This is a genomic window from uncultured Cyclobacterium sp. (genome assembly GCF_963977555.1).
GTDB lineage: Bacteria > Bacteroidota > Bacteroidia > Cytophagales > Cyclobacteriaceae > Cyclobacterium.
Genome location: NZ_CAXBPD010000001.1, coordinates 288358 through 403700, shown reverse-complemented (window position 1 = coordinate 403700; position 115343 = coordinate 288358). Strand labels below are relative to the sequence as shown.

The window sequence follows — 115343 nt, the reverse complement described above, 5'->3', positions numbered from 1 at the left end:
CATTAAGAGCGTTAATAATTTGCTTAATGGTATTTAGCAATTCGATCTTCTGCCCTTCTTCAGGCGGAATGGCGTGCTCGCTAATGGCAGTGTTAGATTGCTTTTAAATCAAATCCCATTTTATATGAGTTGTTTACTGCCTATTTTAGATTATAGGAAAGGATTAATTATAATGTCTTTTTTTGCAAAAAAAAAGCTATGAAACAATGTCTCATAGCTTTAGTCAATTAACAATAAACCCAAAATAACCTGCTGTAGGAGAAGGAGTCGAACCTCCAAGGAGCAGTTAGGAAAAATACGAGCTCGCTATTTTCTTTATTCTGTGATCTCCACCCTCGAGACAGGAGGGCATGTCTGCCAGTTTCATCATCCTACAGTATAAGAGACCATTTGTCTCTGTTTGATGTTTCAAAGGTAATATTTTACCTCTATTTTTAAAAATATGATAACAAATAAAATAAAAATTTACATTATATTTAATTTTACACCTTTAATAATGTTAATGTGATAAAATAGTTTGATGTTTATCTTGATTTATTGTGGATTTTTGAAAGATTGGTTTTAAGAATTTGGTATCTTAGGAGTTGGATGTAAGGATTGCTATGGAAGAACCTATCAAAACGTACGAAATGCCAGAGATAACCAATAAAAGGCCATTTCAAATTTATGAGGTACAAGGGAAAACCATACAGAACAGAACCTATCCTCATGAGACTGATAGGCCCCATCGGCATAAATATTATGAAATATGTGTTTTTGTAAATGGTGCTGGAAAGCATGAGATAGATTTCAATGACCATTCCATTCATTCACAAAGTGTTCATTTCCTTTCACCAGGGCAGGTGCATAAAATTAGTAGAGAGAATGATTATCATGGATATTTAATGGTTTTTTCCAGAGAGTTTTATTCCTTAGATACCAAGAATGAAGAGTTTCTTTTTCAACTTCCTTATTTTAATAACCCAACTTTGGTTCCTATTCTCAACTTAAATTCAGTTGATTTCAAGGACATTACCGATTTGATAGAGGCGATTAGCAAAGAATACAAACAATGGAACAGTTTTACTACTGACATTTTAAATAATTACCTCCAGATTTTTCTAATTAAATGTAAGCAGTATTACTTAAGGTATTTTGCTGATAAAAAAAATACACTTGATCCAGATTTTGCCCTTGTCCAACAGTTTAATGCATTGCTTGAACATAAGTTTAGGCAAGTGCATCAGGTTCAGGATTTTGCAGAAATGATGCACCTTGCACCCAGTATTCTAAACAAACATGTTAAGAAAATCACAGGTATGACCGCTGGAGAGGTCATTTTGGAGCGTTTGATGCTTCAAGCCAAGAGGTATCTTATCTATACGGATCTTTCAAATAAGGAAATTGCCTATCAGTTGAATTACCAAGATCCCTCTTATTTCAGTAGGATTTTCAAGAAAAAAACAGGTGTTTCTCCCTCTGAGTTTAGGTCGCTAGAAAACGAAAAGTACCAGCATTAGATTGAATTATGCTTTTATATTTGATAAAATTTAAAATACCTTTAACTTCTTAAACAAAAAGTGCATGGTTTGACAACCTAAAATTCAGACAATAATTCTGAATTTTAAGGATGAAAATCTCAAATCCAAAATAAACTTAAACCCATTAAATTTATGATTGCAATTGATTCTGAAATTCAAGCTAAAGATCTCAAATCCGGCTTGGATAAATTTTGGCAACTCTCTGCTGAGAAAATCTCCGCAATTGAAAAGGAATATCCCCAAAATCAAGGTTCACCGGTTTTTACCGTAGATGGGAAATATGCAACCAGAGGATGGACTGAATGGACGCAGGGCTTTCAATTTGGTTCGTCCATATTACAGTTTGATGCAACAGGTGAGAAAAGTTTCCTAGAAAAAGGAAAACTAAAAACGCATCAATACATGGCCCCACATATCAGCCACACAGGCGTTCACGATCATGGCTTCAATAATGTCAGTACCTACGGCAACCTATTGAGGTTAATGGTGGAAGAGAAAATCCCCTATGTAGAATGGGAAAAAAATTACTACGAGTTGGCATTGAAAATTTCAGGTGCTGTACAAGCCAGTAGATGGTCTCCTATTAAAGATGGTGGATACATGTATTCCTTTAATGGACCACATTCACTATTTGTGGACACCATTCGTACTGTCAGAATTCTAATGTTGAGTCATAGCCTGGGGCACGTGCTACAGGAAGAAAATGACAAAAAAGTAAACCTATTAGTAAGAGGCTTGCAACATGCGAAAGCTACTGCAGATTACGCTGTCTATTATGGAGAAGGTAGAGACCGCTATGACCTATGGGGACGAACTGCCCATGAGAGTGTCTTCAACACCAATGACGGCAACTACCGCTGTCCAAATTCTCAGCAGGGCTATACAGGGTTCTCTACATGGACGCGTGGATTGGCTTGGGCAATGTGTGGTTTTGCAGAAGAGTTAGAATACCTTGAGACTTTATCAGACACTTCTCTTAAAGCCTTTGGTGATCCTGCAGAAATAAAAGCTTTTATGTTGAAAGCCGCTACCGCATCCTGTGACTTCTACATCGAGCATACGCCAACAGATGGTATCCCTTACTGGGACACGGGAGCACCTAATTTGCATAAATTAGGTGATTACTTGTCTCGTCCAGCTGACCCATATAATGATTTTGAACCGGTTGATAGTTCTGCGGCAGCCATTGGTGCACAAGGGTTGTTAAGACTTGGCCATTATCTTAAGAAAAAGGGTGATTCAGAAAAAGGAGATAAGTATTGGAAAGCAGGGCTTACCGTATTAAAAACTTTATTAGGCGAACCGTATCTTAGCACAGATAAAAACCATCAGGGATTAATCTTACACTCTATTTACCATGAGCCAAATGGATGGGACAATGTACCTGCTGGACAAAAAGTTGCTTGCAATGAATCCAGCATGTGGGGAGATTATCATGCCAGAGAATTGGCCTTATATGTTCAAAGAATCATAGATAAGGATACTTATTATACTTTCTTCAACTGTCTATCATGAGCGTAGAACCAATAAAAGACCTTAGCAAGCTCTGTATACATACCATCACAACAAAGCCATGGAGCTTAGAAGAATCCGCTGAAAACTACGAAAGAGTAGGGGTAAAGGGCATTTCTGTTTGGCGTCAATACCTAGGTGGTAGAGACATTGCAGCTTCGGGTCATAGGTTAAGGAGTCATGGATTAGAAATTGTATCCTTGGTAAGGGGAGGGTTTTTCCCTTCCGTTTCTCAGAAGACCCGAGACCAGGCCATTCAGGACAACTATGTTGCCATAGAAGAAGCAGCCGCGCTAGGTGCTCCAATGATCGTATTGGTTTGTGGTGCAGATCCTGGCCAGTCTTTGGTCAAATCACGTGAGCAAATCAGAGAGGGCATCGAAAAAGTATTGCCCTTTGCCATTGAACATGGGGTAAAGCTTGCCATTGAACCTTTGCATCCTATGTATGCTGACACCAGGTCTGCGGTCAATACCATGCGTCAGGCCAATGAAATGGCGGAGGCCATAGGTTCTGATCATGTGGGAGTAGCGGCTGATGTATATCACCTTTGGTGGGATCCTGATTTGAGAGAGGAACTGCTAAGGTGTGGTCGAAATGAAAATCTTTATGCTTTTCATATTTGTGACTGGATGTGCCCAACGGTAGATTTTCTAAATGACAGAGGCTTGATGGGAGAAGGATGTATCGATATCCCTACCATTAGAGGATGGGCCGAGGAAGCAGGATTTTCTGGGTTTAATGAAGTGGAAATTTTTTCTGACAGGCATTGGGCTGGAGATCAGAAGGCGTTTTTGGACAAGATTGTAGAAAGTTATTATAAGAGTTAAAAAAAATAAAAATGGAACACAAGGTAGGAATAATCATGAACGGTGTCACCGGAAGGATGGGTACCAATCAACATTTGATGCGTAGCATCGCAGAAATTATCAAACAAGGTGGCGTAAAATTAGACAATGGGGATACCATTATGCCCGACCCGGTTTTGGTAGGAAGAAATGAAGCAAAATTGAAAGCTTTAAGCAAGCGTTCTGGTGTAGCCAAATACACTACGGATTTGGATAGTGTCATGAATGATGACCAGTACAGCGTTTACTTTGATGCCCAAACTACTGGTAGAAGAGCAGAAGCGGTTAAGCAGGCAGTAAAAGCAGGCAAGCATATTTATTGTGAAAAACCAGTGGCAGTAGATACTGCAACAGCTTTGGAATTACATGAGATTTGTAAAGAAGCAGGTGTTAAAAATGGCGTAGTACAGGATAAATTATGGTTGCCTGGTTTAAGGAAACTTCAAAGACTAATTGAAAACGGATTCTTCGGAGAGATTCTTTCTGTAAGAGGTGAGTTTGGCTATTGGGTATTTGAAGGACAATCTATACCTGCTCAAAGACCATCTTGGAACTACCGTAAAGAAGATGATGGTGGAATCATTGTAGACATGTTATGTCATTGGAGATATGTTTTGGACAATATTTTCGGCAAAGTGAAAGCGGTATCTTGTTTGGGAGCCACGCATATTAAGGAACGTGTTGACGAGCAAGGGAAACCTTACAAATGTACTGCAGATGATGCTGCTTATGCCACATTTGAATTAGAAGGGGGCGTAATTGCCCAGTTTAATTCTTCATGGACTGTAAGGGTTAGAAGAGATGATCTACTAACGGTACAAGTGGATGGTACCAAAGGTTCTGCAGTTGCGGGTCTTAGAGAGTGCTATATCCAGCATTATGGCAATACGCCAAAGCCAGTTTGGAATCCAGATATCGCTCAACCTATTGAATTTTATGAGGGCTGGTCTAAAGTGCCTGAGCAAGAGCCTATGGACAATGCTTTTAAAGTACAGTGGGAATTGTTTTTAAAACATATTGTGACTGATTCTCCTTTCCCTTGGGACATGATGGAAGGTGCTAAAGGTGTTCAATTAGCAGAAAAAGGCTTAGAAAGCTGGGAACAAAGAGCCTGGTTGGATATCCCTGAACTATAAAAAATAAACCCATGAAAAGAGTAGCCTTAGTCACTGGGGGATCCCGAGGAATAGGATTAGGTATAGCAAAATGCCTGGCCAAGCAAGGTTTTGACTTGGCCATCAATGGCATGCGTAAGGAAGAGGATACCCTCTCCAGCCTTGAAGAATTGAAGGCTTTGGGAGCAGATGTGCTTTATTGCCGAGGAGATGTTGGGAGTGCTGAAGAAAGACAGGGGATTATGGATAAGATCAAATCCCATTATGGTCGATTGAATGTTTTGGTCAACAATGCAGGTGTAGCACCCAAAGAGCGAAAAGACATTTTGGAAGCCACTGAAGAGAGCTTTGATTATGTGTTGAAAACCAACCTTAACTCAGCTTATTTTCTCTCTCAATTGGCAGCAAACTGGATGATTGAACAGAAAGGAAAAGGAGCCGATTTTGTTGGTTCCATCATCAATGTCTCTTCAATTTCTGCAACAGTGGCCTCAGTAAATCGAGGTGAATACTGTGTAGCCAAAGCTGGAATGAGTATGGCCACCCAATTGTTTGCAGTAAGGCTTGGGGAATATAACATCCCTGTATTTGAAGTTAGACCAGGAGTGATTGCAACAGATATGACCTCGGGTGTAAAAGAGAAATATGACAAATTGATCGGTGAAGGATTAATGGTTCAACCAAGATGGGGCTTACCTGAAGACGTAGGTCTGGCGGTAACAGCTTTAGCTAAGGGTGATTTCCCTTATTCCACAGGTCAGGTGATCATGGTGGATGGTGGCTTGACGCTTCCTCGACTTTAAAATTTTACCAAATGGCCGGTATTTATTCCGGCCATTTGGCCTTTTAAATAAAATTTTGTTCAGAGTCAACCAACAATTGTATATTGTCAATTAAAGATACTAAACCCAATTCAAATGGAAAAAAAGAAGTTATACTGGAAAATTTGTTGTTTTGCAGCCATTATTTTATGCATCATAACTTATACCCCCCTAATCATTCCTCAAGGAGTGTCTAAACCAATGCTGGCAGGAATTCCTTACAGCCTTTGGACGAGTTTTATTATTACAGTGCTATTGGTGGTCATTACCTTTATTGGTACCAGGGTTCATCCAGGCATGCAAAATGAGGAGGACGATTTATGATTTTCTGGGTTTGGGTTTTTGGTCTGATTTACGCAGGCCTTTTGGTTTTTGCTTCTCTCAAGTCTTATAAGAAAGGGAGATCTTCTGAAGAATTTATGATGGCAGGCGGTAATATTGGCCTGTCTTTGGGGGTGCTGACCTTTGCTGCAGCACTTTTTAGCACCTTTACTTTCTTGGGAATGCCTGACTTCTTCCGAATTAACGGTATAGGCGCATGGATTTTCCTAGCGATTTCGGATGGTGCTATGGTATTTGTATTGCTTTGGTTTGGTTACGAAATTCGTAAAAAAGTCAGGGGAATGGAATTTAGAGGAGTTTCAGGGTTAATTTCACGTTGTTATGAAAACAAATTGGCAGGCTATACCTTCTTTCTAAGTGCCTTTTTGTTTTTGATTCCTTATGTAGGGATTCAAATTCAAGGAATTGCCATATTCATGGATGCTGCATTTCCTGAATCTTTACCAGCCTGGGGTTGGTCTTTAGGTATCGTGTTAATCATGCTGACCTATAGTGAGATAGGTGGCTTAAAGGCGATTATCTTCAGTGATGCCATTCAAGGAGTACTATTGCTAGCGGTAATTTGGATCATTGGATGGGTTTGCCTTGACCACTTTGGTGGCATAGGACCAATGTTTGAAAAAGTAGGTTCAGTGAAAGAAGAATTACTTTCCACGCCAGGGCCTAAGGGATTGCTAACGCCTCAGTTTTTGCTTGCTTCCTTAATTGCCATTTTAATGATTCCTGTCACCCAACCTCAATTTACTACAAGGATTGTGGTGATGAAAAGCATGAACACGATGAAATTGATGGCAGTATCATTGGGCGCATTTGCTATCTTGGTGATCATTCCAACTATTTTTATTGGTATGTATGGCGCTGATCTGTATGGGGAGTATAGCAGTCAAGAGTTCTTTGCCATGGCATTCCTAAATGACCAACATGAAGCCATTGCTGCCCTTGCCATTATTGGTTTGATAGCAGCAGGTTTGTCCACTACCAATGCAATGATTTTTGCAATGGGCTCTGAATTGAGGGGATTGCTTACAGGTACTGAAAAAGTGATCATGAAGCGTACAAAAATTGGGATTTTCGTTTTCTCAACCATTGCTTTTATCTTCTCAATAATCGTTTTCGATCAGTTGGTACTGCTAGCAAGGGTGAGCTTTGCAGGTACAGGTATCATGGGGCCAATGATTTTACTAGGCATTTTAAGTGATAGAAAGATTTCTCCCGCGATGATCTATATCTCTTTAAGTGGTTTGGCAGTATTTTTATTGTCTTTAGGAGGAGTTATTCCAAGCATGTATTTTGGGTATAGACTAGACTTATTGTTATTTATTATTCACGGAATTTCTGCTGTAGTAAGTTACTTGAGCAGTGAAAAACGCATGGTTTCTGAAACTAAAGTCAATGAATAATAGGACTGTTTTGGAGTTTTGATTGCTTAACAGTGATCAGGAATAATCATTATTACGCCCCTGTTTTGCGAGAAAACAGGGGCGTAATTGTTTTTGGGCTTAATCTTAAGGCTCAAGGTTTAAATTTTCACAAAAATCAATTAATATTCACCCATTTTTCGCTACTGTCAGATTCAAAAATGGCTTGTAAAACCTTGGTGTTGGCTTTGGTGTTTTCCAAGGTGACAGGCACCTCGGTATCTTCAATAATAGCCTTGGAAAAATCAATCGCTTGTGCTGTGTATTGATTACTCACCGGAAGCACAATCTTCTCTGCGTTGTCTTTAGAAAAGTCCCCCTCATGGATAAATATTTCATTCGGTTGATCCGAAGGTGCATTGAAAGGAATCCTTACTTCCAAGATTTTTTTATCCCCAAAGAAGAGCATCCGCTGATAAGCAGTCAACTGCGTGCTAATGGTGAAGGTCATTTGGATTTCATTAAAATCTAATAGAACGGAACCTAATTTATCGGTCCGGAACTGAGGATCAAATTCTAGCATTGAGACCAATCTACCTGGCTCTTTGTCTAGCACAAACCTGGAAGTGAATACAGGATAGCAGCCGATGTCCCAAACGCCTCCGCCTCCCATTTCTTCGATATTTCTGATATTGCCTTTGTCATCATTAAAATAACTAAAAAAGCCCTGAACCGCTTTTATCTTACCCAAATAACCACTTCGCACGAGTTCTCTGGCTTTCAACCACTGAGGGTTTGAAGCTACCATAAAAGCCTCACCTACTTTTACATTGAATTTGTCCCTGGCATCGATTAGCCCATCTATTTCCTCATTATTCAATGCAAATGGTTTCTCACATAGCACATGCTTCCCTGCCTCAATACACTTAAGTGTATAGGGCACATGCATGTCATTTGGTAGTGGGTTATAAATGACGTCAATTTCAGGGTCGTTGATAAGTTCCTCATAGGAGCCATAAGCTTTAGGAATCCCAAGGCTTTTTGCTGTTTCCTTAGCTCGGTCCAAGTCTCTGGAAGCGATGCCATATACCTCATACAAATCACTATTTGCCATTGCAGGAATGACCTTTTCCCTGGCGATTTTGGCAGTACTAAGTACGCCCCACTTTAGCTTTTTTTTCATTGGTGTTCGAGTTTAAAGAAAATATAAAATTATTAGTCGCGTACCCTAGGGAACTTTTACTTAAGCAATTTAATATTATTGTCATCCAAAGCCAAAAGGAAAGGGGCTTCTTTCTGCCACGTACTTAATAGAATCTATTTTAGTTTATTGCTATTTTTAAAAGTTACAAGGCCTTAAAAAGGGCACATAGAATATTGATTTCAATCGAAATAGACTACTAATTGGACGGAGTCAGTCATTCTTTTTCTCCATTTTGAAGATTTATTAGGTGAGAACAAGTCATTTCTATCAGCAGAAATTTGATTTTTTTGTAATAAATGTTTAAATATGTGAATAATAATAATAAATCAAAACTACGAGTTGGCACATTAATTATTCGTTAATAGCTATCTCCTTGGAAAATAAGTTTTCAAGCTTTTTATTCAGGAATTTCTCTACATTTGTGCTATAAATTAGCGATTCAAAATCGAACAAATGTCGCGCTGATATATATAGCACTTAAAGAATCATTTAAGATTATTTTTATTTTTCCCCTCCATAAAGGTTTCACGATCCATGGAGGGGTTTTTTGTGTAATAGCAATAATGAAAGTTTTTAAAAACTCATTTTATCGAAAAATACAAACCCATGAAAATTGAACACATTGCTTTTAATGTAAAACATCCCTTAGACGTTTCAGATTGGTATGAAGAACATTTGGGTATGACAGTGGTAAAAAAAATGACTACCTCGCCCTACATGACCTTTTTGGCGGACGACAGTGGGAAAACAATGATAGAATTGTACAACAACCCTGATGCTGAAATTTTGGATTATGCCAATTTACATCCATTAATGGTGCACTTGGCTTTTGTATCTGAAAATCCAGAAGAGGAAAAGGAAAGAATGCAAAAAGCAGGAGCTGTCCTAATAAGTGACGACACTTTAGAAGATGGTACCCGATTATTAATGATGAGAGACCCATGGGGACTTGCTATTCAGTTCTGCAAAAGAGCACACCCTATGCTGAAATAATTCGTATTTACAGTAGAACCTTTGTCATTAATTTGTAAGTGCATCGAGCAGAACGTTATCCTGGATAAAAATTTCACTAAATTAATAGTGGAACTGATTCTTAAGTAATCCTCATGTATTAAATCAAAGAATAATCTGTTTTTTCCCTTTTTTAAAGGGAACGATGATTTTCAAGTAATCTGGCTGGCATTATTTTAGAATAGTGCCAGCTTTTTTTGACCTGCATTACAAAAGTATCCGCTGCCATTATTTTTTACTGCGCCAAATGGATTGAAGACATCATTCTTAACCCTGCTCTATTTTCTTTCGGTTTTCTCGCTACTTATAATTCAATCTGAACTAGACATTAGCGTAGCCCGTAATTAAAAATAATATTTTTTCACTTTTTCAGGACAGAATATAAAAAGCTATCGTAAGGACTACGAACCCCCAATTAATTATTGAAATGAAAAGTAAATTATTGTTTCTACCGGACGTGTTATTGCTATTGTTTATCTGTATTGCCTGCGAGCGTCATGAATTAAGCCATGATCAAGGTGGAACGAATGGTGCAAAAGTAATTTCCACCATAAAAATGAAAAAAAATACCTTCACAAGTGATAAAGATAAGAATGAAACGAGTTGGGAATCCATAAAAGATAACCTTACCGAACATTTTAATGGCCTAAATGCAAAAGTATTCAAAGACTAGTTGGTGATTTTTTTATTCTTCTTTTTAATAAAGGTAAGTGTTCGGCGCTTACCTTTTTTTGTTTCAATAGCCTTAGTATTTGACCATTCATGATATCTTATATTTGAATTAAAGGCGTTTTTAATTACTTTGTTTCGTAATTAGTTTGATTGGGCAAAAATTGAGTATGATCGGCCGGAAAAAAGCAATAGTTTACATATTAACATCCACGTTTATTTTAGGGTTATTATGGTGGATAGTACGGGTAGTTCCTTTGGAAAATAAACATAAGTTTTTGCCAGAGGTATTGCTCGGAGAAAGGGTCGATTTCAATCAAGAGATTAGGCCAATCATCAATAATAAATGCATAGCATGCCATGGAGGAGTGAAGCGTTCGGGTGGTTTTAGTTTGTTGTTTGAGGAAGAAGCAATGGAGGTCAATGAGTCAGGAAAAAGAGCCATTGTACCTGGGAATGTAAACAAAAGTGAGTTGATTCAACGGATATCGCATAAGGATCCGGAATACCGCATGCCATTGGAATCCACTCCACTTACTGAGGAAGAAATAGCCTTGTTCTCTCGATGGATTAATCAGGGAGCGCAGTGGGATGATCACTGGGCCTATAAGGCGCCTGAGAAACAAACTGTTCCTGAAACCGAAAATGAATGGGTCAGGAACGATATAGACCGTTTTGTCCATGCAAAATTAGTAGAAAAACAGCTTAGCCCTAATCCCACTTCCGACAAACAATCACTACTGCGAAGGCTTAGTCTTGACATTACAGGTCTACCTCCGACTATAACGGAAATGCAGGAATTTGTCAATGACGGCTCTGATAATGCTTACGAAAAAGTAGTGGACAGCTTATTGGCTTCACCTGCATATGGGGAGCGTTGGGCTGCCATGTGGATGGACTTGGCAAGGTATGCTGATTCGAAAGGATATGAAGCAGATAGGCCAAGAGAAATCTGGAAATACAGAGATTGGTTGATCAATGCTTTCAATGATAACCTTCCTTATGATCAATTTGTGATTACCCAGTTAGCAGGAGATTTAAAACCAGCCCCAACAGATCAGGATTTAATTGCGACAGCCTTTCATCGCAATACAATGAACAATGATGAAGGGGGGACGGACAATGAAGAATTTCGGGTGGCAGCTGTGCTGGATCGGGTCAATACTACATGGACGGTTTTGCAAGGTACTACAATGGAATGTGTGCAGTGCCACAGCCATCCCTATGATCCGATCAGACACGAAGACTTTTTCCGAAGTCTGGCCTTTTTTAATCAAACAGCAGATGCTGATGTCCCCAGCGAGGCACCCGTGCTACTTACCTATAAAGAGGATGAGGACCTGGAAAAGTTGGAGCTAATAAAAAACTGGGCCAATGAGCATGGAACAGCTTCAAGAAAAGGGCACTATTATGATCGCTTGCTGAGGTTGGGCGTTCCCAAAATATATGCACACTATTTTTACCAAATGGACAAAGGCCTACCTATTCAAGGAACAGCTACATTTAAGGTAGATCAGGAAGTTTATTCATTCACGGAGGATTTACCGTTTGATGGAGAGGATAAATTGGTGTTTAAGGCGAGAACAAATGGAAATGAAGGTAAGATTTCTTTTCATTTGGACAGTATCAATGGACAGCAAATTGGAGAATGGAAGGTAAAAGCCAAATTTAAAAAAGAATACGATGAGGAAGAGAAAAAGGAAGTAACCCATTACCTCAATGAGGTCATCTCCGTGCCTATTAAAGTAGTAAATGGAGTTCATGACCTTTTCATGGTTTGGGAGGGGAAGAAGGATGTAGAACAGACGAGTACCTTTGAATGGTTAATGCTTCATCATGGCCTTCCTGCAGAAGGAAATGAAAAATACCCGGAAGTGAAAGAAGCAATGTATGCGCTATTTAATTCTGATAATGAAGTAGATGCTACACCCGTAATGGTTGATCTACCAAATAATCTTCAGAGAGTATCTAGGGTATTTGAGAAGGGGAGCTGGATGGTGCCAGGAGAAGAAGTAGAAGTAGGCGTACCGGATATTTGGAATGCTTTCAATGATTATTCTAAAGACCGAATGGGCATGGCCAAGTGGTTGTTTGATGAGGAGAACCCGCTTACTTCCCGTGTGATGGTCAATAGAATATGGGAGCAGTTTTTTGGAAGAGGTATAGTTTCCTCTATGGAGGACTTTGGTTCACAAGGTTTTGCACCTACCCATCCAGAGCTGCTTGATTGGCTGGCGATTAAATTTAGCGATGATTTTAAATGGGACATAAAGAAATTGATGAAAGAGATTGTCATGTCAGCTACCTACAGACAGTCATCTCATTTTACAAAAGAGGGTACAGAAAAAGATGCTTTAAATGAATGGTTGGCAAGAGGCCCTCGAATTAGGTTAAATGCGGAACAGGTAAGAGACCAGTCTTTGGCTGTTTCAGGTTTATTAAGTGACAAAATGTTAGGCAAAAGCGTAATGCCCGAACAGCCAGACGGTATTTGGCAGGTAGTATACAGTGGCACAAAGTGGGAGACAAGTAAAGGAAGTGAAAAATACAGAAGAGCATTGTATACTTTTTGGCGTAGGACCAGTCCGTATCCCTCCATAATCTCTTTTGATGCACCGAGTAGAGAGTTTTGCTTACCAAAAAGGATAGCGACCAATACACCGCTTCAGGCTTTGGTAACGCTAAATGATCCGGTCTACCTTGATGCGGCCATTGCTTTGGGTAGGGAGGTTCTTCATTCATCGGAAATGGGCGAAGAGGAAAGACTTTCACTACTTTATAGTAAAGCGATGATAAGAGGTATAAGTGAAGAAAAACTTGAAGCGCTGCAAAATATTTATCAACAGACAAAAAACTATTTCGACAATAGTCCGGAGGAGATTTGCAAGCTGACGGGTGAAGAGGATAAGGCCCTTGCCGTATATACAGTGATGGCAAATGTAATAATGAATTTGGACGAATTTCTGATGAAATCATGAGTAGAAGGATAGATTTAACCAATGAATACCAATACCGGGAAATGCAAAGTCGGACCAGAAGGCATTTTATCAAACAATGCACTACTGGTTTAGGGAGCATTGCTTTGGGAGGCTTATTGGGTTGCAATAGAAATGCCCCGGTAGATCCTGTGCCAGACCTGGAGACATATGTTCGCAAACAAGTACCGCATTTTGCTCCCAGTGCCAAGCGGATTATTTACCTGCACATGGCTGGAGCCCCCTCCCAATTGGAGCTTTTTGACTACAAACCGGAATTGGCAAAATTAGATGGGAAGGATTGTCCTCAGTCCCTTTTGGAAGGAAAGAAATTTGCCTTCATTCAGGGGGTTCCAAAAATGTTGGGACCTCAGGCGGAGTTTTCTCCAAGAGGGAATTCAGGCATGGTGGTATCAGACAATTTGCCCCATTTTTCAACCATAGTGGATGATGCGACCTTGATTAAAACCATGCACACAGACCAATTTAACCATGCCCCTGCGCAATTGCTTTTGCAGACTGGCTCACCTCGGTTGGGTCGGCCAAGTATGGGAAGCTGGGTTACTTATGGTCTGGGCTCTGAAAATGAGGATTTGCCGGGCTTTATGGTATTGGTATCTGGTGGCAATACGCCTGATGCAGGAAAATCTGTATGGGGAAGTGGGTTTTTGCCTTCTGTTTATCAAGGGGTCCAATGTCGGTCGGAAGGAGATCCAGTACTTTTTGTGTCCAATCCATCAGGTATAAATGGAAGCCTCCGAAAGCAGACTATTGATGCGATAAATCAAATCAATGAGAAAGAGTACAAAGAATTTGGAGACCCTGAAACCCTTACCAGAATCTCTCAATATGAAATGGCATACCGCATGCAAACTTCTGTGCCTGAAGTGATGGATATTAATGATGAACCTGATTACATTCATGAAATGTATGGGACCGATCCGGGCAAGACTTCTTTTGCCAATAATTGTCTGCTTGCAAGAAGATTGGTAGAAAAGGGGGTTCGTTTTGTACAGTTGTTTGACTGGGGTTGGGACATGCATGGTGTAGCAGAAAGAGAAGCACTAGACACTGGCCTCCCAATAAAATGCAAGCCCATAGACAAAGCCATGACTGCATTGGTTAAAGACTTGAAACAAAGAGGTTTGTTGGATGATACCCTCGTTGTTTGGGGAGGAGAGTTTGGGCGTACTCCGATGCAGGAGAATAGGGGAGGCAAAGAATGGCCATTTAAAGGCAGAGATCACCATACTGAAGCTTTCCCAGTGTGGATGGCTGGCGGTGGTGTAAAAGGTGGGTTTACCCTTGGAGAAACCGATGAAATAGGTTATTATGGCATCAAGGATAAAGTACATGTCCATGATTTGCAGGCAACAATTATGCATTTAATGGGTATGGATCATGAAAAATTCACCTATTTTGCACAAGGAAGAGATTTTAGATTGACGGACGTGTCCGGTAAAGTAGTTAGTAAAGTTATCGCATAAGTTAAATGGAGCAAGGATCAGACATTATTATTTTCTTTGGCAGGTTTCACCCCCTGTTTTTACACTTACCCATAGGGTTTTTAGCCTTAGGATTTCTTATGGAGTTGCTTTCCCGGAAGGATCAGTTTGCCCATCTGAAACCAGCGGTAGGATTTGTTTTGGCACTTGGAGCCTTATCAGCATTGGTAACAGCCGTTCTTGGTTTGATGTTGGCCCAAGCTGGTGATTATGGTGAAGACTTGCTTTTTATTCATAAGTGGTCAGGGATTTTGTTGGTGCTCTTCGCATTCGGAGCTTGGTGGTTGCACTTTAAGCGAGAAAAAAAGCCTACACTCCAAATTAAAAGGGCTTATCTAGGCACACTTTCTATAATGATGCTGCTCTTGGCTGGTGCTGGACATTATGGTGGGTCGCTGACACATGGCTCTACCTTCCTCACCCAATACATGCCTGATACCATGAAAAAGTTGGCGGGTATACCTGTGGAAGCAAAAGGCCCGAAATTAATAGAGAACCTGGATGAGGCAGTGGTGTATGTGGATATCATCCATCCTATTATGGAACAGCGGTGCAATTCCTGCCACAATGCCAGCAAGAAGAAGGGAGACCTACAGATGCATACCAAGGAAGCTCTTTTAAAAGGTGGAGAAAACGGCGCCATATTAGAACCTGGTAGTGCTGCTGAAAGTGAGATGATTAAAAGAGTTCACCTGGAAGAAAACCATGACGACCACATGCCCCCCAAAGGAAAGTCTCAGTTGACAGATGACCAGGTACTTTTGCTTGAATGGTGGATCAATGAAGGAGCCTCTTTCGATAAAAAAGTCGCCGAACTTCAGGCAGATGAGGAAGTGAAAACAGTACTGCTTACTTTATCTGATCCCAATGCCAATAAAACCGCTGTAGAGATACTATTGGCAGAAGGTACAGGCCCTTTTGACGAAGAAAAATTAAACGCTTACGTGAATGAAGGAGTTGCCATAAAACGGCTCTCCAATGAGGACAATTGGTTGCAGGTGACATTGTACAGAAAAGACTCAGTCGATGCAATACTTGGGAGGTTGGCTGAAGATTTTCCTGACCAGATTACCTGGTTGGATGTTAAAGATACCCAATTGACCGATGAAGGCTTGGTAGCTGTAGGGAAATTAAAAAACCTTACCCGATTAAGAGCTGAAAAGACAACCGTTACAGATGCAGGACTAGCACATTTGGGTGAACTGAATTTTTTAGAATCGCTTAATCTTTACGGTACTAAAATCACAGATACTGGACTTGATCACTTGTCCAAATTACCGAATTTGAGGCGCTTGTATGCTTGGGATACCCAGGTGAGCAAAGAAGGTGCTACCAAATTTATGGAGGAAGCAAGCCTAATAGAGGTCAATCTAGGGTATGAAGTCAACATGATAGATTCTCTCACAGTTGAGGTCAAACCGATTGCAGTGAGCAATTGATATGAATGCAAGTTTCATTTTTAGCAAATGTATTGAATATTTAAAAATAGCAAAAATACAAGGCCCCCAATTTAGGGTTGGTGGCCTTGTATTTTGTTGACTATGAGTTAGATATAAGTTTTTATTGGCTATTTAGGGAAATTGGATTGGCTTCAATATAATTCAATAATATACTTTTTACATTTTCTACTGTTCCTGCTTTCATCCCTCCGTCCGTTGCTCCAGTTGCCCAATAAAGTACCATCCCTGCATCAGAACAATCCCATTTACCTTTTTGGAATTTGACTACATCATCTACCTCTGCGATTTTTCCCTGCACCCATACCCACTGAATTCTTGGATCAGCGTGATTTTTGGCCCAATCCCAATTGGCTAAATCCACTTTTAGGTTTATATTTTGGTCTGGAATACGGACTTCTTCAACTCCAAAATCCAATACTTGTTTCCAAGTATAAAAATCTCCTGCATTGTCATTTGCTGGATGATGGGTAATAACCTTTACGTATTGGTGTTTAGCACTTGCAGCAGCCTCCAAAGCAAGTCCTATAATGTCAGGCTCCCCAGCTTCAATGATCCACAATGGGTTTTCGGGCGAAGACTCATTTATGGCTTTGGCCAGATCATTGACGGTTTCCTCTTTTTGCCAAAGGGCATCGAAAAACACCAGAGAATCATATCCTCCCCATCTGCGGGCCGTAACATCACAGGCTACTTGCATCAAATAATGCCGCTCTCTTTCAGCCTTTTCAGAAATTCTGGAACCTCTAACTAAATCACAACTGTGGGAGTAATGCACCAGTCTGTCGGTTAATCCGGCGGCGCGCAAGAGGGCTAAAGAAACCGCTGTACCACCAAGATCATCTGGGTCGGGGGAATTGCCATCTGCCACTATGGCTACTCTTCCAGGAGGAGGAGAAATTGTTATAGCGGCTTCGGTTTTGAGGCTTCGTAATGTTTTTTTGTCAGCCATTATTGAAAGCAGGGTTCCAGCTTTACCCATGTCTTTTGAACTTATATTTATCCCCTCATTTAACTCTTCCCATACATGGCTATTATCTATTACTGAATTTTGTGCCGCTGCATTAATGCCTAAACAGACCAAAAAAAATACTGAAAACAAATTTACTTGCATAGTGACTGTGTTATTGAGATAATTAGATGATGCATTTCAAATCCCAGCAGTTCTATAAATTTGTCCATTTATGTATACCCGACTTTGGATTTGATTTGTAAAAATATCATTTTGTACTAAATAAAGGTGCAAAACAATGGCTTGTAATTTGATTTGAGTTTGAAAGTGGTATAAATCCTACAGAAATATCACTGGGAACTTTTTTTGGAATTCTCATGCCTCACTCTACTTTTACTGCACCTTTACTGTGGAACTAACGCTACCTGATAGATGGTATAGAATTCAGGCTCCTGATCCAAAAGCTCAACATGCTGTCGCGCCCATAACTGATTTTTACCATCTACATGCGTAGGGGTAAAGTTGGTGGGGCAGAGGCCGACTTCGCTGTATATCCCTTCAGCTTCTCTTACCAGAAATTTTAATGGATTTAGCCGAGCATTGATTTCGTTCCATTCCTCTCGGGAAGCAGTTCCTCGGGTTGGTGCGTTTTCTAGAGAGAGGCCGGATCGGTAAAGGATCAGGTCTTTCTCATTCACCTTAAAATAGCTTTCTATTTCACCTTTCTTAGGTTTAGGGGTATCGTAATCTTCACTTCCCCCAAATGGGTATCCTGGATTAAGGATAAAATCATCAAATGGGATACCTTCCACAGTTAACCCATTTTTCGCTTTGCTCAGGTCATGGGTATGAAATAAGGTATCTGTAGCGAAAATAAAATGAACCCTGTCTTCATCTACCTGAAACATTGGCCTGATAAAATTAAAAGCCTTGCCCTGCTTATACCTGCTTTTGGGATGCAGGGGAGTAATGGGCACGTAGCCACCGGAATCAAGGTTGATTAAATCAAAGGTGTTGAAATGGTTGTAATAGGCCTCCTCATTGGTGAAAGCTGGGTATTGGGCCCCTCCGGTAAAGGCAACTAGGTTCGTCTCACCGGCTATATTGGCCTTTTGCAAATGGTCGTAGCCGGAGTAAGTCATACCTTGACCCGCATAGGGCTTCTGATGACTTTTGATAAAATCAAAATTAAGGTCATAAATCACCAGCTTTTGTTTTCCCATCACCACAATACTGTCACCGACAAAAGTAGCTGCACAAGCGGTGTTGCCATACGAGATGGGAGAATCGGCCGGTTGATCGAAGGAGGAAAGAACTTTCCCGTTTTGATTTGTAAGAATCAGTTTTTTTTGCCGGAATTCATGGAAAAGAAATAGATCCCTTGTGGCATGGACCGCATAAAGTTGCAGGTTGCCTAGAAAATCCACCTGCACAGAGTCCACTATTTCTAAAGCGTAGGAAGTGTCTGAGGCGGTGTCATCATCAGAGGGTCTACATGAAAACAGGCAAGTGATCAAGCAGAGTTGCAGTAGGATTGTTTTTTTCATAGTACAATGATTGAACTATTAAGTTAATTAAAATTCAGCAGATTTCCATTTCAAGTGAATTTTATTCATTATTTAAGGGAATGACCAATTGCTATCGGAGAATTATCTTGAAACGGCTTGTATTGAATTGATTACCCTCCTCGTTTTTTTTGTCAATCCTCTGCATTCCAGTATGCCATCCTTTCGCAACTACTTACTTCTATGCTGTAAAAATCAAATTCCTCAGTTACCTTGCCTTTGATAAGGTAGATGCCCCGTCCTTTCAAGGGTGTTTTTTTAACTACTGGAGGAAAGTGTACGGTGTCTATCCAGTGCCCATCTTTGTCTATAAAAGTGCCAAAATTCATTATATCTCCCTTAACGGTACGGGTATATTTGACCGTAACCAAATAACCAATAAGCTGAACGCGCTTTCCAAGGAATTGCTTCATTTCCAAAGCAGCAATTCCTGAAGTTTTTTGGTCTTTTACCAAGTGAAAAGGGCTGATTAATGGGAATTCCAGAATCTCCAGTTGATCGATAATCTCCTGTCTCAGGTCCAAATCTTCCAGCACCGGTGCCTTTAGCTCTCGGAAGCCCGCATTGGCAAATAGCCGTTGACTTCCGCCGGTAGGGCTTTTTTTTCGATGCATAATAAAATGGGCTTCCCATAGGCTCTCTTGCTTGCTTTTGCCTGTAAAGCGAAAACAGCCGATACGGATCAGAATCAGCAATTGCTCCAAACTGATGTCTACCCTGGAAATAAAATCAGTCAGCCCGGTATAGGGGCCGGCCTTTTGCCTTTCGGCCAATAATCTGCCGGACGTTTCCTGTTGCAAGTATTTCATGTGTACAAAGCCCAGGTAAACGGTTTTTCCCTTGATATTGGTAAAATAGTTACTTTCGTTCAGGTGCGGGGCCTGTACATCAGCCCCATTCATACGCAATTCGTGGATGTAGAATTCGGTATGGTAGAAGCCCCCAAAATTATTGATAACTGCCACCATAAATTCCAAAGGATAATGGGCCTTCAGGTACAAGCTATGGTAGCTTTCCACAGCAAAGGATGCCGAGTGCCCCTTGGCAAAAGAATAGCCGGCGAAACTTTCAATCTGATGCCAAACCTCTCCGGTGACTGTTGCATCCCTGCCCAATTCTTGACAATTGGAAAAAAAACGATCTTTGACTCTTTGTAAGGCTCCCTTTGAGCGAGATTTGCCACTCATCCCCCTGCGGAGCACATCTGCTTCGCTCAGTGTGAGCCCCGCAAAATGGTGGGCGACTTTGATGACATCTTCTTGGTAAACCATGATGCCATAAGTCTCAGGCATGATGTCGTTCAACACAGGATGAGCCCTTTCGCGTCGTGCGGGGTTTACATGTCTCAGAATGTATTCCCGCATCATGCCTGAACGGGCCACGCCAGGGCGAATGATGGAACTGGCAGCTACCAACTCTAGGTATTCATCGGCTTTCATTTTGGCCAGCAACATCCGCATGGCAGGAGACTCTACATAAAATGCTCCAATGGTCCGCCCTTCTCGAAGGTGTGCTTTGATGGCAGGGTCTTTCTTAAATGCCGCTACCCGACGTATGTCTACCGCTTTCCCTTGGTTCGTATGGATTAGCTCCAGTGCACTTTTGATATGGCCCAGGCCTCTTTGGCTCAGGATATCGAATTTGTGCAAGCCAATGTCTTCAGCCACATGCATGTCAAACTGTGATGTAGCAAAACCCTTGGGCGGTAACTCGGTAGCGGTGTAATAATGGATGGGCTTGTGAGCAATCAGTATTCCTCCGGCATGTATGCTCAAATGAGATGGCATATTGCGAATCACCCTGGCATATTGATAGATCAGTTTTCCATATTGGTCAGGTTTGTAATTGCTATTGTCCAGCTTGTCTCCATAATAGATTAGAGATTCTATTTCAGACTTTGGCAGGCCAAAAACTTTCCCCAGCTCCCTCAGCACAGAGTTGTACTGAAAGGTGTTAAAGGTAGCCAATAAACAGACATGGCTCTGTTCAGGTTTGTTATAGGAGTCAAAAATATATCGGGTGATTTCATCCCGGTCTTTCCATGAAAAATCAAGGTCAAAATCCGGTGGGTTTTCCCGATAAAGGTTAATGAAACGTTCGAAATACAGGTCTAACTCTATGGGATCCACATCTGTAATAGCCAGGCAATAGGCCACGATACTGTTGGCCCCACTGCCTCTGCCTACATAAAAGAAGTTTTTGTGCTGCGCAAAATTGACAATGTCATAATTGATTAGAAAATAGGAGACGAAACCTTTTTGCTGGATAATCTCCAGCTCTTTGATGATGCGCTTTTCCTTGGTTTCATCCAAGCTTCCATAGCGCCGAATGGCTCCTTTGTAAGTTTCCTGGCGCAGGTAATCAAAATCCTCCCAGTCAGACCCCAGAATATCTCTCCGGTTTTTTACCGCCTGAAAGTAGAAGGAAAACTGGCACTGCTCCAGAAGTTTTTGGGAATTATAAATCAGGTAACTGTGCCCTTCACAGCGCCCAACCATGTCGGCATAGCCATAAAACCGATCCGAAGGATCTCCCTGTTCGCTAAGTGGGAGTTTGCTGAGCAGGGTATTGCCATCCATGGCCCGCAATAGGCGATGGGCATTAAAGGCTGTTTTGCTGGCAAAAGAAACCGGCTGCAAAAGTACCAATCGCTCTTTGCGTTTGGCCCAAGGGCTGTAAGGGAGCCTGTTGAGTTGCGAAGGATGTATGCCCAGGTATTCATTTTCCTTCAGGTCAAAGAAAGTTTCTGTAAAAGGATAAATCACCACGCTGTTGTTAAATTCGGGCGCCTTTTTGGGGAAAGGCAATTTATTCATCAGGTGATGGGAAAGGTATTTGTTCAACTCATGAAAGCCTTCCTGGTTTTTTGCCAGGCCGATAAACTGCTGCTTGCTGCCATTGCGAAAATCTATTCCTATGACCGGATGGATACCATTTTTCTGGGCTTCTCGAATAAAAGGAAACACCCCTGAACAGCTGTTGATATCTGTCAGGGCCAGGGCATCGAGCTTTTGCTTTTTTGCTTCCGATACAAGCTCCTCAACAGAGAGAGTGCCATACTTGAAGCTGTAGTAACTGTGGCAGTTAAGGTGCATTTTGTTTATATTATTAACATTTACTGGTTAATAATATAAACAAAATGAATTGATTGTGGATGATTGCAGCGATTATTTTTATTGTCTATGAATCTTTGCTGCCAATCTCCTTACCTTGCCACTGGTCGGCCGTGAACTTCTATCCAGTCCAGCCTTGAACAAGCTTTGGATTGTCCGCCGGGCATCAAATCAGTAAAACCTATTTCTTCCACATTGGATAGGTCTGGATCAGTCGCCGGGCCAATTGCTACTATACCATTAGGGTCCAAATGGTGCCAGTTGATGTCTTGTATATTGAATTCCCAGATTCGCCAGTCTTTGGAAGCACTGGCTGATTGGTCACTTACCAACCAGTTCCCATCGGCCAATTTCAGTGAAATCCTAAGTTCCCTAAGGCCGACTTGTTTGGAACGGAATTTTACTTTGGCAAAACCTGTAAGGTCTACGTTTTGTTGGCGATGCTTAAGGCTTAGCATCCAGTTGCCCTCGCATAAACCTGACCAGATATAAAAAGGATCGTCTACAGGTTTCTCATGGTTGCTTTTTTTGATTACATCTTTCCCCGGTCCATATAATTGTACGGTTAAATTCTCATTCTGCACATGATTTTGGTTCACAGGTATTTCTGCTGGGGTTTCTTTCCAATCTTCCCTAAAAAAGAGCTCGGGGCGGTAGCTGCTTTGTGCGACGATAATTCCGGTAAATACTAGGTAAAAGCTGAAGCTTAGAATGGTTTTTTTCATGGTAGGCAGTTATTTTTAGGGAGGAATTTAGACTTGTTAGCAATTCAAGTGATTTATTTTAATTTCCTTCCAAATAAAGGAAATAGGAGATAAGATGCAAGGTGTTTTTTAGCTAGCGGGCTATAGAGATTCAATGTTCATTCGGAACAACCTATTTGATTGGTTGGAATGAGGTGCCGCTCCTACAGAGCTTCCAATCATAGACGATTTGAAATGATACAAACCAAATGCTCCGCTGGAGCATTTGGTTTGTAATTATTAGTGGTTTAAAAATACAATTTTAAAGATAAGTGTAAATTGTTGGTAACATACTTTTGACCTATTTTTCCCACTTTGTCCATTTTAGGAAATGTTTTGCTATTAAATTGATTTATAGTTTGCTAACTTATATCCAAAGCTCCATAGGAGTTTCATTTTTGTAGCCCTAAGTTCTTGAGTTAATACCAGCTCCATAGGAGCGATACCTAAATTTTAACGATATGGTTATTGCAATCGAAAAATTTATAAATTGGTAGACTATGTCAAGAATTTTGCTAAAAGCGTAAAACCATGACCGAATTTTGGGAGGAAAACTTTAAAGACAAGCAGTCCATGTGGGGATTTGCTCCGGCTAATGCTGTCTTTGATGCTATCAAGTTGTTCCAAAAGCATGGGTTGCACAAAATCTTGATTCCCGGATTTGGCTATGGAAGGAATGCGAAGGCTTTTATGGATAAAGGCTTTGATGTGACCGGAATAGAAATCTCAGAAACAGCAATTGCTATTGCTAAAAAAACTTATGGGAGTGAAATCAAAGTACACCTTGGAGCTGTAAATGAAATGCCCTTTGATAGTGAAACTTTTGATGGGATTTTTTGCTATGCTTTGATTCATTTGCTTGATGAAAATGACAGGTCCAAACTAATTGCCAATTGTTACAATCAGCTCAGAGAAAACGGCATTATGATTTTTGTGGCTATTTCTACTGATGATACTGCTTTTGGGAAAGGAGAGGAGATTGGCAAGAACAGATTTTTGACACCTCATGGTGTTGAGCTGTTCTTTTATAATCAAGTTTCAGTAAATGATGAATTTGGGAACTACGGACTAATTGATTCAATGGTAATACAAGAGCCTGCGAAAAATGTAACCGGCAAACCCGGTCAAAAATTTTGGCAGATTGTATGCAAGAAGGTCTCTGTAGGTTAAAAGGATGAAAAAAATAGCACATGATTAAAGTAGAAATACCCGATTTCTGTCCATTAAACAAAGAAGAATGGAGCGATTGGTTAGAACGTAATCATAAAACTGTGAAAGCGGTATGGCTCATTATTTATAAAAAAAGTTCAGGTAGGCCTAATTTGACCTGGAGTGAATCTGTGGATGAGGCATTACGGTTTGGCTGGATCGACAGCCTGAAAAAGCCGATAGATAATGAAAAGTACAGACAATACTTTAGTAAAAGAAAAACAAACAGTATCTGGTCTAAAACGAATAAAGACAAAATTGAAGTGCTATTGAACGATGGGTTGATGACAGAGGCAGGGTTAAAAGCTGTTGAAATTGCTAAAAAAAATGGTTCCTGGACGATTTTAGATGCTGCAGAAACACTGGAAGTGCCCTTGGATTTGGCAAAGAAATTCAATGAATTCCCAGGATCAAAAAACTTCTTCGAGAGTCAAAGTAAATCTTCCAGAAAAACCCTGTTAATATGGGTTTTAATGGCTAAAAGACCTGAAACCAGAGAGAAAAGAGTATTGGAGATTGCAGAATGTGCAGGCAAAAAACTTAAACCTAAGGTATTTCGTTAGGGATGGGTTTTGTGTATTTTATGTAATCTAAAAGTACACCATATTCGATGGCATCAAAAATAGTATTTGAATTGAAAACTTAAACCCCTAATAAACCATGAAAGATACAAGTCACCATGATGAGCGAATTGCCCAAATGACCTTTGCCTCAGTGTATCCACATTATGTCACAAAGGTAGAGAAGAAGGGTAGAACCAAAGAAGAATTGCACCAGGTAATAGCTTGGTTAACAGGTTTTAGTGAAGAGAAACAAGAGGGGCTTATTGAAACAAAGGCAACTTTTAAGGAATTTTTCCGGCAGGCCACAATAAATCCCAACGTAGACAAAATTAAAGGTGTTATCTGTGGTTATAGAGTGGAGGAAATCACAAATACGTTGACGCAGCAGGTAAGGTGGCTAGACAAGCTGGTGGATGAACTGGCCAAAGGTAAGAAAATGGAAAAGATTTTGCGGGATTGATAAAAGTAAAAGCTTTAAACTTTAGGTCAGAAGCTGGCAACTACTACCAGCTTCTGACATAATGTGAATTACTAGAAGGACCTTAATTTGGAGGGAAAACATCTTGGAGTGGATGCGTAAAAGGTACACCTTCACGAGCATCCCACCAAACGGTAGTCATAAGCTCATCGCCTCCTATTCTATCTGCTGCTGCTTTAACATTCGCCTCATTTTTCAGGTATTCGTCGTTAGGGTAGGTGAGTCTTCTGGGGATTTGCCCATTGGTAACTCCCTGATCACTTCCTATCCATACGGTTGGGTATCCGGTTCTTCTAAACTCAGCCCATCCCTGATAATGTTGAAAGAAGGTGGAAATGTATTTTTGAGTGACTATTTTTTCAAATTGCTCCTCTTCAGTGCCCGCTAAACTTCCTGTATCTTCATTAAGAAAATCTTGAATGTCTGAGTCTGGAATAGCATACTGTTCCATAGAAGCTTGTATACCCATTAGGTATTGCTCATTGGCATCTTCTGTAGTAATGCCTGCAAAAGCAGCTTCTGCCTTTAGGAAGAGCACTTCGGCAGCATTCATCACAATTATATCGTAGGTTTCCTCTTTTAATAAAGGGCCTACACTGGCCACCATTTCCTGTCCATAAGGTACTTTTTCTTCCTGAAGCAATTGTATAGGTCGTCCACGGAAAGTACCAGAGCCGTCTAGTGCAGGACTGGCCAATACTGGCAATCTCGGATCGGCGGTAGGAATCATTACATCCATTATGGGAAATCCCACAAACATAGGAGTAGTTGCAGTTAATTCTCTGGTCCAGATATAATTGACATTGTTCGTGTTTTCTGATGAACTTGGTGGGAGGGTCCGCAATGAGGCATTTTCCGAATTTTCATCAATTAAAGGACTATTAATTACATCAGAAATATGTTCGGAAGCCAAAGTTGGACTAGCGAACCTCGCTCTGATGGCAAGTCTTAAACGCAAGGAATTGGCAAACTTCTTCCAATTTTCTACATCTCCCTGATAAAGAATATCCGCATTACCAAAAGACAATTGATCTCCCTGGGCTCCCAATTGCGCTGCTGCTTCTTTTAGTTCGTTTAGCATGTCTGTATAAATTTCCTCTTGGCTGTCATACTTTGGTTGGTTAATAACATTCTCTACGCCTTGTGCAGCTTCAAAGTAAGGGATTTCACCATAGGCATCTGTAACCCAATGATACAACCATACTTTCCAGATCCTGGCCATTGCATTTTGGTCATTTTTCTGTGTATCGTCAGCAGTGAGGCGCATGACTTCACCAATATTAATGATATAATCCCTGTAATAGTTGAAAGGGGAGGTGTAATCCGCATTCGAGAAAATATTGCCACTTGCCTGATTGGCAAAGTATCCTGAAAATTCACCAATCGTCCCACTGTTATAGGATTCAAAGATAGAGCTCTTTAACACATTGGTAAAAATGGTCTCAGGCTGAACCTTCTCCTCTGTCAACAATGTTGGATCCGTATTGATGGCGTCAAAATCGGCTGTACAGCCAAGGCCTAGCATAAATAGCACCAATAGTGAGGCAAGGCTTTTTATATTTATGTTTAATTTTATTATTTGCATAACTCAGTTGATTAGAAAGTCAAAAATAAGTTAAAACCCATGCTTCTGGTAGTAGGGAGGCCACGTGCTTCTACTCCTTGGGCCGCCGTGGAACTGTTAAAGGCTGTTTCGGGGCTGATGCCCATCAACTTGAATTCAGGGTCACGGTACAAGTACAACAAGTTCCTTCCTACAATGGATAAGCGGGCATTGACAAAGGGGGTCTTGCTTAGAAATCCTTTGCTGAAATTATAGCCAAAAGTAACCTCTCTTAAAGCCATATAATCAGCATCGATAACCATGGTTTCAGCTATTCCTCCCCAAGGGCCCTGCTCGGCATAATATTGATGAGACAATAAGGAAATGTTATTTTCTGTAAATGTTCCATCAGCATTTTCTATCAGACCATCCACTATTAAATCCTCTGTAGCTCTGGCTTCTGTAAATTTCCCAGTACCTTTTGCCATCTGATCATATTTACTATAAGAATAAACCTGACCTCCTAATCTAAAATCGAGCATTCCACTTAAAACAAATCCTTTATAGGAAAAAGTATTGGTAATGCCACCTAGGAAATCTGGTTGGATGTTACCCAATACGGTCATTTCATCGGCTCTTTGCCATTTGCCAAGTTCGGATACCAAAATCCTTCCGTCCTCATTTCTCTTTTTAGCAAATCCTACAATATTACCATAGGGTTGGCCTACTCTGGCCTCAATTGTTCCTGTACCGCTCAATAAGGTGTGGCTGTTTATGCCCGGTGCTAGAGATACCACTTCAGACCTGTTTCTAGATCCATTGATGCCCAAGTCCCAGGTAAAATCGCCTGCCTTTACCAGCTTGGCATTGATCATTAATTCCAAACCTTGATTTCGGATTTCGCCTGCATTGATCAAACGCGTATTGAAACCAGTAGCTGCTGAGATTTCTACAGGAAGAATTTGGTTTGTGGTGGATTGGGTATAATAAGTGAAATCAATTCCCAGCCTGTTGTCGAAAAACCTTAAATCCATTCCCAGCTCGAAAGAGGTAGTCAGCTCATTTTTCAAGTCCTCTAAGGGAACATTGTTTCGGATGGATGCCAGGCGAAGGCCGTCGAAAGTTTGGGTACTCAATGAATAGCCTGCTCTGGTCAAGTAGGGATCCGCATCATTTCCTGCTTCTGCATAGGATGCCCTAAATTTGCCAAATGTAAAGATCGGGGAATCCATTTCCAAGAAATCCGTAAAAGCGAAACTTGTACTAACGGAGGGATAAAAGAAAGATTGATTTTCCAATCCTAAAGTAGAGGACCAATCGTTTCTTCCCGTAATATCAAGAAATAGATAATTTCTGAAAGCCAGTTGACTTTGGAAATAGACAGAATTCATTTGCTTTTGAATGCGATAATTCCGGGGGAAAACCAAGGAGGCATTAGTGATGTGGTACAAATCGGGGATGTCAAGGTTTTCCCCACTAACTTGCACGACCTCTTGGTCTCGGTTCAAATGATTGGCGCCTATTGAAAGCGTACCGTTAAAATCACTGTTTAAATCTCCTGCGGCAGTCAATAAAACATCGCTGTTTTCTTCTTTTACACGCCACATGGTATTCCTTACCTGTCCATTAAGGTTTGATCCCCCAGGAGTTCCCTGAGGAACCATTGCAAACCTATTGTCGGTATAAAAATCGGTTCCGGTTCTACCTTGTATGCTCAGCCATTTCGTGAAATCATATTTTACCCTGGCCATTCCTATTACCCGGTCTCTAGTGTCATTGTTTTTGAATTTTTCAGTAATCCAATAGGGGTTATAAGGTGAACCGGGTTTAAAACTGGACATAAGCCCATCAGCTCTGGTGGGTTCTCTTAACCAATTTAGGTCTATGCTTCTAGGCATGACTTCAAGGCTGGACTGTAAGCTACTGAAACTGATTCCATTTTGAATCCTGTTATTTCCTTCCTGTCTTGTATAGTTAATCTTTGCATCCACCAGCAGTTTTTCAGAAACCTGATGAGATCCCCTAAGGGTGATGGTCTGACGGTCCAGGGTATTGTTAGGTACAATACTCTTGTTATTCATATTTGAAAATGAAAGTCTTAAGGTACTGGTTTCATTTCCGCCAAACACAGAAACGGTGTTTGTACTGGTCGTCCCTGTTCTATAAAAATTCTCAATATTGTTTGTAGGTTGGGCAGTATAGGGTTGTACGCCCCAATCCCTGGCGTAATCATAAATTATAGGTCTTCCATCCATGGCACCTCCCCATTGGTCCAACAGCCAGCCTGGCCATACAAGGGTCTCTTGACCATCGATGATTTCCGTTCCAAATGCACTGTAATCATCATCGTACCCTCCGCCCCAGGTATTTTGGAAGGTAGGGTTCACACTTGGTGTTTCGAAGGTATAATTGGAATTTATTTCTACACCTATGCCTTGGCCTTTTTTGCCCGATTTGGTAGTGATTAAAATGACACCATTGGCTCCACGAGCCCCATACATGGAAGCAGCACTTGGTCCTTTCAATACGGAAATATTAGCAATGTCATCGGGATTGATATTACCTATTCCATCTCCATAGTCATAACCCGAGAAACTGGATGCGGGATCAAGGGTTTGGTTATCAATGGGTATACCATCTACTACGTATAAGGGTTGATTATTACCTGTTAAAGAACTGTTTCCACGGATGACCACATAGGATGAACCACCTGGTCCACCAGATGTTGGATTAACGTGAACTCCTGCGACTTTCCCTTTAAGGGAATTGACCACATTGGGCTCTCTTGCCTGGGTCAATTCATCGGTACTCACTTCCTGAACTGAATAACCCAATGCCTTTTTCTCTCGCTTAATTCCAAAAGCAGTTACCACTACTTCTGAAAGTTCGCTCATCTCAGGGGTCAATTGGATGTTGATTTCAGACCTGTTTCCCACCTTAATGGTTTGTGGGCTATATCCAATACTTGAAATTACCAAGGTGGATTCAGGTCCCTTAACGGAAATACTGTATTCACCTTTTACATCGGTTACTGTGCCCTGATTTGAATCTTGTCCACCTTGCAACAAAAGAGTAGCACCAATTACAGCTTGACCATCTTCTGAAGAGGTTATTTTTCCTCTTACAATTTGATTTTGGGCTTTTATCTCGCCCATAAAAAGGAGGAGAATAAATAAAAGGGAAAAAAATCCCTTTAAGCGTAAATTAATTTTCATAAATGTTGTGTTTAAATTAATAGAAACTCGAGTAAATACATATTATCGCTTTTATATAAATATAATCACTTTAAATATTAATAAAAATACAGAATTTATGATTGCTATTATAATATTTACGACAACTTTATTTCATGAAATTAATTGGATAGGATTTAATTGATGATTTAGTATAAAAGTGATGTAGCGATTTGACTTCACTCCTAAATAAAGTGGTGGAGATATCATCTACTAATTCAATATATATCGCAATTTTAGAGGTTAACCTTTTAAATTTTCAGAGATTAAAACATGTAAAAACCAACTGGATTAATAGAAAAAATAAGCGTATTATTTAAACTGAGGCATTAATATTTGGAGAATAAATATAAGGATTACATGATTAATGAAAAGGAACATAATTTTTTTCTAAAGGAATGCCAGGAACCTATTAAGGAAATTCTTATAGGATCAAGAAATTCATGTAAAATCAATTGAAACTTCAATAAGACTTAATACTTTGGCCTGAACCGTAAAATGCATTACTTTTGATTCCTTAAATTACATGAAATGAGAAAACTGCTGTTCGTGGTCTATTTATTTGCGATTTTAGCTTGTACGGAAGAGGAGGGGCCTTCCCTTCCCCTTATCTATGAAGGCAATCTGGAAGTGCGTTCTCTTAGCGATCTTGAGGACATTGCCGAAAAAGGTTATACGGGAATAAATGGCGTTCTGGCCATTCATTATACGGATGAAGTGGTGGACTTGTCTCTCTTGAAAAACCTCAAGGAAGTAGCAGGACTTATTATTCGCTACAATGATAACCTGCAAAGCTTAAAAGGCTTGGAGAATATAAAAACAATTGATTTTTTGGAGATTGAGAGTAACCTCCAATTAAAAGAATTGACAGGCTTGGAAAATTTGCAATCTGTTTCACGGATTCTGTCAATCAAAAACAATGATCGATTGATTTCCTTAGAAGGATTGAAAGCCTTGACCTCTTTAAACGAGCAATTTGTGCTTTTTGACAACCTTTCACTGAGCAATTTAAATGGGCTGGAAAAATTGCAAGTAGCCCGTCAGATATTGATCACCAATAATATTAACTTGAAATCATTGGATGGCTTAAATAACTTAGGCGAATCTGCAGATATAAGGATTTACTCTAATGATTCACTTGTGGATTTATGTGCCTTGGTGAATTTCGTTGCGCAAAAGGGAGAAGCGGATACTTTTACTGCCCAAATGAATGCTTATAACCCTACTTTGGAAGATCTGGCGAATAATAAATGTGCCATGGAGCCATAAATTAAAATTACTACCATTAATTCTCGATAATTAATTCATTGCTATTTTCAGTTAAATCTTTTGAGGACTGTATTATTTTTGGAAATAATAATAGCCTGCCTTTACCTTTTGAGGTATATGTAGGTGTTAATACACTGATAGATTAAAAAAAACGTATGCACCTGTTCACAAAAAAGATTTTAACACCTTTTCTATTGTTTTTCTTATTCATCCAATTGGGACAGGCCCAAGTCGATGAAATTAAAGAAAAGTTTCTTAATTCTTATGATTTAATGGTGATTGCTCATCGGGCCGCCAATCAAAATTTCCCTGAAAATAGCATTATAGCTATAGAAGAAGCTATCCGCATGGGGGTTGACATTATTGAACTTGACATCAGGGTGACTGCTGATGGAGTAGTGATTTTGATGCATGATCAAACCGTGGACCGAACCACTACTGGTACTGGAGATGTGGAAACATTGAACTACAGTTATTTGCAATCTTTGCAGTTGTTGCATAAAAATGCTCCCACAAGGGAGAAAATCCCTACACTGGAAGAAGCTCTAAAAGTTACTAAGGGAAGAATAATGGTGGACATGGACATGAAAACAGATAAGGTGGACGAGGTCCTTGAGGTGGTCAAAGCCATGGATGTAGTAGATGAATTGCTGTTTTTTGATTCTGACTGGGATGTATTGGAAGCTTTTCAAGAAAGTCTTCCAGATGCTTTTATCATGCCTAGGACCTATAAGGCAAGGGAGATAAAAAAAGCCGTAAAGAGATTTAATCCTAGGGCAGTGCATATTGACCCAAGTTTTTATACACCTAAGACAGTGGCACTAGCCAAAAAATACGATGTGAGACTGTGGATCAATGCTTTGGGTGATATTGATAGAAAAATGCTAGCCAATCCCGACCAAAAATGGGCCAGAGAATGGCTTGACAAGGGTGCAACGATGGTACAAACCGATGTGCCTAGCTTTTGGACACAGTTAAAGTAATCAGGTCTTCAAATAGAAGGAAGTGCGGTATTGTTTAAATTGGCCGCATTTTTTTTGCTAAATTTAAGCCTCTTAGCTAAACCAATAAAAGCAATGCTTCACTTTCCTTGGTATTTAGTTTAACTTTTTATAGTTTATAAGAGTACATCGATTTTAGGAATTTTGATTGTGGATTTCGTCATAAGCCCTGTATAAAACAACCAGGGCTAGCACTTCACTTACAGCTAGCAAGACCAACCCAATTAAGGCAAAAACAACAGAGATGAATGCCAATCCGCTCAGTATGGCCACAATTCCTGCAGCCAAAGCCATGTTTCCAAATTCCTTTTGATACTTTACTAGGCCATAACCAAATACTATATAAATACTTCCAAAAACAATGGATTCCCCGGCCATCACAGCCATGGCATTGGAGTCGTCCAAATAAAACAAGTACAGGTCCGCTGAAATACAAATTACAATTCCAGCGATACCAAGTAAGGCAGCCGGTTTTATCCAATTATTTTCCCAGAGGCGACCTACCTGATAAAAACCAAGCATATAACAGGAATAGAACATTAGAATGCCCAGTTTGACCAAGGTATATTTCCATGGAGAAATAGCGGCATCTAGAGAAATGGTCAGTTGATAGTCCATAAAACCTTCCCAGAAGGCCAATAGAAAATACAGCCATCCACTAAAAAAAGCCAAAATAATCCATTTTGCTTCTTTTTTAGTGCCTTTCGGAACAGTAGCTTTTGTCTGCCATTGGGCAATGTCTATATCAAGGGCTGCAAAGATAGAGCGAATGGTATGTCCTCTAGGAGTTACTTCACCTGCCTCTATCCTTTGGATCGTTCGCACATTAATATTGCACCGAGCAACCAGTTCTTCCTGCGTCAGTCCACTGGCTTTTCGTTGTTCAAGTATGATTTTTCCTAATTTTGGCTGTTCCATTGTTTTTGTGTTTAAATTCCCTTACAATGTCTGGTAAAAAACAAGAAATCAGCCTGAATCTATAACGGATTTAACCCGACATTTACCCGACATTTCTTTTAATTGCTTGTTAAATAGATGGATACGTTGTTTTGGCAAGTAATTAGTGGAAGATAGTCTACTGTTCAGTAAGTATAATAAAATCTGCAAGCTCCTTTTCAGTGCTCCAGTCTTTGGTAGATTTTTCAGGCTTTGCAAAGCAAGAAATGGTCATAACCTTTAAATTTTGTTTTCTTTTTTTCAATGCCGCCACAGTACCTAATTTTTCATCACTATGGAACCTTCCCGTTATGTGAAAGATTTTTGTTTTTCTATTTTTTCGCCATGATTGAATGATGCTTTCAGCCATGGTCACATCTCTAAGCAGTTGGGCATGAAAAACAGATGGTCCCATACCATGCGCATGTGCACCCATAGCTGCATTGAATTTTTTCAGATAAGCATCCTCTTTTTCCGGAACTTCCACTCGACCATAAAGCTGACGGGCTTTTCGTTGAAGTTGGTCTAAAGAAGCCAGTCCTTTTCTACTCACCATATTTGCATAACGGCCGGGTACATTGGCCGCGATCACTTTTTGCTTTTTTTCTTTGGCCAAATTTACCAAAGGTGCATAAGCTGGATAGTTGTTCCAAACTTTGCCTTCCTGCAGGAGCTTTTTTTCTGTTATCAAACCTGCAAGGTATTCATCCATTACGAGCTGTACATCTCTTTCAAACATTTCCATACTGAGCGTTATGGAGGGATTCTTTTCTAACAAACCTTTATACAATTGGTATTGTAGCACATGTCCTATGCTATCATTGTGTTCTTCTCCAAAAAATATCACCTCTGCCTCAGTTAATTTCTCTACTAAAGAAGCCAAAGAAAGCCTTTTTCCTGTTTCACATTCAATAATTGTAAAGTATTCTTGTTGAGAGAAAGAAGTTGCAGGACTTACCTGTAATAGAATAAAAATGAGTGAAGGGATATAAAAATTCATTGTAAGGATGATTAATATGTTAAACTATAAAATTCTAAATATTTTATCAAAAAGGAATGCCAAGAGAATAATATCAAAAAACAATACAATTGCTTGGATTCTATGTCATTATTTGCATGAATACCTTGTTTTAATTAGGGTAAACGACAACATTTCTAAATCTAATTCCGTCTAGGTGTTAATGTTTACTTAAAATACAACAATTAAAATTATTTCAAAGATGATCAGAAAGGGCATGTTCACCCTATTGCTATTGATAGGGTTTGTATATATGGAAGCAAAAGCTCAACAAGAGTTTAAAATTGTGACTGTGGTAGAATCTATTGTGCCAATGGGAGTTGGTAGGTCACGTATCATTGACAGTCAGACCGAAAATAATTATGAAGAATTTACCACTGATAGAACAGATGGTAAAAAAAGTGATCAAAAAGAAATCAAAAGGTCTGATATTAAGGTAGATGAGTTGGAAGAAACGAAATTACTCAATTTTTTCAGCCTTACCGGTATCAACTTTCAGAACATTGCTTCAAATGATGCAGTCATCGCTTCAAAAATCAACGCCATGCTGGCTAAGGGCTGGAAACTAACTTATGTTGCAAGTGGAGTGGAAAGTAATGCAGGAGCAGATGATGGAAAGGGTATTTACATTACCCGCTTGTTTTTTTCTAGGTAGGGTTAATGAATAGGGAATAGGAGTAAGGGTGGATATGAGGCCACCTTTACTTCTTTATTGTGGTGTGTAAATGATTTAAAGAAGTTTCTTTTCAGAAGTCGGACCTTAATTGTACATTTAGAACTGATGGCTATTAAACCTTTTACACACCAAATCGAGGAGCTAGATCCTGCTGAGGATTGTGAAAAAATTTGTTATCTCCTCACTTTTCATTGTTTTCCTTGGGACATGGAGAAGGCACTTGAATTTGCCTTGTTCAGAACTTTTGCCGTGCCATCTGTTTCTCGATTATTGGCAGCGACCGGAGAGTTTATAAAGCATACGCGAAAGCGGTACGACGATACGGAATTGTTATTGTATGAGATCCTAGAAAATGGAATAGACAGTAAACAAGGAACGGTTGCTGTAGATCGGATAAATAATATGCATGGCAGGTATAAAATAGCCAATCGAGACTACCTCTATGTACTTTCTACCTTTATTTTTGAGCCAATTCGCTGGATGGATCAATGGGGATGGAGGCCTTTTTCCACTGTAGAAAAAGAAGCCATTCTTTACAACTACCAAAAATTGGGAGAGCGGATGCATATCACTGGTATTCCACAAACCCTAGCTGAATTTGAGGCTTTTAACTTGGCATATGAACAACAGCATTTTGAATTTCAGGACTCCAATGCATTGGTCGGCAATAAAACGCTGGATCTTCTGCTCGGTTTCTATTTGCCTTCATGGTTATTCTTTCTCGGGAAGCCGATAGCATTGTGCCTGATGGATGCACCTCTGAGGGATGCAATGGGATACACAAAGCCTCCTGATTGGTTGATAAAAACCATTAAGCAGTCTATGCTGCTTCGTGGCAGGTTGCTGCGCTGGCTGCCTGAAAGGAAAAAGCCAATTTTAGGGACACTTCGCAAACGGAAAACCTATCCAAAAGGATATAAAGTTGAGGAATTAGGGACTTTTAGATAATCAGTCATTTCTACTTCGGACCCATTGTTGGGTAGGGGCAATGCCTGCATCCACTGCCACAACATTTTCCACGTAGTAAATGATAATCTTTGGTGAAGACCATGAAGCCACCTTCAAAATAATAATGCATCCCTTCCTTGAGAAGGTGGGGTGGAGGAAGCTTGTTTTCTTTTGGCATTTATTTGATGCTTTAATCCAGCTTCATAGTTATCGAAGCAGTTTTTGTTTTGGCTGAGGTATTGAATGTCCCACCCCAAGAGTAATCTTCTCCAGAATTTTGCCCAGTAATTTGAAATATCCCCATATTGGCTGCCCTCAAATTACCTAACTTGGCACCAGAATTTTTAGCGATCATCTCCGCCCTTAGTTTTGCATCTTCGGTAGCTTTAGAAATCAATTCAATTTTATACGGGAAAGAAAGTCAAAATTACGTAAAAATTAGCGATTTGTTTTGACTCTTTTTTCCGCTGTTAATACAAAAAAGGTGTGCCTACCAGGTTCAGCGTCTTACTGAATCCATTGTATGCACACCGCTTGTATTTAATCTTTTACAAAAATAGTTAAAGAATTTCCATGATTGTATTGCCTTTAGTAACCTGGATTTTGAACCAGTTGTGGGGCCCTGTTCAATTCGTCTTGCTCAATTGGAACCCAGTATAGTTTTTCTGAAAAGTTTCTTTTAGGAGCAGCTGATATTTTTCTCCATGTTGTAGTTGTAACACCATCTTCGGTAACCTCTTTGATGTCAACGCCATAAAGGTCAGGAGCGAAATTTTCTTCCAATAATTTCCACCTTCTGGTGTCAAACCATCCTACATTTTCTGAAAAGAATTCTACCTTTCGTTCATACCTCAAGGCTTCCATGATATCTCCCGTAAAATCTGGTAAAGCAACCCGATTTCTGATCATATTGATATAAGTTGTGGCCGTTTCGGTATCTCCCAATTCCAGAGATGCTTCAGCGTAATTCAATAGAATTTCTGCATATCGAATCCAAACAAAGATGTTTTCATTGGCCATGTCTCTACCAATAATCTCATCGTCCATGAATTTTTTCATCACATAGCCGGTGTAATTGCCATTGGAAGGAGAAAGGGGGCCTTGTCTGGTATCCAATCCGAAACGCTCGCTAACAACAACACCGTTTTCGATTACTGTTCTTGTCCTTCTTTCATAGATTCCCGTTGGGTCTATTTGTGCCAAATCATCGAATCTAGGTTGGAAAACAGCACTGTCGTATAAGATACTACCGTAAAATCTAGGTTCTCTACTTTTATATGGACTTTCATTTGTGAAATCTGATGATACATTGATGTATTCATCATTGGCATTAAAGTTAAAATGGTCAAAGAAAGCTGTACCATCAGCCATTTGGTAACTGTCTACAAAGTTCCCGTAAGGAGCGTTGTTTCCATGGCAAGATAAACCGTTAAGGCCATTTCTTAAATTGGTATTAATCCTAGGGCCGTCATCAGCTCTGTGCATTTTTCCCCAAATCACTTCAGGGCTGGATAAATCCCTGGCTTTAAACAAAGAAAAATAGCCATAAGCGGCAGCCTCCTGATCAGGTGCGCCAAAATCCTCCAAGGCAACAGTACCCAGGTCCATTAAGTCTTTTGCAGCATCTCTAGCAGCAGTCCACAGTTCTTGTCTGTTAGGATTCTCATAACCTACATATTTATTAACGGCGGTCCCATCTGCCGTTAAATCACTGGCTGCAAATAGCAACATACGGGATTTAAGCGCCATAGCAGTTTCTTTGGTCGCACGGCCCATTTCCATTTCGCTTTTAAGCAACAATAAATCGGCTGCAGCATCTAGATCCTTAACGATAAAGTCAATGGTTTCTTCAAAAGTGCTCCGTAAGTATCCAGAAAAGTCTTCCCCCAATTGTGCTGGAGTGTCCAACAAGGGAACCCCTCCATATGACCTGCAAATATCACTGTAGAATACAGCTCGAAGAAAAATTGCTTCTCCTTTTAAGACATTTGCTTCTGATTGGATTCTTTGTTTTTCTGAATCAGGATAAGCATCTGATAAAGCATCAATCTGGGTAAGAAACAAATTTAGCTTGTGGATATTGGCATAATGTTGCCAGGTCAAATGTCCCCTGTCAATGCCTGGATTTCCAGCGCTGATCGTACCTCTACCGTAATCAGTTAACTCAGCTCCTTTTGTCATTGTGGTTTCTCCTACAAATAGTCCTGTCTGGTAGCCATGGCTCCTCTGGTTCCACCCATATTCCACGCTGTTATAAAGATCGTTAAGGTAGTACCTCACTAATTTAATATCCGACCAAACTACAGGGTCAGAATAGCTGTCTAGGGGAGACCTATCCAGTAAATCATCGTTGCAAGAGAAGCTTCCAAGCAACAAAGCAACTACAATTGTCAGTTTACTTATATATGTTTTCATAACGTAATGTTTTTAATCAATTAAAAGGAGATTTGAGCACCAACTGAAACAACGCGCATAATGGGGTAAGCTCCCATACCACTAACTTCTGGGTCCATGATATCATTTCCCGAATAAATCAACCAGAGGTTTTGGCCTGATGCATAAACTTTGGCGGACTCGATACCTACAAAATCAAGTACATTATTAGGTACCCTATAATTAATTTGTAAATTCCTTAGCCTGGCATAAGATACATTGGCATAGTTATAATCTGTAACATGGTTACTCCTCCAGTATTCTTCCAGCCACTGGTAGGCACGTGGTTTTGTGGCATCAATATTCTCCGGCGTCCATCTGTCCTCAGCGTCATATTGAAAGTAATTGCCAGCAGTTCCTGAACGTAAATCATCGTAAATACCACGAATAGCATTGCCATGTCCCTGAACTAGCGCAGTTACCTCCCAATTTTTGTAAGAAAAATTAAGGTTTAAGCCAAAAGTAAGCTCAGGAGTTGTTGTCAATGGAAATAACTGACGGTCATCTGTGGTGATTTCACCATCGTTATCAAAATCTTCAATGATAATGTCTCCAGGTCTTGCACCAGCTATATGTGGCATAGAGTTCACTTGTTCCTCATCTCTAAAGATGCCGATGGAATTGTATAGCAATAAAGCTCCCTGTGGATGTCCTGTTCTTACTTGCCATGGTACTGGACGTTCTGGTTCATCTGATTCAATGATTCTATTTCGGGCGAAAGCAAAATTACCTGAAATACCATAACCGATGTCTCCTTTCTGATCATCATAGCTCATGATCACTTCAAGGCCATAATTGTCCACTACACCAAAATTTTCATCTGGTAAAGACAGACCAACGAAACGAGGTATGGATACATCTCTCTGCACCAAAATATCACTTCTTCTTTCGTAAAAGAAATCCGCATCAAAGCCTAACTTGGTATCAAATAGAAGTGATTCCCAACCTAGATTGAAAATACTTGCTTTTTCCCAGGTTATATTTGGGTTAGGTATCCCTTGTTGTCTCAGACCAGGAAGGTAAGATTTGTCGGCTCCCAAAGCGAGTCCTTGTACAAAACCATAGCTAGCCAAATACTGAAAAGGAGAAACCAAATCATTACCCATTTGTCCCCAGGTCGCCTTTAATTTAAATTGGTCAATTAAACCCAGGTTGTTTTTCCACCAATCATATTCAGAGGGACGCCATCCTGCAAGTACAGAAGGGAAATTACCCCAACGGCCTGCTTCTTTAGAGAAATTAACTGATCCATCTCTTCTAAAGCTAAATTGGAACAAGTAAATTTCTTTGAAGTTATAACTGATTCTACCAAAGTAATTTTGTCTTGCACCAAAACTTACTGATCCTGAATTGTCCTTTTCTGCATCGCCACCAGCAAATAGGTAGGGGAGTTGATCAGATACAAAAAACCGTCGGTAAGCATTGAAGTTTTCCTGAAACCCTTCGTTTTGCTCATAAGCCATAAATGCATCAATATTATGCACCTCATTTAAGGTTTTAGTGTAATCAATTTTAAAATTGAATGTACTAGTATTAGAATAGTTGGAATAATCCGTTAGCCTAGGTTCCGGAGGACCTTTCTGACTGCCAATGATATAGGCGGATCCATCTTCAACGCCAGTATTGCCATCAGCTAAATAAGCTTCTTCATTGAAGCTATATAAGGTAAAAGGTTTTTGGAATAACTTTCTTTTTTGAAAATACAGGTCATACGCAAAATAACTGGAAGCCGACAATCCTTCTACCCAAGGGATTCGAAGATTGGCAGAGAAGATATTATTGCTTCTGAATCGTTTGTCATCATCAAAACCAGTTTGATCAGAAGCCATTACCATTGGTTGGTAACCAAACTCGATATCAGGTCCTGGCAATCCATTAGGATATACGGCATGATTGGTTGGATACATTCTTCGAATAGTCTGAAACATACTAGAAGTGGACATTCCAGAATACATTCTATTTTCCTGAATTCCTGAGATGTCAACACCTAAATCCAAGTATTCATTGATTTTGAAATCTACATTTGCCCTTAAATTGTATCTTTTATAAGAAGTGTTGGAATTGGTGTAAATACCATCATCTGCCTGGGTACCAAATGAAGTGAAATAACTTACTTTCTCCCCTCCACCAGATACTGATAAGTTGTGGTGATTGGTGCTACTGAAGTCTCGCAACGCCTCCTCATTCCAATCGGTGTTGGGGTGTGTCCATGGATAATCTCCTGACCTGTATTTCTCTACATCTTCCAAAGAGAAAAGCATGTTGGATTCATCCACTCCACGATAAGACTGGTTTTCTCTGATCATGGTAGCATAAGTTGCTGCATCTGCCATTTCCGGTAACTTGGTTGGAGATAACCAGCCTTTATAAAAACCATAAGTTATCCTTGTAGGACTGTCTTTCTGCCCTCTTTTCGTAGTTACGAGAATTACGCCATTTGCAGCTCTTGCCCCATAAATGCCAGCAGAGGCATCTTTTAGTACGGTTATACTTTCGATATCATTGGGGTGTAGGGAATTCAAATCTCTACCTATGATGCCATCTATAACTACTAAAGGTGAATTGTTGCCTAATGTAGCATTTCCCCTGATTCTAATGCTTGCCTGATCTTTTCCAGGTTCACCACTACTCTGCATAAATACAGCACCAGGAAGCCTTCCAGCCAATGCGTTGGAAACCGAGCCAACAGGAGCTGCTGAAATTTCATCAGCACTTACAGTGGTAACTGATCCGATTACATTCACTCTTTTCTGAGTACCGTACCCGACTACCACCACTTCATCTAAAGAAGAAATGTTTTCAGACAGCACCACATCAATGATACTTTGATCACCAACTTTTATGGATTTTGAATTAAAACCTATAAAGGAAAAGACCAAGGTTGATTGCTCAGGAATGGTAAGGGAATAATTGCCATCAAGGTCTGTTGCCGTACCAATGTTGGTGCCAGGAATGGAAACGGTTACCCCTGGAATAGGCTCTCCAACATCGTCGGTAACCTTACCATTAATGGTTACATCTTCTACAGCCTTCACTGTACCTAAAGGTTGCTCCGCAACAGCAAGTGCTGGGGGAGAGAATACGAACTGTAACACTAAAGTTAGCATACAATACAGAGGTATTCTGTGAAATTTTAAGTGGATTTTTTTTTTCATTTCATTAATTGGGTTAAGAATAATTAAAGGGTAACTGACCCAGGTTTTTGGGCTTACAATGGTATTTAAAAAAAGATTGTTAAGATTCAAGAGCTAAATGCCGAGAAAAAGAAGGTGGTTTGGTGCAACACCTATTTATTAAGTGTGTTATATTTTGTCTAAGCAATATAATATTTTAAAAATGACATAACATATTAAATTGTTAATTATTGCAAAAAAAATATTAAGTTTCTTTGAATAATCATATTTCAATTTTAGGGTTCCCTTGATCCTTTTTAAATACTTACTACTATTTTTGAATATTCTGTCTTTAAAAACATGACTTTAATCATATATCCACCTTCTTATTATCAATTCGACTGTGGCTTCACCAACGTAGCTTTGTTGAAAATAAAAGGCATATGCAAACCAAGCTGGATACACAATTTGCTTTTCCGAGTGAATTAATCACCCCACATCATGAAATTCCAATACCATTGGGTTTTGGTCAAAGAGTCGATGGGAAGGTAGATAAGAAACAATTTCATTTAGCGACACAGCCCGTACTTTATACGGCAAATTTGCCTAGTATTCTAGATTGGCTTCACAGATTGGATCATCCTAATCCTTTGGAAAAAGATCCCTGCGAAATACCAGTGTTACTTTATGACAATGGGCTTTCTTTTGATCGCCTTCTTTTTCATTACGATGGTAGCCCTGCATCAGCCCAAATCATTAAAAATTTCTTGCACTTATTTTCAGACAACCTTAAAAACAGCAAAGCCACCATTATATCACCTGCATTTATCCCTAAATCAAAATTAAAAGAAGAGCAAGAAATCATACAGGAAGTCACGAATTGTACTTCTGAAACCTCCTTTATAAAGTTTAATTTTAATAGAATTGGAGATTTCTGGTCCTATGCTGTTAAACAGCAGGTAACAGTACTAGTAACCACTAAAAATAACCAGGCAGATTTGGCCAAGGTGCTGTTTCATTTTTATAAGGGTGGGCTCTGGTATGATAAATTATCGTTTTACCTGGCTTTATAAATTATTGTTTTTAATGATTTTCGTCATGTTTTTTTTTATATTAAAGGATTAACTTGTCCTAAAATGGAAGGGATGCCAAGCAAAATAGAAAAAACCAAAATTACTGGCTGTTATCACTGCGGTGAAAGCTGTGATGATGAGTTGCTTATGCGTGACGAAAGGAATTTTTGTTGCACAGGTTGCCTGACTGTTTATGAGATGTTGAATGAAAATAATCTATGTGATTACTATGACATTGAAGCCACACCTGGGACCAACCAGAAAAAGAATCTATTAAGGGAAAATCGGTTCGATTATTTAGATGATGAAGAGGTAATAAGCAAGTTGATTGATTTCAAGGATGAAGAGCAGGCACATGTGACTTTTTTCATTCCCATGATCCACTGTGCATCCTGTATTTGGTTACTGGAAAATCTGTATGTTCTTAATCCAGGAGTATTATCCTCTCGGGTAGATTTTATTAAAAAGAAGGTACAAATAAAGTTTCAACTGAAAGAAACCAGTCTTAAATCAGTAGTAAGTTTGTTGGCCCACATTGGTTATGAGCCAAGAATCGATCTTTCGCATTTAGGGGAGAAAAAAAGGCCTCAGAACGACAAAAGACTTATCTACCAACTAGCAGTGGCAGGATTCTGCTTTGGTAACATGATGTTTTTCAGTCTTCCTGAATATTTTTCAGAGGAGGAATTGCTAGGTAATGGCTTTAATAGTCTTTTCAATTACCTGAATATCCTTTTGGCTTTGCCGGTGGTTTTTTATGCTGCTACGGACTATTTTCGTTCTGCATGGATAGCGCTAAAAAATCGTTCTGTAAACATGGACGTGCCCATAGCGCTGGGGATTATTAGTTTATTTAGCTATAGCCTGTTTGAAATTTTTGTTTCTGGGCAGGAAGGCTATCTAGATACATTAGGAGGCTTATTATTTTTCCTTCTAATAGGAAAGTATTACCAGCAGAAGACGTTTGACACCTTGTCTTTCGACAGAGATTATAAAGCTTACTTTCCTATTGCCATAACGAAAATGGTTAAGGACCTTGAGCAGGTAATACCTTTAACTAAGCTCAACGTAGGAGATATTATTAAAGTGAGAAATGAAGAATTGGTCCCCGCAGATAGTCTGCTTTTGGCCACTGAAGCTTCTATTGATTATAGTTTTGTGACTGGAGAGGAAATACCTGTACCCGTTAAAAAAGGGGAGTTGGTATATGCAGGTGGAAGACAAAAAGGGGCAGCCATCACATTAGCTGTTCAGAAATCTCCCTCTCAAGGTTACCTTACGGACCTCTGGAATCATGAAACCTTTGCCAAAGCCGATCAGGAAGATTCTCTGGCTTCATTGTCAAACAAAATAAGTGGAAAATTTACTTTCACCGTTCTTTTGATAGCTTTTGGGGCCTTGATATATTGGAGTTTTAGTGATATTTCAATAGGAGTCAAAGCATTTACCTCTGTATTGATTATAACCTGCCCATGTGCTTTGTCCATGTCTACTCCATTTACTCTGGGAAATGTGATGCGGATATTCGGGAAAGGGGGCTTTTATTTGAAAAATACCCAGGTGATAGAGAAACTGGCGGGTGTTGATACACTTGTTTTTGACAAGACAGGAACACTAACTGCCCCATCCAAAGCAACTGTTACCTATCAGGGAGAAAATCTAACAGATGAATCCAAGCGAATGATAAAAGCATTGGTTAATTATTCTGTACATCCATTGAGCAATAGAATCAATCAATGGCTAGGTGATGTAAAGCCGGTCGTATTAAGCAAGGTGGAGGAAATTCCGGGAAAAGGTTTAACAGCTAGTTACCAATCAAAGACCATAAGTATAGGCTCTGCACTCTTTTTAGGTATAGGGGATGAGAATAAAGCAAAGCATAATGGAAATGAGGTGTATCTTGTTATTGACGGTATGCACTGGGGCGTTTTCAGTATAGCCAGTGGTGTTCGGGAAGGCATAGAGAATATGGTTCCGGATTTAGCCAATTCTTATGAGGTCCATTTGCTCTCAGGTGATCATAATCATGAAGAGGCGTACTTAAAAGAAGCATTGGGGAATAAGGTAGCAATGCATTTTCAGCAGTCTCCAAAAAATAAACTAAATCATATCCGTAACATGGAGGCTCAGGGCAAACATGTTTTGATGGTTGGAGATGGGTTAAATGATGCTGGAGCACTTAAGGCCGGAGAAGTTGGGATTGCAGTTACAGATAATATTTCCCACTTCAGTCCTGCAAGTGATGCTATTCTGGATGGAGAGAAGCTCAAATTGTTACCACAGTACCTGGGTTTTGCTAAGACAGGGAGAAGAATAATAAAAGCCAGTTTTGGTTTGAGCTTTACTTACAATGCGCTAGGAGTATTTTTTGCAGTTCAAGGATTGGTAAGTCCGGTATTGAGTGCAGTTCTAATGCCAGCCAGTAGCATATCAGTAGTGTTATTTACGACTATTGCCACTAATTATCGCGCATATAGAATAGGGTTAAACGATAAACACCTAATGAAATGGAAGTAATTTTTATTTTGATCGGGGTGAGTTTGTTGATGGCTGGAGGGTTTTTATGGCTTTTTTTTAAGGCGATGAAGAGTGGACAGTTTGATGACCAACACACACCTGCCATCAGGATATTATTTGATCAAAAAACGAAAAATAAAGCGAACAAAAAACCACCTAAAAAAGAGAAGTGATATGTCAGGAACGACACTTGAAAAGTTTAGTTACGATAACAAGATCGTAAAATTCTTCGGCGCGGCCACCATGATTTGGGGACTTGCTGGCATGCTTATAGGGCTGCTAGCAGCTACCCAACTATTTCTGCCCGAAGCCAATTTAGGCAATCCTTATACGACTTTTGGTCGGATAAGGCCTCTTCATACGAATGCAGTAATATTTGCCTTCGTAGGGAATGCCATCTTTGCCGGCGTTTATTATTCTATGCCTCGCTTGCTAAAAGCACCCATGTGGAATAAAACCCTTAGCTGGGTGCATTTCTGGGGATGGCAGGCCATTATTCTTTCTGCGGTTATTACCCTTCCCCTGGGTTTGACTTCATCTAAGGAGTATGCTGAGCTAGAATGGCCGATAGATATTGCTATTGCCATTATATGGGTAGCCTTTGGAGCCAATATGATTGGTACCTTGATCAAACGTCGTGAAAAACACATGTATGTAGCCATCTGGTTTTACCTTGCCTCATTTGTAACGGTTGCCGTTTTGCACATTTTTAATTCTCTCGCCTTACCGGTGTCTTTGTTTAAAAGCTACTCAGCATATGCAGGGGTACAAGATGCTTTAGTGCAATGGTGGTATGGTCACAATGCAGTTGCATTTTTCCTAACTACCCCTTTTCTAGGATTAATGTATTATTTCTTGCCCAAAGCAGCCAATCGGCCTGTATTCTCTTACAAACTTTCGATTGTACATTTCTGGTCCCTTATATTTTTGTATATCTGGGCTGGACCACATCACTTGTTATATACTGCACTGCCTGAGTGGGCACAGGTACTAGGCGTAGCCTTCTCAATAATGTTGCTTGCACCAAGTTGGGGTGGTATGGTAAATGGATTGCTTACACTTAGAGGAGCCTGGGACAAAGTTAGGGTAGACCCTGTACTAAAGTTTATGGTAGTTGCCGTAACGGCTTATGGTATGGCCACCTTTGAAGGTCCGCTGCTATCTATTAAAAGTGTGAATGCCATCGCTCACTATACTGACTGGATAGTTGCTCACGTGCATATTGGTGGATTGGGCTGGAATGGTTTCCTTACTTTCTCCATGCTGTATTGGTTATGGCCTAGAATGTGGAGAACAAAATTGTACTCTGTCAAAATGGCCAATACCCACTTTTGGTTAGGTACCTTAGGGATACTTTTTTATGCCTTGCCATTGTATGTTGCAGCACTTACTCAGAGTTTAATGTGGAAAGAATTTGCAGATACAGGACGTCTTGCTTATCCTAACTTCTTGGAGACTGTTATTCAGATTGTTCCTATGTACATGCTTCGTGCATTTGGTGGATTACTTTATCTAAGTGGGGCCATATTGATGGTTTATAACCTTGTCAAAACAGCAGCTGCTGGAGCTTTCTTGGAAGAAGAAGAGGATGAAGCACCAGCCTTGACAAAACATGTTCCAGACAATAATGAGTTCTGGCACAGGGCATGGGAAAGAAAACCAGTGTTCTTCACCATTTTAGCAACAATTGCCATCCTGATTGGTGGTGTAGTAGAGATTATTCCTACCATCCTTGTGAAATCCAATGTGCCTACCATTAGCAGTGTGCAACCTTATACACCGCTAGAGTTGCAAGGTAGAGACCTTTACATTTCCAATGGTTGTGTTGGTTGTCATTCTCAGATGATTCGACCTTTCAGATTTGAAACTGAACGATATGGCGAATACTCCAAAGCTGGAGAGTTTGTATATGACAGACCATTTTTGTGGGGTTCTAAAAGAACAGGGCCTGATTTACATCGAGTAGGAGGCAAGTACCCGGATAGCTGGCATTACCATCACATGGTAGACCCAAGAAGCATGTCTCCGGGCTCATTGATGCCGCCTTATCCTTGGATGACTACCAATATAATGGATCACAGCAATATCGAAGCTAAAATCCGAACCATGCAGAAACTAGGTGTTCCTTATGCGGAAGGGTATGAAGTCAAAGCCATAGAAGACCTTCAAAGTCAGGCGCAAATGATCGCAAATAATCTCAAAGAATCTGGTATAGAAGTGTTGCCTGATACAGAAATTATAGCATTGATTGCTTATCTGCAACGAATAGGGACCGATATTAAAAAGCCTTCTCCTGTCCAAGAATAAAATAAAAAGAGATGAAAAAAGATATATTAAGCTCAATGGAAAACATTGAGATCTACCCCATCATTTCCTTATTGATATTTGTAATTTTCTTTATAGGAATGTTTTGGTGGGTCCTAAAGGTAGATAGAACCTATGTGGACCACATGAAAGAAATGCCATTCAATGATGAACCTCAAAAAGATAAGTCTAATGAAAACGTTTAAACTGATTGGAGTCGCCCTGCTGTGTTTGTTGATGGCCGTACCTGGTGTTGCACAGGAAGCGGAAACTAGCTTCTTGACACAAATGCAGCAATTGGATAGCAATACTATGCTACTCCTTGCCATAATAGTGGTTGTTTTACTTGTCATTGTTATTATTATAGGAGTGATGGTCTATATGCTGTCATTTTTAATGACTGTGTTGAGAAAAGAGAATCCTTCACTTGAAGAAGAGCCTTCTTGGTGGGAGGCATTCAAGACCAACTATGTAGTAGGGAAATTTAAGCCTATAGAAGAAGAAAAAGATATTCAGCTAAACCATAGCTATGATGGAATCGTGGAACTTGACAATTTTATGCCACCATGGTTAAGATATGTCTTTTACCTGACCATCTTTTCAGCCATCGTTTATTTTCTCTATTATTCTGTACTCGGAATAGGAATGACTCAAATAGAGGAATATGAAGCAGCTTTGGAACAAGCAGCTATAGAAGAAGATGCTAGAGGTGCGATGATGCTGACATCCATAGATGAAACAAATGTAGAAGAAGATACATCTACACCAGCATTAGCGGCTGGCAAAGAACTATTTACAGGTAATTGTGCTGCTTGCCATGCAATGGATGGAGGAGGAGGAGTTGGTCCAAACCTTACTGATGAGTACTGGATACATGGAGGAGATATAAAAAGTGTATTCAAGGTAGTGAAGTATGGTGTAATTGAAAAAGGAATGATACCATGGCAAGATCAGCTTGGGCCTGAGGAAATGCAACAAGTTTCCAGTTATATTCTTTCCTTACAAGGCACTTCACCAGCCAACCCAAAAGACCCTCAAGGTGAGAAATATGAACCAGCCATCGAAGAACCAATAGATGCATTGGGAGATGAAGAGCTAGGAGTGGTACCTGCTGAGTAAGGCTTAGAAATCTGTCGGGTTTGGACTTTTTTCCAAACCCTACATTTCACATAAAACTTCAGAAAAACATGGCTATCAAAAATGAAAATCTTAACCCAGATAAATTCAGGGATGCACTCGGGACTGTAAACCAAGATGGAGGGAGAAATTGGGTTTTTCCTAAAAAAGTTTCAGGGAAATTCTATCAATACAGAACCTATTTTTCTTGGTTACTGCTGGGGATATTATTTGCAGGGCCATTTATCAAGGTTGATGGCAGACCTTGGTTATTGTTTAATATCTTTGAGCGGAAATTCATCATATTTGGTGCTGTTTTTTGGCCGCAAGACACGCATTTATTGATATTCTTACTTTTGATTTTCTTTGTATTTATCATTCTATTTACGGTGGTATTTGGTCGGGTTTTCTGTGGTTGGGCTTGTCCTCAAACACTTTTTATGGAAATGGTTTTCCGAAAAATTGAGTACTGGATAGAAGGAGATGCCAACCAACAACGAAAGTTGGATGCCATGCCTTGGAATGGAGAGAAAATAAGAAAGAAGACAATCAAAATGTCTCTTTTTGTTCTTATTTCTTTGCTCATATCCCATACGGTGATGGCTTACCTTATCGGTATTGACAAGGTCATGGAAATCGTAACCTCTTCCCCTTCGGAGAATTTGGCAGGGTTTTTTGGACTTTTAGCCTTCACGGGAATTTTCCTATTTGTATTTTCGTGGTTTAGAGAGCAAGCCTGTATAGTTGTGTGTCCTTATGGTCGCCTTCAAGGGGTATTGCTTGATAACCAGTCTATTAATGTGTCCTATGACTATAAGAGAGGTGAGCCAAGAATGCCAATTAGAAAGAATAAGGTGGAGGCAGAACCAGCTGGAGATTGTGTAGATTGTACACTTTGTGTACAAGTTTGTCCTACCGGTATAGACATCAGAAATGGCGTGCAGATGGAGTGTGTCAATTGTACTGCCTGTATGGATGCCTGTGATGATGTAATGGAGAAAGTAGATCGACCAAAGGGATTAATTCGGTATGCTTCTGAAAACAGCATAATAACAGGTACTTCAAAATTAATAACGGGAAGGGTAAAAGCCTATTCTAGTATTCTTTTATTATTGATCATTGGTTTTGTGGCTTTGTTAACAACCAGGGAGGATTTGGGGGCTACGGTAACCAGGTTTAGAGGAATGACCTACCAGGCCAGGGAAAATGCACAAATAAGTAACCTTTATGAAGTGACTTTAATCAATAAGACTTTCGAAGAACAAGAAGTGACTTTAGTTCCTGATGACCCATCCTTCACCATTGAGAAAGTCGGGCATACAGACTGGCGTCTTGATGGTCAATCAAAATTTGAAGGAAGATTCTTTCTGGTAAAAGCTCAGAAAGACATGAAAATTCCGCAACAAAATGTCGAACTGTTGCTTCAGCAAAATGGGGAAACAATTGATAGGATTTCCACAAGTTTTATGGGACCTGTTGGTAAATAACACAATTAAATGAAAGCTATATGAATTGGGGAAATGGAATTTTCTTGTTATTGGTTGTTTTTATTGGACTAATGGCTACTTTGGTGACAATCTGTGTCAAACAAGATGATATTCACTTGGTTACTGAGAATTATTATGCCGAAGAAATCAAATACCAAGAACATATTGATAGGGTGACGAACACCAAAGCCACCGAAGGTAAAGTCATGGAGTTTAATGTGAAAAGCAAGACTTTACAGTTCAAGTTACCTGTAGGGGCCAGTGGAGAATTGCATTTATTTAGGCCTTCGGATGCCAGATTGGATAGGAAGATTAAAGTGGAAATAAAAGATGCCGCAGCTAATGTATTGCCACTTGAGGATTTGCAACCTGGATACTGGAAGGTGAAAATGACTTGGGAAGCAGATGGAATTGCTTTTTTTGAGGAGAAGAAAATTGATATCTAAATGATCTGGACGGCCTTTATTTGGGGAATGCTGGGTTCTTTTCATTGCATAGGTATGTGTGGACCGATAGCGCTTGCCCTAGCGGGAAAAGACAGGAACAAATACCTTTTCAATAAATTACTCTATAACTCAGGGAGGGCAGTGACCTATTCATTGTTGGGAGGCTTAGTAGGTTTGGTGGGGTTTTCGCTTTCACTTGCGGGTATACAGCAGTGGCTTTCCATTGTTTTGGGATTATTAATAATTGGTTTGGCTTATTTTTATAAGGAATCTGAAAAGTGGATTGCAAGCTCCTCTTTTTCCACTACTTTGATAAAAATTAAGTCCAAGCTTGGGAAATCGATTAAAAGAGGTGGTAGCAAAGCATTTTTTGTGTCAGGGATTCTAAATGGATTCTTGCCCTGTGGCATGGTATACATGGCTTTAGTCGCCTCTCTAGCCTTGCAAGGTCCAGTAATGGGCATGGCTTATATGTTCGTTTTTGGATTAGGCACTTTTCCAGTGATGCTCTTGCTTATGTTTTCAAAAGATATTTTTTCATTGAACTTTAGGATGAAAATGAACAAGGCAATGCCCTATTTTGTGATGTTTATGGGTGTTTTATTTGTTTTAAGAGGCATGGGTTGGGGAATTCCTTACCTAAGCCCTACACTTGGATTACCTTCAGCCCATGCGGTGGAACTTTTAGACAGTGGCGTTACCCATTGTGAATAAATTATTAACCCCATAATATGATTTTGTCCATGAATAAATTATTCAAATGCATTCTGCTTGTTCTATTGAGCAGTACAATCCAAGCCCAGCAAATAGAAAAATACCTGATTGAAACGACACTTGGTGATATAGAAGTAGAATTGTACCCTGAAAAAGCACCTATTACTGTGGAGAATTTTCGCGCTTATGTCAGCAGTGGTGCTTACCAAAATTCCAGTTTTTTTAGAGTTTGTACGCCAGAAAATGAGGCAGATCGGGAAATAAAGATAGAAGTAATTCAGGGGGGTGATGTCGCTGATAGCTTATTGTCAACTCCAATTCCCATCGAAACAACCAAGGTAACAAGCTTAAAACACAAGGATGGGACACTTTCCATGGCCCGTTCTGAACCCAATAGTGCTCAAAGTTCCTTTTTTATTTGTATCGGTGACCAGCCCGAACTGGACTTCGAAGGAAAAAGAAATCCTGATGGTTTTGGTTTTGCTGCATTTGGCCAAGTAACCAAAGGAATGGACTTGGTGAAAGAAATTCAGCAAGGAAAAGAAGAAGGACAATACCTGGTAGACCCTGTTGAAATAAAATTTATTAAGCCCCTTTAATTGGTTGGAGTGTTGAAAATATAACTTTTATCGTTGTATTTCATGAATATTCTGTTTAGCGATTGAATTTTAAATTAAATTGCTTTATTTGTAATAGAATATAAACCCAGAAACCAATATATGTTTATCTTTATTTTGATTCTATTGGCGTTGGCCATTATAATTGTGGCGATCATCAAATTTGAAATTCATCCTTTTCTTGCTTTGTTTTGTGGTGCCATTCTGTACGGGCTTATGTCAGGTATGCCCGCAGAGCTGATCATTAGTTCTATTACCGAAGGTTTTGGGGGAGTGTTAGGCAGGATCGGCTTACTGATTCTTTTTGGAGTAGTTATAGGTGCTTTTTTAGAAAAATCAGGTGGCGCATTTGTGATTGCTCAAAAGGTATTGTCTTGGGTAGGGAAAAAGTCAGTCATGCTGGGTATGATGATTACAGGCTATATTTCTTCTATTCCAGTTTTTGGAGACAGTGCTTTTATAATGCTTAACCCCATTAATAAATCCCTGTCTTTTAAAGGGAAACTACCTTATGCGGCCACTACAGTAGCTTTGACCTTAGGGATTACGGCAACCCATTCTTTGGTGCCGCCCACCCCCGGTCCAATAGCTGCTGCTGGAATTCTAGACGCAGATTTAGGGCAGATAATTTTATTTGGCCTAATCACTAGTGCACTGGGATTGGTGCCATGTTATTTTTTTTGTAAGTATTGGGTGTCAAAAATTCATTTGGTTCCTGTATTTGCTGAAATCGATAAATTAGGCAAAACAACCAAAAATCCTTCCTTAGGTAAATCCTTTATGCCTATAATCATTCCATTGTCACTAATCATACTGTCATCTATAGCGGCTTACCCGACACAACCTTTTGGCGATAACCTTTTTACCTCCCTTATTTTATTTATAGGTAACCCCATCATAGCATTGCTTCTAGGGGCATTTTTGGCCTTTAGCTTGCCTGAAAAACTTGATAAAAAAGTTTTGTCCTCCTCCGGATGGTTTGGGGAAGCATTATTAATAGGTGCACCAGTAATTCTTATTACTGGTGCTGGTGGTGTATTTGGTAAAATGTTACAAAACTCTGGTATAGCTGATCAGATAAGTGGGTTAATGAGCTCAGGGAATTTAAGTTTATTTCTGCCCTTTGCCATGGCCTTTGCCTTGAAATCTGCTCAGGGTTCTTCCACTGTTGCTTTGGTAACAACCGCTTCTATCATGGTGCCTTTGATGCCAGCCTTGGGCTTGGATACAGAAATTATGCGCGTGCTTACAGTATTGGCTACCGGAGCCGGAGCCATTGCTGTGTCCCACGCGAATGATAGTTTTTTTTGGGCCATGACGCAGTTGTCCGGCATGAATATCAAGCAAGGCTATCAGTCACATAGTCTAGGAACGGTTATTCTATCCTTTACTGCCATGGGTATTATCATGCTTTTGGCCAGCGTGCTAACATAATGAGTGTGCTCCTAATTAAACGAAGTTTATTTAGCTGTCCAGCCACCATCTACTGTCAATAGGGACCCGGTCATATAACTTGCGGCATCACTGGAAAGGAATATGGCTGCCCCTTGTATTTCTTTTAGCTCACCCCATCTCCCCAAGGCTGTTGCGCCAATAATGAATTGCTTGGTAGCAGGATCATCGGCCACTGGGATATTCATCTCTGTAAGAAATGGACCAGGGCAGATGGCATTGACTTTAATGTTGAATTCAGCCATTTCAAGTCCCAATGCACGGGTCATTTGGACGATAGCACCTTTGCTTGAGGTGTATGGGGTACGGTTTGCCAGCCCTACGACACCAAGTGTACTTGCCAGGTTTATTATAGTGCCTGACTTTTGGGCTTTCATATGAGGAATCACTGAACGGCTGCAAAGCCAAGTGCCGGTAACATTGATAGCCATCACTTTATTGAAATCTTCAAGACTTACTTCATCTATTGCTCCCCTAATATTTATTCCAGCACTATTTATCAAAATATCGATGCTCCCAAAAGCCTCCATTGCAAATGCCGCCATCGCATTGGTTTCCTCCTCTTTTGATATATCCGCAGCAAAGGACAGGGCTTGTACGCCAAAACCTTTGCTGATTTCTTCTGCGGCTATTTTCCCATCTCTTTCTGTTCTATTAACAATTAGAAGATTTGCTCCGGCTGAAGCTAGGCCAGCAGCCATTGCCAGTCCTAAGCCCTTTGAGCCTCCCGTAACAATTGCGGTTTTTCCACTTAGGTCAAATAATTTTATTCCTGGTAAGCTGTTAATCATGGTTCTTAATTTAGAGATTTAAATTTTTATTACTGTATGCCAATGAAGTTAAAACATTCTTCTCTTCTATTGCTAATAATGCTTCTGGCCCTAAGGAGTTGACACTAGGCAGGATGCTGCCATTTGAGTTGACCCAAGTCAGCATTTCGGCCAATTCAGAGGCTGGAACTTGCCCAAGGGTTGTCCAATAGGCGGGCGTCAGACAAGGAATAAGCAAAGGATTTCTAGTGATCATCTCCAGATTAAAAGTTATGGAAGGGTTGTGCTCTTTGCAAGTATTGATAATCTTTTTGAGGTCAATAAGTCCTTCTCCTAGTGGTACTTCTGAAAGTTGGAAGCCTTCCGAATGAGGGGTTACGGCCATGTCTTTCACATGCGTAGAAAACACATAAGGGGCCAAAAGTTGAAGGGTATGCTCAGGTTGTTCCATAAGTGCGATACTATTGCCGAAATCCAGGGTTACACCTACCCATTCACTGGATATTCCCTTCATTAATTGGGCCAATTCATTTGCACGCCAATCTTTGTGGTTTTCTATGGCCAGTTTGACTTTGTGTTTCCGTAAAAGTCGCTCTGTTTTCCCCAGCATGTTTGTTGCTTGTTTTTGGAAGGTTAAAAACGCTTCCTGGCTATGCAGGGCTTCATACCTTCTTGGCCCCAGACTCACTGTTCTTAGGATTTTAATCCCTGCTTCTTTGGCCAGGATTACCTGTTTTTCGAAATCTGCCAAGTCAGCTTCCTTCTTAGGCATTCCAATTGACCCCTCCAGGTACATGCCAAGTCTTTCCCGCTGCGCTCTAATTTTCTTAGTAAAATCCTCCGTCCAACCATTGACACCTACCTGAATGCCTCCAGCTCCGATATCATGACAATGCCTCAATAGCTCACTTGCATCAATAAAGCCGGGGTAGTTATTGCTTTGATGGGAGGAATGCCACCTTTTTCCGTAAGAGTGAACTACTATTCCCAATTTTGTCTTGTCAAAAAATGCAGGTAATTCAGGCATTGTCAACGCAACTAAGCCCATGCCAGCCTTTTTTAAAAACTTTCGCCGGGTATTTAATGGGTATAAATTGAGGGGATTCTTTTTATTTTCCTCCATGATTAAATTAAGGTTTGTTTGGAGGATTTACTGGGGGTTTGAAGAGCAGGAGTTCTTCAGGTTTCCAGGGAAAAACCCTTCCTTGGGTTGAAATTCTAATATCGGCCACTGTGCTACTTTTTACGGCTTTGGCCTGATTGTCCCATTCATTTCTGATGTAGGTGAGAATGTTTGCAATGGTCCCGTTATCAATGCTAGCCATCGATGGCATTACTGGTAATATATCAGGACTACTGTATTTTATTCCACTTACCGATATCGGGCCTTCAAGTCCATGAAGCAGGATCATGGCAAGTTGTGTTTCGTTTCCGGTTACCCATTCTGATTTATTCAATGGGGGCCCCATTCTTTTTACGCCTTCACCATTTCCTCCATGACATCCTGAACAGGTACTTAAAAAGTGCTGCCTGCCCTTTGCAAACGAAGTTTTTTCGGCGGCTGTTAATTGATTCATTTTTGACAGAGAGTCAATTACCACCTCTTTGCCAGGCCAATGGAAAAGGTTGTCCCATTCTGAGGTTTTTAAATTGCTATTAGCAAAAGAAATTGTTTTGGAGAATTTGGGAGCTGATTTTAATGGTAGAGGCGTTTCCTTGTTTTGGGCACCTGTCATAGCCATTCCAGTGAAAATGGATAAAGCCTGCCAATCTTTAGAAGGGTTTTTTAGATCCAACAAGTTTACAAGCGCTTGCATTTCTTTAGGGTTGTTTTTTCTACTTATAGCAGTGGAAAGCATTTCCAGAAAAATAGCCTTTGGAGAGGTATGCGCTTTCCATGTTTCATGGGTCATCAAGAGCGATAAAAATTCAAACTCCCGATTAGGCAAGCTGCTGATTGCGGCATCTCTAAAAATGGCTTGGTCAATTGTACTTTCGAGAACTGTTAAAATAGTTTTATTAGAAACATCAGGAGACAAACTTCCTGCAGTAAGAATCATTTGAAGTGCCAATTCTTCCTTGGTTATTTCTCCCAGGTTTCGAAGAATATGCTTTTCTAGTCGCATTCTAACTGGAACGCTATTTTTGGAGGATTGTTCTGCCAGTCTAAGGGCATTTACATAAACCGTTGTTGCCTGTTGCTCGCTTTTATCCAGTAAAGAAAAGAGGATGTTCTCATTCAATCTTTCAAGCCCTTCCAATGTCCATAGGGCATGAAGCTGTCCGATTGGACTGTCCTTATTTAAAGATAAATTTTCTAATGAGGGTAGGGTGGAGATATCCCTTCTATCTATAAGTAACCTCTGTGCCATATCCCTGTACCAGCCATTGGAATGAGCCAGGGTCGCTACAAGTTCCGACCCAGTGAAACTGGATAATTTTGGAGTAGGTTTAGCTTGCCAATTTTTAGAAGTAACGCGCCAAATCCGACCATAATGAGATGGGCTTACTAAATTTCGCTTGATGGTAATGTCTTTTAAATAAGGGGAAATATAGGCGCCATGTTGGACCAATCCACGATACATGTCTGTAATGTACAAGGCGCCATCAGGACCTGATGTTAAGCTTACGGGTCGAAACCTCTCATCATGAGAGGCAATTACTGAATGACTGACGTCGGGGGAGGTTGCTGAGAGTTTTATTCCATCGGAAACAATCGTGTTTCTCCTTATCAAATTACCAGAAGGTTCGCAAACAAAAACATTTCCTTTATATTGGTTTGGGAGCCCATCTTCTCTAAAATAGAAAGGAGAGCATGCAGAAGTAAATTCTTTCAATCGGTTTTTGTCATCCAAAATCCCCGGAATATACCCCCTGTTGATGGCCAAATTTTCTCTAATGGGAAAAATCCCTCTGTCCACGGTGAGGCCATGATCAAGCCCCGAAGTGGGGCTGTGGTGATCGTTTCTTGTAAAGTAATTAGGAGGAATGAGATCAACGTGGAGGGGGGACCAATTGTAATTGTAGTAAAGCCTGCCATAATCATCCTGACTGATACCCCATTGGCCACGAAACTCTGTGGTGTCTTTAATCCATTGATTGTCTTTGAATTTGTACCGAAACCGAGATTTCGCGTTATAATACCAATTGTCAAGCCCTTTTAGTAATCCATTACCAGAATGCTCTGGTAAATCACTTCCAGCATAATCAGGATCGATCAAAACCTTCGTGTCGGCTTTCAGGTCTCCATCCAGGTCTTGCGTCCACCAAAGTGAACCGTTCTCAACTACCAATGCACCTCCTTTAACGACTGCCAGTGCCCTGGGCATTATGAGGCTGTCTAAGTAGACGGTACTGATGTCCATTAATCCGTCCCCATCACTGTCTTCCAATATCGAAATCCTACCATTGGGTTCCCATTCGTTCGACCCGTCGATGTCATTCATGAATCCCCTCATCTCTACTACCCAAAGCCTGCCATCTTCATCGAAACTTGTAAAAACGGGATCTTCAACTAGAGGTTCGGCTGCAACAAGCTGAATGGTTAAGTCATCATTTATTTCAAATAAATGAATTGCTTTTTCCGGAGACATGGCAGGAGAGGGGGATAGATCATTAGGAGAAGTACAACTTGCTAAAAGTACGGCATTGATCCATAATCCAACCGAAATAGCGGTTTTTGATAGCTTTAAGAATGGATTAAACAAGTTTATTTGGGTTTGGTTTACTGCTCTTAAATCTAATATTTGTTTGGTAAAATTCAAATTAAATCCAATATAATGATGAGGTATTTATTTTTTACCATTTTTAATTTCTCTTTTAGTGTAAAGTTGAATTTTAGCCTGATGCCCAGCTAATCGCTTTATGAATGCAGAAATGATTTGTTTACTAGGGTTTTTCTATAGGGTTTATTAGGTAGCTAATAATTTTTATAAGCTATAAAATATTTTTTCTATAGTGTAAATGAATTTCGGTAACCTTACCGAAAAATCGATTAGCGATTAAACTAATTATTTTTTTAGATAAAGTTATGTAAGATTAACTAAGGTGTAGATGCTAAACCTTTAATTAAACAAAATCAATTATTATTAGTTTGCTGTTTTCATGAAGTTAGAAAGTGTTTGGTTTAATAAAAATAATTAATTAAGAATTTAATATTTAATTCTGATATGATTTAATTGTCATTAAAAAAACAAAATTTATAGGAAGCGAGTCTGTTGAATTAAATATGAAATTTTGTATTTAAAATTGTGTAATTTTTAAAATATTTGATTCAATTTATAAGTTTTACGTATTTTAAATTGAATTCACTCAAATTAAATATTTAATTTGAAAATGTTTTTTTTTGTTTGAAAAAATGATATAATTGCAATTATTCCTAATGTTTAAGTGAATAAATAGATTTTTAGAATTGTCTGATTAGGATTAACAGTTTAGTGAAATAAGTTATGAAATTCCTGCAAGTAGCTTTGTTTAAATCATTACAATTAAGTACCTTATTTTAGGGTAGATGTAATTCTAATTCTTCAAATTTTAATTTTATAATTTTAAACATTTATTGTTTATCATGGTTGACTTTATTACGTTATATACAAAAGAGAATGATTACGCGTGAATTAATTGATTAATAACTTAAACCTAAAATTTGCTTATGTTAAAAATTTACAAATTATGCAGTTTGGTGCTGTTTTCCATATTTGTGAGTACAAGCTTTGCCTTGGCACAAATAGAGGTTACAGGGACCGTTACGGACGACTTGGGAGACCCTCTTCCTGGTGCTGCCGTGTTAGTAAAAGGTACATCCAATGGTACAGTCACTGATTTGGATGGCAATTTTACAATCTCAGTTGCCAACCAACAATCTACATTGGTTTTTTCCTTTTTGGGATTCAATAATGTGGAGGAAGTCGTTGGAAACAGGGCTTCCATTGATGTTGTTTTGGAGCAAGGTTTGAGTGGACTGGATGAAGTAGTAGTAACCGGTTATGGTTCTCAGTCACGTAGAGAAATTACTGGAGCAGTTACTTCTGTAGATTCGGACGAGTTGCTTGCTATTCCTGCCACTACTTTTGCGCAGCAATTGCAAGGAAGAGCAGCAGGTGTAACCATTATCAACGATGCAACGCCAGGTGGTGGGGCTACGGTCCGTATCAGGGGGTTTGGAACAATTAATAACAATGATCCTCTATATGTAATAGATGGAGTCCCTACTCAAAATCAGGGCAATTTAAATCCCAATGACATTGAGTCCATTCAAATATTGAAAGATGCATCAGCAGCTTCAATATATGGTTCAAGAGCTGCAAATGGGGTTATCATTGTGACAACAAAAAGAGGAAAAGTAGGGAAGCCGAGCATTTCTTTTAATGCTTACTATGGTACCCAGACATCAGACAGAAGTCCGGATCCTTTGAACGCCGAAGAGTTGGGCGAGTACCTATACCTTGCCAACATCTATGGAAACCCGGGTACGACGCCTACCCATGGACAATATTCCTGGGGACCCAATGGAGAAGTAAGCATACCAGATTATGTTTTCCCTAGTGGAGCAATGGAAGGGGATCCAGGCGTGGACCCAAGCCTCTACGCACTTAGACCAGGGAATATATACCCAATTACCAGGTCTTCAGATACTGACTGGTGGAAAGAATCCACAAGAACTGCCCCTATTCAAAGTTATCAGCTGACTGCCAATGGCGGTACTGAAAACGGCAGGTATGCACTTTCTTTGAATTATTTTAGCCAGGATGGTGTAATCAATGATATTGGTTACGACAGGTACTCTCTTCGTGCTAATACTGAATTTAAGGCCTTAAACAACAGGCTAACGGTTGGGGAAAACCTCTCAGTAACCGTAGGAAATAGAAAAGGTGGTTTTGGAAATGGGTCTAGAGGTAACAATGAAGAGCAAAACGCAGTGTTCAGTTCCTCCCTTCAACATCCACTTTTGCCAGTATACGATATAATGGGTAATTTTGCAGGAAGTAGAGGAGCGAATCTTGGTAACAATTACAATCCTGTAGCCTTTCTTGAAAGGGCTAAAGACAACAGAAATCTTGAGTTAAGGGCTTTTGGAAATGTTTACGCCCAGATAGACCTGACAGATAATATCAATGTCAGATCAAGTTTTGGAGTAGATGCCAATAACCGAAGAGCAAGATACATAGGAAGACCACAGCCTGAATATGTAGAAGGGAATTTTGTTAACAGTTCTACTGCTGAAAACTCTTATTCTTACCAATGGGTATGGACAAACACAGTTAGCTATACCAAAACCTTTAATGACGTTCATGCTTTCGATGCTTATTTAGGCTTAGAATCTATTAAAGAATTTGGAGAAATATTTGGTGCTTCTCGTCAACGATTTGCTTTCGAGACCAACCCAATTATTTCTTATCTTGATCTAGGAGATCCGAATACGGCAACAAACTTTGGAAGTGTAGAAAATGATTATCGACTGTACTCTCAGTTTGGTAAATTGAATTACTCTTACGACGGCAAGTACATGGTTCAATTCATTTTAAGAAATGATGGGTCATCAAGATTTTTGGCCGCTTCTAGAAATGCAACATTCCCTGCTTTTAGTTTGGGATGGAGATTATCTGACGAAGCTGCAATAGCAGAGGCTTTACCATTTGTGTCTGACATGAAATTAAGGTACGGTTGGGGTAAAACAGGTAACCAATTGATAGGGGACTACAATGCTTTTACTACCTATAGGTCAAATATATTTAATGCTGGATACCCAATTGATGGGTCAAGTTCAACCCCAGCACTTGGTTTTGATACCCAGCGATTTGGAAATCCAAATGCGAGATGGGAAACCACTGCCTCAAATAATATTGGCTTGGACGTTGAATTGATGGACGGTAAGTATTTTTTCGAGTTAGACCTTTGGAATAGGATAACATCTGACATGTTGTTTCAAACACCCATCAATTATGGACACGGAGATGCAACAGCGCCATTTTTCAATGTAGGACAGATGACCAATAAGGGAATCGACCTGAATCTTGGGATGGATGATACTGCAATGGGTGGTGAGCTGACTTATGGCGTTTCGGCTAATTTCTCTATGTATAGAAACAACGTAGATAATCTGGCGGCGAATGATGACAATGTCTTGTTCGGTGCTTCTACCAGAGTTCCATCCGTTACGATCACTCAATCAGGTTATCCAATATCTTCTTTCTTTGGGTATAACAATCTTGGGATATTCCAAACTCAAGCAGAGGTTGATGCCCATCCGCCTTATGGTAATTACAATGCTTTAGGTAAATTCAAAGTTCAGGATGTAAACGAAGATGGAGTTATCACAGATGCCGATAGAACAGTAATAGGAAACCCTCATCCAGATTTTGTATATGGTATCAACCTTAATTTAGGTTATAAAAACTGGGATCTTGCTGTATTTGGCAATGGGTCAGTAGGGAACGATATCTTTAACTATATCAATTATTGGACTGATTTTAATACGTTTCAAGGGAACAAATCCAAGACCGCATTGTATGATGCTTGGCAGCCAAGCAATCCAGGAGGTACTTTCCCTATAATGGATGTAAATGATCAAGTTAGTAGCCGGCCTTCCAGTTACTTTGTAGAAGATGGCTCTTATTTTAGGATGAGGAATGTTCAGTTGACTTATAACATATCTGAGCCGGTGCTTAAGAACATTGGTATGAGTAGAGCGTCCATCTATATTCAGGGCCAGAACTTATTTACGGTAACGAAATATTCAGGAACTAATCCTGAGATTCAGACAGGAAGTAACAATACTGTTGGGTTTGATGGAGGCTACATGCCGATTTCCAGAAATTTGATTTTGGGAGTAAATGTTACGTTTTAATCATTCATAACATAAAGAAGCAAACTAATGAGACGAATATATATAAAAATTGCAACTGCATTTGTATTGGGATTGTCCCTATCATCCTGTCAGGAAGAGTTTCTGGAAACGGTACCTCAGGGTCAATTCAGTACAGTAGATTTGGCAAATGGCCAAGGTGTAGAGGGACTATTATTAGGAGCCTACGCCATGATAGATGGATACGGACTTGACGGGCAGTCAGGATGGAATGGCACCATAGACAATTGGGTATACGGTGGCGTAGTTTCGGATGATGCCTATAAAGGTACAGACGCAGGAGATCAACCTGAACAATCCTTTTTAGAGGCGTTTGATTTTCAGCCTACCAACCTTCACTTGAGGAATAAATGGAGGGCGGTATACAAAGGAGTAGCAAGAACAAATGATGTGCTTAATACACTGAAAGAGGCCGATGATGTTTCAGATGAAAGAAGGGCGCAGGTTATCGCTGAAGCAAGGTTTCTACGAGGTTTTTTCCATATGGAAGCCAGAAAAATGTGGAGAAGAGTTCCTTATATTGATGACAATTCCTTTGACTTGATTGATTTAGAGAGCAGTAAAGTTCCCAATGACAAGGAGATTTGGCCTGACATTGAGGCAGATTTTGAAGCGGCTATGAATGTACTTCCTGAATCTCAAGTAGATGTAGGAAGACCTACCAAATGGGCGGCTCAAGCATTCTTGGCCAAAGCAAAGATGTTTCAGGGATGGGACCAGTCTACTGGAGTAGCGAATACCACTGTATTAGCATCCGCAAAAACGCTGTTGGACGATATTTTAAATAATGGTCCATTTGCTTTGACCAGTACATTTGAAGAAAACTTCTTAGTAGGTAGAAGGAACAATGAAGAGTCGATATTTGAAATTCAATTTTCTATATCAAGTGCCACTACAGCAGCTGCCAATGAAGGGACTACTTTAAATTACCCCTATACAGACCCTTGGGGATGTTGTGGATTTTACCAACCATCTCAGAATTTGGTAAATGCTTTCAAAACTTCAGCGGATGGTCTTCCATTATTGGATACTTTCAATGATAGTGATGTGAACAATGACCAAGGTTTGTCATGGGACGATCCTTTTGATGCTTATGAAGCTCCTTTAGATCCTCGATTAGACCATACCGTTGGTAGAAGAGGCGTTCTTTATAAAAGGTATAAAATTCACGGAAGTGATTTCATTAGGGATCAAAATTATGCAGGGCCCTATTCTCCGATCAAACATGTGGCAGAACCTGAATTCTTTGGTATAGGTTCTAATCCACGTTTGTCTGCTAACAATTATAGAATCATGCGTCTTGATATGGTGATATTGTGGCTTGCAGAGGCTGAAGTGGAACTTGGAAACCTTGAAAGAGCTAGAGAACTTGTTAATATTATCAGGGAAAGAGCTGCCAATCCAGATGGCTTTGTTCCTTTGGCCATTCAGGGAGCAGAAAGAAATGATTATACCATAGTAGATGGTGAGTATGCTGCCAATTATGTGATTTCAACCTATGACATGCCATGGACAGATCAGGATGTGGCTAGAAAAGCTGTAAGGATGGAAACCAGACTTGAGTTTGCTATGGAAGGGCATAGGTTCTTTGATTTGCAACGTTGGGGCATTGCAGCTGAAACAATGAATGAATACCTTGATGAAGAAGGTACTAAGAGAACCTATCTTAGCAGTGCAAACTTCAACAAAGGAGTACATGAATATTTCCCAGTGCCTTTGGAAGCTATTGAACGTTCGTTCAAGGATGGTTCACCAACCTTGGTTCAAGATCCAGCATTTGATTAAATAATTTCAACATAATAAAAATTATAAAGGGTGGGTTTTTTCTCACCCTTTTTTAATTTTTATTAAATTTAAAACCAAAACCCGAAATTATTGAACTCGGATGATGTAAAAGTATTATAAAGCCTGTACCGTGTTAATGGGGATTATAGTAATCTAAAGAAAGTCAATTTGTGAGGAGGTTTCAGCTTAGCATCGCAGTGGTGAATTTATAAACAGCCACGGTGAATCAGCACGAATAGATTGTCTATTTCATATTTCAGGTTGAACCATTTTTGCCATGATATTGTGCTAGTAAAATTTTGATTTCCCAAGGTGAGTGCCATGGTTATTATAATTAAAAACATACTAGATTTGTAGTGTAAACTAAGTGTTGAAGCTCAGATTGCATACACCTTGGATTTAACAATTTTTAAAAAGGGATTATGAAATATTTTTTATTAGTGAATTTTATATCTTTTATATCTTTAACAATTTCGTATGCGCAGTCGATCCAAGACATAAGGAGCACAGTGACTGATTGTTTGGAAAAAGAAGACTACGAATGTGCTGAATTTAATTTAAAGAAACTTATAAGGAAAGATAAAAAAGGGGAGAAATTATCGGCCTACTACTTAGATTTAGGTACTGTCCAAAGGAGAATTAACAAGAAGGAAAAAGCCCTAAAGTCTTATGATAAAGCCATTGATTTAGGTTCAGAGATACCTAGTTATTTCATAAACAGAGCATCATTAAGAGCACAATTAGGTGATGAAAATGGCGCCTTAGAGGATTACGAAACAGCACTAATATTGGATCCGGAAAATGAAAACGCTAACATTAATAGATCCCAACTTTATAAAAAAATGGGGGATTTGGTAAAAGCTAAAATGGATTTGGAAACGTATCTTGAAATTAATCCAGAGAGCTTTGCTGTTGCCTCTAACTTGGCTATTTTAAAGAAGCAAGAAGGTGAATTTCACGAAGCTTTGGAGGATTTTAATAGGTTAATAAACCTTAACCCCAATGAAGCGATATTATATAATAATCGAGCAGATACCCATATGAAACTTAATGATTTTGGAAAGGCAATGGAAGATATAGAAAAGGCTATAGAACTTGATGCTGAATATGCGATTGCATATGCTACCAAGGGTGAAATTTACCTGAAATTGAATAAATCTATGGAAGCATGTTTTTATTTTAAAACATCTATTATAAAAGGCTTAGATCCTAGGCTTTTAGGCTCCTTATTGACAAATTGTGAATAAGCTTCAATCCATGTCTTCTGAATAGTTTTTTTATTCAAAAATGAACTCAAATGACAAAATTTTTGAGTACTATTGACTTCAATGAGAATTCATCACTTACCCAGTAAAGAGAGATGACTCCCTGATCTCAATTGATCAATACAAATTAAAGTTGCCAAATACTGATGCAAATGCCTTTTTAAACTGTCAAAATAAATTACTAGAATTGCCACTTATTAACAATTCCATTCGTTTCTAAAGTGAAAAAATTGCAGACTACTGTATTGAATATTTTATTTTTCAATCGATATAATAGGTATATTTGACCTTTTAATTAAATAATAGCTGAATGCCAAAGTTGATTAGGATCACTACTGTTCCCATTTCTCTCAAATTATTATTAAAAAACCAAATGAGTTACATGTCAAATGCTGGATTTGACGTAATCATGGTAAGTGCTGAAGGAAAAGAATGGTATGATGTACAAAAAAACGAAAAAGGCATAAGAAAAGAAATCATTCCTTTTACTCGGCAGATTACGCCCATTAAGGACTTATACTGTTTATGGCTACTATTCAAACTTTTTAAGAAGGAAAAGCCTGATATTGTACATACACATACACCCAAAGCAGGTTTACTTGGGATGATCGCAGCGAAGTTGGCTGGTGTTCCAGTAAAAATTCATACCCTTGCAGGACTTCCATTTATAGTAGAACAAGGAAATAAAGCTAAATTTTTATCTGATATAGAGAAGATAACCTACCGATTTGCAGATGAAGTTTGGCCAAATTCTCATTCGCTAATGGAATATATTTTGAAAAAGAAATTGGTAAACCCCAAAAAGGTAAGGGTAATTGGAGAAGGGTCTTCTAATGGTGTTGATTTAAATGTATTTGATAGGAATAACCTTCAAGAAAATCACTTGGTAGCAGCTACCATGAGAATTGTACCAGGGGACGATGATTTTTTGATGTTAACGATTGGTAGATTAGTAAAGGACAAGGGAATTGCAGATTTGGTCGAGGCCTTTATTCAATCTAAAATTGTCAATCGCTCAAAGTTAATATTGTTGGGGGATTTTGAACAAGAGCTTAATCCGCTTGATACCAAAACGATTAATCAGATTAATGATCATCCCCGGATAGTGCATGTTCCATGGACGGATCATGTAGCACATTACCTGGCAATCTCTGATGTACTTATCCACCCTTCCTACCGTGAGGGTTTCCCAAATGTTTTGTTAGAGTCAGGAGCCATGAATTGCCCTATCATTTGTTCTGATATCCCAGGAAATACAGACTTGGTGAAACATAAAAAAACAGCCCTTGTTTTCCAAGTTGGTCTTGTGTCGGCCTTAAAGGAAGCGATGGAGTTCGCCTTTGTAAGAAGAGCTGATATGCAAGGCTTTGCTGACAACCTTTACGAAAGAGTAATTAAAAATTTTGAAAGGAAAGCCATTCAAAAGGAAATTTTTAATGCCTATAATCGCTTATTGGACTCGAAATAATGGACTTTAAATTAATTACCCTCTTTTTTTTTCAATACATACATATTTAATTAATTTTGAAGGTGATCACAAAATATTTTTATATGAGAAGACTGGTATTACCGGTTTTGTTTTTTATTTTAATTACTTCCTGTATAAGTAATAAGCGGATAAATTACCTTCAAAATTTAAATGGAAATGAGCCTATAGCACTTGATGAATTTATTCCTTATGCAGAGGTGGATTATGAGTACATATTGCAACCTCATGATATTATAGATGTGGATTTTGCTTCTCCCAATCAGGAATTACTTAGGGCTTTTGAGTTTCAGGGGGCAAAGTCTTCAGGATCTGGAAGAGGAGGGAGTGCAGGAGGTAATATGGATGTCTTTTATTTTTCGGGGTACTCAATAGATAAGAATGGTTATATCCAGATACCAAATTTAGATCCAATCAAGATTTCTGGATTAACTGAAATAGAAGCCAGAGATAAAGTTCAGGATGCAATAAACTTTTATTTTAAGGATGAAGTCCAAGTAAAACTTCGCATTGGTGGTATTAGGTTTACTACTATGGGTGAGTTTAATAGCGTAGGACCTAAGATCCTATTGAAAAATCGAGCTACAATTTTTGATGCTATTTCCATAGCAGGAGAGTCAAGTATTTTAGCAAGGAAGAATGAGTTGTTTTTGATCAGGCAATATGATGGGGGAACCAAAATCCACCAAATTAACCTCAATGATAGGCAATTGCTGGCTTCACCCTACTATTTCATTCAACCAAACGATATTTTATACTTACAACCTATGCAAATAAGGCAAATAGGTTCAGGAGAGAATTTAACCGCGAGCTTACAACTAGGTGTTTCCATCATTACAGCAATGATGTTTGTTTATGGAATTAGCTCAGGACTTTTTTAATTATGGAGAATTTAGATCTATCCAAGTTTGACGAACAAGAGAAGCCAATTGATATTAAGTACTACCTTATCAAGTATTTCAGGTATTGGCCTTTGTATTTGATTTGTATTTTCATTGGCTTGGTTACAGTATTTCTTTTTCACCGGTATACAATGGAGAAGTACGAGGTGAAAGGAAGTGTGATGATAAAAAGTAACGCTGCTCCAGAGGTTAGAATTCTTGACAGGTCCAATATTTTCTCAGGAGGAGAAAACCTTACTAATGACATTCTGCTTTTTTCTTCTAAAAACCTGACCTCTGAGGCACTGGCTAAACTTCACTTCGATGTAAGTTATTTTGCATCTACGAACATCAAAGAAATTGAATTGTATAAAAACAGTCCCATAAAAGTGGTTGTTGATTGGGATTATCCACAAATTACCAATCGGAAAATAAGAATTGAAATCCTCTCTGATTCCACTTTTAGATTACTTCCTGGAGAAAATATGTTTCTTGATAACCTCTTTACGAGTTACAAATACGTAGAAGAAGACCGAGATATTTTTAATAAAAACTTAAATTTTGGAGAAGAGATAATTGGTGAAAGTGCCAAGTTTAAAGTTTTGCTTCTAAAAAATCCTCGTCAATATGATACTTTTGAGTTTGTGCTTCATTCCCCATCCTCACTTATAGACCGTTATTCAAGCGCTGTTCAGGTAAAACCACTTATTAATTATGGGACTGTGCTGGAAATTAGTACAGTAACTAAAATTGAAGAAAAAGGGAGTGATTATATCAACGCATTAATGGATGCCTTTCTCGATTATGACCTGAAGGAAAAAAACCTAATCTCTGAAAATGCTTTGAAGTTTATCGAGGAACAACTCTACATTGTAGAGGATTCCTTAAAATCTGCTGAGGGAAGTTTGCAACGCTTTAAAGTCCAAAATAGAATGTTGGATGTGAATGCTGAATTTGGTGGAGTCCTGGATAATATTCAGGTATTGGAAGCAAACATCCAGGCCATTGATTTTGAATTGGCCTATTACAATACTTTAAAAGGTTACCTGACTGCTAAAACGGATTCATTTGAAGAAATAGTAGCCCCCTCTATTGTTGGGATTTCTGATGGCCTTTTTAATGATATGACAATGTCCTTGGTAGAACTTTCTATGGAGAGGAGAAAGCTGTTATCAATAGTCAGGGATACTCATCCAGATGTGAAAGTATTGAATCAACAAATAGAGAGGTTGAAAGAAAATATTTTTGAGAATATTCAGAACCTCATTTCAAATACAGAAAGCAAAAAGAAAGAAAATCAGAAAAAATTAAATTCATTTGACAAGCAATTTTCCAATTTACCCAAAGCGGAGTCTGATTACACCAACATTCTTAGAGAATTTAAATTAAGGGAAAACCTGTACACCTACTTACTAGAGAAAAGGGCAGAGGCTGGAATCGCGAAAGCGTCAAATGTACCTGATAATAGTATTGTAGATTATGCCAAAAGAGGAACCTTAATTTATCCTAAAAAAACGCAAAATTACACTTATGCTATAGGCCTTGGTTTTTTTCTTCCTTTTGGCTTTCTAGTTTTATTTCATTACCTAAATAATAAGGTAATGGATCAAATTCAGCTAAAAAATCTTTTAAGAATTCCTATGTTAGGAACCATTGGATACAGTGATAAAAACACCAATTTACTTGTTGCGGAACATCCCAGGTCACTTGCTTCTGAATCTTTTCGGTCTCTCCGGTCTGCGCTTTTTTATATCGCTAGTGAAAAAAAATGTAAAAAGATTTTAGTAACCTCTAGTATTTCAGGAGAAGGAAAGACTTATATAAGCCTGAACCTGGCATCGGCGATGGCCTTAAGTGGAAAAAAGACGTGTATTATTGGGCTAGACCTTAGGAAACCTAAACTTGCGAAGTATTTAGGTGTATCAAATAAAAAGGGACTATCTACTTTTTTAGTAGATAAAGACGCTGCAGATGAAATAATCCTCAAAACAAAATATGACAACTTGTATGCTGTGCCTTCAGGAGCAGTTCCTCCTAATCCGGCAGAATTGCTGTTGAAAGATAAAATGGGGGTGTTTTTAGAGCAGTTGGAGCGGCAGTTTGACATCATAATTATGGATTGCCCTCCAGTAGGGTTAGTTTCAGAAACCATGGATTTATTACGTTTTTCAGATGTTAATCTATATATAGTAAGGCATGATTTTACACACAAAAATCATTTATTAATGATCAATGACCTTTACTCAAATGACCAAGTAAGGAATTTTTATGCTATTTTCAATGGATTAAAAGGTGGGGGTGATACCTACGATTTTGGAGGCTATAATTACGGATATGGCTACAATTACTCCTATATGATGAAGAATAGCTATGGTGATGGTTACTACTCAGAAGAGAAGAAACTTAAATCAGGTTGGCTGAAAAATATGCTAGCTAAATTTAAAGCTTAATTATTTCTAAATCGGATTTAGCCCTGATTTTGCTGCGGTTTTAGTTTGCTATAAAAAGCCATAAAGATTTCTGATCTGGCATATTAAAGCAAAGGTAATTTGGAATAGTATTGAGTTGACTGATTCTCAATTGGCTATGATGAAGGATAGGAAGTAGTTTCCTATTTTAGAGTAAACTTTTAAATTTCGATTAAGCAATAAAATTATGAATGCTTATTTCGAGGTGGATTTTATAAACTTATTTTATTTAATAATTTTAGATTATGGAAAAATCAATTTTGATCACCGGAGGTGCTGGTTTTATAGGTTCTCATGTCGTCAGACTTTTTGTTAAAAAATATCCAAATTATAGGATTGTGAATTTAGATTGCTTGACCTATGCAGGTAATTTGGAGAATTTGAAAGACATTAAGGGAGCGAAAAATTATGCCTTTGCAAAAGTAGATATTAATGATGAAGCTCTTTTAAAAGAGGTTTTCAATGATTACCAGATTACTGATGTTATCCATTTAGCTGCTGAATCTCATGTTGATAGGTCGATTTCTGATCCATTGGCATTTGTGAAAACGAATGTTATGGGAACCGTTAATCTTTTGAATACGGCTAAAAACCATTGGAAAGACCTAGACAAACATCTCTTTTATCATGTATCTACTGACGAGGTTTATGGCTCTCTTGATGACGGAGGATTTTTTCTTGAGACTACTCCTTATGATCCCCAATCCCCTTATTCTTCATCCAAGGCTGCCTCAGATCATTTTGTAAGAGCTTATGCCAATACCTATGGTTTGAGAACTGTGATTTCAAATTGTTCAAATAATTATGGGCCCAATCAATTTCCTGAAAAATTAATTCCACTTTGTATTCATAATATCAAGCAGAATAAACCTTTGCCAGTTTATGGTAAGGGTGATAATATTAGAGATTGGCTATTTGTTTTGGATCACGCCATTGCAATCGACTTGGTTTTTCATAAAGGGAAAACGGGTGAAACATACAATATTGGTGGATTCAATGAATGGAAAAACATTGACATTGTAAGGCTGCTATGCGAAATCATGGATCGAAAACTTGGTAGAGATAAAGGAGCATCAGAACAATTAATTACCTTTGTGAAAGACCGAGCAGGACATGACCAGCGGTACGCAATTGACGCAGATAAAATCAACAAAGAACTGGGCTGGAAACCAAGTTTAACATTTGAAGTTGGAATTGAAAAAACGGTAGATTGGTACCTTGAAAACGAAGAGTGGTTAGACGGCGTTACTTCTGGTGATTATCAAAAATATTACCAACAGCATTACAGTTAAAAGCAATACAATATGCAACAATACCATCAGTTATTACAACATATATTGGATCATGGTATCAAGAAAGGAGATCGAACAGGAACTGGCACTTTAAGTGTTTTTGGGTACCAAATGCGGTATGATTTGGCCAAAGGTTTTCCTTTGGTTACCACGAAAAAATGTCATACCCGTTCGATTTTTCATGAATTACTATGGTTCTTAGCTGGTGATACCAATATCACATACCTCAAAGACAATAAGGTGTCAATTTGGGATGAGTGGGCCAATGAAAATGGTGACTTGGGCCCAGTATATGGTTACCAGTGGAGGCATTGGCCTGATGGTAAAGGAGGAGAGATTGACCAGATAAAAAATCTAATCGATCAAATAAAGAAAAACCCCAATTCCAGGCGCCTCCTAGTGAGCGCTTGGAATGTAGCAGATGTGGATCAAATGGCTTTACCTCCTTGCCATTTGATGTTCCAATTTTATGTGGCTGATGGTAAATTGTCCTGCCAGTTGTACCAGCGTAGTGCAGACGTATTTCTAGGGGTGCCCTTTAATATTGCCTCCTATGCGTTATTTCTAGCCATGGTGGCCCAAGTATGTGACCTGGAGCCGGGGGAATTTATTCATACCCTAGGAGATGCCCACCTATACAATAATCATTTGGATCAAGCCAGGTTACAACTAACCAGAGAATGTAAACCATTACCTCAGCTTAAGTTGAACCCTGATATAAAGGACATCTTTTCATTTAAGTATGAAGACATTGAATTGTTAAATTATGACCCACATCCACCAATCAAGGCGGAGGTCTCAGTGTAATTTAGTTGATGCCTATAACTGAACTTATATTTATCGTGAAGTTTCAATTATATTTCAAAAAGTGAAAGGAGTGCAGGTTCAGGGCTTGTGTCGAAAGTTTTACCATCGATATTGAGCAAGTAACTTATTCCCGTTACGTTGCTTACAAATACCTGGTCTGCATCCAATAAATCCTTTGCTGTGGAAAATCCCGCTTTACAAGCGAAACCCTTTTTTTCAAGTTGCTGCAGGATCTGCTTTCGGGCAATTCCTGCAATGCAATTTGTTTGGAGCGAGGGGGTAAAGTAATGGTTGTTTTTAACCCAAAAAATATTAGAACTGCCTCCTTCTGAAATGTTTCCCCTATCGTCTAAGAGGATTACATCATCCATCCCTCGTTCCTGGCGCTCAATATTGGCCAATACATAGGTGAGGGCGTTTAATGTTTTTGTACCGGCCCAAGGAGAGGTATTTACATGAATACTGTTGCTGATATAGGCTTTGTTTTTAACTCCGGGAGAAGGCTGGAAATCAGTTACAATCAAATGTTCACAATGATCGTTTTCCATTGGACTGTATTTTCCGATTCCTGATCTAAAGATGTTCCAACGAACGCGCAAGGTGGTATTTTCACCATAAGTTAAATAGAGCAATTCTCTGACTTCCTGAAGGTCTGGAATGGCCTCAATTCGTAATTTTTTAAGGCCGTTATTTGCTCTCTCCTGATGGTCTTCGTGGAACCTGATGTGACCATTTGTGAACACCATGGTTTCAAATAAACCGTCCCCAAAGAGAAATGCTCTATTGATTGGTAATTCTACAACTTCTATAAAACGCTCGGACTTAATTTTGAAAAACTGTCTCATTTTTGTACAGTAACATGTTCAAATTCGAACACTTTAAATTTTAATTAATTTCAACAAAGTTAAAATTAATTAAATATTGCTATTCATAGCTGGTTTTTAATTAGAAAGGTTCATTTTTAAAACTAAATGACTAACTAGCACTTGGTTTGCTTAATTAAAGCAAGTTTATTTATGTTTCGGAATTTTAAGATGAATATAGTAAGCTTATTAACCGGAAAAATGATCAAATTTCACAGTTCATGAAAAAGCAATTTTTACTGTTAATGCTATTTATTTCCGGGCTATTACCGGGCGCATTTGCTCAGGACAATACAGGTAAATTAACTTTAGAAGAAAGTGTGGAAATTGCCCTGGAAAACAATCTGAATCTAAAAAGATCTGAACTGAACCTTATTGGTTCGGAAGCAAGCTTATTAGAATCAAAAGGGCAAATGCTCCCCTCTTTTTCTTTGGGCGCAAGTTCCGGATTTCGTTGGGGTAGATCTATCAATCCCGTTACCAATGATTTTGAGTCTAGAAGAATTGGTAATGTGAATATTTCTGGAAGTTCAAGTGTGCCTATTTATTCCGGAGGTAGGGTTCGCAATAGTATACAGCAATCCAAATTAAATGTAGAAGTTAACCGGCTTAATGTTGAAACTAGCAAGAATGACATCACCTTAAATACCATTAACCTCTTTATTAATGTTGCCTTTTCTATGGAGCAATTAAATATTGCTAAATCCCAATTAAAAACGAGTATAGATCAATTAAAAAGAACGACAAGCCTGGTGAAGGCTGGAGCATTACCCAAAGCGGACCAATTAGATCTTGAAGCTCAAAAAGCGACCAATGAATTAGAGGTCATCAATTCTGAAAACAATTTAAGAATAGCCAAGTTAAATTTGTCCCAAGCCCTCCAATTGCCTTTTAATGATTCGTTTGGTATTATTATTCCTGAGGTAGGTGTTGAGGGTTTAGAAATTGGAACTGTTGGGGTAGGTGAGGTATATGGCATCGCGGAAACTAGGCTGCCTCAGATAAAAGCCGCTGAATTAGCTGTAAAAAGTGCTGAATATGGAGTGAAAATTGCCAAAGGGGGCTATGCCCCAAGTTTAAGCTTAAGTGCTAATGTGTTTTCAAATTATGTTGATCAAAGTACATTTATGACTCCTGATCCACTGATACAACAGTTTGAAAACAATCTTTCTCAGTCTGCTAATATAGGATTAAATATTCCTGTTTTCTCCAATTTTCGAACCAAGGCAAGTGTTCAACGGGCAAGGGTACAAAAGCGTTTGAGCGAAATCCAGGAAATAGAAGCGAAAAATCTTTTAAGACAAGATATTGAAACGGCCTATACTTCTGCTTATGCAGCAGAACAATCCTACAGAAGTTCATTGGTAAGAGTGGAAGCCCTTGGGGAATCTTTCAGAATGGCACAACAGCGATTTGAAGTAGGAGCAATCAATGCTGTTGATTTTCAGGTTGCACAAAATAACTTATTCAATGCGGAAGCAGATTTGGTTACAGCAAAGTACCAATTTGTGTTTAGCGTTAAAGTACTGGATTTTTATTTAGGAAATCCACTTACACTATAATAGATCAGAAAAATGGCCAAGAAAAACTCAAACAAATTAATTTACATTTTACTGGGAATAGTTGCCCTTTTGGTTGTAGGCTTAGTTGTAGGAAGGCAAGCAGGATGGGTAGGAGGAGAGAAGCCTTTAGAAGTCCAGACTGGCAAAGTTGGAAAAAAAGACATCATAGAAAAGGTAAGTGCATCGGGAATCGTTCAGCCCGAAACGGAGGTTAAAATGAGCCCAGATGTGGCTGGAGAAATCATCGAATTAAACGTAAATGAAGGTGACTCCGTAAATGTGGGGGATTTGTTGGTCAAGATTAGGCCTGACAATTTCATTTCTGCACTCGATAGAGCCCAGGCCAATTTAAACCAGCAATTGGCAAATTTAGCCCAATCAAAAGCAAGTTTAAAACGGGCTGAAGCACAATTCAATCGCTCAAAATTGGATTACGACAGAAACCTTTCTTTGTATGAAGACAAGGTGATCTCTGATGCAGATTTTGAACAGATTAATGCTGATTTTCTCACTGGTGAAAATGACCTTGAAGCAGCCAAGCAATCCGTTATTGCTTCGGAATTTATTGTGAAAAGTGCAAAAGCCTCTGTGGATGAAGCTGGAGAAAACCTAAGGTTGACCAATGTTTATTCTCCAACGGATGGAATTGTATCTAATCTTCTGGTAGAAAAAGGTGAACGAGTAGTCGGGACAGCTCAAATGGCAGGAACAGAAATGTTACGAATTGCCGATCTTTCAAAAATGGAGGTGAGGGTAAATGTAAATGAGAATGACATCGTTAGAATAAGCATGAGTGATACGACTTTGATAGAAGTGGACTCTTATTCTTCTACGGGTAAAAAATTTACTGGCGTTGTTACGGCCATTGCCAATTCCGCCAACGAAAAAGTTAGCACGGATGCGGTAACAGAGTTTGAAGTACGTATCAGAATTATTAATGACTCCTATAAAGAACTTGTAACAAAAGAAAATCCATTTCCTTTTCGCCCAGGAATGACAGCCAGTGTGGAAATAATAACGGATAAGAAGGTAAACGTTTTGTCGATTCCTCTTGCTGCCGTTACTGTCCGATCCAGCCAAGTGATTGAATCCGGCGATGGAAAGGGGAATATGAAAGAGTTGGTCTTTTTGAAAAATGAAGACAAAGCTGTAGTGCAGGAAGTAAAAACAGGGATTTCTGATTTTGAAAATATAGAAATACTGGAGGGCTTAGAAGAAGGGCAAGAAGTGATAACTGGTCCTTATTTTATAGTAAGTACCCAACTTGAGAATGACAAGGAAGTTTCGATTGCAGAACAGGAAAGTCCTGAAAATAAGAAATGATTCCAATTAAGCCCCAATAAGCAATTGGCTTCCTATTACTTATTGGAAGGCTTAGTTTTAAAATTTTTTGCTATTAAAAAAAGGGTTACCTAATTCCATCTGGGATTAGGTAACCCTTTTTTAGTTTTTAGATTGCTCTAATGCCCTTTCTATATCAAGAATAATGTCGTCTACATGTTCCAGCCCAACAGACAATCTGACCAAACCGTTTAATATGCCCACTTTTTCTCTTTCTTCTTGGGTGAGTTTGCTGTGGGTAGTCGAAGCAGGGTGAGTAACTATGCTTCGGGTGTCACCAAGATTTGCAGTGACAGAAATCATTTGTAATTGGTCAATGAATTTTTTAGCTCTAGGCAATCCTCCTTTTAATGTCAATGTAATAATTCCACCACCATGCTTCATTTGTTTTTTGGCAAGGTCAAATTGCGGATGGGAGGCTAAAAATGGGTACTTTACTACTTCCACTTCATTGTTTCCCTCAAAATACTGGGCTATTTTAAGTGCACTTTCGCAATGCCTGTCCATTCTAACGGCCAAAGTTTCCATGCTCTTGGCTAAAATCCATGCATTAAATGGGGACAAAGATGGACCGGTATGACGCATAAAAAATTGAACTTCGTCTATCAGTTCTTTTTTTCCAAGAATAAGTCCTCCTAAAACCCTTCCTTGTCCGTCAATGAATTTAGTAGCACTGTGGGTGACAATATGTGCGCCCCATTTAGCAGGTTGTTGCAGATAAGGTGTAGCAAAGCAATTGTCTACCACCAAAACCAGGTTATGTGCATTTGCAAATTTTGCTATGTATTCCAAATCAATTATTTCCAAACCCGGATTAGAAGGGGTTTCGATAAATAACATCTTGGTATTTGGTTGAACCAACTGTTCCCACTGACCGATAGCTGATATATCTCCGTAGGTATGTGATATGCCCCATTTCGGAAAGATACGCGTTAAGAGTTGATGGGTCGATCCGAACAGAGACCTAGAGGCAAGAACGTGGTCTCCCTGCCTTAACAATGAAGCCATGCTGCCAAACATTGCGGCCATTCCAGAAGCAGTTGTAACGCCACTTTCAGTACCTTCTGCGGCACATACCTTTTCTATTAGATCACTCGTATTCGGGTTGGCATACCTGGAATAGATGTTTCCTTCAATCTCATCTGCAAACATTTGTCTGGCTTGCTCGGCAGAATCGAAAACGAAACTGGAACTTAGGTAAATAGGTGCGGAATGTTCTCTTTGGTTTGAAGAAGATGCAGCTATTCTTACTGCCTGTGTTTCAAAATTTTTATAATCCATAAAAGAAATTTTCTTATCGTAGATACATGAATATAACCCATCCAGCAAAAATGCAGGATAGTGAAATCAAACAAGGTAGATAAAGAAGGCGAATGAAAGTGCTGTCCTATTTTCTAATTTATCGTTCCCTATTTATTGGGCAGGTATTGGCACCTTTCCTTGGTTCGGAAGGTTGCCAGAGGTTCACAGAGCCTGATCTCTCGCCTCTTCTTTATAAATCAGTTTCCTGAAATTTAATGCAAATAAAGGAATGGTAGGTCTCTTTTCCAAATCTCATTGGTTTTTTATATTGGATAAGGGGATCTTTTAAGGGAATTGCTTGCCGTTGCAGAAAAGAAGCTGTACCCATTCTGCTATTTGAGAATGCTATTGGTAAAAGTGTTTAATAAAGGATCGCATTCAATCACCAATAAAAGATAGCCCGAAGCAGGCAATTGCATACCTATTTCGGGCTAAATATAGAGATTCATGGATTTTTGGCTATAAAAGAAATTTCATACCTTTTTTTGATAATCTATACAAAAAGTCGATTGATGGATAGTCATTTCGTTCTCGACTTTATATCCTTAAGTGGTTTATAAATATGTCTTGATCGTTTTGGCCCAAATGGCATAACCTTTTGCATTCATATGGAGGTTGTCCTCAAGGAAAATATCTTTCATAGGTTCTTTGTCCTTATTAAGCATGGGTTTCCACAAATCTGCATAGGTCAGGTATTTTTTACCTTTAGTTGATTTTTTTAGATTTTTATTTAATTCAAGATATTTATCGGCCAGTTCCCATCTAGATACACTAGGTTTCGGGCTAATAAGAATAATTTCTGTTTCAGGAAGTGCCTCGTGAATTTTGCTCACAATTAGATTATAATTCGACAAAATCTCCTCTGTAGATTTGCCTCCTGAGATGTCATTGTCACCTTCGTAAATAAAAACTTTTGAAGGCTTATAATCTATTACTAGTTCATTTAAATAATAAAGTAAATCGGCAGACTGAGAGCCACCGAACCCAGCATTTATGACCTTATGCTCTGGAAAATCTTCTTGGAGACTTTTCCACATTCGAATGGTAGAACTACCCGTAAAAACAATGGAATTTAAATTGCTCTGGGGTGGATAATCTTTGTTAATCTGTGCGACTTGGCTCTTAAATCTTGTAGGGTCTTGTGCAAAAACAGACAGACATATAAAAAGTAATAGAGCTGTTAGAATGAAATTATTTTTTTTCATGATTTTAAATGGGTTTTGAAAACTAAACTACTTTAATTTAATGAATTTTAAAATGTTTTAATTGTATCATTAACGGACAACTGAACCGGACATTTTTCTGTTTTGAACAAATAATTATTTTTTTTAATAGTATTAGTTAGAAAAAAAACTATAGATAAGCCAATTAATACGAAGAATTTGTTTTTTAAACCCCTGTAAAACAGGTTGGTACAATAATTTTGAAAACAGCCGTTTTAAAATTGTCTTATAGGAAAAATTTGGCCTCTTCCTTGGAATGTGTTTGATAAAAACCTTAAGCAGTACCAGACTTTTATGAATCAATTAGAACGCTTTCTTGTATTTTGTTCCGGTGCTTACCTTCCCTTGGTAAAACGGTGCCCAGGTTCCATCCATCAATTTATTGGAATAGGAGGAACAGTTTTGTTCACCGCTGTCTTTGCTGGATTGTCTGTAGGCTATGCCTTGTTTACAATTTTTGAATCCATTTATACCATTATCGCGGTCGGGATGGTATGGATGTTAATGATTTTTAATTTAGATAGGTACATCGTCTCAACCCTCAAAAAAAGAGAGAAGTTTTTATCAGAATTAAAGCAAGCACTCCCAAGACTAATTTTAGCTATTTTAATAGCCTTGGTTATCGCTAAACCATTGGAATTAAAGATATTTGAAAAAGAAATTAATAGGGAATTAGATAGACAGCGTTTAGCAACCATTACTGAAAGTAAAGATGAAATAAAAGCGGGCTATCCTGAGTTGATCAAGTTGGAAGAGGAGATTGAGGGGTTAAATGCTGAAATCAATAGAAAAGAAGCTTTTAGAAATGAAAAACAGGTAGAGTATGACAATGAACGGTTTGGAGTGAAAACTGGTGAAACTACCGGGAGAGCAGGTATTGGTATCAATGCAGAGAAAAAAGAAGTGCAACTTGACCAAGCACAAAAAGACTTGGAATACACCCAAAGTTTAAACCGAGACAAGATTCAGGAGAGGGTACAGCAAATCAATCAACTCAACGATAAAATGACAGCAGAACTCGATTATCAAATGGTATCCTTAGCTGCAAATAATGGGCTGGCTGCAAGAATTCAAGCATTGGATGCACTTACCAATGCAAACACTGCTGTATATTGGGCCAACCTTTTAATAATGGCCTTGTTTATTATGATAGAAATGGCTCCTATTTTGGTCAAACTTTTGGCGAAAAGAGGCCCATATGATCATTTGTTGGATTTATATGAAGCGGGAATTGTTTTATCCGCAGACGAACTTTGGTATAAAAAGAAGAGTGATAGTGAATTGAGAAAAGAGGTGTTTGATGAAATTCAACCAGAAAGAAAAGTTGCTCGGAAAAATTTTGATTTGGGCTTGTTCCACAACCGATGAACTAAATTTTTTCAAGTCTATAGTTTTTAAACGATGAGTTATAATTAGTGTATTCATTATTTCAATTTTATAGTCGAGGTGATTGATTTTTATTTAATTTTACAAACTTCAACCTGACCTAAATTTTACTGATGATGCGTCTGTACAAAACATTGATTTTTTGCAGTATTCTTTTACTGGGCTTTTCATGCAAAGAACCTGCAAAAGATGAAGTTAAGATTGAAAAGACCTCCGTTGCACCAAATATTGTTTTTGTTTTGGCAGATCAGTGGCGGGCACAATCGATAGGTTATCTTGGCAATAAAGATGTCATAACTCCAAACTTGGACAGTCTTGCGCAGGAGAGTGCCGTTTTCCATAATGCTGTGACTGTAATGGCAGTATGTGCTCCATGGAGAGGTAGCTTTATTTCTGGCCAGTATCCTTTGACGCATGGGGTTTTTTATAACGACAAACCTTTTCCTACTGAGGCGACAACTATTGCGAAAATATATAAAAAAGCAGGTTATCAAACTGGTTATATAGGAAAATGGCACTTAAATGGACATGAACGAGGAGAGGAGCCATTTAGTGCAAGAAATAAACCTGTACCTAAAGAAAGAAGACAAGGTTTTGATTATTGGAAAGTCAGGGAAGTAACCCATAATTATAATAACTCTTTTTATTTTGATGAGGAGAATCAAAAGCAGTATTGGGAAGGCTATGACGCATTTTCTCAAACAGACAGTGCTATAAGCTATATCAATAAAAATAAAGATAATCCTTTCCTATTGGTATTGTCTTGGGGACCTCCACATGATCCCTATCCTACTGCACCAGAAGAATATAAAGACCTGTACGATGCTTCAAAATTAAACCTAAGGCCAAATGTTCCTGAGGCGCTTGAAGACAGTGCAAGGAATGTTTTAGCCAATTATTATGCCCATTGTACCGCTTTGGACTACTCGGTAGGGAGGTTATTAGCGGCAATTGAAGAAGCAGGAGTAGCCGACAATACCATTTTTGTTTTTACCTCTGAGCATGGAGATATGCTTATGTCAAAAGGGGTATTAAAGAAACAAAGACCCTGGGATGAATCCATTAAAGTTCCTTTGCTCATTAGGTATCCAGACAAATTGGGTAAAGTGGCACATCAGCTATACGACCCTATAAATACCCCTGACCTTTTACCAACTTTATTAGGTTTAAGTGACTTGGAAATACCAAATACCATCGAAGGTACCGACTTTTCTAAAGCCCTTATAGCTGGAGATGAATTAGGCAATGAGGCGGCTTTGATCATGCTTCCTGTGCCTTTTCACGAATGGCAATTCATGAATGGCGGAAGGGAATTCAGAGGTGTCAGGACAAAGAAATATACCTATGTTAAAGATTTACTTGGTCCGTGGTTATTATATGACAACGAACAGGATCCTTACCAAATGCACAACCTGGCAGAAATGCCTCAATTTAGTCAATTAAAAAATCATTTGGATGGCGTGTTGGCTGCAAAACTCAAGGCTACTAACGATGAATTTCTTCCTGCAGACGATTACATGAAGAAATGGAATTATCTCTACGATAGAAAGGATAGCCTAAGAAAAGAAAACTACCTTGAACTTAACCGTTAAAAATAAGGTAAGGAAAAGCTTAGCATAGACTATTTCATATCTATGGAATATTGGGCAGTTTTCAAGTCATTGTTAAGACTGTCCCTGTATTGAATTCTCAGCAAATATTCTCCTTTTAAGCGGGAGGGCTTGAAAGAAAAGTTAAGATTGCCATTATCATCTGTTTCTTTGTCCGTCTGCCAGGTCAAAGTAGTCCTGAAATCAGGAAAATGATTGTTATTTCCATCCACCATAGAAGAGCGGTATTCATAAGGTTTTTGAATACCGTTGTAGGTAATAAACAAGGCATTTTTAGGCAAGTCAAAACCTCCAAAATCATTTTTAAAGGAGGTAAGGTTCACCATCCCGGTAAATTGTTGATCATTGATATAAAAATACCGGTTGATTATATCCATGCTCTCAATTCCTTTTGGATTAAAATTAGCATAAGCTTCACTGTCGAAGACAGGCATTCCATCAATGACAAGTAGGGGGCTTTCTTTAAACACAAGATTATAGGGGATATTAAAATTTTTAAATATTGTCTTGCGATCTTGATTTCGAACCAATACCATTGGTACATATTCTCTGATAGTGGTAGCCATATCGACAAATCGATTATAATCGTCCAAGGTGTAACTATAATCTGTAATGTATTGGAAAGGCAAAGGTTTTTTAAGGATTGCTACCGGTCCAATATAATATTGATGACTTGCCCTGGCTAAGATCTTTTCCTTGATAAATTCTTCATCATTTTGATTTAGATTTAAAGCAGGTAATTGAAAATTTTCATTAGGAACCTGGTCCCAAAAAGGAGAAGCAAGAATAAAATTTACCTGTTGGTCAGTCTCAGCAGTTTGGATGATACCGTAGTCATAGTAAGTGAAATTACCCGTTTCAAAATACAGCTCTCCTTTTTCATTTGGAGTATCAATAAACATATGGGATTGACTTCCATGAAGGGTAAGGAAGAATACTTTAGTGGTGTCTATTAAATCGTCCAATAATTTTCCTTTAATGATATGTCCAAATAGCTCGGGAACCAAAGCTGTGTTTGAATCAATATCTACAGGATACATCATGCTGTAATTTAAAGCTGTACCCAGGTTGTCAAATGGTGTTGTTTTATTAATTACCAATGAAATCTCAGTTGCCTTTTCCATTGGGATCGACACTTCTACCAAGCTGTCCTTACCATTTATGAATTTGGCCTCCAATGGCTTAGCAGTGCTGTCCTTTACCAAGGTTGATGAGGGTGTGATTACAGGTGGGATTTTTGGGTTTATAATAGATACCAAGGATTGAAATACCCCTTCTTCTCCTGAAATATAAGGGCTGATCCTTGTATAGACTCTCAAAAGATAGTGATCTGAAGGCAAGTCGGATGGAAGCATCAAATAAGAGCTGACTTCGCCATTTATCAGTTCTGCGAGATCTTTTACGACAGAAATCCCATTTCTATCCAATAACTCCATATATATGACTTTAGAGGGACTTGGTCCTCCATTCGTTTTCACAGATACGCTCATCCATAGGTATTCTTCCGTTAGTGATACGGGGTTAACTACTTGAACGGTTACCTTTTCTTCTGGAAGTTGCACTTTACTTTGTCCACTTACTGGGTAGCTTCCAATAAACCAAAGACTTAATGTCAATATAGTCAAGGTCAAGTTATTAAGTTTTAGCAGCCTACTCATCTTCCCAATAATCTGGTTTTTGTAGCACTCCTCCTCTGAGCCTACAATCTGTACATCCCTCTGTTGAATAAAAGTATCCTCCACAAGGTAAATTTTCACAATATTCATATAAGGGTGTAAAATTCAATAAGCCAAAGATTTCTTCATAGTCTATAGGAGCAACTGTATCGATGACGCAGCCAAAATAATCCTTTAATGACGTTCGCCATGGCAAGACATCATTTGAATTGATATACAAGATTTTTTCGTTGGATTTTCCGGCAGAAACGTAGCCAATAACCGATTCGTCTGGATCGTCTATGGCGTGAATATTACTTGAGACAGCAGAAGGTAAGGGGCTGAAAATATCACCTATGTCATCTGAGTTTCTTCTGATGCTTTCCCAGAAAATATAGGCTTCTCTATCTATGGCATATTGCCGTGCTTTTATGCGATACCGAACACCTAATTTTTCTGAAAGACTGTCAATTGTTAGCAATTCTTTTTGAAATATTCTATTGTTTTCAAATCTAGAAGAGGCTTCCAAAATCACCCTTCTGGATTGATCAAAATTGTAACACCTGTTGGTTAATTGATCTAATGGAATGGCGACCATTTCTTTAGTATCCTTGTCATAATTAAAGAAGGAGGTATATGGGGTCCGGTACATCCAGGTTTCGTCATATTGCCATAAAAAATACTCTGCTTCATCATTCCCTGTTGTGTTGCTATACACTTGCACATTTCCATCCTCTTTGGTAAACGTGATGTCAAAGTCTGGGCTTATAATTGGCTTAATTTTATCTGAGACATAACTTTGGCCATTGCTTAAGTCTATGGTAAGAGTATACACCTCATCTTCAGGGAGAAAAGCATCAGTAACATAGGCTCCCCAATTATCGGTGCCCAATTCCCAGCGCTCACCATTCTCACCAAGTAAAGTAATGATTGCTCTAGGCACAGGTAAATTAGGTAAGTCAGTATACAGTGGAGAAGCCAGACTTAGCTTAATACTGGTGTTGCCACCGCCGACTTCTATAAATCCTTCTACCACCAAAATACTTTCGTTGAGTTCTTTTAGCTCTGGAGTAAAAGGTTCTCGGCAACCAAAGAAGACAAATAGAACACCTAGAATTAGAGGAAGGTGCATTTTTTTAATTACAGCATCCATCAAAATTTAAAGTTATAGGTGATAAAAGGAATAGGTCTTGCAAAAATAGAAAGCTTGTAGCCTTGAATTGATCCATTTTCTGGGGAGAAGTATACTGAATAAGGATTTGCTCTACCTAGTACATTGTATATACCTAATGACCAGGAAGCATGCGCTAGCTTTTTGACTTTATGATTGCCCTCAATGTTGAAAGATAGGTCCACTCTGAAGTAATCTGGAATTCGGTGATCATTTCGATCGGAGTAGAAAACCCTTTCTGAACCATTGTAATAGAATTTAGCTATAGGTAGTGTTATCGGTCTTCCTGTACTGTAATTGGCGTTAACAGAGGTATTGATTCGTTTGGTGAATTCAAAATTCCCTGCCAGCATGATGTCGTGTGGTTGATCGAAATTGCTTGGGTATAATTTACCTTTATTAACTTTCTCACCCAATTCTTCAGGGTTAGTCCTCAACAAGGAGCGAGAATAGGTATAACTCACCCATCCATTTAATTTCCCCTCGGTTTTCTTTGCCATCATCTCAACACCGTAGGCTTTACCCTCCGTATTAAGTATATCCTGTTCGATATTGTCATTCAAAATTAAAGAGGCACCGCTTCTGAAGTCTACCAAATTTTTCATTTTTCTATAATAGACTTCAATGGAGGTTTCTATAATGTTTGATTGATAATTTTTAAAAAAACCGATAGCCCATTGTTGTCCCATTTGGGGTGCTAAATGTGGATCGCTTAGCTTCCAAGTATCAGTAGGGGCGATGGCCGAAGTATTAGTAAGCATGTGTAAATGCTGTCTCATACTATTGTATCCTGCTTTAATGGAGGTGAAGTTATCTAAGGAATACCGCGCAGAGAATCTAACTTCTGGGCCCTGATACGTGTTAATAAACTCTCCTGAGGAATAGGTGGATTCGCCTGTTTTGGTGTCCTCTGTTTTTATAGTATTGGCAGGATATTCATTGATAGTGTTTGGCCCCAGGTAATTATAAATCACATACCTTAACCCATAACTGAACATTAGTTTTGGATTAAATTCATAATTGTCACCAACAAAAAACGAGGTTTCCAGGGCATTTTCACGTGTAACCCGTTCATTTAAAAGGATGGATTCACTTCCTTGGGGTACTTGTTTACCAGGATTGAGATTGTAATAAATGGCATTCATTCCAAAATCCAATTGGTGTTTGTCATTTAAATCATAGGTGAAATGATTTTTCCAACTGCTTTGGTCCATACCAAATCCAAAAGTAAAGGCATTTAAAGGATCTTGTTGGCTCTGAATGTTAAAAGAATATTGGTCATGCCCTAGATGGAATTTGCCCTCAAGTCGATCACTGAAATAGTGGGTCCATGTAGCACTTAGGTTGCGGTTTTGGTAATTGAATACGGTGTCTTTATCAAAACGGAAGGAATCCTTACTCCAATAGGTAGAAAGGGTTACCTCATTGTTTTCGTTGATTTGATGCTTCATATTGAGATTCAAATCATGGAATGATGCCCTACTGTCTCGGAATTCCGACTCTTCATCCAGAAACCCAAATAGCCAATTAGAGTAGGTGCTTCTTCCGCCCAATGCAAATGTGGTTTTATCAGAAATTGGACCTTCTAAATACAGCCGGCTTGTCATTAGGCCAATACCTCCTCCTCCTTTGATTTTTTCCGAGGAGCCGTACTTACTTTTGATGTCCAATACGGAAGACAATCTGCCGCCAAATTGGACGGGAACACCCGCTTTGTAAAGATCCACACTCTCCACCATGTCTGGATTAAAGGCTGAAAATAGTCCAAAAAGATGTGTAGGGTTATATATGGTGGCCCCGTTAAACAAAATCAAGTTTTGATCTGCTGCACCACCTCTTACATTAAAGCCAGCGCTGGCTTCCCCTACAGTTTTCACACCAGGAAGAGTCAGAATAGCGCGGAGAACATCCACTTCTCCCAATACGGCAGGTAACTTTTTTAAGGATTGTACTGTGATTGACGCCAGACCCATTTCAGGACGTTCAATATTTGCCGATTTTTCTGAGGTTACTGTAACTTCAGTTAGCGAAATAATATTATCGTCCATTTCCACATTTAATTGGCCGCCTCCTAAAAGATTTACCTGTCTTTGCTCTTGGTAAGCACCAAAGTTCTGAAAAACCAGGGTATGTCGGCCTTTGGGGAGTGTAATTGAATAATGACCATATTCATCTGATATGGATTTTGCATTCTGCCCAGTAGTATATATCAAAGCGCCAATTATGGGTTCTTTAGATTCAGCACTGGTGATTTTTCCCTCTAGAATAGCATTGGTTTCTCCGGGTGAAGCACTACTGTTTCCTATTTCCCAAAGCCTGTTTTTGGCAAATGTTCTATCTTCTGATTCCTGTTGGCTGTTTTCGAACAAGTTTAAATCTTTTTCTGCTTTTTGAACTTCAAAAAAGTTAGCTGGAAGCCGCATGTCCAAAGCTGATCCTTTGCTAATGAAAATCCTCTTTTCATTATCGATAGCATAAAAGAGTTCTGTGGAAGTAAATACTTCATCAAGAATGTCCTCAATGGGGCTTTCATAGGCATTGATGTTTATGGACAATGTGTCTACATCAGCAGGTTTGAAGAACAATTTATAATCTGATTTGCTCTCAATCATTCGAGCAAATTGATTAAAGGAAATGCCAGAGAAAATCCCAGAAATACGGTCCTTATCTGGTGTCTGAGCCACAGAAAGCTGAACGAACACCATACAAAGCAAACTGCTTAGTCGTAATATTTTCTTAATCATGGTTGGACATTATTAGACATACTTACCAAAGTTTGCAGGTAGGCTTCTTTGTTTTTCTTATACCTTAATCCAGCTCTCTTAATCTCTTGTTTAGCTTGTTTTTTGGAAATCCCCAAAGTTTCAAAAAGATTTCTTTTACTTGGAACAGGGACCAATACGCCATCTAATTCGAAAAAATACCTAATCACTTCATCATAGCTTCTTTTAAGCTCTATAGTAGAAGACTCTTGCTTTTTTTGTTTTCTGTGTTTGGCATACAAGCCGGTTTCTCCAGTTACAATTTCTCTATAAAAACCATTCGCATGAAATAGGAAACCAGCTGGTTGCTCTCTTTTAACAAAAGTAGAACCATCCACTAACTTGAACCGCTCAATTTTTTGATGATTGAGGATCATCCTTTGGTTAAAAACAGATGAAAATGAAATAATCCAGTCTTCCCATATGTCATATTGAAGTGGCACATTCTCAAAATGGAATTCACCAATGGTTAAAGTGCCAAAATCGATTTTAGCAGACAAATAGAAGGGATGCCCGTCTAAAGATCTATTCTCCTCAATATAATGAGTACCGGTATTTATTTCCGGATAAAACTGTAGTACCTCTTTATACTTTTCAGCATATTGTTTTGAAAAAGACGCTTGAGCTTTCGTTTGAAAAGGCAATGTCAAAACAATTACTACAAAAAAAACTTTGCGCATAATGAAAGCAAATCTATTGGGCTAATATCTGTGAACTAAAACATCTGAAATATAGAACTTTTAATTTATGAATAAACACGGGGAATAGATATTACTAAAAAAAACATTAATACGCGTGAAATAAAGAATAGAATAACCAATAAATGCTTCAATTTTTAAGCAGTATAATTTTCTTGTGATGGTAGTAACACATTCAGGAGACGTATAAGTATTACAAAAATAGAATTAAATGACTTTAGATTTAAATCTACTCATAGACTTTTTACGTTTCTGACTAGGCAATCACTTCTTATTTTAAAATATAGATCAGCACGGAATCGCCATCTAATATTTGACTGATATTTTTGACTTATTGGTAGACTTAGAAAGAGTGACAGTAGGTCAAATTGGGTTTTTACTTTCAGTTTAAGTTTTGATTTCATCAAAATGGTAAACAAAGAAGCTTATGGTGGAATGGTTGCGACAATGCGATTTTAAGCATTAAAGCCATAAATCTGGCTTGATTGTTGGCTTGGGACATTACTTTAAATTATTGCTATTTTTTAAATAAGACAATAAAGTTGATAAATTCAATACTCAAAATTTCCAAAGAAAAGTCACCACACCTTGTGGTCGTCGGGCTAGGTTTGTCTGGGGTAGATTTTCTTATAGGTTGGCAAGAACGTTTTAAGGATTTGAATGTTACCATTTTCGATAAGTCAAGAACTTCCCCCTTTTTAATTGAGGCTTTGTTTTTAATAAGAAATAAAAAGCTGTTTCCAATTTCTGGTGAAGAATCATGTTATCAGATGGAAAATTTTACATTGGCCTATAACTTCTCTAAGATCAATTCAATCGATCAAGAAAAGAACGTTCTTTACTATAAGGGAGGAGCAATTAACTACGACTATCTATTGATTGTGAGTGAATTTGAATTGAAGGTTAGATTAAAAGAGGTTGGTAATCTTACTAATTCGGCATTTCCAAAAAACTCCTATGGCCCAGATTTTCAGAATTTTAATGCGAAAAAAGTCATCATTGAGGGCCATGGGTTGGCAACCATGGCCATGGCCTTAAAGTATTTGGATTATGGCTATTATCCCTCAATTGTTTGTAAACATTCCAGACTGGCTATAGGCGAATTACCTACAGAAGAAGCTTGGTTATTTAGCAAATATTTTAAGCGAAAGGGGGTCGAATTATATTTTGAAACCAGGATTGAAAAACCTATTGATAAGGAAGAGGACGACCTGATAAGGCTACAAATAACCAATGGCATGGATGTTTTGGCTGGAAAAGTGGTCGTTGTGGATGATGAAAAGGTAGGTCCTACTTTTTTGAATTTAAAGAAATTCTATTCGGATGCAGATTTGAAGACCAACGCGGGACATTGTGTTTTAGGTTATTCCAATGTGTATGCAGTGGGTGATAAAATTACGGTTGTGACAAAGGAGGAAGCGGAAAGTTTTACCTACCTAAATGGTAGGGATAAGTTCAAAATTGAGCCTTGTACTGAAAATTTCCCAAGTAAACAATATGTTTTTAAAGACCTTTCTTGGCAAACTTATGGGAAAATTTCCCCCGAATGGGGTAATGATACCCAAAATTTTTACTGGGAACACCCGGTAGGCGATATTTCATTTAGACTTCACTATAGAAAAGATGATTTTTCGATAAAAGGGATTGCTTGCTTAGGATTAAGGTTTAATAAAACATATATGGCTTCTGCATTGCAAGCTAATAGTAAAGCACACGACTTTATTAATAGCATGGAAGAAGGATTGGAGCAAAATTATTATTCTTCTGAAGCATGTTCATTGATTAAAAAATCCTTTGGAATTGAGTTTAAAAAGGTGATTAAAACCTATCGCTCCTCATTATTAAAAAGAATTGTCAAAAAATTATTTTCTTAAGAGCTCATCAAAAAAAAGCAGGTGATAAGGGAGTGAATTGGTCCAATATTCCCAATTGTGGGTTCCCGGTCTTTCAATATAATCATGTGCAACCCCAGCTTCAAGAAGGAGCTGATGCATTTGTCGGTTAGTACCCAATAGAAAATCTTCTGTACCACAATCAATGATCATATGCACTCCATTCTCTTTCATTTTTTCAATGAAGCCTACAACAGTATAAGGGCTAAAAGGGGCATCGTAGTTGATTTCTCCCAACATTTCTTTTTGTTGTTTAACCCTTAATTCCTTTCTGCTTTCGTCAATATCCCATTCACGGGTATCAATATTCATTACACCACTCATGCTCCCTGCTGCAAAAAATAAACCCGGGTGTTTGGCACTCAACATCAATGCGCCATGCCCACCCATTGAAAGTCCAGTTATTGCCCTCCCAGACTTCTTGGAAATGGTTCTGTATTTTTGGTCGATCTCTTGTATTAAATCTATCGTTATATAGGATTCATAGCGAACGGAGTCTAGCAGCGGGCTGTCGTAATAATAGCTGTATGGCCCCACTTCTGGGGTTACAATAAGAATGTCATAGGTATTGGCCAATTCAGGCAAAAGCCCAGGCCTTTTTCCGTTTTTATGCCAATTGCTATAATTTCCACCGGCACCATGAAGTAGGTATACTACAGGATAATCCGCATTGGTTTTATTATACGAGTCCGGATAAGTGATGGCATACCTCATTTCCTTTTTGAGACTATGGCTGAAGTGCCTTACAGTGTCTACTTGCGCGTAGGAGTTGCTGACAATAACTATCAGGAAGGTTAGGAAAAAACAAGTTTTGGTAGAATATCTCATGAAAAGTTGTAAAAGCATAGGTGAATTTCCCTATGAGTGATCAGTAATGTTAAATCAGCGATAATCACTAAGCATGCATTGACCTTAATGCAGTTAAAACACCTCAATTATCAATTACAAACCTAAGTTAGTTTTTCATTCCACAAAAGACTACTGTCGCCATAGCTTAAGAATCTATAATTATTGTTTATTGCTTCTTTATAGATTTCCTTCCAATTCCCATGCGTAAAAGCGGCTACCAGTAAAATTAAAGTAGATCCTGGTTGATGAAAATTGGTCACTAGACCGTTACATAGTTTAAATTTATAACCTGGGAAAATAAATATCTCTGTGGTTCCTGTAAGATGATCCAATTCATTTTGTTGCATCCAATTAAGGATGGCTGTAAGGCTTTCAGTTTTTCCTGGTAAACTAGGGTATTCCTGATAGGGGGCGAGTTTCTCTATGTGAAATACATCCGTATTTCCATTTAGTAAATTAACACCAAACCAATAAAGGCTTTCTAAAGAACGCATGGAGGTAGTTCCCACGGCAATAATATTTCCTTTAGTGGCGATTAAATTCAGAATATTTTGTTTTGAGAACACCATTTGTTCACTATGCATCGGATGTTCAATAACATTGTCATGTTTGATGGGCTGAAAAGTTCCTGCCCCTGTGTGCAAGGTAAGGTATTCCAGAGAAATTCCCTTTGATGTTAAATCGGTGAGGGTTTTATCTGTGAAATGGAGGCCAGCTGTTGGTGCTGCTACTGCACCTTCTTTGTCAGAGTAAACTGTTTGATAACGCAATTTATCACCTTCCTCTGCGGCTCTGTTTAGGTAGGGGGGGAGTGGGACTTCTCCGCTAGCTTCCACTATTGAGGCAAAGGATTTGTTCTTGGGATTCCAATTCAATTCAACAGCTCTATTTTCCCTATCGATAAGTTTGGCTTCTAAATTATAGGTAAGCGAACCGATGTGGATTTGACTGGTAAGCAATTCATTTTCTTTCCACCTTTTAAGGTTACCAATCATGCATTTCCATGTTACAGGACCAGTACTTTCCATGCTTTGCTGAATGAGCGAAGATGGCAGAATTGGGTTTAATAAAAAAATTTCAATCTTGGCTCCGGTAGCTTTTTGAAAGTGAAGCCTAGCTGGAATTACTTTAGTATTATTGAAAACGAGTTGGCTATTTTCAGGTATTAATCCTGCAATGTTCGAAAATTTCTCATGAAGGACAGTGCCATTTTCATAATGTAATAGTTTGGACTTATCTCTATGTTCAAGGGGATATTTGGCGATGAATTCTTCGGGGAGTTCATAATAATAATCCTGAAGCTTTGGAGCACTTTCAATGCGCATATTTTTAATAATTCTATATATTGAACATTTTTTACAAATCCGATGCAAATATAGCCCTTTACATCCAATTGCGGGATATTATGCCACGTTTCTATGCAGACATTGACCATTTGAATAATATCTGTAACATTTACTGCTGTTCGTAATGCCTTAGCTTTTATGAATTGAAAGAAAATGGTCATATTTGAGTGTAACGAAAAATAAAAATGACCCAATTATTTAAAGTTAAATGTTCAATTAAAGCCTACCCTTTAAATTTCAAGTTTGAAGCTGGAACCAGTAGAGGAGTACTTAAAGAGAAAATAACTTACTTTATTCAAGTCACTTCGGACCAATTCCCAGGCACAATTGGCATAGGAGAAGCAGGTCCTTTAAAAGGACTCAGTAAGGATGATGTCCCTAATTTTTTTGAGGAGGCGATTAAGATTTTGAAGTTAGTGGAAAAAATGGAACTTCAGGCTAGTCAGGAAGTACTGCTTCGTCAGGTGAACAACATGATGCTTCAGGATTTCCCAAGTGTGCAATTTGGTCTCGAAACAGCCCTACTAGACCTGATTAATGGCGGCCAACGAAAATTATTGGACAATGCCTTTTATGCTTCAGGTTCACCGCTACCTATAAATGGTTTGGTATGGATGGGGGAGAAAGCTTTTATGGAAAGGCAGATAGATCAAAAGATCGAGCAAGGCTATGACTGCATAAAAATGAAAATAGGGGCCATTGATTTCGATCAGGAATGTGAACTTCTAGGAAAAATACGTTCTCGTTTCTCCACCGATAAAATTTCAATCAGGGTAGATGCAAACGGCGCATTTGCCCCTCAAGATGCCTTTAAGAAACTGGAAAGGTTAGCTAAATTTGAAATCCATAGCATAGAGCAACCCATTCAACCGGGATTGATTGATGAGATGAGGGAATTGTGTAAGCAATCTCCCATTCCAATTGCCCTGGATGAAGAATTGATAGGGATTTATGGACGGGAAAATAAGCTTCAACTCTTGGAATCCATAAGGCCTCACTTTCTTATCCTAAAACCTACTTTGCTTGGTGGAATAGTTTCCACTAGAGATTGGGTAGCACTGGCCCAGCAAACTGACACGGGTTGGTGGATGACCTCAGCTTTGGAAAGTAACATTGGGTTGAATGCGATTGCTCAACTTACTTCCTCACTAAAGGCTGAAATGCCTCAAGGCCTAGGGACAGGGCAATTGTATCATAACAATCTTGATTCTCCATTAAAGATCTTAAATGGAAAATTAAGCTATGATAGCACGTTGGATTGGAAATTATCAGAAATTTTAAATGATTAACGCAGGGTTTGCCATAGGATGAGTATCGCCTATTTAGAATTAAAGGTTATGTATGTTTAACTAATAGTTCAAAGAGGAACTCTTGAGGTATATGCCTTTTTAAAAAAACAAAAGGGAAAGATAGGTAGAAACCAAGTTTAGTAGCCATCTAACCTAACTTTCAATTTATTATTACCAGCAGTATTATCAGCTTGCAGAAAGGCTGTTGCATATTTCAAGTATAATCAACTATTTTAGGTACCAGTATTTAATTCCATCAAATAGAGGGATAGACGCTATCCTTTTTACACTTATAAAAGAACTTTCTATGAAGATAAACCCATCTTACCTCTATATACTTTTCTTATCTCTTGTGGCAGCCATTGGAGGATTTTTGTTTGGGTATGATACTGCTGTTATTTCAGGAACAATTAGTCAAGTGAGCCAGCAATTTGAGCTGTCGGTAATCGCCCAAGGCTGGTATGTAGGTTGCGCACTACTTGGGTCGATAATCGGGGTAAGCTTTGCTGGTGGACTTTCAGATAAATACGGAAGGAAAAAAGTGATGCTCCTTTCAGCTGTTTTATTTTCTATTTCCGCGATAGGTTGCGCCATAGCCGGTAGTTATAATGAATTGATTATCTATAGGATAATAGGGGGAGCGGGTATAGGGATGGTATCGATTGTTTCGCCAATGTATATATCCGAGGTTGCCCCTTCAGCCATTAGAGGGAGTCTGGTTTCATTGTATCAGTTAGCGATCACTATTGGGTTTTTAGGTGCTTTTTTAATGAACTTTCAATTGTTGCGTATTGCTGAAACGCAACTTTTCATAGATAGCCCTTTATTGTCTCAAGTCTTTCACAAGGAAGCTTGGAGGGCAATGTTGGGAATGGAAATCCTTCCGGCATTTTTGTTTTTTATTGTGCTGTTGTTTATACCTGAAAGCCCCCGTTGGCTTGTCATTAACAATCGAATCACTAAAGCTGAACATGTCTTCACGAAGCTTTACACCTCAGCTGTCACTGGTAAACAAAAAGTTAAAGAAGTTTTGAATCTGGCAGATCAGAACACAGAAAGCAACTGGGGCCTGTTAAAAAATCCGTTAATACTAAAGCCTGTATTGTTGGGGATGGCCATAGCCATTCTAGGCCAATTCATGGGCGTCAATGCTGTGCTGTATTATGGGCCAAGTATTTTTGAGCAGTCTGGGTTAAGTGGGGGGGACGCCCTTTATTATCAGGTGATGGTGGGGATCGTAAATGTTTTAACAACTATTTTGGCATTGTTTATTATAGATCGGGTAGGGAGGAAAAAATTGGTTTACTTTGGTGTATCAGGAATGGTCCTTTCCTTACTATTGATAAGCTTTTATTTCTATGGAAGCGAAATTTATGGCTTGCCTTCCCTTTTTTTGCTGGTGCTATTCCTTGCCTATATATTTTTCACCGCCATTTCGATCTCTGCTGTAATTTTTGTTTTGCTATCTGAAATGTACCCCAATAAGGTCAGAGGTTTAGCCATGTCGATTGCTGGATTCTCACTTTGGGTAGGTACCTATTTGGTTGGTCAATTGACTCCATGGTTTTTGAAAAATTTGGGACCTTCGGGTACATTTCTGTTTTTTGCATTGATGTGCTTTCCCTACCTGTATATTATCTGGAAAAAAATACCCGAAACAGCTGGTAAGAGCTTGGAAGAAATAGAAAATTACTGGTTTGGAAAAGGGGTAAATAATAAATAATTAGCAATGAAGCAATATTTGAATTTATACAAAGAGGAACTTTTAAACAATGTGATTCCTTTTTGGGAGAAGAACAGCCCTGATAAGTCGAATGGTGGTTATTTTACCTGTCTTGATCAGTTTGGTAGGGTGTATGACACAGACAAATTCGTCTGGTTGCAAGCCAGACAAGTATGGATGTTTGCCATGTTATATGATCAGGTGAAACCAAATAAGCAATGGCTTGATTTTGCCAAGAGTGGGGCTGCCTTTCTAATTAAACATGGTAGGGATAAAAACGGTGACTTTTATTTTTCTTTAAATCAAAAAGGGAACCCATTGGTTCAGCCTTATAATATTTTTTCCGATTGCTTTGCAGCAATGGCTTTTGCAGCTTTAAACAAAGTAGCCCCTTGTGAGGAATATGCGGAAATAGCCTTGAAGACATTTGAAAATATCTTGAAGCGAAAGGACAATCCAAAAGGCTTTTACAATAAAACCTTTCCAGGTACGAGAAATTTAAAAAGCTTTGCCTTGCCCATGATTTTGAGCAATTTAACACTGGAGATGGAGACATTGCTAGAGGAGGATAAGGTCAAGTCATTGGTTCCAGGTGTAATCCACGAGGTAATGGAGGTTTTTCTTCAGGAACAATCAGGATTGATATTGGAGAATGTGAATACAGATGGAAGTTTTTCAGATTCCTATGAAGGAAGGTTAACAAGTCCGGGGCATGCCATCGAAGCGATGTGGTTTATGCTAGACTTAAGCCAAAAATACAAGGATGATAGCTTGTGCCAAAAAGCAATAGCTACTGGTTTGAAGACTCTTGAATATGGCTGGGATAAGGAGTATGGAGGCATATATTATTTCCTGGATATTTTGGGTCACCCATCTGAAAAGTTAGAATGGAACCAGAAGTTATGGTGGGTTCATTTGGAAACTTTGGTTTTTTTATCCAAGGCATATGCCATCACAGGCAATAATGAATGCCTTCAGTGGTTTAATAAAATACACGACTATACCTGGAAACATTTTAAAGATCCCGATTCCCCAGAGTGGTTTGGCTACTTGGACAGATACGGCAAGGTGCAGTTGCCATTAAAAGGTGGAAAGTGGAAAGGTTGTTTTCATGTACCCCGGGGCTTGTTTCAAGTATGGAAAAGTTTAGAGAAAATCAAATAAAAAAACATTCAATTTAAGCCTATTAATTATAGATAAGATGAATAGAAGAAACTTTATGGGTAAGGTGGTATTGGGTGGAGGAACCATTGCTTCTGCCACACTTACAGGTTTACCGGTACATGCTAGTCAAAATAGGAAAAGTGTGACCATAAACGAAAGTGGAAAGGTTTTACAGGCAGATTTGATTGTAGCTGGGGCTGGGCTTGGAGGCTGTGCTGCTGCTTTTGCTGCACTTAGAAATGGCTTGACTGTGGTGATGACGGAAGAAACAGATTGGTTAGGTGGCCAACTTTCCCAACAAGGTGTACCACCTGATGAACACCAATGGATTGAGTCACATGGTGCACCTGAATTGTATAGGATTTTTAGAGAAAAAATCAGGGATTATTACAAAAGATATTTCCCTTTAACTCCTGAAGCCGCATCCAATAAATTATTAAATCCAGGAGGAGGGTCGGTGTCAAGACTTTGCTTTGAACCGAAGGTGGGGCATATGGTTTTGGAGGAAATGTTTGCAGCCTATGAAAGTTCTCGCAAACTTATCCTTTTAAAGCATCACAAGGTAGAATCTGCAAAAGTAGCAGGTAAAAGAGTGCAAGCGTTGACTGCTAAAAACTTGCTTACCAATAAAAATGTTCTTTTGGAAGGGGAATATTTTGTGGATGCCACGGAATTAGGGGACTTGCTCCCTTTGACTGGAACAGCTTACATCACTGGGAGTGAAGCAAAAGGTGACACAGGAGAATTTCATGCTGGAGTGACCCATCGGCCAGATAATAACCAGGCCTTTACTGTTTGTTTTGCAATTGATTATGTCAAAGGGGAGGACTGGACAATTCCTAAACCTTCAAATTACGATTATTGGAGAAATTTCACTCCTGAAATGAATCCTCCATGGGCTGGAAAAATGCTTGAACTTAACTATAGCAGCCCGAAAGACTTACAGCCAAAGGAACTTGGATTTCACCCAGAAGGCTTAAAGACAGGTAATAGTTTGAATTTGATGGTTTACCGAAAAATCATTTCTCAAGCAAATCATCAGCCGGGGTTTTATCAGGGAGACGCCACCCTGGTAAATTGGCCACAAAATGATTATGTGTCCGGAAATATAATAGATGTAAGTGAGAATGAATTTAAAAAGCACCTTGACGCTGGCAAGCAACAAAGCTTGTCTTTACTATATTGGTTGCAAACGGAAGCTCCTAGACCGGATGGAGGTAAGGGATGGTCAGGACTTAGGTTGAGAAATGACTTAATGGGTACGGAGGATGGCTTGGCAAAATATCCTTACGTAAGAGAAGCCAGGAGAATAAAAGCCCTCTTTACGGTAAAAGAAGAGCATGTGGGAGCTGCCCAACGCGCCCAGGTTTCGGGACTTGAAGGAAAGGATTTAAAAGCAGCAGACTTTTATGATAGTGTAGGTATTGGTTATTACCATATTGATTTACACCCAAGTTGCGGTGGAGACAATTACATAGATTTTGGATCCCTGCCATTTCAGATCCCTTTAGGTGCATTGATCCCTCAGGAAACGGAAAACCTATTGCCTGCAAATAAGAATATTGGGACAACGCATATTACCAATGGTTGCTACCGTTTACATCCTGTTGAATGGAGTATTGGTGAAGCGGTTGGGATGTTGGTTCCTTTTGCAATAAGTAAGAAAGTTAGTCCTAAAACTGTTAGAGAGGACAGTAATTTGTTAAAAGAATTCCAATCCTTTGTAAGGACACAAGGAATTGAGACTGCATGGCCAGCGTCTGTTAAGTAGGCTTAACCCTTTTGAGATAAGTATCTGTACCAGATAAAGGTATTAATTCGAAAAGGAATATATTGAATGAATAAAAAAAGTGCCTGAAAACATTGGGTTTTCAGGCGCTTTTTACTTTCAGTTAAAAATTATCTAACACCGATTTTTTGGATCAACCAATCGTGTCCTTCAGCGCTCTGCTCTGAATAGCGCCAATGTGCAGCATCGTGATAAAGAGACAATTCTTTTTTACCAGGCACAACATTATAGGCAGAATACATGGAAGTTGGAGGGCAAACATTGTCATTAAAGCCCCAGGAATAGAAACCCGGAACTTTTACAAATCTCGCAAAATTAACGACATCATAATACTTTGAGGTTTCAATTTTGTTGGGTTGATTGCTCCATTCATCTCTGAACAAATGTGGCCAACCTCCTGCACGACCATGCAGGTAACCTGTAAGGTCTGAAAGGGCAGGGTAATAGCTCACCAGGTATTTGATTCTCTCATCCAAGCCTGCTGTTATGATCGACAAGGCACCTCCCTGGCTTCCACCCATTACGCCAATATTTTCACCATCAAATTCCTCTTGTGCAAAGATAAAGTCCACCGCTCTCACGCAGCCTAAATAAACCCTCTTGTAATAATATTTGTCTTTGTCATCAAGAAAGATCCTATTGTAACCATTTAAAGCGCCTGCGCCTAAGTCTTGATACAGAGAAGATTCATAAAGATTAACAGGGATACCATGGATTCCAATCTGTAAAGAAATGACATTCTGATTAAGATTGGCACCAGAGTAAGGTCTGATTCCCGCTCCTGGTACATGTAGGATAGCTGGGTATTTGCCTGGTTTCTTAGGCTTGGTTAAAATGCCATAAATATCACCACTGATGTTCTTAAAGGAAACGTGGTAAACATTTGTATGGTGGGTTGAACGTTCTGGCATAAGGGTAAGTACAGGTGCTAAAGGAATTTTCTTTAGGGCCTCCTTGCCTTCATCCCAAAATGCCTTGAAGTCATCAGGTAAGGTAGTTGTTGGTTGGATATCTAAAGGTGTCACCCCTGCTGTACCTGTGTTGCTATAGGTTTCTCCATTTTCTTTGTAGGTGACCTGACACCTGACAAAACCAGGAGTATTCAGCTTTCCACCATTAATTGTAGTGGTACCCTTCTTTAAGGTGCTGGTACCTGTTAAGACAGGATTCATTTTTTCCGGACCAATTTCATATTCTATTTCAGCTCCTTCTACTAATTTTCCAAATTTATATACCGCTACATCAAATGAAATGTTATCCCCTTTTTGGTAAATCATGTCTGGGGATGATGGGCTTACCATTATACGGATAAGCTGGCCTTGTTGGGATTGTCCCAAGGCTAGTTGGCTGAAGACCAGTCCAACGAAAAGTAATAAGAGATAACATTTTTTCATTGATAAATAATTTTGGTTAAAATTGTTAATAGTTCTGATTTATGAATAGAAAATCTATTTCTAGGATAGAAGTATTCCTTAATCCCGAAAATACAATAATTCTTCTTTTCTAAGGTGAAAACACCTAAAAAATCACCGGCATAACTTTCTCAGAAATGCCGATTTAGCCCATCTGAATTTTTATGATATCTTAACCTTTTACAATAGAGAATTGTAGGTAAGGGTTAAATTAGGTTAAAAGGCGTTTAGCTGCGGAATTAAAAAATATATTAATGGGTTGAAATAGGAAAAATCCATTATTTTGGCCAAATTTGTACCTACTCGGAGAAATAATACCTAATTATCTTGAAGATTGTACTGGATTGAAATGGGTTTTTTCCAGAACTCTTGCTCTTCCTGATGAATAAAATTTCAGTTATTTGGGAAGCATTTACTGGAAGATCGGGTAAATATCTGGATGAAACTAACGTAAGAACAAAAAATAATTTATGGCAAAATCGAAAGAAACTTTTAATAAAAAAGAAAAAGAGAAAAAAAGATTAAGGAAGAAGAAAGAGAAGGAAGAAAAAAAAGAGGTAAGGAAATCCAATTCCAATAAAGGAGGAGATCTGGATGATATGATTGCCTATGTAGACGAAGATGGAAATATCACTTCAACGCCCCCTGATCCTACAGTTAAGAAGAAAAAAATTGAGCTTGAAGACATTGAAGTAAGTGTATCTAAGCAAGCACCTATAGATCCTGAAGATCTCAGAAGAAAGGGTAAAGTTACTTTTTTCAATGAATCCAAAGGTTACGGGTTTATTAAAGATTTAGAATCTCAGGACAGTATATTTGTCCATGTAAAAGGATTGGTTGACGACGTCAGAGAGAATGATCAAGTAACCTTTGAAACTGAAAAAACTCCTAAAGGTTTAAGTGCTATTGATGTAAAACTAGCCACTTAATCCTTCTATCGTTTTATATAAATTCCTTGAGCAAAGTTATGTGACAGCAATGGCGCTTTCACTTCTTTGCCTAAGATGATATTTGCCGTAAGGCGCTGATAAGTACTTGAATTCCATCTAAAAAAAAACATTTTCTGGTTTTTTAAAAGATGGAATTTTTTATTTCCATGGCTTACTTAAATCACCTCAAAACCATTTCGATTGGTTTTGAGGAGATTTTTTAGTTGTTAGAATAGAGGTTTTTGTTTTGATAAGGAGGAATTCAATACCGGAAAGGAACATGTGTGTTAACCCAACAGGATATTTTTGATCTCGATCCAATTGTTTACCCTTTCATGTTTACCAGGGCTGGATTTTTCATTGTGGGGCTGCGTAAAAAGAAAGGTTTTCCCATGAAACACATCAAGATTTTTAAAATGATCATCGATCATAATGTCGGTCTTAATGATATCTTTTGAACCGCAAAACACCATTTGTTGCCAGCTGATAAACGGGAAATGTTTGCTAAGCCAAATATGCTTTTCTGTCAAGCTTAGTGGGAATTCAGTGGCTGCAGAGACGATGAAAATTTTATATTGCTTAGACAGCTCCTCTACAACCTCCTGTGCACCTGGGATGAGGGGCACTGTTTCAAAAAAACCTTTGGTGTTCACATGTTTTAAAAGGTGAGGGAAAGCTTCTGCTTCTGTCAACCCTACCATGTCACTCCTTTGTAGCGTCATACCACTTTCGCTAAAGTGCATATCAATAAATTGCTGATACACATCTGCCAGCACCCCGTCCATGTCTATGGCAATGGTTTTCATGAATCCTTGTTGTTTAAAGCATCAACCAACTGACGATTAAGTTTTCGTTCTCTTTCCAAGGTGTTCCTCCTGTGCAATTCAAATTCCTCCCGAAGGTCCTCAAGGCTTTGCTGTGTTTCAGCTGTTACTTGATGGCTTCTCTTAAACCGGAAATAAGAAATAACCAAAATTAATATTAAGAGTATGATTATTCCCCATACCAGATTGTTATAAAAATTCTTGTGCAATAACATCCCAAAAATGCTAAAACTATCTTTCTCCTCAACTGCCCTATCAAAATCTGCTTTGGTGGTAGTGAGCCGTTGATTCAAGTCGGTAATTTGTGTTTTGTTTTCTTGCAACGTCGTTTTTAATTCCTGAATTGTAGTTTGGTACCCATTAATAGAATCCAATATATTGGATTGGAGTTTTTCAAGGGAACGAAATTTGATGACTTTATACTCTTGATAGTTGGTTGATACCTTTTTCAAATAGTCAAATTGTTGTTCAATCGTACCATCTTCTATCCCTTCGGAGGTAGTGGTAGCTTCTTCCTGAGCCGAAAGTTTTAAGCTTAGGGATAGCAATAAGGTGAATAAAAAATAGCGGATCATCATAATGCAATTGGTTAATTTTTTAATTAATCTATTCTAGTATAATCAATTTCTCTGCAAAATAGACAAAATTTCAAAGCTTTGTCCAATTGTTCTCTGTACAATTTGCATCTCCCTTTCCTTTCGGAATATTAATGCAAACAATAGCAATTCATAAAAAATTGGTTTATGAAATGCTACTATTAGGTAACGCTAATTCTAAATTTAAATTAAATCAGATTATTCTTCGTCGATGGCTTGTAAAATGCATTTACAAGCCAATCTTATTTCTTCTTTGCTGATGGTAAGTGGAGGTGCGATACGCATGGCATTGTCGCAGTATAAAAACCAATCTGTTATGACCCCACCTGCTATACATCGGTCTATTATAGGTTTTAATACATCAAAAGAGTCGAAAGCTACTGCCATCATCAGCCCTTTATTTCTAATCTCCTTGATTTTGGGATGCTTCAACAAGCTTTTAAACAATTCCGCTTTTTCCTCTACTTGTGTTATTAAGTTTTCATCTAAAATTGCTTTGATGGTGGCCAAAGATGCTGCCGCACTCACTGGGTGTCCTCCAAAGGTAGTTATATGACCTAACAATGGATTTTCTTTCAAGGCATCCATGATTTTTTTGGAAGAAATAAAAGCGCCAATTGGCATTCCACCACCCATGCCTTTGGCACATACTAAGATATCTGGTTGGATATCAAAATGCTCAAAAGCCCAAAATTTTCCTGTTCTACCAAAACCGGCTTGTACCTCATCCAATATCAATAGGGTACCAGTCTGGTTACATTTTTCACGCAAGGCCCTGAAATAATGCTTGTCAGCCACTCTTATTCCTGCCTCCCCTTGTATTGTTTCTAAAATTATGGCAGCCGTTTCGGTAGTAATAAAGCTGAGTTGGTCCTCGACGCCATACGCGATGTTTCTAATGCCAGGAAGCAATGGTCTGTATGCTCGTTTAAAAATTTCGTTTCCTCCGATTGACAAGGCCCCGTGTGAAGAACCATGGTAAGCATCTGTGCAGGAGATGATTTCTTTTCGATTATTGTATCTTTTGGCCAGCTTCAAAGCGCCCTCGATTGCTTCACTACCGCTATTGACCAAATATACATTGTCAAGTCCTTGTGGGAGTGTATCGACTAAAGCTTTTGCTAAAAGATTTTGAGGTTGTTGAACATATTCTCCATAGACCATCAAATGAAGGTATTTATCCAATTGATTTCGGATAGCCTCTAATACTTTTGGATGGCGATGGCCAATGTTGGACACCCCAATTCCCGCAATAAGGTCCATGTATTTTTCGCCTTTAGGACCATAAAGAAATACCCCTTCTGCTTTTTCTATCTCTATCAGCAGAGGGAAATCAGTGGTTTGAGCCAAATGAGATAAAAATAACTGTCGATTGTTCATAATATTTAATTACAAATGGTAAAATCCTATTTCTAGCACAGTTTTTCGCGAAAATCAGGCATTTATTAATGATGGATGACAAAAGTAATCATAATAAGGCCTGTAAAGAAACACCAATCAATGAAGGTGCGTTTAAAACATTTTTTTATATGGAAAAAATGGATAGTCATCCCTTGAAATATCCAAGTAATGTGAAATTAATGTCCCTAAATTAGGGTTTATCTGGTACAAATCACTTAATTTGAAACTTACAAATTCATAAACCAAAATATACCAATGAAATCAAAATCCTTTTATTTGTTTTTAGTATTGGGTGTAAGTGGCGCCTTTTCCGTAACAGCTCAGGAAAAAGAAATTAAATTACCACCTCAAGCCACTGAATTTTATGAGCCCGTTGTCCAACCCGTAAGCCCAGGGAATGAGAACCACCTGCCTCCAGCAGACGCCATAGTACTTTTTAATGGAAGTAGCCTGGATGCGTGGGTTAGTGAGAAGGATGGAAGCTTTCCAAAATGGGAAGTAAAAGATGGCGTTTTTACTGTAGTAGCCAAAACTGGAGGTATCAAAACCAAAGAAAATTTTGGTGATGTACAAGTGCATCTTGAGTGGCGCTCGCCAAGTGTTGTGAAAGGGGATGGTCAAGGCCGTGGCAATTCAGGTTTTTTCCTAATGGGGAAATATGAATTACAGATTTTGGATTCCTATGATAATAAAACCTATTCTAACGGACAGGCAGCAAGTATTTATAAACAACACCCGCCTTTGGTAAATGCTACTCGCCCACCAGGTGAATGGAATACTTATGATGTGATTTTTACAGCTCCGCGATTTAATACGAAAGGTATGTTGATAAGCCCTGCAAGAATTACAGTCCTACATAATGGAATCCTTGTTCAAAACAATGTAGAACTTAGAGGACCTACAGAATACATTGGTATACCACATTATGTGGAGCATGAAGGGCAGTTGCCATTCCATATCCAGGATCATGGGAACCCTGTTAGTTTTAGAAATATTTGGGCAAGAAAGTTAGATTGAACCGTGCAATAGCCTAAACCTATTTAATAATGAATTCCAGAAGAAAATTTATTCATAAAACACTGCTTAGCTCTGCAGGCTTAGCTGCATTACCTAATTTTTTATCAGCAGAACATTTGAAAGCTCGTGCTAACAGAGTAGGAGCAAATGACCAGATTAATTTCGGATTGATTGGTTGTAAGGGCATGGGATGGTCAAACATGCACAGCCATTTACGAATTCCTGAAGTCAATTGTGTAGCCTTGGCGGATGTTGACCAGAGTGTATTGGATCAACGTACAGAAGATGTTTACAAGCTAAGAGGGAAAAGACCGAAACAATACAAAGATTACAGGCTGATGTTGGAAGATCCCAACATCGATTCAGTAATAATAGGTACACCCGATCATTGGCATTGCTTGAATTTGATAGATAGTCTCTCTGCGGGCAAACATGCTTATACCGAAAAGCCACTAGCGAATTCTATAGAAGAATGTAACTTAATGGTTAAAGCTGCAGACAGATATGGTAAGTTGATACAGGTGGGCCAGTGGCAACGAAGTGGCTCTCAATATGCGCAAGCCATAGAGATGGTCAAGTCAGGAAAACTAGGGAATATCAGGCTGGTTAAAACCTGGGCTTACCAAGGATGGATGAATCCTGTTCCAAAGATTCCGAATAGTCAGCCTCCTGCTGGTGTAGATTATAAAATGTGGCTTGGACCTGCACCCGACAGACCGTTCAATGCCAATAGGTTTCATTTCAACTTTCGTTGGTTTTGGGATTATGCTGGTGGTTTGATGACCGACTGGGGAGTTCATGAAATTGACATTGCCTTGCACGCAATGGGAGTAAGTGCTCCTAAATCTATCATGGCTTCTGGTGGTAAATTGGCTTATCCTGATGATGCGTCAGAAACGCCGGATACCTTACAGACCGTTTATGAATATGATGGTTTTAACATGCTATGGGAGCATGCTACAGGTATTGATGGTGGGAATTATGGAACTACTGAGGGGATCGCTTTTATTGGAAATAATGGCACGCTGGTGGTAAACCGAGGTGGCTGGAAAGTGATTGCCGAAACCGAGAACGTAAATGGTAACAAAAAGGGAAAAATTGAAGCCATTGAACTTATAAAACCAGAAGGGTCTGCTCAGAGGATTCATTGCAGGAATTTTGTAGAAGCTATGAAAGCGAATGATGCTTCAATGCTAAATTGTGGAATTAAAACTGGATCAATTGCAGCAATCAATGCACATATGGGGAATATTGCCTATAAATTAGGTGAGAAAATCTATTGGGATGCAGAGAAAGGCCAATTTACGAGCGGAAAAGCCAATAAATTAATTAAAGCCAATTACAACAACGGGTGGAAGTTGCCTAAAGTGTAATTTGTATTTATACAAATGAAAGAGGGATGCATTTTTGCATCCCTCTTTCATTTTCAGAGCATTCTATAGGTAAAAGTCGATAGGGGAACCGACTGCTGTTTAATAATTGTCTAGCATTTTTTTTATATGAGCCTTGGCATTGAACATGTCTTGAAATTCATCTTTAATTACATGCCCTTTGTCCAATAGGTAGGTGATTCGTTTAGGAATACCTATGATAGGTACCAAGGCATCATATTTCTTACATACCTCACCACTGGTGTCTGAGAGCAAATCAAATGGAAGTTTGTTTTCTTTTTTGAAACGCAGATGGGTATCCATATCGTCTCTGCTAATTCCAATAACAGGGATGTCTAAATCTCTGAAATCCTCAAACTGATCTCTGAATTCGCAGGCCTGAGCAGTACAGCCACCTGTGAAATCTTTAGGGTAGAAATAAATAACACATGCTTTGCCAAAGAAATCTTTAGAAAGCTTAAAATCCGAGCCGGAGGTGGAAGGTAATGTAAAGTCTGGTGCTTTTTGGCCTTTGCGTAATCCCATTTTTTTAATTAGTTAAACAAACTTTATAACATTTAGTTTTCTTTTGCACCTTTTATCTTCATTTCGGAACCAATTTTTATTGAACGTGCTTTTAATGGGGTGATTTTTATTTACAATTAATAATAATGTTTTGAGTAATTCAAGTGTAAAGCACATGTTGCTGGCAGTGTGTTTTTTCGCACTGATGAATGTAGCAGTGAAAACTTTGCCCCATATTCCAGCAATTGAAATTATCCTTTTCCGTTCTGTTTTTAGTTTTATAGCTAGTTATCTTATTCTAAAACGTAATTCAGTACCTGTTTTTGGGAACAACAGGCAATTATTAGTGATAAGGGGAATCGTGGGTTCCATTGGTTTAATTACGTTTTTTTATACGTTGCAACATATTCCCTTGGCAAGTGCCGTAACAATTCAGTACCTCGGCCCAATTTTCACCAGTATTTTGGGAATATTTATAGTTAAAGAAAAAGTTAAACCTAAACAATTCCTATTTTTCGCCATAGCTTTTTCAGGAGTAATAATGATTGAAGGGTTTGACCCAAGAATTGATGGCTTATTTTTGGTTATAGGCATTACTTCCGCCTTGTTTTCCGGCTTGGCATATAATGTGATCAGGAAACTTAAAAATACTGAGCATCCATTGGTGATAGTATTCTACTTTCCTCTAGTGACCATTCCAATAGCTGGAGTGCTTAGTTATTTTTTTTGGATACAACCGGAAGGATGGGATTGGGCCTTTCTACTTTTAATAGGCATATTGTCTCAACTTGCACAGTATTTTATGACAATTTCTTATCAGAATGCCAATTTGGCAAAAGTTTCTAGCTTGAATTATATTGGGATAATCTTTGCTTTGGGTTTTGGATTCATCCTTTTTGATGAGACCTATAATTTATTTACCTACGGAGGCATGTTATTGGTTCTTTCAGGCGTAATCCTTAACTTTTTATATACAAGGGATCTGAAATCAAAATAATGGGTCAAAATGTGGTTTAAGCCGCTTAAACCTGTAAATTTGAGATTTATAGCGCTGCTGAATATGAAAATAACCAAAGACCTTTACCATAGTTCTCTAACCCTACTGACTGATTATTACCAATTTACAATGGCATATGCCTATTGGAAAGCTGGGAAAGCCGAGGAAGAGACCATTTTCAATCTCTTTTTCAGAAAAAACCCTTTCCAAAGCGGGTTCACCATAGCCGCAGGCTTGGATTATGTGATTGATTACTGCAGGAACATGAAGTTTGGTGAAAATGATTTGGCTTTTTTGGCTGAAATGAAAGAGGCTAATGGAGAAAAAGTCTTTGAAAGCGGATTCATTGATTACTTGAAAAACATGACCTTTAGCTGTGACATAGATGCAGTTGAAGAAGGTGAAGTGGTATTTCCCAATATGCCTATGGTCAGAGTTAAAGGCCCACTGATCCAGTGTCAGCTTTTAGAAACTCCTTTATTGAATATCATCAATTTCCAAACATTGATAGCCACCAAGGCTGCAAGGATTGTTTTAGCAGCAAATGGCGATCCGGTGATGGAGTTTGGCTTGAGAAGGGCACAAGGAATAGATGGTGCACTAGCAGCTAGTAGGGCCTCATATATTGGAGGCTGCTCCTCTACTTCAAATGTTATGGCAGCCAAGCTATTTGGTATACCTGTTTCTGGTACGCATGCCCACAGTTGGATCATGTCTTTTGAAAATGAACTTTCTGCTTTTGAATCCTATGCGGAAACTTTCCCTGACAATACCACCTTACTCGTAGACACCTATGATATCGTTCAGGGTGTCAAACATGCGATAGAGGTAGCAGGAAAGTTAAAAGATCAAGGAAAGGAATTAAAAGCAATTAGAATAGACTCTGGTGATTTGGCTTACTTCAGTAACCTCGCCAGAAAAATGTTAAACGAAGCTGGGTTTCCCAATGTTAAAATTGTGGCCAGTAATGACCTTGATGAGCATATCATCACTTCCTTAAAAATGCAGGAAGCATCGATAGATGTTTGGGGTGTTGGAACTAAACTTGTAACGGCATATGATCAACCTGCACTTGGAGCAGTATATAAGCTTTCGGCGTTGAAAAGTAAAGATGGGGATTGGGTGCCAAAAATTAAATTGTCCCAACAATCAATAAAAATTAATATTCCCGGATACCATAACGTTTTAAGGTATACTGCTGGAGGTAAAGCCATAGCTGATATGATTTACTTAGAAGGTATGGAGAAAAGTGATACCGTTACCATCATAGACCCTATAGATCCTACCCGAAGGAAGAAAATCTCTGTAGACAATGCGGAAGTAGAAGTGCTTCTAAAGCCAATTTTCAGCAAGGGAGAGAAAGTGTACGATCGACCAAGTATTCAACAAATCAGGAAGCGAACCCAGGATCGGTTAGCAATTTTTGATAAAACCCATAAAAGATTGATTAATCCTCATATATACCCAGTAGGGCTGGAAGCGAACTTGTATGAGTACCGAACAGCCCTGGTATTGAAAGCTAAAGCAATGGACAATGGCAATTAACTTAAATAAAAGTGCGCTCATCGTTGTTGATGTGCAAAATGATTTTTTACTGGGAGGAGCGCTTGCCGTAGCGAATGGGGATGAAGTAATACCTGTTATCAATCAGGTTCAGGATAAATTTGCTCTTGTAGTAGCTACGCAGGATTGGCACCCGGCAAATCACGGCAGTTTCGCTGCCAATCATGAAGGCAAGAAGGTTGGTGATTTCATAAACCTAAAAGGTGTTAATCAGTACCTGTGGCCCATCCATTGTGTGGAAAATTCAGAGGGGGCTGGTTTTCCTAAGGCTTTACAGGGTCAAACCTGGAACAAAATATTTAAAAAAGGCACCAATCCTGAAGTAGATTCCTACAGTGGTTTTTTTGATAACGGTAAAATAGAAGAAACTGGCTTAAGTGACTTCCTAAAAGGTGAAGGCATAGAAAAAGTATTTGTTACTGGTCTAGCGGCAGATTACTGTGTCAAATTTACGGTATTAGACGCCCTGGATTTAGGATTTGAAACTTATTTGTTGACCGATGCTACCAAGGGAGTAAATGTTTCCCCAAATGACACAAATGACGCCTTAACAGAAATGGAAAAAAAGGGTGCCATTTTGATTCAAAGCAATGCCTTGTTGTAATTTAATGCCGAAATTTTGAAAGGCTTTCCTAATCCTATTGTCTGATGCAATCGATTCAGGAATTAATTTTATGTTGGTAATGCCTGATTTTTTACAAGCCGTTTATTCGTATAAAAAATTGGCTATCAATTACTGCTCATTTCGATTTATGTCTTGGCCAATAGGCTTGGAGGTAATAAAAAAACCACCATTGATGCTACTGAAAAGGTTTAATATTGTAATCAAGGGCAATAGGATTAAACCTGGTTTACGTAACAGGATTTGTTAAGCCTTTCCGTGTTGACGGAAGGTGTTGTAGTCGAAAGAAAACAAGTCTGTTTGGAGATTTTAGCATAGAGACGCTATGCTAAAATCTCCAAACAGCAATGAAGTGGCTGATTTTGTACCCTGGGGTGGATCAGCACTCAACAGATTGTCTATTGCATCTTTAGGGTTAAACCTCAGGCTCTTTGGTTGCGTGTAATTTCCCCATTTCCTGGTCAATGGTCCAAAGCCCGATACCTTCTTCACCTATTATGTCGAAAATCTCCAAAGCCCTTCTTGCAAGTGTTTCCTCTTCTCGCTGTTCAGTTACATACCATTGCATAAAACTGAAAGTGGCAAAGTCTTTTACATTGAAACAATGATCTACAATGATATTAATAGACTTTGTAACTTCAATTTCATGTTCAAGAATCAATTCAAAAACCTCTCTGAGGGAGTTGAAATGTTGTCTGATATTTGTGACTTCAGGTTGGATAGCATGGCCACCTGCTTCATTTATATACCTGAATAGTTTAAGCATATGACCTCTTTCTTCTTCGGCATGGTCATATAAAAATCGAGCAGAATTTGAGAATCCTTGCATCTCAGCCCATGAAGCCATAGAAAGGTAGTAGGCGGAAGATTTTCCTTCCATTTCTACTTGTTTATTTAGTTTAGCCTCCGTATCCATTAACAATGACCTTTTTAAGGTCACAATTTCTTTTTCTTTAATTTTCATAATATTATTTTTATTTTTTGAACAACTTCCATCTCCTTTTAAAAGGTCTTACCAGTATTCTACACTTTTTATCACCTTCGAGTTGCATAATAAAAGATAAATATAGTTATTTTCATTGGCCATACGCACATTGTGAAGGCGCAAATCTTAATTTTAAACCATTCTAAGGAAGCACCATTACTTCGATTTTACTAGCAAATTTTTCTGTGTGAAATACCCTGTGGGTAGCCTTGATAAAATCTTCACTTTCAGCTTCAAAAATATTCTCAACATATTTTTGAGGGTTTCTGTCGATTAATGGAAACCAGGTACTTTGAATTTGAATCTGAATTTTATGGCCTTGTTTAAAAGTGTGAAATACGTCTTGTAACCTGAAATCTACAGCTGAAATTTGGTCCGGCACAAATTGTTTTGGAAATTCAAAACTCTCCCTATACCTTCCCCGAAGGACTTCTGACCGAACCATGAGGTGGTAATTCCCCATTTCCACACCATCAAGTACAAACTCATGGTTAGGATAATCACCAGGGTAAATATCTATCAATTTCACAATCCAATCAGCATCTGTTTGAGAAGTAGCTACTTTTAAGCGGGCCATAATCTCCCCTGCCAAGGTCATGTCCTCTTGTAAAACCTCAGTTTCAAAGGTCAAAACGTCGGGTCTTCTTGCTGCAAATCGTTGGTCATCGGCCATGTATTTACGAGGGGTGAAGTTTAATTTGATGTCTTGGCTATAGGGGACTGGGTTGGCGGGGTCGGAAATAAAAGTAGAAAACCGATCGCCTTCTGGTGTTTTAACTGACAACTTGCCTTTGTCATGTAAATAGAAGCTTTTCCATTGGCTGTTTTTAGGTGGCCATTCATTGAATTTTTCCCATTGATGTTTTCCGGTATCAAACATATAAGCTTCTGGAAGAGCTGGCTTTCCTTCCCCAGCCTTTTTTAAAAAATGGTTGAAAAATTCTTGTTCTATATTCTTTTGATACCAGGTAGAAATAGAATCACCAAAGTAAATATTTGAAATGATTTGAGGTCCTGTTTCCCTTGACCAATCTCCATGTGACCAGGGGCCAATAACGATGGCATTGTAGGTGTTGGGATTATTGCTTTCTATGGTTTTATATATGGTAAGTGAACCGTAAAGATCTTCTGCGTCAAACCAGCCCCCTACAGTGAGTACTGCAGGCTTTACCTCTTTTAAGTGTGGAATAATGCTCCTCTTTTGCCAGAAGGAATTGTAATTCGGATTGTCCTTTAATTGTTGCCAAAAGAAATTGTCTTCTCCATACCATTTGTCTGCATTTTTAAGTGGTCCCATGTCCATGAAAAATTGGTACCCATCACTGGTTTCTGGGTTGACCATATCGTACCAAGCCTCCTCTGTCGGCCCGTCTTTTTGGTAACCAAAAACGGTAGTTGCTAGCCAGTAACTTAGTAGGTAAGCACCGTTGTGATGGAAATCATCAAAGTAAAAATCACCTATTGGTGCTTGGGGCGAAACTGCTTTTAAATTGGGATGTGAATAGGGCAGGGCAGCGGCACTGTAAAAACCTGGATAACTTATTCCCCAGATTCCAACCTTTTCATTGTGATTACTCACATTGGCGAGTAACCATTCTATGGTATCAAATGTATCCGTACTTTCGTCTATTTCTGTAGAATTAGTCACCCTTTTTGAAAGTGTAGGGCGCATGTTGTCATATTGGCCTTCAGACATCCAACGTCCTCTTACATCTTGATAAACAAATATATAACCATCTTCCATTAAGAAATGAGAGGGGCCAAGTTTGTCTTTCATTTTACCGGAACCGTATGGACCTGCGCTATAGGGCGTCCTTTGCATTAAGATGGGGTAAGTCTTTGATTTGTCTCTAGGGCTATAGACAACAGTGTGTAAGTTAACGCCGTCCCGCATTGGGATATCGTGTTCTGTTTTTTCATAAAGGGTTTCTACCTGACTGATTTCTTGGGCGAACGCCGAATGCAGGTCGAACAAGAATAAGGCGAATAAGACTAAAATGGCACGTAAGTTTATCATGATCATTTTTTGTTTGTTAGTGTCCGTGGCTATCAATAAAGATATTGATTTTTACCCTATTTTGCTCTCAAATTGATTAGCTTTGCTATTAATATAATCCTTATTTTCTTGATTTAGGATAAAATTCCAGAAAGAATTTATGCTAAATCATTGATAAACAATTGAAATTAAATTTGTAATTCCTATAAATGAAGACCATTGCCTTAATTCCTGCAAGATTTGGAGCCACCCGATTTCCCGCTAAATTGTTAGCTGATTTGAGAGGAAAACCACTTATTGCCAGAACTTATTTGAGTACACTGGCTACTGGTGTTTTTGATGAGGTAATGGTGGTAACAGACCATCAATCAATAGCTGATGCCATAAGCAAAGAAGGAGGCAAAGTGTTTTACAGTCAAAAAGCACATGAAAGTGGTTCTGATAGGATAGCGGAGGCGGCTGCATCCATTGAAGCGGATATAATTGTGAATGTGCAAGGAGATGAGCCTTTTCAAGACAAAGCGTCGCTGGCTAACTTGGTTGCTGTATTTGAGGACGATGCGGTGCAAGTAGCTTCGCTTATGTCACCTATTAAGGAAACGAGCCAAATCATAAATCCCAATATAGTGAAGGTGGTTACCGACAAAAATAACTTCTCTCTTTATTTTAGCCGTTCACCCATACCTTTCCAGAGAAATGAATCCTCTTCTCCTGAGTATTTTCGACATATAGGAATTTACGCCTACAAAAAAGAACTATTGATGACATTTACCAAGTGGGAAAAGTCCTTATTGGAAAACGTTGAAATGCTTGAACAGCTAAGATTGTTGGAAAATGGGATCCGTATAAAAATGGTGTCTACTACCCACCAAGCGGTGGCAATAGACGTTCCTGAGGATTTAGATAGAGCCCTTGCCTATTACGACGATCATTTCTCCAAATAAATCACTTTTAATCGCATTCTCCTTAACCCTCACAAATATATGAATTAGCCGTTTAGAAGGTTTAAAGTATGTACGGCTACAAAACCAGCTGTTTCCGTTCTCAGCCGGTGTTTCCCAAGAGAACAAGGTTTAAATCCATTGTCAATGGCCGAAGAGATTTCTTTAGGACTAAAATCACCCTCAGGTCCGATCAATACTAAATAAGACTGATTTGGAGTAGTTTGGTTGATAAGGTGATCACCATTGTCTTGATCTACATAAGCAATAAAGCGCTCGTGTGTCTGAAAAGCTGAGTCAGCAATAAATTTATCGTAATCTACAATAGGGTTTATTACTGGTAACCAAGTTTTAAAGCTCTGTTTACAAGCAGAAATAAGTTTTTTCTCAAGTCGATCCAGTTTCAATCTTGGTCTTTCGATATGTGCAGTTTTTAGAAAGGTAATCTCATTGAACCCCACTTCAGTAATTTTCTCTATCATCCATTCCATTCGGTCCATGTTTTTGGTAGGAGCAATGGCCAGGTGAATATGGAATTTATCCATGGGAGTGAAAATCTGTTCGACTATTTTTAGGCGACACTTTTTTGGATTATTGTCTTCAATATGGCAGGTAAATAATGAACCTTTTCCATTCGTGAACATCACTGTGTCTCCTATGTTTTTCCTTAGTACTTTTCCTAAGTGATTGGATTCCTGAGTATCCAAAGTAAATTCATCCCCATTAATCTCCTCTTCATAAAAAAGCTGCATGACATTGTCGTTTATTCCTTCGAATTTATAAAATTAACGGCAAAGGTTAAATAGGATTTGCCTATTATTGTAGTGAAATCTTTTTGTTGAAAATGAAATAAAATTAATGATGGTAACTAATTCTGATCTTGCCCAAAAGATTCTTAATTCAAGTAACTTGGACTGGCAAAACTGGCTAGAAGAAATACTGGTATCATTTAACTGCGTTACCGGCACGTTGCATGCGTTAAATTCAGAAACTGGACTTTTAGAACTTAAAGGGCAGGTGGGAATTCCCGCGTTTTTGCTGCCAAAGATGAATGTCATTCCTGTGGGTAAAGGCATGGCAGGCATTGCTGCTGAAAGAATGGAAGCAGTTCAAGTGTGTAATTTGCAAACTGATGAATCAGGAGTAGTAAGACCAGGTGCCAAAGACACAAAGGTAGAAGGGGCCATCACTGCCCCTATGATCTTAGAAGGGAAACTATATGGTACTTTGGGAATAGCCATGAAAGATCCATATGAATTCAGTGAGGAAGAAACAAAAGCATTGATGGAGATAGCTGCAGCCTTAGCAACAAAAGTTAAGGCATAGCATTAAATAGGCATTACCCATTCTCCTTAGATAAGGTAAAGGTAAGAAGATTAAATCCAAGCTATATTCTTGGGTTTCGAAAGTAATTGTCTTGTTCTCCAAGTCACCAGTTTATTTTATTAAAAAGCCTCTCAATAATAACCCTTATAAAGCATTATTATTGAGAGGCTTACTTTTTGATAGTGTAAAGGGGATAGAATTATTTTCATCCCAGATGATGCAATAGGATTCGTGAAGCCTGCCCTGACCTTTCTCTGGGAGGGTTGAAATCGCAAGAAAATCAGCCTGTTTGGAGCATTTTCAGGTCCAATGCTTTTACTAATATCACTAAATGTTGAAATCGCAAGAAAATCAGCCTGTTTGGAGCATCGCTAGGGTAAAATTGAAAACAGCAAGGAAGTGGCTGATTTTGCCCAACACGGCGGATCAGCACTTAAAAGAAGGCCTATTGCATATTTCGGGTTAAACCTTCACAAAAATCTTTAAACGGTAAAGGATGTATAAAAACAACCAAACCAAAAGGAGCGCACCGAATGCTTGAAAAACAGGATGCCATTCTTCAGCAAGTGGGGCATACAGTCCCGCAAATAACTTTTGACTGGTAAAACGAAAATCAATAAAACTGTAAGCAAAATAAATGGTTAGTGAGTTAAGGCCTATGACCTGAAAGAAAAAAGCCCATTTTTTTATTTTCCAGACATCTATTACCACATAAAACAAAAGCAAAGTCAAGAAACTCATTCCGCTCGTTAATAATATAAAAGAGCTACTCCAAAGGTGCTTGTTAATGGGGAAATGTAAGTCCCATACCAATGCTAAGAGGATACCTATCACTCCAGCGAAGGCCAAGTATTTGATTTTCTTAGTGTCTAACCAAGCTTTTCCTAAAATTTCTCCAGCCAAGGTTCCAAATATGGTTAGGCAAAGTGCAGAAATTTGAGTCAACAGGCCTAATTCATCAAAAATCTCTTGTTTAAGAATTCCAGGTAAGAAAGTTCGATCAAACCAACCGACTAAATTTCCTTCAAAACTTAAATCACCTGCTCCATATCCGGGAACAGGAATTAGAAATAAAGCAGCATAATATAGCAAAAGTATTAAAATAGCAGCGCCTAATCTTTTATAGAAATCGAAATTCAAATATATCAATGTGGATACAAAAGTAGCAATACCAATTCTACCCAGGACACTTCCCAACCTTATTTGTGACGGCTCGAAAAATGGGACTGGAGAATTTTTAAATAAAATTCCCAGTAGAATAAGTACTAGCATTCTAGTAAATGTTTTTCTATAAAGGGTTGTTTTTGACATTCCCATTGATCTCCCCTTGTTTAAGGAGAAGGTCAGTGACACTCCAGCAATAAACAGAAACAGAGGAAAAATAAAATCGTAAAAAGAAAACCCATTCCAAGCGGGGTGGTAGAATTGTCCAGCCAACCAGTCTATTGCAGAAATACCTGTTTTTCCTTTTAAGAGTACTATAAATGAACCAGCTCCAGCTATAAGTAGCATATCAAACCCTCTTAATGCATCTATAGAGAGTAGCCTTTTAGAAGCTATGGGTGAGGTAGAAACCGGTGAATTTATTTCCGGATCATTTTGATTGATGGGTGGGTTTGTCATGATAAAGACTTTCAGTAAATTTGGGGAGTTTTGTAAAAAACTTAATACTCCCAATTTATTTTAAATTTTTGTATTTAAAAAGGAATTTTATTTCAATAATTATAAAAGAAATAGTAA

The 115343-nt window shown here is 38.8% G+C and carries 89 protein-coding genes and 1 riboswitch; of the genes, 55 read left to right on the top strand and 34 right to left on the bottom strand.

Annotated features, from left to right (window positions below; translation table 11 throughout):
* The first annotated feature begins 629 nt into the window (after positions 1-629).
* From AAC073_RS01420 to AAC073_RS01390, 7 genes are all read left to right on the top strand, one after another.
* Complete coding sequence (locus AAC073_RS01420; RefSeq protein ID WP_339922046.1) at positions 630-1499, top strand: AraC family transcriptional regulator; 870 nt, start codon at positions 630-632, stop codon at positions 1497-1499.
* Positions 1500-1652: 153 nt separating this feature from the next.
* Positions 1653-3035: a glycosyl hydrolase gene (locus AAC073_RS01415; protein WP_339922045.1), complete on the top strand. Its 1383-nt coding sequence runs from the start codon at positions 1653-1655 to the stop codon at positions 3033-3035.
* A complete protein-coding gene (locus AAC073_RS01410; RefSeq protein ID WP_339922044.1) occupies positions 3032-3862 on the top strand; it encodes a sugar phosphate isomerase/epimerase family protein in 831 nt (276 codons plus the stop codon). Before AAC073_RS01415 ends, AAC073_RS01410 begins: the two co-directional genes overlap by 4 nt.
* 11 nt (positions 3863-3873) lie before the next feature.
* Positions 3874-5016, top strand: a complete 1143-nt coding sequence (locus AAC073_RS01405; protein WP_339922043.1) for a Gfo/Idh/MocA family oxidoreductase — start codon at positions 3874-3876, stop codon at positions 5014-5016.
* Positions 5017-5027: 11 nt separating this feature from the next.
* Positions 5028-5798 (top strand): 3-ketoacyl-ACP reductase, encoded by a 771-nt coding sequence (locus AAC073_RS01400; protein ID WP_339922042.1) that lies wholly within the window; start codon positions 5028-5030, stop codon positions 5796-5798.
* 114 nt (positions 5799-5912) lie between these two features.
* Positions 5913-6140 (top strand): hypothetical protein, encoded by a 228-nt coding sequence (locus tag AAC073_RS01395; protein ID WP_339922041.1) that lies wholly within the window; start codon positions 5913-5915, stop codon positions 6138-6140.
* The gene (locus AAC073_RS01390; RefSeq protein ID WP_339922040.1) at positions 6137-7558 is read left to right on the top strand and encodes a sodium:solute symporter family protein; all 1422 of its coding nucleotides are present in this window, start codon (positions 6137-6139) and stop codon (positions 7556-7558) included. Before AAC073_RS01395 ends, AAC073_RS01390 begins: the two co-directional genes overlap by 4 nt.
* Positions 7559-7694: 136 nt before the next feature.
* On the opposite strand, the gene AAC073_RS01385 is transcribed toward AAC073_RS01390, so the two are convergent.
* Positions 7695-8699 (bottom strand): Gfo/Idh/MocA family oxidoreductase, encoded by a 1005-nt coding sequence (locus tag AAC073_RS01385; protein ID WP_339922039.1) that lies wholly within the window; start codon positions 8697-8699, stop codon positions 7695-7697.
* Between the two features lie 627 nt (positions 8700-9326).
* Here AAC073_RS01385 and AAC073_RS01380 point away from each other — a divergent pair.
* The 5 genes from AAC073_RS01380 (at position 9327) to AAC073_RS01360 (ending at position 16319) form a co-directional block, all read left to right on the top strand.
* Positions 9327-9713 (top strand): VOC family protein, encoded by a 387-nt coding sequence (locus AAC073_RS01380; RefSeq protein WP_339922038.1) that lies wholly within the window; start codon positions 9327-9329, stop codon positions 9711-9713.
* Positions 9714-10158: 445 nt separating this feature from the next.
* The gene (locus AAC073_RS01375) at positions 10159-10404 is read left to right on the top strand and encodes a hypothetical protein (RefSeq protein ID WP_339922037.1); all 246 of its coding nucleotides are present in this window, start codon (positions 10159-10161) and stop codon (positions 10402-10404) included.
* A 274-nt stretch (positions 10405-10678) separates the two neighbouring features.
* On the top strand, positions 10679-13378 hold the full coding sequence (locus tag AAC073_RS01370; protein WP_339922036.1) for a DUF1553 domain-containing protein: 2700 nt from the start codon (positions 10679-10681) through the stop codon (positions 13376-13378).
* A complete protein-coding gene (locus AAC073_RS01365; RefSeq protein ID WP_339922035.1) occupies positions 13375-14862 on the top strand; it encodes a DUF1501 domain-containing protein in 1488 nt (495 codons plus the stop codon). The genes AAC073_RS01370 and AAC073_RS01365 overlap by 4 nt, the downstream gene beginning before the upstream one ends.
* Before the next feature lie 5 nt (positions 14863-14867).
* The gene (locus AAC073_RS01360) at positions 14868-16319 is read left to right on the top strand and encodes a c-type cytochrome domain-containing protein (protein WP_339922034.1); all 1452 of its coding nucleotides are present in this window, start codon (positions 14868-14870) and stop codon (positions 16317-16319) included.
* Between the two features lie 121 nt (positions 16320-16440).
* Here AAC073_RS01360 and AAC073_RS01355 read toward each other — a convergent pair whose 3' ends face one another.
* From AAC073_RS01355 to AAC073_RS01340, 4 genes are all read right to left on the bottom strand, one after another.
* Entirely contained in the window at positions 16441-17451 is a 1011-nt protein-coding gene (locus tag AAC073_RS01355; protein ID WP_339922033.1) for a hypothetical protein, read from the bottom strand.
* Positions 17452-17693: 242 nt separating this feature from the next.
* Complete coding sequence (locus AAC073_RS01350; protein ID WP_339922032.1) at positions 17694-18836, bottom strand: hypothetical protein; 1143 nt, start codon at positions 18834-18836, stop codon at positions 17694-17696.
* A gap of 152 nt (positions 18837-18988) precedes the next feature.
* Entirely contained in the window at positions 18989-21949 is a 2961-nt protein-coding gene (locus tag AAC073_RS01345) for a PHP domain-containing protein (protein ID WP_339922031.1), read from the bottom strand.
* A gap of 110 nt (positions 21950-22059) precedes the next feature.
* Complete coding sequence (locus tag AAC073_RS01340) at positions 22060-22692, bottom strand: hypothetical protein (protein WP_339922030.1); 633 nt, start codon at positions 22690-22692, stop codon at positions 22060-22062.
* A gap of 549 nt (positions 22693-23241) precedes the next feature.
* Here AAC073_RS01340 and AAC073_RS01335 point away from each other — a divergent pair.
* The 3 genes from AAC073_RS01335 to AAC073_RS01325 all read left to right on the top strand — a co-directional run bounded on the left by AAC073_RS01335 (position 23242) and on the right by AAC073_RS01325 (position 24942).
* A complete protein-coding gene (locus AAC073_RS01335; RefSeq protein ID WP_339922029.1) occupies positions 23242-23880 on the top strand; it encodes a class I SAM-dependent methyltransferase in 639 nt (212 codons plus the stop codon).
* 20 nt (positions 23881-23900) lie between these two features.
* Complete coding sequence (locus AAC073_RS01330; protein WP_339922028.1) at positions 23901-24482, top strand: YdeI/OmpD-associated family protein; 582 nt, start codon at positions 23901-23903, stop codon at positions 24480-24482.
* A 97-nt stretch (positions 24483-24579) separates the two neighbouring features.
* Positions 24580-24942, top strand: a complete 363-nt coding sequence (locus AAC073_RS01325) for a DUF2200 domain-containing protein (protein ID WP_339922027.1) — start codon at positions 24580-24582, stop codon at positions 24940-24942.
* 82 nt (positions 24943-25024) lie between these two features.
* On the opposite strand, the gene AAC073_RS01320 is transcribed toward AAC073_RS01325, so the two are convergent.
* Together AAC073_RS01320 and AAC073_RS01315 are read right to left on the bottom strand one after the other, a co-directional pair.
* Complete coding sequence (locus tag AAC073_RS01320; RefSeq protein WP_339922026.1) at positions 25025-26545, bottom strand: SusD/RagB family nutrient-binding outer membrane lipoprotein; 1521 nt, start codon at positions 26543-26545, stop codon at positions 25025-25027.
* Between the two features lie 11 nt (positions 26546-26556).
* The gene (locus tag AAC073_RS01315; RefSeq protein ID WP_339922025.1) at positions 26557-29718 is read right to left on the bottom strand and encodes a SusC/RagA family TonB-linked outer membrane protein; all 3162 of its coding nucleotides are present in this window, start codon (positions 29716-29718) and stop codon (positions 26557-26559) included.
* Between the two features lie 549 nt (positions 29719-30267).
* On the opposite strand from AAC073_RS01315, the gene AAC073_RS01310 reads away from it, so the two are divergent.
* Together AAC073_RS01310 and AAC073_RS01305 are read left to right on the top strand one after the other, a co-directional pair.
* On the top strand, positions 30268-31005 hold the full coding sequence (locus AAC073_RS01310) for a hypothetical protein (protein WP_339922024.1): 738 nt from the start codon (positions 30268-30270) through the stop codon (positions 31003-31005).
* A 155-nt stretch (positions 31006-31160) separates the two neighbouring features.
* A complete protein-coding gene (locus AAC073_RS01305; RefSeq protein ID WP_339922023.1) occupies positions 31161-31988 on the top strand; it encodes a glycerophosphodiester phosphodiesterase family protein in 828 nt (275 codons plus the stop codon).
* Between the two features lie 153 nt (positions 31989-32141).
* Here the strand turns inward: AAC073_RS01305 and AAC073_RS01300 are convergent, their stop codons facing one another.
* Both AAC073_RS01300 and AAC073_RS01295 read right to left on the bottom strand, forming a co-directional pair.
* On the bottom strand, positions 32142-32924 hold the full coding sequence (locus AAC073_RS01300) for a helix-turn-helix transcriptional regulator (protein WP_339922022.1): 783 nt from the start codon (positions 32922-32924) through the stop codon (positions 32142-32144).
* A 157-nt stretch (positions 32925-33081) separates the two neighbouring features.
* A complete protein-coding gene (locus AAC073_RS01295) occupies positions 33082-33942 on the bottom strand; it encodes a ChaN family lipoprotein (RefSeq protein WP_339922021.1) in 861 nt (286 codons plus the stop codon).
* 220 nt (positions 33943-34162) lie between these two features.
* Here AAC073_RS01295 and AAC073_RS01290 point away from each other — a divergent pair, with 220 nt between their 5' ends.
* Both AAC073_RS01290 and AAC073_RS01285 read left to right on the top strand, forming a co-directional pair.
* On the top strand, positions 34163-34615 hold the full coding sequence (locus tag AAC073_RS01290) for a hypothetical protein (protein WP_339922020.1): 453 nt from the start codon (positions 34163-34165) through the stop codon (positions 34613-34615).
* 126 nt (positions 34616-34741) lie between these two features.
* Positions 34742-35584: a DUF2236 domain-containing protein gene (locus AAC073_RS01285; protein ID WP_339922019.1), complete on the top strand. Its 843-nt coding sequence runs from the start codon at positions 34742-34744 to the stop codon at positions 35582-35584.
* Between the two features lie 10 nt (positions 35585-35594).
* On the opposite strand, the gene AAC073_RS01280 is transcribed toward AAC073_RS01285, so the two are convergent.
* The 4 genes from AAC073_RS01280 to AAC073_RS01265 form a co-directional block, all read right to left on the bottom strand.
* A complete protein-coding gene (locus AAC073_RS01280) occupies positions 35595-35762 on the bottom strand; it encodes a DUF5522 domain-containing protein (protein ID WP_339922018.1) in 168 nt (55 codons plus the stop codon).
* 12 nt (positions 35763-35774) lie between these two features.
* Entirely contained in the window at positions 35775-35981 is a 207-nt protein-coding gene (locus AAC073_RS01275) for a hypothetical protein (protein WP_339922017.1), read from the bottom strand.
* Between the two features lie 191 nt (positions 35982-36172).
* Entirely contained in the window at positions 36173-37999 is a 1827-nt protein-coding gene (locus AAC073_RS01270) for a RagB/SusD family nutrient uptake outer membrane protein (protein WP_339922016.1), read from the bottom strand.
* A gap of 20 nt (positions 38000-38019) precedes the next feature.
* Positions 38020-41172 (bottom strand): TonB-dependent receptor, encoded by a 3153-nt coding sequence (locus tag AAC073_RS01265; protein WP_339922015.1) that lies wholly within the window; start codon positions 41170-41172, stop codon positions 38020-38022.
* Between the two features lie 401 nt (positions 41173-41573).
* On the opposite strand from AAC073_RS01265, the gene AAC073_RS01260 reads away from it, so the two are divergent.
* The 11 genes from AAC073_RS01260 (at position 41574) to AAC073_RS01210 (ending at position 52838) form a co-directional block, all read left to right on the top strand.
* Positions 41574-42203, top strand: a complete 630-nt coding sequence (locus AAC073_RS01260) for a hypothetical protein (protein ID WP_339922014.1) — start codon at positions 41574-41576, stop codon at positions 42201-42203.
* 63 nt (positions 42204-42266) lie between these two features.
* Entirely contained in the window at positions 42267-44720 is a 2454-nt protein-coding gene (locus AAC073_RS01255) for a heavy metal translocating P-type ATPase metal-binding domain-containing protein (RefSeq protein WP_339922013.1), read from the top strand.
* Positions 44711-44893: a cbb3-type cytochrome oxidase assembly protein CcoS gene (ccoS, locus tag AAC073_RS01250; protein ID WP_339922012.1), complete on the top strand. Its 183-nt coding sequence runs from the start codon at positions 44711-44713 to the stop codon at positions 44891-44893. The genes AAC073_RS01255 and ccoS overlap by 10 nt, the downstream gene beginning before the upstream one ends.
* 1 nt (position 44894) lies before the next feature.
* On the top strand, positions 44895-47027 hold the full coding sequence (gene ccoN / locus AAC073_RS01245) for a cytochrome-c oxidase, cbb3-type subunit I (RefSeq protein WP_339922011.1): 2133 nt from the start codon (positions 44895-44897) through the stop codon (positions 47025-47027).
* Between the two features lie 11 nt (positions 47028-47038).
* Positions 47039-47230: a cbb3-type cytochrome c oxidase subunit 3 gene (locus AAC073_RS01240; RefSeq protein ID WP_339922010.1), complete on the top strand. Its 192-nt coding sequence runs from the start codon at positions 47039-47041 to the stop codon at positions 47228-47230.
* A complete protein-coding gene (locus tag AAC073_RS01235) occupies positions 47217-48143 on the top strand; it encodes a cbb3-type cytochrome c oxidase N-terminal domain-containing protein (protein ID WP_339922009.1) in 927 nt (308 codons plus the stop codon). The genes AAC073_RS01240 and AAC073_RS01235 overlap by 14 nt, the downstream gene beginning before the upstream one ends.
* A gap of 68 nt (positions 48144-48211) precedes the next feature.
* A complete protein-coding gene (ccoG, locus tag AAC073_RS01230) occupies positions 48212-49627 on the top strand; it encodes a cytochrome c oxidase accessory protein CcoG (protein ID WP_339922008.1) in 1416 nt (471 codons plus the stop codon).
* A gap of 20 nt (positions 49628-49647) precedes the next feature.
* Positions 49648-50073, top strand: a complete 426-nt coding sequence (locus AAC073_RS01225) for a FixH family protein (protein WP_339922007.1) — start codon at positions 49648-49650, stop codon at positions 50071-50073.
* Positions 50074-50787, top strand: a complete 714-nt coding sequence (locus AAC073_RS01220) for a sulfite exporter TauE/SafE family protein (RefSeq protein ID WP_339922006.1) — start codon at positions 50074-50076, stop codon at positions 50785-50787.
* Between the two features lie 29 nt (positions 50788-50816).
* Entirely contained in the window at positions 50817-51386 is a 570-nt protein-coding gene (locus AAC073_RS01215; RefSeq protein ID WP_339922005.1) for a peptidylprolyl isomerase, read from the top strand.
* 120 nt (positions 51387-51506) lie between these two features.
* Positions 51507-52838 (top strand): GntP family permease, encoded by a 1332-nt coding sequence (locus AAC073_RS01210; RefSeq protein WP_339922004.1) that lies wholly within the window; start codon positions 51507-51509, stop codon positions 52836-52838.
* Positions 52839-52864: 26 nt separating this feature from the next.
* On the opposite strand, the gene AAC073_RS01205 is transcribed toward AAC073_RS01210, so the two are convergent.
* From AAC073_RS01205 to AAC073_RS01195, 3 genes are all read right to left on the bottom strand, one after another.
* A complete protein-coding gene (locus AAC073_RS01205) occupies positions 52865-53647 on the bottom strand; it encodes a glucose 1-dehydrogenase (protein WP_339922003.1) in 783 nt (260 codons plus the stop codon).
* 10 nt (positions 53648-53657) lie between these two features.
* Positions 53658-54674, bottom strand: coding sequence for a sugar phosphate isomerase/epimerase family protein (locus tag AAC073_RS01200; RefSeq protein WP_339922002.1), 1017 nt, complete (start codon positions 54672-54674; stop codon positions 53658-53660).
* An 82-nt stretch (positions 54675-54756) separates the two neighbouring features.
* Complete coding sequence (locus tag AAC073_RS01195) at positions 54757-57333, bottom strand: c-type cytochrome (RefSeq protein ID WP_339922001.1); 2577 nt, start codon at positions 57331-57333, stop codon at positions 54757-54759.
* Positions 57334-58277: 944 nt separating this feature from the next.
* On the opposite strand from AAC073_RS01195, the gene AAC073_RS01190 reads away from it, so the two are divergent.
* The 8 genes from AAC073_RS01190 to AAC073_RS01155 all read left to right on the top strand — a co-directional run bounded on the left by AAC073_RS01190 (position 58278) and on the right by AAC073_RS01155 (position 71474).
* Positions 58278-61472, top strand: coding sequence for a TonB-dependent receptor (locus tag AAC073_RS01190; RefSeq protein WP_339922000.1), 3195 nt, complete (start codon positions 58278-58280; stop codon positions 61470-61472).
* 27 nt (positions 61473-61499) lie between these two features.
* The gene (locus AAC073_RS01185; RefSeq protein ID WP_339921999.1) at positions 61500-63275 is read left to right on the top strand and encodes a RagB/SusD family nutrient uptake outer membrane protein; all 1776 of its coding nucleotides are present in this window, start codon (positions 61500-61502) and stop codon (positions 63273-63275) included.
* A gap of 521 nt (positions 63276-63796) precedes the next feature.
* Positions 63797-64522 carry a tetratricopeptide repeat protein gene (locus AAC073_RS01180; RefSeq protein ID WP_339921998.1) on the top strand — a complete coding sequence of 242 codons (726 nt, stop codon included), beginning with the start codon at positions 63797-63799 and terminating at the stop codon, positions 64520-64522.
* 328 nt (positions 64523-64850) lie between these two features.
* Positions 64851-66008 carry a glycosyltransferase family 4 protein gene (locus tag AAC073_RS01175; protein WP_339921997.1) on the top strand — a complete coding sequence of 386 codons (1158 nt, stop codon included), beginning with the start codon at positions 64851-64853 and terminating at the stop codon, positions 66006-66008.
* Positions 66009-66091: 83 nt separating this feature from the next.
* Positions 66092-66907 carry a polysaccharide biosynthesis/export family protein gene (locus tag AAC073_RS01170; protein WP_339921996.1) on the top strand — a complete coding sequence of 272 codons (816 nt, stop codon included), beginning with the start codon at positions 66092-66094 and terminating at the stop codon, positions 66905-66907.
* 2 nt (positions 66908-66909) lie between these two features.
* Complete coding sequence (locus AAC073_RS01165) at positions 66910-69357, top strand: polysaccharide biosynthesis tyrosine autokinase (RefSeq protein ID WP_339921995.1); 2448 nt, start codon at positions 66910-66912, stop codon at positions 69355-69357.
* 263 nt (positions 69358-69620) lie between these two features.
* Positions 69621-70667, top strand: coding sequence for a dTDP-glucose 4,6-dehydratase (rfbB, locus tag AAC073_RS01160; protein WP_339921994.1), 1047 nt, complete (start codon positions 69621-69623; stop codon positions 70665-70667).
* A 12-nt stretch (positions 70668-70679) separates the two neighbouring features.
* The gene (locus tag AAC073_RS01155) at positions 70680-71474 is read left to right on the top strand and encodes a thymidylate synthase (RefSeq protein WP_339921993.1); all 795 of its coding nucleotides are present in this window, start codon (positions 70680-70682) and stop codon (positions 71472-71474) included.
* A 47-nt stretch (positions 71475-71521) separates the two neighbouring features.
* On the opposite strand, the gene AAC073_RS01150 is transcribed toward AAC073_RS01155, so the two are convergent.
* On the bottom strand, positions 71522-72319 hold the full coding sequence (locus tag AAC073_RS01150; protein WP_339921992.1) for an aminotransferase class IV: 798 nt from the start codon (positions 72317-72319) through the stop codon (positions 71522-71524).
* A 239-nt stretch (positions 72320-72558) separates the two neighbouring features.
* On the opposite strand from AAC073_RS01150, the gene AAC073_RS01145 reads away from it, so the two are divergent.
* Positions 72559-73899, top strand: a complete 1341-nt coding sequence (locus AAC073_RS01145; protein ID WP_339921991.1) for a TolC family protein — start codon at positions 72559-72561, stop codon at positions 73897-73899.
* 12 nt (positions 73900-73911) lie between these two features.
* Entirely contained in the window at positions 73912-75222 is a 1311-nt protein-coding gene (locus tag AAC073_RS01140) for an efflux RND transporter periplasmic adaptor subunit (RefSeq protein WP_339921990.1), read from the top strand.
* 120 nt (positions 75223-75342) lie between these two features.
* On the opposite strand, the gene AAC073_RS01135 is transcribed toward AAC073_RS01140, so the two are convergent.
* Both AAC073_RS01135 and AAC073_RS01130 read right to left on the bottom strand, forming a co-directional pair.
* Positions 75343-76521 carry an aminotransferase class I/II-fold pyridoxal phosphate-dependent enzyme gene (locus AAC073_RS01135; RefSeq protein WP_339921989.1) on the bottom strand — a complete coding sequence of 393 codons (1179 nt, stop codon included), beginning with the start codon at positions 76519-76521 and terminating at the stop codon, positions 75343-75345.
* A gap of 115 nt (positions 76522-76636) precedes the next feature.
* A riboswitch (SAM riboswitch) is annotated at positions 76637-76741 on the bottom strand.
* Positions 76742-77096: 355 nt separating this feature from the next.
* Positions 77097-77747 carry an SGNH/GDSL hydrolase family protein gene (locus AAC073_RS01130; RefSeq protein WP_339921988.1) on the bottom strand — a complete coding sequence of 217 codons (651 nt, stop codon included), beginning with the start codon at positions 77745-77747 and terminating at the stop codon, positions 77097-77099.
* A 312-nt stretch (positions 77748-78059) separates the two neighbouring features.
* On the opposite strand from AAC073_RS01130, the gene AAC073_RS01125 reads away from it, so the two are divergent.
* Positions 78060-79133, top strand: a complete 1074-nt coding sequence (locus AAC073_RS01125; protein ID WP_339921987.1) for a DUF4407 domain-containing protein — start codon at positions 78060-78062, stop codon at positions 79131-79133.
* Positions 79134-79264: 131 nt separating this feature from the next.
* Positions 79265-80743: a sulfatase gene (locus AAC073_RS01120; RefSeq protein WP_339921986.1), complete on the top strand. Its 1479-nt coding sequence runs from the start codon at positions 79265-79267 to the stop codon at positions 80741-80743.
* A 29-nt stretch (positions 80744-80772) separates the two neighbouring features.
* Here the strand turns inward: AAC073_RS01120 and AAC073_RS01115 are convergent, their stop codons facing one another.
* From AAC073_RS01115 to AAC073_RS01100, 4 genes are read right to left on the bottom strand one after another with little or no spacing between them, the layout of a single operon-like run.
* Positions 80773-82527, bottom strand: coding sequence for a hypothetical protein (locus AAC073_RS01115; protein WP_339921985.1), 1755 nt, complete (start codon positions 82525-82527; stop codon positions 80773-80775).
* Positions 82412-83569, bottom strand: a complete 1158-nt coding sequence (locus tag AAC073_RS01110; protein WP_339921984.1) for a DUF4249 domain-containing protein — start codon at positions 83567-83569, stop codon at positions 82412-82414. Before AAC073_RS01110 ends, AAC073_RS01115 begins: the two co-directional genes overlap by 116 nt.
* Positions 83569-86331, bottom strand: a complete 2763-nt coding sequence (locus AAC073_RS01105) for a TonB-dependent receptor (protein ID WP_339921983.1) — start codon at positions 86329-86331, stop codon at positions 83569-83571. Before AAC073_RS01105 ends, AAC073_RS01110 begins: the two co-directional genes overlap by 1 nt.
* Entirely contained in the window at positions 86328-87029 is a 702-nt protein-coding gene (locus AAC073_RS01100) for a hypothetical protein (RefSeq protein ID WP_339921982.1), read from the bottom strand. Before AAC073_RS01100 ends, AAC073_RS01105 begins: the two co-directional genes overlap by 4 nt.
* Positions 87030-87589: 560 nt before the next feature.
* Between AAC073_RS01100 and AAC073_RS01095 the strand changes: the two genes are divergently transcribed.
* Positions 87590-88921: an FAD/NAD(P)-binding oxidoreductase gene (locus AAC073_RS01095; protein WP_339921981.1), complete on the top strand. Its 1332-nt coding sequence runs from the start codon at positions 87590-87592 to the stop codon at positions 88919-88921.
* On the opposite strand, the gene AAC073_RS01090 is transcribed toward AAC073_RS01095, so the two are convergent.
* On the bottom strand, positions 88910-89767 hold the full coding sequence (locus tag AAC073_RS01090; RefSeq protein WP_339921980.1) for an alpha/beta hydrolase family protein: 858 nt from the start codon (positions 89765-89767) through the stop codon (positions 88910-88912). The genes AAC073_RS01095 and AAC073_RS01090 overlap by 12 nt on opposite strands.
* Positions 89768-89889: 122 nt before the next feature.
* A complete protein-coding gene (locus tag AAC073_RS01085; protein ID WP_339921979.1) occupies positions 89890-91113 on the bottom strand; it encodes an S-adenosylmethionine:tRNA ribosyltransferase-isomerase in 1224 nt (407 codons plus the stop codon).
* Positions 91114-91319: 206 nt separating this feature from the next.
* On the opposite strand from AAC073_RS01085, the gene AAC073_RS01080 reads away from it, so the two are divergent.
* From AAC073_RS01080 to AAC073_RS01065, 4 genes are all read left to right on the top strand, one after another.
* Positions 91320-92423 (top strand): o-succinylbenzoate synthase, encoded by a 1104-nt coding sequence (locus AAC073_RS01080; protein WP_339921978.1) that lies wholly within the window; start codon positions 91320-91322, stop codon positions 92421-92423.
* 307 nt (positions 92424-92730) lie between these two features.
* Entirely contained in the window at positions 92731-94146 is a 1416-nt protein-coding gene (locus tag AAC073_RS01075) for a sugar porter family MFS transporter (RefSeq protein WP_339921977.1), read from the top strand.
* Positions 94147-94152: 6 nt separating this feature from the next.
* Entirely contained in the window at positions 94153-95310 is a 1158-nt protein-coding gene (locus AAC073_RS01070) for an AGE family epimerase/isomerase (protein ID WP_339921976.1), read from the top strand.
* A 37-nt stretch (positions 95311-95347) separates the two neighbouring features.
* The gene (locus AAC073_RS01065) at positions 95348-97081 is read left to right on the top strand and encodes an FAD-dependent oxidoreductase (RefSeq protein WP_339921975.1); all 1734 of its coding nucleotides are present in this window, start codon (positions 95348-95350) and stop codon (positions 97079-97081) included.
* 128 nt (positions 97082-97209) lie between these two features.
* Here the strand turns inward: AAC073_RS01065 and AAC073_RS01060 are convergent, their stop codons facing one another.
* Entirely contained in the window at positions 97210-98493 is a 1284-nt protein-coding gene (locus AAC073_RS01060) for an acetylxylan esterase (protein WP_339921974.1), read from the bottom strand.
* Between the two features lie 488 nt (positions 98494-98981).
* On the opposite strand from AAC073_RS01060, the gene AAC073_RS01055 reads away from it, so the two are divergent.
* Positions 98982-99440 carry a cold shock domain-containing protein gene (locus tag AAC073_RS01055; RefSeq protein ID WP_048644070.1) on the top strand — a complete coding sequence of 153 codons (459 nt, stop codon included), beginning with the start codon at positions 98982-98984 and terminating at the stop codon, positions 99438-99440.
* 287 nt (positions 99441-99727) lie between these two features.
* Here the strand turns inward: AAC073_RS01055 and AAC073_RS01050 are convergent, their stop codons facing one another.
* From AAC073_RS01050 to AAC073_RS01040, 3 genes are all read right to left on the bottom strand, one after another.
* Positions 99728-100246 carry an HAD hydrolase-like protein gene (locus tag AAC073_RS01050; RefSeq protein ID WP_339921973.1) on the bottom strand — a complete coding sequence of 173 codons (519 nt, stop codon included), beginning with the start codon at positions 100244-100246 and terminating at the stop codon, positions 99728-99730.
* Positions 100243-100842, bottom strand: a complete 600-nt coding sequence (locus AAC073_RS01045; RefSeq protein ID WP_339921972.1) for a hypothetical protein — start codon at positions 100840-100842, stop codon at positions 100243-100245. The genes AAC073_RS01050 and AAC073_RS01045 overlap by 4 nt, the downstream gene beginning before the upstream one ends.
* Positions 100843-101058: 216 nt before the next feature.
* The gene (locus AAC073_RS01040) at positions 101059-102240 is read right to left on the bottom strand and encodes an aspartate aminotransferase family protein (RefSeq protein ID WP_339921971.1); all 1182 of its coding nucleotides are present in this window, start codon (positions 102238-102240) and stop codon (positions 101059-101061) included.
* A gap of 276 nt (positions 102241-102516) precedes the next feature.
* Here AAC073_RS01040 and AAC073_RS01035 point away from each other — a divergent pair, with 276 nt between their 5' ends.
* Complete coding sequence (locus AAC073_RS01035; RefSeq protein WP_339921970.1) at positions 102517-103278, top strand: DUF1080 domain-containing protein; 762 nt, start codon at positions 102517-102519, stop codon at positions 103276-103278.
* Between the two features lie 29 nt (positions 103279-103307).
* Complete coding sequence (locus tag AAC073_RS01030) at positions 103308-104651, top strand: Gfo/Idh/MocA family oxidoreductase (RefSeq protein ID WP_339921969.1); 1344 nt, start codon at positions 103308-103310, stop codon at positions 104649-104651.
* Positions 104652-104750: 99 nt separating this feature from the next.
* On the opposite strand, the gene AAC073_RS01025 is transcribed toward AAC073_RS01030, so the two are convergent.
* Positions 104751-105194: a peroxiredoxin gene (locus tag AAC073_RS01025; protein ID WP_339921968.1), complete on the bottom strand. Its 444-nt coding sequence runs from the start codon at positions 105192-105194 to the stop codon at positions 104751-104753.
* A gap of 130 nt (positions 105195-105324) precedes the next feature.
* Here AAC073_RS01025 and AAC073_RS01020 point away from each other — a divergent pair, with 130 nt between their 5' ends.
* The 3 genes from AAC073_RS01020 (at position 105325) to pncA (ending at position 108337) form a co-directional block, all read left to right on the top strand.
* Positions 105325-106170, top strand: coding sequence for a DMT family transporter (locus tag AAC073_RS01020; RefSeq protein WP_339921967.1), 846 nt, complete (start codon positions 105325-105327; stop codon positions 106168-106170).
* Positions 106171-106233: 63 nt separating this feature from the next.
* On the top strand, positions 106234-107715 hold the full coding sequence (locus tag AAC073_RS01015; protein WP_339921966.1) for a nicotinate phosphoribosyltransferase: 1482 nt from the start codon (positions 106234-106236) through the stop codon (positions 107713-107715).
* Positions 107705-108337 carry a bifunctional nicotinamidase/pyrazinamidase gene (pncA, locus tag AAC073_RS01010; protein ID WP_339921965.1) on the top strand — a complete coding sequence of 211 codons (633 nt, stop codon included), beginning with the start codon at positions 107705-107707 and terminating at the stop codon, positions 108335-108337. Before AAC073_RS01015 ends, pncA begins: the two co-directional genes overlap by 11 nt.
* A 433-nt stretch (positions 108338-108770) precedes the next feature.
* Here the strand turns inward: pncA and AAC073_RS01005 are convergent, their stop codons facing one another.
* Together AAC073_RS01005 and AAC073_RS01000 are read right to left on the bottom strand one after the other, a co-directional pair.
* Positions 108771-109319, bottom strand: coding sequence for a ferritin (locus tag AAC073_RS01005; RefSeq protein WP_339921964.1), 549 nt, complete (start codon positions 109317-109319; stop codon positions 108771-108773).
* Between the two features lie 163 nt (positions 109320-109482).
* Complete coding sequence (locus tag AAC073_RS01000) at positions 109483-111357, bottom strand: CocE/NonD family hydrolase (RefSeq protein WP_339921963.1); 1875 nt, start codon at positions 111355-111357, stop codon at positions 109483-109485.
* Positions 111358-111545: 188 nt separating this feature from the next.
* On the opposite strand from AAC073_RS01000, the gene kdsB reads away from it, so the two are divergent.
* The gene (gene kdsB, locus AAC073_RS00995; RefSeq protein WP_339921962.1) at positions 111546-112280 is read left to right on the top strand and encodes a 3-deoxy-manno-octulosonate cytidylyltransferase; all 735 of its coding nucleotides are present in this window, start codon (positions 111546-111548) and stop codon (positions 112278-112280) included.
* 44 nt (positions 112281-112324) lie between these two features.
* Here the strand turns inward: kdsB and AAC073_RS00990 are convergent, their stop codons facing one another.
* Positions 112325-113029 (bottom strand): 16S rRNA (uracil(1498)-N(3))-methyltransferase, encoded by a 705-nt coding sequence (locus tag AAC073_RS00990; RefSeq protein WP_339921961.1) that lies wholly within the window; start codon positions 113027-113029, stop codon positions 112325-112327.
* 106 nt (positions 113030-113135) lie between these two features.
* Between AAC073_RS00990 and AAC073_RS00985 the strand changes: the two genes are divergently transcribed.
* Positions 113136-113603, top strand: a complete 468-nt coding sequence (locus AAC073_RS00985) for a GAF domain-containing protein (RefSeq protein WP_339921960.1) — start codon at positions 113136-113138, stop codon at positions 113601-113603.
* 462 nt (positions 113604-114065) lie between these two features.
* On the opposite strand, the gene AAC073_RS00980 is transcribed toward AAC073_RS00985, so the two are convergent.
* Positions 114066-115226 (bottom strand): DUF5009 domain-containing protein, encoded by a 1161-nt coding sequence (locus AAC073_RS00980; RefSeq protein ID WP_339921959.1) that lies wholly within the window; start codon positions 115224-115226, stop codon positions 114066-114068.
* Positions 115227-115343 lie beyond the last annotated feature (117 nt).

Bases quoted from the DNA above. Each gene is read 5' to 3' on its own strand.
- AAC073_RS01420 (WP_339922046.1), top strand. From the start codon at position 630: ATGCCAGAGATAACCAATAAAAGGCCATTTCAAATTTATGAGGTACAA.
- AAC073_RS01415 (WP_339922045.1), top strand. From the start codon at position 1,653: ATGATTGCAATTGATTCTGAAATTCAAGCTAAAGATCTCAAATCCGGC.
- AAC073_RS01410 (WP_339922044.1), top strand. From the start codon at position 3,032: ATGAGCGTAGAACCAATAAAAGACCTTAGCAAGCTCTGTATACATACC.
- AAC073_RS01405 (WP_339922043.1), top strand. From the start codon at position 3,874: ATGGAACACAAGGTAGGAATAATCATGAACGGTGTCACCGGAAGGATG.
- AAC073_RS01400 (WP_339922042.1), top strand. From the start codon at position 5,028: ATGAAAAGAGTAGCCTTAGTCACTGGGGGATCCCGAGGAATAGGATTA.
- AAC073_RS01395 (WP_339922041.1), top strand. From the start codon at position 5,913: ATGGAAAAAAAGAAGTTATACTGGAAAATTTGTTGTTTTGCAGCCATT.
- AAC073_RS01390 (WP_339922040.1), top strand. From the start codon at position 6,137: ATGATTTTCTGGGTTTGGGTTTTTGGTCTGATTTACGCAGGCCTTTTG.
- AAC073_RS01385 (WP_339922039.1), bottom strand. From the start codon at position 8,699: ATGAAAAAAAAGCTAAAGTGGGGCGTACTTAGTACTGCCAAAATCGCC.
- AAC073_RS01380 (WP_339922038.1), top strand. From the start codon at position 9,327: ATGAAAATTGAACACATTGCTTTTAATGTAAAACATCCCTTAGACGTT.
- AAC073_RS01375 (WP_339922037.1), top strand. From the start codon at position 10,159: ATGAAAAGTAAATTATTGTTTCTACCGGACGTGTTATTGCTATTGTTT.
- AAC073_RS01365 (WP_339922035.1), top strand. From the start codon at position 13,375: ATGAGTAGAAGGATAGATTTAACCAATGAATACCAATACCGGGAAATG.
- AAC073_RS01360 (WP_339922034.1), top strand. From the start codon at position 14,868: ATGGAGCAAGGATCAGACATTATTATTTTCTTTGGCAGGTTTCACCCC.
- AAC073_RS01355 (WP_339922033.1), bottom strand. From the start codon at position 17,451: ATGCAAGTAAATTTGTTTTCAGTATTTTTTTTGGTCTGTTTAGGCATT.
- AAC073_RS01350 (WP_339922032.1), bottom strand. From the start codon at position 18,836: ATGAAAAAAACAATCCTACTGCAACTCTGCTTGATCACTTGCCTGTTT.
- AAC073_RS01345 (WP_339922031.1), bottom strand. From the start codon at position 21,949: ATGCACCTTAACTGCCACAGTTACTACAGCTTCAAGTATGGCACTCTC.
- AAC073_RS01340 (WP_339922030.1), bottom strand. From the start codon at position 22,692: ATGAAAAAAACCATTCTAAGCTTCAGCTTTTACCTAGTATTTACCGGA.
- AAC073_RS01335 (WP_339922029.1), top strand. From the start codon at position 23,242: ATGACCGAATTTTGGGAGGAAAACTTTAAAGACAAGCAGTCCATGTGG.
- AAC073_RS01330 (WP_339922028.1), top strand. From the start codon at position 23,901: ATGATTAAAGTAGAAATACCCGATTTCTGTCCATTAAACAAAGAAGAA.
- AAC073_RS01325 (WP_339922027.1), top strand. From the start codon at position 24,580: ATGAAAGATACAAGTCACCATGATGAGCGAATTGCCCAAATGACCTTT.
- AAC073_RS01320 (WP_339922026.1), bottom strand. From the start codon at position 26,545: ATGCAAATAATAAAATTAAACATAAATATAAAAAGCCTTGCCTCACTA.
- AAC073_RS01315 (WP_339922025.1), bottom strand. From the start codon at position 29,718: ATGAAAATTAATTTACGCTTAAAGGGATTTTTTTCCCTTTTATTTATT.
- AAC073_RS01310 (WP_339922024.1), top strand. From the start codon at position 30,268: ATGAGAAAACTGCTGTTCGTGGTCTATTTATTTGCGATTTTAGCTTGT.
- AAC073_RS01305 (WP_339922023.1), top strand. From the start codon at position 31,161: ATGCACCTGTTCACAAAAAAGATTTTAACACCTTTTCTATTGTTTTTC.
- AAC073_RS01300 (WP_339922022.1), bottom strand. From the start codon at position 32,924: ATGGAACAGCCAAAATTAGGAAAAATCATACTTGAACAACGAAAAGCC.
- AAC073_RS01295 (WP_339922021.1), bottom strand. From the start codon at position 33,942: ATGAATTTTTATATCCCTTCACTCATTTTTATTCTATTACAGGTAAGT.
- AAC073_RS01290 (WP_339922020.1), top strand. From the start codon at position 34,163: ATGATCAGAAAGGGCATGTTCACCCTATTGCTATTGATAGGGTTTGTA.
- AAC073_RS01285 (WP_339922019.1), top strand. From the start codon at position 34,742: ATGGCTATTAAACCTTTTACACACCAAATCGAGGAGCTAGATCCTGCT.
- AAC073_RS01280 (WP_339922018.1), bottom strand. From the start codon at position 35,762: ATGCCAAAAGAAAACAAGCTTCCTCCACCCCACCTTCTCAAGGAAGGG.
- AAC073_RS01270 (WP_339922016.1), bottom strand. From the start codon at position 37,999: ATGAAAACATATATAAGTAAACTGACAATTGTAGTTGCTTTGTTGCTT.
- AAC073_RS01265 (WP_339922015.1), bottom strand. From the start codon at position 41,172: ATGAAAAAAAAAATCCACTTAAAATTTCACAGAATACCTCTGTATTGT.
- AAC073_RS01260 (WP_339922014.1), top strand. From the start codon at position 41,574: ATGCAAACCAAGCTGGATACACAATTTGCTTTTCCGAGTGAATTAATC.
- AAC073_RS01255 (WP_339922013.1), top strand. From the start codon at position 42,267: ATGGAAGGGATGCCAAGCAAAATAGAAAAAACCAAAATTACTGGCTGT.
- ccoS (WP_339922012.1), top strand. From the start codon at position 44,711: ATGGAAGTAATTTTTATTTTGATCGGGGTGAGTTTGTTGATGGCTGGA.
- ccoN (WP_339922011.1), top strand. From the start codon at position 44,895: ATGTCAGGAACGACACTTGAAAAGTTTAGTTACGATAACAAGATCGTA.
- AAC073_RS01240 (WP_339922010.1), top strand. From the start codon at position 47,039: ATGAAAAAAGATATATTAAGCTCAATGGAAAACATTGAGATCTACCCC.
- AAC073_RS01235 (WP_339922009.1), top strand. From the start codon at position 47,217: ATGAAAACGTTTAAACTGATTGGAGTCGCCCTGCTGTGTTTGTTGATG.
- ccoG (WP_339922008.1), top strand. From the start codon at position 48,212: ATGGCTATCAAAAATGAAAATCTTAACCCAGATAAATTCAGGGATGCA.
- AAC073_RS01225 (WP_339922007.1), top strand. From the start codon at position 49,648: ATGAATTGGGGAAATGGAATTTTCTTGTTATTGGTTGTTTTTATTGGA.
- AAC073_RS01220 (WP_339922006.1), top strand. From the start codon at position 50,074: ATGATCTGGACGGCCTTTATTTGGGGAATGCTGGGTTCTTTTCATTGC.
- AAC073_RS01215 (WP_339922005.1), top strand. From the start codon at position 50,817: ATGAATAAATTATTCAAATGCATTCTGCTTGTTCTATTGAGCAGTACA.
- AAC073_RS01210 (WP_339922004.1), top strand. From the start codon at position 51,507: ATGTTTATCTTTATTTTGATTCTATTGGCGTTGGCCATTATAATTGTG.
- AAC073_RS01205 (WP_339922003.1), bottom strand. From the start codon at position 53,647: ATGATTAACAGCTTACCAGGAATAAAATTATTTGACCTAAGTGGAAAA.
- AAC073_RS01200 (WP_339922002.1), bottom strand. From the start codon at position 54,674: ATGGGCTTAGTTGCGTTGACAATGCCTGAATTACCTGCATTTTTTGAC.
- AAC073_RS01190 (WP_339922000.1), top strand. From the start codon at position 58,278: ATGTTAAAAATTTACAAATTATGCAGTTTGGTGCTGTTTTCCATATTT.
- AAC073_RS01185 (WP_339921999.1), top strand. From the start codon at position 61,500: ATGAGACGAATATATATAAAAATTGCAACTGCATTTGTATTGGGATTG.
- AAC073_RS01175 (WP_339921997.1), top strand. From the start codon at position 64,851: ATGCCAAAGTTGATTAGGATCACTACTGTTCCCATTTCTCTCAAATTA.
- AAC073_RS01170 (WP_339921996.1), top strand. From the start codon at position 66,092: ATGAGAAGACTGGTATTACCGGTTTTGTTTTTTATTTTAATTACTTCC.
- AAC073_RS01165 (WP_339921995.1), top strand. From the start codon at position 66,910: ATGGAGAATTTAGATCTATCCAAGTTTGACGAACAAGAGAAGCCAATT.
- rfbB (WP_339921994.1), top strand. From the start codon at position 69,621: ATGGAAAAATCAATTTTGATCACCGGAGGTGCTGGTTTTATAGGTTCT.
- AAC073_RS01155 (WP_339921993.1), top strand. From the start codon at position 70,680: ATGCAACAATACCATCAGTTATTACAACATATATTGGATCATGGTATC.
- AAC073_RS01150 (WP_339921992.1), bottom strand. From the start codon at position 72,319: ATGAGACAGTTTTTCAAAATTAAGTCCGAGCGTTTTATAGAAGTTGTA.
- AAC073_RS01145 (WP_339921991.1), top strand. From the start codon at position 72,559: ATGAAAAAGCAATTTTTACTGTTAATGCTATTTATTTCCGGGCTATTA.
- AAC073_RS01140 (WP_339921990.1), top strand. From the start codon at position 73,912: ATGGCCAAGAAAAACTCAAACAAATTAATTTACATTTTACTGGGAATA.
- AAC073_RS01135 (WP_339921989.1), bottom strand. From the start codon at position 76,521: ATGGATTATAAAAATTTTGAAACACAGGCAGTAAGAATAGCTGCATCT.
- AAC073_RS01130 (WP_339921988.1), bottom strand. From the start codon at position 77,747: ATGAAAAAAAATAATTTCATTCTAACAGCTCTATTACTTTTTATATGT.
- AAC073_RS01125 (WP_339921987.1), top strand. From the start codon at position 78,060: ATGAATCAATTAGAACGCTTTCTTGTATTTTGTTCCGGTGCTTACCTT.
- AAC073_RS01120 (WP_339921986.1), top strand. From the start codon at position 79,265: ATGATGCGTCTGTACAAAACATTGATTTTTTGCAGTATTCTTTTACTG.
- AAC073_RS01115 (WP_339921985.1), bottom strand. From the start codon at position 82,527: ATGAATATTGTGAAAATTTACCTTGTGGAGGATACTTTTATTCAACAG.
- AAC073_RS01110 (WP_339921984.1), bottom strand. From the start codon at position 83,569: ATGGATGCTGTAATTAAAAAAATGCACCTTCCTCTAATTCTAGGTGTT.
- AAC073_RS01105 (WP_339921983.1), bottom strand. From the start codon at position 86,331: ATGATTAAGAAAATATTACGACTAAGCAGTTTGCTTTGTATGGTGTTC.
- AAC073_RS01100 (WP_339921982.1), bottom strand. From the start codon at position 87,029: ATGCGCAAAGTTTTTTTTGTAGTAATTGTTTTGACATTGCCTTTTCAA.
- AAC073_RS01090 (WP_339921980.1), bottom strand. From the start codon at position 89,767: ATGAGATATTCTACCAAAACTTGTTTTTTCCTAACCTTCCTGATAGTT.
- AAC073_RS01085 (WP_339921979.1), bottom strand. From the start codon at position 91,113: ATGCGCATTGAAAGTGCTCCAAAGCTTCAGGATTATTATTATGAACTC.
- AAC073_RS01080 (WP_339921978.1), top strand. From the start codon at position 91,320: ATGACCCAATTATTTAAAGTTAAATGTTCAATTAAAGCCTACCCTTTA.
- AAC073_RS01075 (WP_339921977.1), top strand. From the start codon at position 92,731: ATGAAGATAAACCCATCTTACCTCTATATACTTTTCTTATCTCTTGTG.
- AAC073_RS01070 (WP_339921976.1), top strand. From the start codon at position 94,153: ATGAAGCAATATTTGAATTTATACAAAGAGGAACTTTTAAACAATGTG.
- AAC073_RS01065 (WP_339921975.1), top strand. From the start codon at position 95,348: ATGAATAGAAGAAACTTTATGGGTAAGGTGGTATTGGGTGGAGGAACC.
- AAC073_RS01060 (WP_339921974.1), bottom strand. From the start codon at position 98,493: ATGAAAAAATGTTATCTCTTATTACTTTTCGTTGGACTGGTCTTCAGC.
- AAC073_RS01055 (WP_048644070.1), top strand. From the start codon at position 98,982: ATGGCAAAATCGAAAGAAACTTTTAATAAAAAAGAAAAAGAGAAAAAA.
- AAC073_RS01050 (WP_339921973.1), bottom strand. From the start codon at position 100,246: ATGAAAACCATTGCCATAGACATGGACGGGGTGCTGGCAGATGTGTAT.
- AAC073_RS01045 (WP_339921972.1), bottom strand. From the start codon at position 100,842: ATGATGATCCGCTATTTTTTATTCACCTTATTGCTATCCCTAAGCTTA.
- AAC073_RS01040 (WP_339921971.1), bottom strand. From the start codon at position 102,240: ATGAACAATCGACAGTTATTTTTATCTCATTTGGCTCAAACCACTGAT.
- AAC073_RS01035 (WP_339921970.1), top strand. From the start codon at position 102,517: ATGAAATCAAAATCCTTTTATTTGTTTTTAGTATTGGGTGTAAGTGGC.
- AAC073_RS01030 (WP_339921969.1), top strand. From the start codon at position 103,308: ATGAATTCCAGAAGAAAATTTATTCATAAAACACTGCTTAGCTCTGCA.
- AAC073_RS01025 (WP_339921968.1), bottom strand. From the start codon at position 105,194: ATGGGATTACGCAAAGGCCAAAAAGCACCAGACTTTACATTACCTTCC.
- AAC073_RS01015 (WP_339921966.1), top strand. From the start codon at position 106,234: ATGAAAATAACCAAAGACCTTTACCATAGTTCTCTAACCCTACTGACT.
- pncA (WP_339921965.1), top strand. From the start codon at position 107,705: ATGGCAATTAACTTAAATAAAAGTGCGCTCATCGTTGTTGATGTGCAA.
- AAC073_RS01005 (WP_339921964.1), bottom strand. From the start codon at position 109,319: ATGAAAATTAAAGAAAAAGAAATTGTGACCTTAAAAAGGTCATTGTTA.
- AAC073_RS01000 (WP_339921963.1), bottom strand. From the start codon at position 111,357: ATGATAAACTTACGTGCCATTTTAGTCTTATTCGCCTTATTCTTGTTC.
- kdsB (WP_339921962.1), top strand. From the start codon at position 111,546: ATGAAGACCATTGCCTTAATTCCTGCAAGATTTGGAGCCACCCGATTT.
- AAC073_RS00990 (WP_339921961.1), bottom strand. From the start codon at position 113,029: ATGCAGCTTTTTTATGAAGAGGAGATTAATGGGGATGAATTTACTTTG.
- AAC073_RS00985 (WP_339921960.1), top strand. From the start codon at position 113,136: ATGATGGTAACTAATTCTGATCTTGCCCAAAAGATTCTTAATTCAAGT.
- AAC073_RS00980 (WP_339921959.1), bottom strand. From the start codon at position 115,226: ATGACAAACCCACCCATCAATCAAAATGATCCGGAAATAAATTCACCG.